Origin of the sequence: Campylobacter sp. CNRCH_2014_2849, from assembly GCF_025772845.1 — a bacterium.
In the GTDB taxonomy this organism is placed as follows: Bacteria; Campylobacterota; Campylobacteria; order Campylobacterales; family Campylobacteraceae; genus Campylobacter_D; species Campylobacter_D lari_D.
Window position 1 is genome coordinate 57,672 of the sequence record NZ_JAKMSW010000001.1, and the last position, 115,343, is coordinate 173,014.

The following is a 115,343-nucleotide window of genomic DNA, read 5'->3' on the forward strand; positions in this document are numbered from 1 at the left end:
TTCATCCTATAAAAAGATGATTTGCAGTTAAAACCGACCAAGCAGTGATTCCAGCCGCTACAACTAAACCGGCTATGATTAAATACTCAAGAACTTTTGCCATAATCATTCCTTTATAATGATATGTTCTTCTCTTTTAGAGTCAAACATTTTAATTTGTTCTGCATTTTCTATTTTATAAGGTTTTTGCATAACATCTTGTTGTGTTTTTAGACCCAAAATAGTTAATCCTGCTAAAATCGATAATAATAAAATAGTTGCTATTAACATTCCGCTAACGCCTGAAAGTGAAAATACACATCTGTTTGAATTTTCCATTATTCGCCCCTTGAAAGAGAAATCACATATTCGCCGACCGCTTCTTTTTGAAGCTCATTTAACAAGCCATTGTTAAAATGAGGCATTACACCTATACTACCTGCTTTACCACGATTTAAAACATCTACTACAAATTCTGCACTACCATATTTTGTTAAATCTGGAGCTACTAATTGACCATCAATAGTTCCTTTTCCATCTTCACCATGGCATACTGTACAAGTGACAAATAATTCTTTTCCTTTTGCCACAAGTTGAGGATTTTCAGTTTTTTTAATTGCTGAAATTTCAGAAGCAACATAAGCGGCAATTGCAGGAATATCAGCTTCATCTATACCATTATCTGCTGCACTTAACATCTCACCCATAGGATAATTTAAGCCCTTAGAACCTTTAGTAATTACTTCTATAAGTCCCTCTTCTGAACCCCAAACATTAAGATTTTGAGCTTTTCCATTGATACCATCACCTGTAATACCATGACAAGAAGAGCATTGAACTAAAAAGATATTTTTGCCCATTTCTTGCTTATCTTCATTGTTTAAATTTGCAAATTTTTGTGCAAATTTCTCATTATGCGCTTGCACTTCTTTATTATATTGACCAATTTGAGAATAACTATTTAAAGGATACCCCCAAAGAAAATACCATATACACCATACTATAGCTAAGAAAAATACCACAGCCCAGCCAAGTGGTATAGGATTTTTATATTCACCTATACCATCCCAACTATGTTCGCTTAGCTCACCCTGACTTTTTTCTTCTTTCATACTTTTAAACAATTTTCCTACCACAACAAGCGTAATCAATATGATAAGAATTGCTCCAATAAAAGATAATAAATTAACATTATCTTGTAAGTTCAACCATTGCATTAAGCACTCCTTTTATTTTGCTCTAAAACACGATCGCCAATTTCATCATGTAATGCTAAATCAGCATATTTTTCATAGTTTCTTCTACCTGTTTTTTCAGATCTATACAAATGAAACCAATAAGAATACAAAACTACCACTAAGAATACTACAAGGGCAAAAAAGCCATAAGCTTGCAACTCTCTTATTAGTTCTAAATCCATAATTTTTCCTATTTCAAGCTATTAAGATACGCAATCAAAGCGACAATTTCTCTAATTTCACCTCTAGCAAACGCATCTTTAACATCTTGATTTTTCATTTGATCTACTATAGCTTGGGCTTCTGCTTTAACTTCTGCTTGAGCTTCTTCCCAAGTACCAAGTTTTGTACCATTTTCAACATCATAAGGAACATTGAAAACTTTTTTTACAGTTAGTGCTTCTGCATAAGCTGTTTCTATATTTGCATTATTGCTAAACATATGTTTGTAAGCTGGCATAATAGAACCAGGAACAACTGAAACTGGATCCCACATGTGATTTTCATGCCAATCTGTAGTTCTAAAATTACCTATACGCAATAAATCAGGTCCAGTTCTTTTTGAACCCCATAAAAATGGTCTATCATAAGCATATTCACCGCTAACTGAATACATACCATAACGATCTGTTTCTGATTTAAAAGGACGAATAAGTTGTGAATGACATGCATTGCAACTTTCTTTAATATAAGCATGGCGTCCTGCAAGTTGTAAAACCGTATAAGGCTTTTTACCTTCAATTGGTCTTGCATTTTGAGCAAAATCAGGTAAAACTTCCACAATACCTGCATATGCGATCACTATAAATACTGCCACAGCAAAAAAGAATGGATTTTTTTCTAACCAACTAAACATATTTTTCCTCCTTATGCTGCCATAGGTGAAGCACTTTTTGGCTCTTTATCAAGCACTCTACCCACTGAAATTGATTTATAAATATTATAAACAAACATGAAAAATCCTACTAAGTACAACAAGCCACCTACAGCTCTAATCCAATAATAAGGAATAATAGCTTCAACAGTATCAATGAAAGTATAAAGTAAGTTACCATACTCATCTGTAGCTCTCCACATCATACCTTGAGTAATACCTGCTATCCACATGGAACTAAAGTACAATACTATACCTGTAGTTTGGATCCAAAATTGAGCTTCCATTAGCGATTTACTATATAATTCTCTTTTAAACATTCTAGGCACCATGTGATAAAGCGCAGCCATAGTCATAAAGCCAACCCAACCTAAAGTACCATCATGAACATGCCCTGGAATCCAATCTGTAAAGTGTGCTAATGCATTAACTGATTTAATAGAAAGAATAGGACCTTCCAAAGTTGAGAACATATAGAAAGTTGAAGCTAAAATCATAAATTTGATTAATGGGCTTTCTCTTAATTGACTCCACTCACCTTTCATAGTAAGTAAGATATTAATTGCTGAACCCCAAGAAGGTAAAATAAGAACGATTGAAAAAACTGAACCCATAGTTTGCATCCAATCAGGCACTGTAGAATAAATCAAGTGGTGTCCACCTGCCCATAAATAAACAAACATTAAGCCCCAAAATGCAAATAAAGATAGTTTGTATGAGAAAATTGGTTGTCCACTTTCTTTTGGTAGAAAATAATAAATTTGAGCGATAATACCAACAGTGAATACAAATGCAACTGCATTGTGTCCATACCACCATTGAACTAATGCATCGTTTGTCCCTGCATACATAGAAACACTATGCCACCAATCACCCATTCCACTCACAAAATAAGTAGGCACAGCCATATTGTTAAATAAATAAAGCATTGCTATACCTAGGAAAGTAGCTATATAATACCAAAGTGAAACATATAAAGTTTTTTCACGGCGAATTCCAATAAGCCCAAAAATACTTACACCCCATAAAACCCAAACTAAAACTACCAATATATCAAGTGGCCATTCAAGCTCTGCGTATTCCTTTGAAGTGCTAACACCTGCAAACAAAGTAATAACAGCTATAATCATAGTGATCATGTAAAGCCAAAAATGCAATTTACCAATGAACATTAAAAAACTTGATTCTGCCATACTAACTTTTAGCACACGCTGACCAATGTAATACCAAGTAGCCCAAATTCCTGAGAGCATAAAACCAAAAATTACACCTGAAGTGTGCAATGGTCTAAGTCTTGAAAAAGTACCATACTCACCGGCTAAATAATTTAAATCCGGATAAGCCATCTGAAAGGCAATAAGCGTTCCAATAGCCATACCAATAACACCAAACAATAAGGTAGCAAACATAAAATATTTAGCAACCGTATAGTCATAGTTTAATGCATTTCCTGGGTGCATTTCCTCTCCTTAAGTTTTTTTCTGCAATTATGCGATCTTTATATTATACGATACTTAATATCTTTTTTAGCTTAAACTATGTCTAATTATTTATTATTTATTAATAAATTATCGCGTAAAAACAAAGCCTATATAAGAAAAATACACACCATAACAAAAAATTAAAATATAGGAAATTAAACTAGCTATTTTTTGAAATTTTTCATTTAATGTTTTAGAAAAATACGCAAGAAATATCAATGCTGGTAAAGTTGAAAAACCAAAAACAAGCATAATTAAAGCCGACAAATACACACTTTGCATACTCATTCCAAAGGCTATATAAAAATACACCAAACCACAAGGCATAAAGCCATTTAAAAATCCTAAAAAAAGAGTACTCTTGAAAGATTTTTGTTGAATCAATCTAGAGATGTTTTTTTTAATTACGCATTCAAAAAATAAAGAATTTTCAAAAAAACTTAGAAATTTTCCTTTAAAAATCAAAGCAAGTGCTAATGTTATCATAAAAATTCCAATTATAAAAAACATTATGCCTTTTGAAAATTCACTAAATGAAAGCAAGCTTCCAAAAACTCCAAAAAATATACCCAAGCAAACATAAGCAAAAATTCGAGATAGATGATATGAGAAAATTAAAAGAAAAAAAGGGAGTTTAATTTGCTTTGAAAGCTGAGTATAAGCTAAAACAAAACCTCCACACATTCCATAACAATGCCCAAAACTAGAAAGAAAAGCTATACTTGCTAAAGCAATAAAATCTAAACTCACAAAAGCTCTAAAAATTCTTTAAAAATATACTTGCTCTCATGTGGCCCCGAAGAACTTTCTGGGTGATGTTGCACTGATATAATAGGATAATTTTTATATCTCACACCCTCTACATTATCACCAAACAAATTTCTATGAGTAATAGTTGCGACCTCTGCTATTTCTTCAGGAATATTATAATTATGATTTTGTGCTGTAATTTCTACTGTGTTATTAGTAAGATTAATAACAGGATGATTTGCTCCATGTTGGCCGAATTTCATTTTATAAGTTTCATAACCAAAAGCATTACTTAAAAGTTGATGTCCCAAACAAATACCAAGCATAGGAATTTTAGCTTCTGCTAGTTTTTTAATCTCTGCGATTTCATCTTTTAAAATTTTTGGCTCACCTGGTCCATTTGATAAAAATACACCATGAATTTTACCTTTTTGATATAAATCAATCAAATCTTTTGCCTTGGTATTATAAGGAAAAACCTCCACCTCAAGTCCAACACTTACAAGCTCATTTAAAATATTTTCTTTTACACCATAATCAATCACAGCTACTTTTTTACCATTTGCTTTTACATTCTCATAAGCTTTGTTGCTATGATCCCAAGCACCTTTACTATGTTTATAAGAGCTTTTAGTGCTAACCTGTGCTACATAATTTACCTCATCAATTTTAGCACTAGAAAGAAGCATTTTTTTAAGCTCTTCTTTGTCCTTAATTTCAGTAGATATTACCGCTCTCAAATTTCCTTGATCTCTGATCATTTTAACTAAAAATCTAGTATCAATTTCACAAAGCCCTATTTTTTCATGTTTTTTCAAATAAGCACTTAAAGAATCATTGGCTCTAAAATTAGAATAATCTTCATTTAATTCTCTTATAATCATTCCGCTAGCAAATACATTTTTACTTTCATTATCTTCATCATTAATACCAACTATACCAATCTCTGGCATTGAAAATACTACAAACTGACCTGCATATGATGGATCAGAAATAATTTCTTGATAGCCTGTTAAAGAAGTATTAAAAACAAGCTCTCCAAAAAAAGTTCCACTTTGTCCAAAAGCCTTTGCGCTTAAAAAAACATCATTCTCTATATAAATATATGCTTTCATAAAAGTCCCTTTTTTCTAAGCTCTTCTTGATATAGCTTTTCAAATACCAATTCATATTCTTCAGAACCTGGAATAAGTTTTCTTTTATAATTTGAAATTTTTTCATAGACTAAATCTTCTAAATTTTCATACTCTTTTAAATAAGACATAATACTTGAAAAAATGAGATTTTTCACGCGATTTTCTGATACATTGTAGTTTATCAAATCTTCTTCCACTAAATTTTCTAAAATTTTATGAGAAAGATTATTGTATCTATCTTCACTATCAAGCATAAATTTAAACTCATTTGCTAGTTTTTTCTTAATCATCCAAAACATACTTTTTCTATCTATTTGCATAAACTCAATTTCATCTTCTTGGCTTTCTAAAATTTCTTTTGCTTTTTCATCAAGTTTACGCTCATTTAAAACATCTATTTCTATAATTTCTTTTGCTGTTTTTAAAAGTTTTTGACTATCATCTTTAATTTTAACAAAAGAAGAATGCATTAAATCAAGTATTATTTTATTTGCTATATAAGGTATATGAGCTGGTTTGATACGCATTTATTCACCTTTTTATTTTTATTTTGAAATAATACTAAAAAAAAGGTAAAAACTGCTTAAAACTTACTGCGAACTTGCATTTTGATCTAAATTTTTCAAAAGTAGTGTTAAATCGGAAGCTTTTTTTGGATCCATCTTGGCCATAATGGATGAAATTTTTCTAGGATCTAGCGAAAGTAGAATTTTTGAAGCCTCATCCGGTTCCATTTCGCTTAATATACCTGCCACGGCCACATCTTTCATTTTAGCATAAATTTCTGTGATACGCCCCATAGTTTTATCATTAATAACTTGAAGATTTTGTTTAGTCGCTTCTAATATACGCTCATTTTGCTCTTTTAAACTTTTTATTTGCTCTAAACTTGCATTAACATCAGCTTCTTTTTGCTCCAAAGCTTGCATTTTTTCTTTTTGCAAAGCTTCAAAAGAAGCTCTATAAGCCTCTAAACTTTGTCTTGCTTCATCATATTCTCTAATTTGCTCTTGCATTTGCTCTTTTCTTGCTTCAAAATACTGCTCGCAATTTTGCTGTGCATTTACAAAATTTAAGAAAATCAATAAAAATATTATTTTTTTCATCATTTATCCTTATTAAAATGTCTTGTTATAGCAAGTTCATCTATAAATTTTTCTTCTTCTTTTTGTAAAGCTTTTTGGATTTTTTTTAATTCTTCATTTTCTAAAACCTTAATTTTTTCAAATTCCAAATGAGCCTTTTTGTATAAATGTTGATGATGTGCAAGTTCTTTTTTAGTTAGGTCTAATTTTTGTTTAATTCTTTGCTTACCCTCTCTTGCAATCTCTTGCATTTTTAAAGACGATCTTAACAAAGCCACCGAACCTTTATCAGCCAAAGTCAAGCTTTCGCATGTTTTTAAAGCTTCTTTAAATTCTTCTTCACACAACAAAAGCTTTTGTCTTGTTCTAGTCAAATTTGCCTCTGCTTTATCAAGCTGTTGTTTTCTAAGCTTAATCACAGAAGAATATTTGCTTTTCATAAAATGATAGTATCTTCTCTTTCAGGACTTGTGGAGATATAACCTACTCTAACGCCACTTAATTCTTCCAAACGCTTAATGTATTTTTTAGCATTTTCAGGTAGTAAATCATAATCTCTAATCCCTGCAACTTTATCCCAACCTTCCATTACTTCATAAATAGGCTTAGCGTTTTCTAAATCACAAGGTACATAGTCTATTTCTTGTCCTTTATATTCATATGCTTTACAGATTTTAACACTTTCAAAACCATCTAATACATCAAGTTTCATTAATGATAAAGTATCTAAGCCATTTAATCTTGCAGTATATCTTACCGCAACTGCATCAAACCAACCACATCTTCTTTTTCTACCTGTGCTTACTCCGATTTCTTTACCAATAAGTCCTATTTTTTCACCATCTTCACCTAAATCTTCACTTGGAAAAGCTCCATTTCCCACTCTTGTTGTGTAAGCTTTTACTATGCCTATAACTTTTCCAATTTCTTTTGGATTTAATCCCAAACCACTTAAAGCTCCAGCTGAAATAGTCGTTGAACTAGTTACATAAGGATAAGTTCCATGATCAATATCAAGCATAGAACCTTGCGCGCCTTCTAACAATACTTTTTTATCCTCATCTAAAGCTTTCCAAAGCATTCTTGTAGTATCTGTAATATATGGTGCTAGCACTTCTTTAAAGCGTTTTAAATCTTTTAAAATTTCATCATAACTAGGCATTGCAATACCTAAAACATCAAAATAAGTTTTTTTAAGTTCAAAATCTTTCATTAAATTTTCACAAAGCTTTTCAGGCTCTAGCAATTCCCCTACTCTATGTCCATTACGACTTATTTTATCTTCATAGCTTGGCCCTATGCCTTTGCCTGTTGTTCCTATAGCTTTATCGCCTTTAAGTCTTTCTCTTGCTTGATCAATCAAAGCATGATGATTTAAATTTAAATGAGCTCTATCGCTTATAAATAATCTTCCTTCTAAATTTTCAAATTGAGCCATTTCACTAATTAATACATCAGGATTAACTACAACTCCATTACCTATAACATTAATACATTGCTTATTTAAAACACCTGATGGCATTAAATGTAAAGCATATCTTATACCATCAACCCATATAGTGTGACCTGCATTATGTCCACCTGCACTTCTGCAAACATAATCATAATTTTCACATAGTTTATCAACTATCTTACCCTTACCCTCATCACCCCATTGGATACCAACGACAATATCTGCTTTACTCATAAAAAAACTCCATTTTGACTTAAATTTGGCGAGAAGGTGAGAGAATCGAACTCCCCAAAAAGTAGTCAACTACCCTTTCATCTGATTTGAAGTCAGTGGCCATCACCAGATAAGCTAACCTTCCAAAAATGATATTATATCTTAATATTTTTAATTGAAACAAAAATTAAACATATGAAATTATAAGCGTGTAAAAATACTTTGAAATATTATATTTTTTAGTTATAATGTTTGTTTTTCAGTGTCAAGTTTTGACAATTACAATTTTTGGATATATCAATGCATTCTTTCAAACAATCTTTTTTTATAAATTTTTGGGATAATTCCAAAGGCATGATTATACTTGGAATTTTAAGTGCTATTTATTTTGGAATTTTTGGTAGTGTTTGGGCTGTTACAGGTGAAATGACACGCTGGGGTGGAGAAATTTTAGAATTTTTTAGTATGGATTTAAGCTCCTACACTTACTACCAAAAGCAAAATTTAAGTGGCAGTCCCTTAACAAGAATTGATGGTATCATGCTCATAGGTATGTTTATAGGATGCTTAGTAGCTGCATTTTTAGCAAATAAATTTAAATGGCGTTTGCCTGCTAGCAAAATTCGAATTTTTCAAGCTATTATAGGAGGAATTTTATCAGGCTTTGGTGCAAGACTTGCTTTTGGTTGTAATTTAGCAAATTTCTTTACAGGTTTACCTTATTTTTCTTTACATACTTGGGTTTTTACTTTATTTATGATTTTAGGAATTTATCTAGGTGTTAAGGTTTGCAATCTTGCCTTATTTAAGCCAAAAGCAAGATTACAACGCGTTTGCAAAGAAAATCAAAAATTAAAAACACAAAATAAAATTTCAAAAATATATTTTTACATAGGACTTGGTATATTTATAATTTTTATAACTTATGTTGTATTTATACTACAAAAACAAAATATTGATATTAAAAACAAAGAAAGCTTTTTTCCTTTAGCGTTAATATTTGGTTTTGTTTTTGGTTTTATCATTTCTAGGGCTCAAATTTGCTTCACTTCTTGCTTTAGAGATTTATTTTTATTTGGTAGAGACAATGCTATAAAAGGCGCTTTAATAGGTATGATCATAGCTTGTTTAATAGCTTTTGCTTTTATATTACAAGGGCATACTAGTAAAGTAATAGAAATATCACCAAACCTTGCTATAGGTGCTTTTTTATTTGGATTTGGAATAGTTTTTGCCGGAGGATGCGAGTGTGGTTGGATGTATAGAGCTTGCGAGGGACAAAGTCATTTTATTATAGTGGGTATTGCCAATATCATCGGTACTATGATCTTAGCTTTAAATTATGATCATTTCCCAAAAATACTAACAAATGGTATAAAAATTCATCTTTTAAGTGATTTTGGTTATTTTAATGGCTTATTAATCAATTTAGCTTTGTTTGCTATTTTATTTTTGTTTGTTTTAAAATTTAAAAGATTATTCTTCCAACACAACAAAGGAAAATTATGATTATTCATTATAGTTTAAATTTAGAAGGTGAGGCATGCCCATATCCTGCTATAGCTACCATTGATGCATTAAAAGAATTAAAATCAGGTGAGGTCTTAGAAATTTTATGTGATTGCCCACAAAGTATTAATTCTATACCTCAAGATGCGAAAAATCGCGGATTTGAAATTTTAGAGATAGATCAAGATGGACCAACGCTTAGATTTTTAATTCAAAAACCTTAAAAATTAGATTTGAGTATTTACTCAAATCTTTATATTTATACGATATTTTTCTATTAAATTTTCATCCAATATCACTCCTATACCCACAGCATCATTGACTTCAACTATACCATCTTTGCAAGGGATTAAATTTTTCACCAAATGAGTAAAAAGCACACTTGTTGATTGAGAATACTCTATCAAATTACAATATTTAGTACTTGCTAGAAACTGCACCGTAGCAGCAAGTAAAATTCCTGTAGAAAAACCATGCGGGACTAAATCACAACCATATTTTAAAGATATTTTTTCAATTTCTAACATAGTGTCAAAACCACCGCATCTAGTAATATCAGGTTGCACAATAGAAACTTTTGACTTTTTAATAAAATTTTCAAATTCATTTAGCGTGTAAAAACTCTCTCCACCCGTAATCTTACAAGGTAAGTGTTCGCTAAGTCTTGCATAATCATAAAAATTATTTGCACTAACTGGTTCTTCTATCCACTCTAAGTTATATTCTTCAATTTCCAAAAATCTTTCTCTTGCATAAGAAAAATTTTTCCAAAGCCCTACTAAGTCAATACTAAGTTTAATATCATCACCCACTGCACCTCTAATATTCTTGATAATCTCTTTATCAGATAATGCATTATTACCAAAGCCTGCACCACCAAATTTTAATAGTTTAAAACCTTCTTCTTTTAAGTATTTTACTCTAGAAATATTTTCTTCCATATTTTTACTCGGAATAAAAGTAGCGTATGCATTTAAAAAGTCTTTTCTTTTTCCACCAAGTATAGTAGCTACACTTACACCATAAATTTTTCCAAGTAAATCATATAAAGCAATATTTATTGCACTTAAAGCACAAATTAATGCTCCGCTAAGTCCATAATACGCACTTCCCTCAATCAAATCATCCATAATCTTCTTAATATTTCTTGGATCTTGTCCTATTAAAATTTCACTTAAATTTCTACAAGATCCATGAGTACTAGGCTGCTCAAACATTATCTTTAAAACTGCTGCAGCACTATCACTTTCCCCTATTCCATAAAGATTATTATCTGTATAAATTCTTAATATAAAGGCATCTTCACCCCACTCACAAGACTCATCAAAAGTTTTTGTCCTTAACCATATAGGTTCAACCTTTGTAATTTTCATTATCCATCCTTTTTATCCATTTAATAAGCCCATAAAAGCTAATAGCAAGTATTACCAAAAAAGGAGCAGCACTCAAAACAACTGCAACTTTTAAGGTATTTAAATCTGCATTTATATAAAGCATTGCTAAAGGAATTAATCCAAGCATAATACACCAAAAAACTTTTAAATATTTACTAGGATTTTCACTATCTATTTTTGTGCTTACACAAGAAATAGTAAATGCAGTAGCATCCATATGAGAAGCCAAAAATACCATCATAAGCAGGAAATAAAAAAGAGCAAAAATAGTACCAAATGGTAGTGTTTTTATCAATGCTACCACTCCAGCTTCTCCAGCATTTGAACTAATAAAATTTGGAACATCTAAGATTCCACTTTGAAAAATATCTATTGCATATGAACTCAAAACTCCAAAGAAAAACCAAGTCCCAATACATCCACCTACAATAAGACCAAAAATTACTTGACGAATGGTCCTTCCTTTAGAAATTTTTGTCACAAAAATACTAACAGCAGGAGTGTAAGTAATCCAATAAAGCCAATAAAAAACTGTCCAATCAGAATTAAAGCTACTTACACCAGCAATATCATTATATAAGCTCATTGAAACATAATTACTAAAAAATACCCCTATACTATTTATTATATTATTTAATATAAATACACTATCTCCTAAAATAAATACCAATATTGCAAACACAAAACACAAGATACAAGATATTTTAGCAAGTTTTGCCATACCACTTGATAATCCAACAAAACTAGAAAAGGTAAAAACAGCTGTAACAATAGCTAAAAGAATAAATTTTAAATAAAAACCATCATTAATATCAAAAATTCCAGAAAGTCCAGCACTAATTGTAATTATAGAAAGGGTTGTAGTAAGTACAAGTCCACCAAAAGTACTAAATAAAAACACAACATCGATGATTTTATCAAGCACTATATTTTGATTAATATGCAAGATATTTGCTATTAAACTTGAAATTTTTAAATTTTTATTTTTAAAAATATAAAAATGAAAACACATTGCAATAGAACTTAAAGCATATACAGCCCAAGGCGTAATACCCCAATGCAAATACACAAAAGAAGTTGCACTTCTTAAAGCTTCTGTAGATTTTGGAGTAATATTTAATCCAGGTGCTAAATAATAATATGCCCATTCCATAAATGCCCAATACATAGTAGCAGATCCAAGTCCTGCACAAATAAACATAAAAATCCAAGCAGTATTTGAATAAGGATTTATCCCATCGCCTAATTTAATATTACCTATTTTAGAAAAAGCCAAGTAGAAAATAAAAACTACACAAATAAACTCAAAAAGTTGAACAAATGAGCCAAACATATGTGTAAGCTTACTAAAAAGAAAATTTGCTACTTCTAAAGCTTTACTAGGATTTATAAGTAAAATTACAATCACCATAAAAACCGCCAAAATAGATGTCACTATCAAAAATAAATCATAAGTTTTTTGATTATTTTTTTGCATAAATCTCCTTTTTGTTTCAAGTAGTAAATATATAGTATTTTCTTATTTTAAAATAAAACTTAAAGAAACTTTTATCATAAATGCATTAAAAGCTATACCTTAGTATTTTCAAATATTTTTTACTATAATAAAAAATTATTTAATCAATAAATTATTGCTACTAAAATACACAAATAAATAATGTTATTTCTCAAAATACAAAAATATTTAAAAAAATATCTTACATTGAAATTAAACACAAAAAAGGAGGAATACATGTGGCAAGGGAGAAATGATGGTGATGAAATTATCCATAAACGATTATTTAAATGTTTAAATCACTCTTCAAATAATAAATTATTAGGCTTTTGTTCATCATTGGGTGTGCAGAGAAATAATGGTAGAATTGGAAGTGAATTAGCACCAAAAATTATAAGAAAGAATATGGCAAATTTTGCTATACATGATGATTTTGATTTTGATGATTTAGGAGATATTGAAAATTTTGATACCCTAGAATTAGGCGATGAACTACTTTATCACAAGTGCTTAGAAATTTTACATAATAATCATTATGGTGTAATTTTAGGAGGTGGACACGAAACATCTTTAGCTTGTATTAAAGCGCTTTTAGATTGCAAAAAAAGTGTAGGAGTTATAAATTTTGATGCACATTTTGATGTAAGAATTCAGGAATTACATACTTCTGGAAATTCTTTTTACAAAGCTTATGAATATGCAAAAGAAAATAATTATAATTTTTCTTATCTTTGCTTGGGTGCAAGTAAATTATCTAACACAAAAGCACTTTTTCAAACTATGGATAATATGAAAGCAAGTTATGTTTTAGATACTGAATTTGAAAAATGTATAGAAGTCATTAAAAACTTCTTAAAACAAAATGAAGTTGTTTATTTAAGTATTGATATGGATGTATTTTCACAAAGCATAGCTCCTGCTGTAAGCGCCCCTGCTGTTTTTGGTATCAATTTAAAAGAAATTTTAACTCCGATAAAAATTATTTTTGAAAGCAAAAAAGTTGCTTTAGCAGATATTTGTGAATTTAATCCTAAATTTGATATAGACAATCACACTGCAAAAATCGCTGCTTATCTAGCATATTTTTTATTAAGTAAAGGAATGATATGAAATTTGATAGTTTAAGTGTATTGGCTATTAGTATCGGGGTTTTATTGTTTGGTATGTTTTTGAAAAAACGTTTTTTAATCTTAGAAAAATTTTGCATTCCCGCACCAGTTATAGGTGGATTTTTAATCAGTATAATCATTTGGATTTTAAGTTTTATTGAGATTAAAGTTGATTTTGATACAAGTTTACAAACTCCTTTAATGGTAGCTTTTTTTACCGTAATAGGATTAAGTGGAAGTTTTAAACTCTTAAAAGTAGGAGGAAAAGTACTTTTAATCTATCTAGGTTGTTGCTGGTTTATGGCTTTAATGCAAAATTTTATCGGCATTTCCATGATGAGTTTATTCGATTTAAATAAACTATATGGAATTTTATGTGGTGCTGTTTCTTTGGAAGGAGGACATGGAAATGCTATAGCTTTTGGAGGTATGGTTGAAGAATTAAGTGGCTTAAATAACGCTAAAGTTTTAGCAGTGGCAGCGGCAACCTTTGGACTGATTTCAGGGTCTTTGCTCGGAGGTCCTGTAGCAAAATATCTTATAAATAAACACAAATTAAAAATCACAACTAATCAAGATATTAAAGATATAGATCCTCTAAAGCATGAAATTCACAATGCAAATTATAAAGATTTTTTAAAATCTTTATTTTTAATATTATGTATTATGTGTATTGGACTTTTTTTAAGTTCCAAATTTACACAATATAGCGGCTATTCTTTGCCTAGTTATGTTGGTGCTATGCTTGTTGCTATTGTTGTAAGAAATATTAATGATTCTTTTAATATTTTCAAGCTAAATCAATATACAATAGATACTATAAGTGAATTAAGCCTTGGTATTTTTTTAACTATGGCTATGATAAATTTAAAAATAAACGAACTAAGTGCTGTTGCTACACCTCTTTTTATTACTTTGATTGTGCAAGTTTTAGCTTTACTATTCTTTACAATTTTTATAGTTTTTAGATTATGCGGAAAAAATTATGATAGTGCGATTATGTGTGCCGGACTTATGGGACATGGTCTAGGTGCAACACCAAATGCAGTAGCAAATATGAATGCAGTTTGTTCTAGATATAATTTAACTTCAAGACAAGCTTTTTTAATAGTACCTTTATGCGGTGCTGTTTTAATTGATATTGTTGCAATACCTTTAAATACTTATTTGATTAATATTTTTTCATAGTTACTCTCGCATATTGCGAGAGTATTAGAGATGTTTTAGCATTGTTTCATAAGCTGCTTTAGTTCCTGGGCGAACTTTAGTTACCATGCTCACTAAAATAATCACAACAGAAGCAGCTAAAAATCCTGGAATGATTTCATAAATAGGAAAATCAAGCCGCTCTGCTAAGAAATTTTTATATGCTACAACCACAACTGCACCAGTAATCATACCTGCAATAGCAGCATATCTAGTCATTTTTGACCAAAATAATGAAAAGAGCATTACAGAACCAAAGCTTGCTCCAAATCCTGCCCAAGCATAAGCTACTATACTTAATACACTTGAATTTTTATCAGTAGAAATAATAAAAGCTATCACAGCCACTGCTAAAACACCAAATCTACCCAAAGTCATCACTGTTTTATTGGACGCTTCTTTGTTAAAAATTCTTTTATAAAAATCTTCTGCTATAGTTGAACTTGAAACAAGTAATTGCGAACTTGCTGTGCTCATAATGGCTGCCAAAATAGCACTTAATAAAACACCTGCTATCCAAGGATTGAAAAGCAATTGCGACATTACGATAAAAATCTTTTCAGGATCTTGCAAACTAAGCTCAAATTTACTCACATAAGCTATACCTAAAATACCTATCAAACAAGCTCCAATTAAAGATATAACCATCCAAGAAATTCCTACAAAAGTAGCAGTTGGAATATCTTTAGTTGATCTTATAGACATAAAACGCACCAAAATATGTGGCTGACCAAAATACCCAAGCCCCCAAGAAAGCGCTGAAACTATACCCAAAAAGCTTAATCCTTCCCCCATAGAAAAAGTATTTGGCTTAATTTCTTTGACTATATTAACAGCTTCACTAAAGCCACCCAAATGATAAATCATCACTATAGGTACGATAATCAAGGCACTCATCATTAATAAACCCTGAATCAAATCCGTCCAACAAACTGCCTTATATCCACCCAAAAATGTATAAGCAACTATAATCACAGTTCCTGTAGTAAGTGCATAATCATATTGGATTCCAAAAGTTGCTTCAAAAAGCTTTGCTCCACCTACAAGTCCTGAAGAAACATAAAAAGTAAAGAATATCAAAATAACAATAGCACAAACTATTCTTAATATATGCTTATCATCATCAAATCTTGTTTCAAAATAATCTGGAATTGTAATAGAATTTGCAATCACACTAGTATAAATTCTAAGTCTTTTTGCTACAAAAGCCCAGTTTAAAAATGCTCCTATACTAAGACCTATTGCAATATAGCTTTCAGCTAAACCACTTACATATAAAGCTCCCGGTAAACCCATTAAAAGCCAACCACTCATATCAGAAGCTCCAGCACTAAGTGCTGAAACTACTGGCCCCATAGAACGACCACCTAAAAAATAATCCTCTGAGTTTTTATTTTGTTTATAAAAATAAAATCCAATAAAAAGCATTAATGCTGAATATGCGACAAACATTATCGCAATTTGAGTATTAATGTGTACAACCTCCATTTTTTCTCCTTTTTATTTTAAAGCACGAATGCCTAAATTTCCATAACGGTGGAAAGATATACTTAAAGCTTTTTCATTATGATATAAAAGCAACTCAAAACGTCCGTTCATTAAAGGCTTAGCATTGGCAATGATTTTTGCGCAACTTGCTGCTTTTATGAAAATTTCATCATTAATATTTAATGGAGCAAAATAACGAATTCTTTCATAATCAGCTATTTTGCTAATGAAATTTTCTTTACTTTCTTTAAGGAATAAAGTTTTTGAACTAATTTTTTGATTAATCTTTTGCACAAGATCTATTTTCTCATGCTCATCATAACTTAAAATAAGATCAATATTTAGCACACTGGCTGCTAAAATAACCCCTAAAATATCTTTTAAATTATCATCTTTATGTACTCTATAAGCGATATTTTTAACCTTTGTATAAGAGAAAATATTATCCTCGCCTCTTATATTGACATAATCTTTTGCACTTGCAAATTCATGTTTTGCATGATAAGCATAGCTTCTTGCCATAGCTTTAATGACTTCAAAATCAGCTTTATCTTTTTCATTTAAATCCAAGCTTAAAGCATTTAAATTTGATACTAACTCATTATCTAAAACATTTTGATCAGCTTGACTTTGCTCTATATCTAAAAATTGAGTGATGTAATTATAAATTCCAACTTTTCTACCAAAACCAATGGCTGATTTTTTAATACCACCAAAAGGTTGTCTAAGAACTATAGCTCCTGTTGTTGGTTTATTGATGTAAATATTTCCTGCCTCTATGTGAGTGTGAAAATACTCCCATTCTCTCTCATCTAAACTTTCAAATCCTGCTGTAAGTCCATAACCTGTAGAATTTACTATATCAATAGCTTCTTTTAAATCTTTTGCTTTCATTACAGTTAAAATTGGCGCAAAGAGTTCATTCATGTGCGTAAAATCACCTTTTTTAGTACCATATTTAATCCCTGGAGTTAAAAGATAAGGATTATCATCTACAAATTTAGGTTTTAAAACCCAACTTTCATATGGAGCTAGCTCATCTAATGCTTTTTGCAGTTTTACATCTGGTTTATCTGCTAAAGCTCCAAGTTTATTTTTAAATACAAATGGATTTCCAACCGCCATAGAACTAGCAGCATCCACCAAAGTCTTTTTAAATTCCTCATCTTCATAAACTTCTTCTTCCAAAACAAGCAAAGAAGTAGCAGAGCATTTTTGACCTGAATTTGAAAATGCTGAATGAATGATATTTTTAATCGCACTATCACGATCGGCAAATTTAGAAACAATAGTTGCATTTTTACCGCCTGTTTCAGCACTTAAAAGTAAGGTTGGATTAGCTTTGAGCATTGCATAAGCAGTTTCTTCTCCACCAGTTAATACTGAAAATTTCACACTTTGATCAACAAGCAAGTATTTTGATATATCACTACCTTTAGCAGGTAAGAAAATCAAAGCATCTTTAGGAATTCCTGCATCCCAAAAGCATTTACAAAGCATATAACCTGTTAACATCGATAAAGATGATGGTTTATATATCACTTTATTTCCTGCAGCCAAAGGTGCTGCTATGGTTCCTACTGAAATACCTACTGGGAAATTCCATGGTGCAATTACCACACCTATGCCTTTTGCTTTAAAAGTAGTATTTGGATTTTGCTCTTTTAGTTTTTCCAAAGAATGTGGATAAAATTCTAAAAAGTCTATAGCCTCACTAACTTCAGGATCAATCTCTAAGAAAGTTTTTCCTACCTCTAAAGCTGCTATACCTATTAAATCTCCTCTACGATCTCTAACAAGTTGAGCAGTTTTTGCTAAAATCTTATAAATTTCATCATGACTTAAATCGCTAAAATTTGAGCTCTTAGCTACATCTAAAGCATATTTAATCTCTTTTTGGCCTGCTAAATGTGCTTTACCTATAGTGCGATTTTTGATTTTATCTTTAACTTCTATTACTTGTAAATTTTCATTTTTAATTTCTTCTTTTGCAACCGGATACACATCATAATTTTCTAAATTTTCATATTTAGTTCTTATATTTTTAGCCCATTCTCTATTTGCTTTTAAGATAAAATCTGTATCAGGTTCGTTTTTAAATTCTTTACTCTCATAAGAACTAATAGCCTTTATCTCATTATTTCTATCTTGAGTTCTATGAGTAGAATTATCCAAACTAGCAACGCCTTCTAAAGATTTTATAAATAATTCTTTTTGCATTTGCCAATTTTTATCATTGATTTTAAGGTTGAAAAAATATCTCATGAAATTATCTTCACTAGTATTTTCATCAAGTCTTCTTACTAAGTAAGCAATGGCATTATTAAAATGCGCTTCATCACACACCGGTGCATAAAGTATAAGATCATGCATTTTAGAAAGCTCATAAGAGCATTGCAAACTCATACCTTCAAGCATTTCAAAAGTAAAAGATGATAAAGCTCCTGCTTGTGAAATTCTAGTATAAGCATAAGCAATTTCAAATAAATTGTGACTCGCAATACCTACATTAATATATTTATAATTATCACCCTCTAAGACAAAATCAAGCATTTTCTTATAATTACTATCTGTGTCAATTTTTTTATAAAAAGTAGGTAGAGCCCAACCTCTTTGCGAAGCTATAGTTTCTTCACTTTCCATATTCGCTCCTTTAACAAAGCGAATTTTTATAGACTTCATACCTTTTAAAACTCTTTCTTTTGAAAAAGCAAAAAGTTTTTTCAAATATTCATAAGAATCAGGAAGATAAGCTTGTAAAACGATACCTGCTTTAATATTATACTTTGCAATACTTTCCATAAAAGCTTCAACGGTTAATTCTAAATCTCTAAATTCTTCCATGTCAAGATTGATAAATTTAGACACACCTTGCTTTTTTTCTTCTTCTAAAGCAAGAGCATATAATTTATCCAATCTTTTTACCACTTCATCTTTAGAGTATTCAAAATCAATGATATTAATTTGAGAAAAAATGGTAGTGATTTTAATTGAAATATAAGTAATATAGCTTGTTTTTAATGCTTCTTCATATTTTTTTACTCTATAAGCACTCTCAGCCTCACCCAAAACCTCTTCACCAATTAAATTTACATTTAAGGTAATTTTATCTTCATCTTTTCTTTTACGCATATGAGGCTCTAAAACACTAGGGTTTGCATCTAAAACCATAGCTTTAGTATCTTCTCTTAAATGCTTAATGAAAAATGGCACACTAAGAGTTGGTGCAAATTTTCCAAAATTTAAAAATGAAAAAAGCAAAAATTTTTCAAAAGCACTGAAAAAATCTGCTATACCATATTTGTTTAAAGTATGCTCTATAAGCTCAAAACTCGCACTTTTATCTTTACATCTAAAAGAGCGATCTAAAAGTTCAATCAACATCACTTTATTTTTAGGATTGTTTAAAAGTTTTTGCATTTTGGCGTGAAATTCTTTTTCACTTTGAGAGATATTACTTTCTATTTTTCTTTGTAATTCTTCAGCTAATTGCAAAGCTTTTTGTATCATTTCTTCCTCCGTTTAGTAATTAATATCTTTTATGATACAAAAATAGCCACAAAAATCAACATATATTTATTTATAATTTATTTTTTTATGTAAAAAAGTAACAAATATAAACATATATTTTTAATTGTAAATAAAATATTAGCGTAATAATAAATAATTATGAGTATTTCTTACACATCTAGCAATAATCTTTGCCTCTATATTGTAATCTTTCAAAATTTTCAAAGCCTCATTTGCATCTTTTTCACTCATTGCAGCTAAAAGTCCCCCTGAAGTTTGAGGATCAAAATACACTATATCTTCATCTTTTTCATTTAAATTATCAACCCAAATTTTTAGGCTATCTTTATTTTTATAAGCTCCTGCTGGGATTATCCCCATATTAGCCATTGGCAAAACTCCATCCATTAAAGGAATTTCATTTTTATACACTTCTATCATAATCTCTTCATTTAACATTTCTTTTAAATGCCCCAAAAGGCCAAAACCAGTAACATCACTTAAAGCACTAAGACTTTTAAACCCCTTTAAAATACGACTTGCGTAAAGATTTAAAAAACTCATTTGCTCTATTGCCTTTAAAATCTTTGCTTTTTCTAGCAAACCAGCCTTGATAGCAGTGCTAATAATGCCACTACCTATAGGCTTAGTAAGTAAAATAACATCACCATCTTTTGCACTATTATTAGCTATAAATTTCTTAGGATGAACTACACCTGTCACACTAAGACCAAAAATAAATTCATCATTTTCTATAGTATGGCCACCTACTAGCACAGCACCAGCTTCTTCAACCTTAGCTCTAGCACCTTCTAAAACTTCAAGTAAAATTTCATTGTTAAAATGACAAGTATCAAAGCCTACAATATTTAAGGCATTAATCACCTCAGCACCCATAGCAAATACATCACTTAAAGCATTGGCAGCAGCTATAACACCAAAATGATACGCACTATCAACCACAGGTGTGATAAAATCAAGTGTTTGCACTAAAGCTAAATCTTCATTTAGCTTATAAACACTTGCATCTTCGTTATTATCAATACCACTTAAAATGTTTTCATGCGGTTTTAAAATGCCAAGAATTTTGTCAAGACCCACCGAGTCTAGTTTGGCAGCTCAACCCGCAGCTTTTACATATTGAGTTAGTTTTTGGTCTTTATATATCATAAAGAAATAATCTTTGCCTTTCCAAAAAGTTCATTTAAAATTTCATAAGCATTACCTATTTTGCCTATTTTAAGCTCTTTAGTTTTACCAAAAAATTCCAAACATGCCCCACAACTATAAATTTCAACCCCTAAATTTTCAAGCTCTTTCATAGCTTCAAAAGCCATATGAGAACAATCAGTATTCATTAAAACACTATCATTAACGCAAAGGATTTTTACAGGTTTATTAGGTAAATCTTTTAAGGTTTTTAAAAAACCTAGCATTAGATTTTTCCCAAGCTCCCCTTCACCTACTTTATCGCTTTTTAAAAACAACACATTATATTCTTGTAAATTTTGTTCTTGAATTTGAACTATATCACCATCTTTTATAATGCTAATAATACTTTCATCATTTACATCTTTCACACTAAAGTTCAAATTTAAAGATTTTAAAAACCTCATTACATTTTCTTTAGAAGCTTGAGAATTTAAAAGAATTTCTAAATTTTCATTTTCTTTTAACTCTTCTAAAGCCTTTTTTGTCTCTATCACAGGACGCGGACAAGCTAAATCTCTACAATCAATTTTCATTTTTTACCTTTTTTACTTAATGATATATTTTTATAACTTGTATTCAAATTAAGTTTTATCTTTTTCTTGATTTTTCTTGAAAAATAATTCTTTAAAGCGCTTATTAGTGTATTCTTCTACATCTTGTTGTAAAATTTTAAAATTTTGAATTAGCTCATAAGCTCTAGGAGTAAGCTTACTACCTGATTGACTTCCCCTTCCTTTTTTAGCAATGAGCAATTCTTCTTTCATATTTTTTTCTAAATCCTGTATATAAAGCCAAGCTTTTTTATAATTAATCCCTAGTTGTTTAGCCGCTTGGGAAATACTTCCGCATTCTCCAACTAATTCTAAAATATCTGTTTTCCCTTTACCAAAAAGTAATTCTCCATCAGGATTTTCTACCCAAATTTTGCTTTTTATATGAAATTTCTTACCTTTTTTTTCTTCAAAACAACCAAGTTCGCAGTATTTAACATCAATTTTATAAGTTTTAAGTGTAGCTCTCATATCAGCCATATTAAAGTTTTTAGCACATTCTAAAGCATCTTTACATGATATGCGACGCTTAGAATCTAGTTTTGTTTCTAATTTTTCTAAAATTTCACTTTTTGCTATATTTTTATTTAACTTTCCAAATTGACCTAACTCGCAATCTGAAATTTTTACGCCTAATTCTTTTATACTAGCTTGAAAATCTTCTTTGGAGTATTGTTTTAAAAGCTCTAGTGCTTTTTTACAAGTAAGTTTATTATTTTCATCAAGATTTTTTTGAATTTGCAAATTTAATTCTTCCATGAATTAACCTTGGATTATAAGTAGTAAAAAAGGGTGCCTGTAAACACCCTTTGGGTTATTTTGCATCAAGTCCTAAATTTTGGCCCTTAAGCAAAACTCTTTTTCTGTACATTGCACTAACTTCAGCTGCATCACCAACCAAAAGTGCATTTGTAGAACAAACCGCAGCACACATAGGCACTTTACCTTCTGCGATACGATTTTGTCCATAAAGTTCTCTTTCTTCATGAGAGTTAGTAGGTTCAGGACCACCTGCACACATAGTACATTTATCCATTTGACCTTTAATACCAAAAGCACCATCTCTTGGAAATTGTGGAGCACCAAAAGGACATGCATAAAGACAATACCCACAACCTATACAAGTTTTTTTATCATGTAAAACAATACCATCAGCTCTAATATAAAAGCATTTTACAGGACAAACTTGCTCACATGGAGCATCTGTGCAGTGTTGGCAGGCAAGAGTTGTTGAAAACTCTTTTCCTTCTATGCCTTCATTTAGAGTGATTACCTTTCTTCTATTAATCCCCACTGGTACTTCGTGCGCACTTGAACAAGCCACTTGACAAGCAAAGCAAGAAATACAGCGATTATTATCTACATAAAATTTCATTCTAGCCATAACTTACCCCTTAAGCCTTTTCAAGTCTGCAAAGTCCTGCATTAAATTCAGAAATTTGCGTATTTATATCAAAACCATAGTTAGTAACCGTGTTAGAACTTTCACCTATAGTATAAGGTCTAGTGCCTTCAGGATAATTATAACTTAAATCCACTCCTTGCATAATACCCGCAAAGTTATAAGGCAAGCAAATTCTATCCGGTGTAACAGAATGATTATGCACACATTTTACTTTAATCTTAGTACCTTGCGGTGAATGAATCCACATCATATCTCCATCATTTATACCATATTTTAAGGCAAGTTCAGGGTGAACATTAGCAAACATTTCAGGTGTGATTGCAGCAAGATATTTACTAGTTCTCTCAAGCATACCTGCACCACTTAAATTTACTAAACGCATACTTGAAATGATAGTTGGAAACTCTTTGCTCCAATCTTTCTTTTGTTGCTCGCTGATAAATTTACTCTCAACTCTGAAGTTTTTCTCTTGATCGCCCCAAGTAGGATATTTTTTAACCAAATCCCAACGAGGTGAGTGGATAGGCTCTCTATGTAGTGGAATAGGATCTGCAAATTCCCAAACTTTCATTCTAGCTCTTGCATTACCTAAACAGCAAGCACTCTTTTCTCTACATTTTTCTAAAATAATACCTGAAATATCTGTACTCCAGCTAGCGCCCATTAATTCTTTTTCGCTATCACTTAGTTTGATATTAAATACTTTTTCAATATTTGCCTTAGTGATTTGTGGGTAACCACCTTTAACTTTACATCCTTTTGGAGTAAAGGCATCATCTGCTAATTGAGAATGTCCTTCATGCTCTAAACCAAAGCGGTTTCTAAAGCCCATACCGCCTTCTTCATAAGGCACATCAGTATTCCATAATATAGAAGTTCCTGGATGTTGTTCATCCCAACAAGGCCAAGGTAAGCCATAGTATTCGCCTTTAACTTCACCACCAAGACCTCTTTGAGTATCAGGATCAAAATGTTCCCAATTTTGTTGGTGTTTTCTTAAGCGTTCAGCTGAAATACCTCTTAAGCCTATACTTAAAAGACCATTACTCATTTCTCTTGTAGCATCATCAGGCCATATAAAATTATCATCATTATCATCTCTTGTTTGTACAAGCTTATGATCTTTCAATTCCATTTTCATACCGCGAGTGTATTCTTTATAAAAACCGAATTTTTTAGCAAAAGCAAACATAATCTCTTGATCTTCTTTGCTTTCATAAATTGGTTTTACTACTTGAGAACGCCATTGCATAGCACGATTAGTCGCAGTGACATAACCTTCTGTTTCAAATTGAGTACAAGCAGGGATAATATAAATACCATCAGAACGATCTGCTAAAACTGCTACTTCATTTACAAAAGGTTCAGCGATTACAATCATATCAAGTTTTTTAAGCGCTTCTTGAATTTTTACCGTATGCGCCATAGAAGTAATACCCGTTCCTTGCACCCAAAGCACACGGATAGGTGAGTTAGAATAAGTTTTTTCTTCATGTAAAACGCCTTGCCACCATTTTGCTAGTGAAAAACCTTTTTCATGCATCCATTCTTTAGAATAAAATCTTGAATTTAAATATTCTCTATCTACATTCCAAAAATTAGCAAAATGATTCCACGCATTATCATCAAGCCCATAATAAGCTGGTAAAGTATCAGCCAAACAGCCCATATCAGTAGCACCTTGAACATTATCATGACCTCTAATGATGTTTGTTCCTGCACCTGGTTTGCCTATATTACCAAGAACGAGTTGTAAGATAGCTAGAATTCTTGTGTTGGAGCTACCTACCGAGTGTTGAGTAATACCTAAAGCCCAAAATAGCGTAGCAGGTTTGATTGTAGCTAGCATTCTTGTAATTTTTTCAAGTTGAGCAGCTGGAACGCCTGTTACATCTTCTACAACTTCAGGAGTCCATTTAGCAGCCTCTGCTTTTATTTCTTCAACACCATAAGTTCTAGTTTTGATTAATTCTTTATCTTCCCAACCGTTTTTGAAGATCAAATGAAGCATACCATAAACTAAAGCTATATCTGTGCCTGGACGAATTCTTACATATTCATCAGCATGTACTGCAGTTTTTGTAAATACAGGATCTACAACTACCAATTTAGCATTATTACGATCTTTTGCTTGTAATAAATGTTTAAATCCGATAGGATTTGCCACAGCAGTATTTGCACCAAAAATAATCATCATTTTTGAGTGTTTAGTCACATCACCAAAATGATTTGTCATAGCGCCATAACCCCATGTATTCGCCACACCGGCGACTGTTGCGCTGTGTCAAATTCTAGCAACGTGGTCTATATTGTTAGTACCCCAAAATGCTGCAAATTTTCTAAAATAATAAGCTTGTTGGTTATTAAATTTAGCCGAACCTAAAAACATAACACTATCAGGTCCATTTTCTTTACGGATTTCAAGCATTTTATCGCCAATTTCATTGATAGCTTGCTCCCAAGTTAAACGCACCCATTTGCCATTTTCTTTTTTCATAGGATATTTAATACGCTGTTTTGATTTAGTAAGATCGATTTGATCTATCCCTTTACAGCAGTGTGATCCTTGAGAAATAGGATGTTCTATAGCGTTTTCTTGACGCACCCAAACTCCATCTTGTACTTCTGCTTTAATTCCACAGCCTGCACTACAGATACTACAGATTGTTCTAACAATCTTAGAATCTGGATAAGGATTTGCTACTTCTTGTTCACTTGCAGCTCTAATAGCTTTGTTTTCACTACCAAAAGCCGCACTTCCAAGACCAGCAATACCAGCAAGCTTAAGAAAATTTCTTCTTGCTAATGCCATCTTCTTCCTTTCTTAATTAATAAGCTATTTTGTAGTATTTTTCCCAATGCATAGTTTTTTTATAAAGCACTTCTTTTTTAGTACTTTTTCCTAAAATTACGGTATTTTGCTCTTGGTAATCATCTTTAGCTAAAGCATTCACACTTGCCCCAGCTACTACCCCTAAAGCACCAATTTTCAAAGATTTTTTTAAAAAATCCCTTCTTTGATTGGCCTCCATGTTCTCTCCTTTGAAATAAAAGTAAAGAATAACTATAAATACTTATTTTCAAAGTATTTATACACTTAACAAGATAAATTTTGCATATTTTCACTTAAGATTTTATTTAATTTCTATTTTCATAAAAAGATGATTTTGATAATATGTATTTTGGTAACAAAATACATATTAATTTTTATAATTTACTAAGTTCTTCTATATTTGTTTTGCTAAATTTAGTAGGAAGTCTTGGCTCATAAGGAAGTCTTTGTAAAGCCTCATCTGCTACACTTTTACCTTCTTTTTTTATAGGTGCTTGTACTTCCAAATAAGCTCTTTCATTTGCAAAAAAGACTTTCATAATATTGGCAATAGCAATGTAAAAATTTGAGTTTTTGTGGATTTGTAATTTTTCTATAAACTCATCTATTATAGGGTTTATCACAAAACGAAATAATTGCTGTGCAACTTTTAAATCATACTCAATAATACTTGCCATAAAAGCAAACAAAAAGCCAAATTCATCTTCACTTTGCCTGCAATCTTCTTTTTTTCTAAATTTGGTTTTTCTAATGATTTCACAGGCTTGAAGCTTCATTTTGCCATCATCCCTACCCTCATCATAAAAAGAAGCACTAATAGGCACATTCACATAAGAAAAATCAAAAAACACTCCATTTTGTTCTTCTTTAAAACTTGCAAAATCACATACACTAAGTTTTTCAAAATCAAATTTTAAACTATCATCTAAAGGACTTTGAGCTAAAACTAAAACTTGCTCATGCCAAATTTTAAACTCATTTTCATCGATAAAATTAAAAGCTTTTGAAAAAAATTCATAAAAATATTTACGCGAAAGATCAATATCTTGTATCATTAATTTTCCTTGTTATTTTTATTTGATTATAACAAGGAAAATTTAAAAAAATCAAGTGAGATTTTAAAATTTTGTTTTAGAATCGTAAGTAAACGATGGATTGATTTGTTTTTTATCGCTTAGTTCTTTATACCAATAAGAATGTAAAATATAAACTTCCTCTTCTTCTTTATAACCACTAATCATAGAGTGGATACTTCCTTTAATAGCAAATACGGCCATATAAATATGAATAGCAAAAAATACCGCACATAAAATACCCAAAATATTATGGATGATAGCTGAAGCTCTTAAAATATCTATATGAGAAATGCCAAAAATAGATTGCAAAGAAGTAGAATTAAAATCAAGGAAAAACATAAACGCACCAGTGATTATCATCAAAAAGCCACCAAAAACAGCTATATAATACCAAGATTTTTGACCAAAGTTAAACTTACCCGCAGGCACAGGTTTTTTCTCTTTGCTTAAATATCCACCTACTATCATCATCCATCTTAAATCATAACTTGCAGGAAGCATTCTTTTAATCCAACACAAAAGCATAGGAATGATGGAAATGATAAATAAAATAGTAGCAATACCATGTAAGTTTTTACACATTCTTACAAAAAATCCACCGCCAAAATACGATCCAAAAATCATAATAAGTCCGGTTGGTACAAGGATAATCCAAGAGATTGCTGCTACAAAATGAAACAATCTTTCAAATACTGAAAAAGCGTAAATTTTCTTACCATCATGAGAAAATTTCTTTGGACCTATGACCATATAATGCAAAGCAAAAGCTGAAATTACGACTATAAGTATAATCAAAACAGCACTTGCAATATACTCACCTTGCAGTTTAGTCCACAAAGCACCAAAATTTTGATAACTTTCTATATTCATCACTCTTTGCACATCCCAAATTTGAGTATTTTTAACTTCAAAATTTTCTTGAGCAAATAGAAAGTTAAAACAGGCTAAAAGAGCTAGTATAACTCTATGCATAAATTACTCCTAAACATTACACGCTAGAAAAAGCTTAGCATTGTAGTTTTGTTAATTTTCAGTTTCCATTTTTATTTTAAAAAAAGTTTTATTTAAAAAACATAAATTTGCAAAAAACTACAAAAAAACTCAATTTTTAGTTTCTTTTTGAATAATTTTCATAACAAAACTCTCTTATCATAGATAAATTTTCATTCTTATCTAAGAACATTAAATTTGGAAGTCTTACTCCATTAAAAGTAGTGTTTTTAACTATGGAATAATGAATTTGATCTAAAAATACTATTTTTTGTCCTATTTTTAACTCTTGATTAAAAGCATACTCACCCATGATATCCCCTGCTAAGCAAGTATTGCCACCAAGTAAATAAGCAAATTCATTTTCTTTTAACTCGCTATATTTTTCCCCATCACGACTTGATAAAATTCTAGCATTTAAAACCTCGCTTGTATAAGGCATAATGATAGTATCTGGCATATGAGCTTCGCTTGAAGTATCTAAAATAGCTATTTTTTTCTCATTTTCTACTATATCTATTACACTTGCAACTAAAGTCCCACACTGCCAACCCACAGCCTCACCTGGCTCAAGATACACTTGCACACCGTATTTATCGCTAAATTTTTTACAAAGATCAATTAGTTTTTGCGTGTCATAACCTTCTTTAGTAATATGATGACCTCCACCAAAATTAACCCATTTTATATTTTTAATAAATTTTGAAAATTTAGCCTCAAAAGCATTTAACACAAGCTCTAAAGAATGCGCACTTTCTTCACACAAAGCATGAAAATGAAGCCCACTTAAAGCACTTAAATCTTCATTTTCAAAATCAATCGCACGAATTCCTAATCTTGAAAATCTACCACAAGGATTATAAAGTTCTTTTGGAGCCACTGATAGCTCTGGATTACAACGCAAACCAAGAGACTTGTGGCTTGCTTTATCTTTAAATTTTTTAAACTGATTAAAAGAATTAAATACTATATGGTGTGAAAGATCTATGATTTCATCTATTTCATCATCTTTAAAAGCAGGTGAAAAAGTATGAATTTCTTTGTTCATATATTCTTTTGCAAATTTAGCTTCCCAAAGTCCACTGCAAGTACAACCTGATAGATACTCACCCACTATATCCATAGCACCTGAAAAAGCAAAACCCTTTAGAGCAAGCAAGACTTTTGCTCCACTTTGCTCACTCACTTTAGCCAAAAGCTCACAATTTTTTCTAAGCTTGTCTTCTTCTAAAATATAAGCAGGAGTTTGAAAGTCTTTATCTAAATGATTTTTAATTAGCATTATTTGTCCTTAATTTTTTGATTTAAAACCACTTGTATAACAAACCATATTAAAATTATATCTTGTTTTTATAATTTACAATCATTAATCAAACAATAGCTATAATCAAAATCCAAATCAAAATTAATTTAGGAGTAAAAATTTAATGGATAGAAGGTTATTTTTAAAATTTAATGCTTTAGGTTTAGCAAGTATTAGCAGCGCTTATGCAATGGGGGATCATTCTCATCATAATATGCACTCAAAACATACACAAAAAGATACAAAAGAAATCAATACTTCTTTTATAAAACTAGAAAATCCAAACATTAAATTATTAGATGAAAAAGACTTTCCTAGCGGACAAACATTAGCAAATTTAAAACTTCTAAAAAACACAAATACAAAGAAAAATTTCTTTAGATCAAGTATAGAAATCAAAGAAAGTCAAATAGAGCTTGTTAAAGGTAAAAAAACAAAATGCTTTACTTATAATGGCTCTATACCTGGACCTAAAATAGAAGTTTATGAAGGTGACACTGTAGAAATTTTGGTAAAAAATAGTTTAAAAGAACCAACTACAATCCACTGGCATGGACTTGACATACCACCTGAACAAGATGGCAACCCACACGATCCTATCATGCCTGGTAGAGAAAGAATTTATCGCTTTAAACTTGGAGAAAATTCAGCAGGAACCTACTGGTATCATCCACACCCACACTACACCACAGCAAAGCAAGTTTATAAAGGCTTAGCAGGGGTATTTGTAGTAAAAGCTAGAAAAGATACGCTGTCGCATTTACAAGAACAAGATTGGGTGATTAGTGATTTGCGTTTAGATGAAAACGCACAAATTCCTGATAATAATTTATTTGATTGGCTAAATGGTAGAGAAGGAAATTTAGTTCTTATCAATGGACAATTAAAACCAAAAATAACACTTGACAAAGCTCAAAGAATTCGTATTTATAATTTTTGTGCGGCAAGATATTTAAATTTACGCATTAAAGGTGCTAAATTTATTTTAGTAGGAACTGATGGAGGGCTTATAGAAAAAGGTGTTGAATTAGATGAATTATTTTTAAGTCCTGCTTCAAGAGTAGAAGTGCTAATCAAAGCAAGTAAGGGTGAATTTAAACTTGAAAGTACTTATTATGACCGCGATAAAATGCTTGTTAAAGAAGAACCTTACACTCTTATGTTGGCTGATCTTAAAGTAGAAAAAACTATAGAAAACATACCTGAAAAGCTACGAGAATTTTCACCTTTAAAAGAAGCTACAAGCTTTAAAGAAGTGATTATGAGCGAAGATCATATGCAAATGCATGGTATTAGTAAAAAAAGTGAAGAAGAAATCAAAAAAAGCCTTGCCTCTATGTTTTTAATCAATGGTAAAACATTTGATATGAATAGAACGGATTTAACCTCAAAATTAAATGAAGTAGAAGAATGGGTAATAAAAAACAAATCGCATATGGATCATCCTTTCCATATACATGGAACACAATTTGAACTCATATCTTCTAAATTTAAGGGTAAAATAACAAAAGCAAAATTCAGAGCATTGCAAGATACGATTAATGTAAGACCTGGAGAAGAATTAAGACTTAGAATGAGTCAAAAATTTACCGGTATTAGAATGTTTCACTGCCATATTTTAGAGCATGAAGATCTTGGAATGATGGGAATTTTAGAAATCAAAGAATAAAGGTAAAAAATGGTAAAAGTTGAATTTCTAGGGCCAATTAACAAAGAAAGCTTAGAACTAAATGTAAGTAATCTTAAAGAATTAAAAGCAATTTTAGGGCAAGATGAAAGCTTAAAAGAATGGCTTGAACTTTGTGCAGTTGCTTTAAATGATGAAATGGTTTTTGATGATGAAACTACCTTAAAAGATGGAGATAAAATTTGTTTATTACCACCGGTTTGTGGAGGATGAGTTATGTTTGAATTACATCAAGGAGCCTTAGAAATTCCTAGCATTTATGCTAGATGGTATGAATATGCTAAAGATAAAAACTGCGGAGCTTTAATCACATTTTGCGGTATAGTGAGGGCTGAAGATGAGATTGAGGCTTTAAGTTTTGATATATATGAGCCTTTATTAAAAACTTGGTTTGAAAAATGGTGCCAAAAACTTGTAAATGAAAATGTAAGCTTGATGTTTGCTCACTCTATCGGTAAAGTTAAGGTGCATGAGAGTTCTTATTTTGCTGGGGTTTTAAGCAAGCAAAGAAAATTAGGACTTAAGTTAATTAATGATTTTGTAGAAGATTTTAAAGCAAGTGCGCCTATATGGAAATATGATATCATTAATGGCGAAAAAATTTATGCCAAAGAACGCTCTTTGAAACTTCAAGGAGCAGGAATTTTAAGTACTAAGGACTAAAATGCTAACTTCTTATAGCCAAAGTTTAGACATACTTCATTCACACATACAAGCATATGAAAAGATAGAAAACATCGCTTTAACACAGTGCTTAGATAAAATTTTAGCCATAGATATCAAAGCTTCTACTAACAACCCTCAATTTCCTACTGCTTCTATGGATGGCTATGCGATTAAATTTAGCGAACAAGATGAGCCTTTGTCTATCATAGGCGAAGTACCTGCTGGAATTTTCCCAAGCTTTAAAATACAAAATAAAGAATGTGTTAAAACCTTTACAGGCTCTTTGATGAGTGAAGGTTGTGATACCTTAGTGCCTGTGGAAAAAGTTGAGGTTAAAAACGGTGTGGTTTATATAAAAGAAAAAGTTCCGCAAGGCTTTGCTGTGAGAAAGGTGGGCGAAAGCTACACCAAGGGCGAAATTTTACTCACTAAAGGCACAAAACTAGGTTATAGCGAGATAGCACTTTTAGCTGAGCTTGGATATTTTCACATTAGTGTTTTTGCTAAACCTATCATAGGTGTGCTAAGTAGTGGAAGTGAGATCAAAGACTTGGGCGAAAGCTTAGAGCACCCTGCACAAATTCGCTCATCAAACCATATAGCCATAGCTAATATGGCGAAAAAACTTGGTGCTGAAGCTAGAATTTTTCCACTTTTAAAAGATGATATGCAAAAAACCCCAAGTGTTTTAAAACAAGCACTTAATGCATGTGATATTTTAGTTACCACCGGTGGAGTTTCCATGGGGGATTTTGACTTTTTAAAACAAGCTGTTAAAGAGTATGAAGTCATCTTAGATAAAGTCAATGTAAAGCCTGGCAAACACATCAAAATAGCCAAATTTGAAGATAAATTCATCTTTGCCCTGCCGGGTTTTCCATACTCGGCTATGGTAATGTTTAATTTATATGTAAGAGAACTTTTAAATGCTTGGCTTTTACAAGAAAAAGACTATATATTTAAAGCATTTGCAAATACTGACTATAAGAAAAAAAGTTCGCATTTAGAATTTGTAGCTTGTAATATAGAATTTAAAGATGGAAAAATTTATGCCAATTTAAAAGGCAAAAAACAAGGTTCAAGTGCTATCATCAACAACCTTAACCACAAGGCTGCACTTATGATAGCAAATGATGATATAAAAGAAAATGATTTGGTTGATATAATTTTTATGCCTTAGGCATAATTTTTATCTTCAACCTACTCCAAGCAATAATAAAAAGAATGATGATATAGATATAGATAAAACCAACACTAGGATAAATAAATTTTTCTAGATCAAAAAACATCATAAAACCTTTTAAATAAACTTTTATAAAACTACTTAAATCAAAATTAAAAGTTACAAACATATTATTTTTGATAAACAAAAAATAGACATTATGGGTAAATAAATACATATAAAACACAAAAAAGATTTTCATTCCACTAATTTTGACTAGTTCTTTAAAAAAGAAAAATGCCGATATAGTATTTAAAATTGATACAATACCAAATAACTTTAACATCATTATTAACTCTATAAAATAACACAAATAAGAAATCATCCATAAAGTAAAAAACAATAATAATTTGTATGATTTTATCTTTTTGCAAAGCAGAATGATAGATACAAAAGAAAATATACAAAAAAAGCATCCTAAAATAATTAAAACTATTTCAAGAGGAAAAATTATACCAGATGAAAAATCATCAAGAACAAACATAATAAAAACCCAAAGATAGGTGATGAAAGGAAACACACAAGCAAGAATCATTGTAATTTTAATAAGCTTTAATCCTTGAGTCGTTGTTGCATAATTTTCTTTTATTTCTTCATCAAAACTTTCAAAATTTAGCCAAGCTAAAGCATGGTAAATAAATCCTGTAATTAAAAATGAAACTGCTATAAAAATTAAGATTGGAGCACCAATTAAAAATAAAGTATTACCTTTATTTGCTTGATTTGAAAGCACATCATATATATAAAAAAAAGAAATTTCAATATTTAAATGAAACAAAAATAAGCCTATATTTATACTTACAACAAGTATCAACAAACCTATAAAAAATAGATTAAAAGCTTTAATAAAATATTTTTGATGCGTTACTCTTGCAATTTCATAAAATATATTCTTAGTAAATTTATAAGATAATAAACAATTAATAATCATACATATTGCAATTATCGCTACTGTATGTTCAAAACTTATATAACCAGTTGGATGCAAAATCAAAACAGAAAATAAAAAGAAGGTTAAATTTATGAACATGGTAATAAAAAAATTACTTAATAATTCCTTAGCACCTGCGTGAACTTCGAGTTTATTTAAAACGATAATAAATAAAATAAAAGCCGTTATAGCAAATAATGGCATTATGGCCAACATGCTACAAATTAAACTCATAAGAGCAAGAATTTTAATATTTCTAGTAATTTTTTGTTGATTTTTCATAAATTCTCTTTCAAAAATAATTCAAATTTTTATATTATATAGATTATTTTAACCTAGTTTATCTTATAATTTTTAAAATACCTGTCAATAGCACTTTAGCTTTTTCTTGATTTTGTTTTAAATCATTTAAAATCTCTTCTACTTCACGAGTTATTATACTAGTCATTATCTAAAATATTATAGTTATTATCTGCGATATAAGCTTTTAATTCTTTTTCTAATATATCTTCAAGATCTATTTGATTAGTCCATTTATTTATTTTATTTACTTTGATATCAAAACATCCTTGTTTTAAATTATTAATTATTCTATTTATATAATCATCTTTATGTTGAATTTGTGTTAGTTTATCTATAGTGTTTTTTCTCCAATTTTCATTATGTACTAGTATAATATGCTTATTTTTTAATCCTTTTGCAAAACCATATTCATATAAAACATTACTATTATTGGTGCTACAATCAACTATAATAATATCTGCTTTCTCTATATTTTCAAATATCTTTTCTATTATATTATCATCTTTTTTTCATTCATAATCTCCATTAGATTAAAGTTATGGAGTTTATTTATACCTTGAATTCTATGAATTGATTTTTCTATAGAATCTTTATATTGATTAATATATATTTCATTATATTCCATAGCAACAAAAATATGTTTTACTCTTTCTAGTGTTTTTATATATGAATTAAAACTTTCATATAAATCGGCAAAATTTTTAAAATTATCTAAATTGTAATTAAATTTTTTTATCCATTTATTGAACAATTTAAGTTGTTTATTAAAAATTTCTAATCTATCATATTTATATTTAAGATAACATATGGCACCTAATAGACTACATTTAATGTTATTATCATGTTTATATTCGCAGTATTTATATATGGCATCTTTTATAATATTTACAATGCTTTGATCAAATTTTTGATTCAATATTTCATTGATTACAGAGATTAAAATCTGTTTTTCTTCTTCATTTAAATCTCTCCATGCTTCTTGTGTGTTTTTTAGGGTATTTAATAATTGATCAGATTCTATAAATTCTTTTAATACATTAGCGTCTGCTTTTGTAACTAAGTCAAAAATTTTATTTGAGGTAACTGGTAGTGCCTTTGAATTTAATAAATAAAAATATAGATGCTCTTGAGAATATTTTTCGTTCTTAGGAACAAATAAAATACAAAAAGAAATCATTCGATTTTCACCTTCTTCTGCTATTAATGACAATGCTTCTATTCTATGATTTCCATCTAACCTATATAATTTTTTATCTTTTTCTATATCAAATTTAAAAACTGCAAAACCAAAAGTTCTCATAGTTGCAGCTGTTTCCATTGAATTTATTTGTTTTAAATCTTTTATAGTATAATCCAAGCATTCTAGCTCATCTAAATTTTTACTTACATCATATGAATATAATAAAGTTACTTCAGGAAAGTATATGTCACTTTTAGAAGACTTATTTACATAACTTACGATTTTATTTCTATGATTTTCGTCAATATCTCTTTGAAATTCTTCATTGGTTTTTGATATTTGAGCAATTGTTTTTATATCGGTAAAACCTCTAAAAACTTCTATTCCATTTTTAGCTACAAGAGGTTTTATTTTTTTATATTTTTCTGTATTATCAGAACGAAAATTTTTAGTTTTTGCAAATTCTATTAAATCTTTTGGCACCTCCTTTACTTCTTCACAAACTCCAAGGATTTCTCTAATTCCATATAGCTTAATCATATTAATTCCTTTTTATTTTATTATAATCTTTTCTACCTCTAGATATAAGTCTTGTTCAAGTTTTTTAGCTTTTTGTTTATTTTCTTCTATTTTTTCATATTTTTGCTCTAGCTCTTCAATTATTTTATTTTGGATTTCAATTGGTGGAAGTGGTATTTTTAAATATTGATAAGAGCTTAAATAATAGCGTCTATGAGCTTTACTTATATCTATTTTAATAATTTTTAAGACTTCATATAAAAATTTTATATTTATTTTAGTATTATCTCTAATCTTTAGTATTTTTAAAGCATCAGACTTTACTTTAAAATTAAAATCCACAAATTGAATTGCTGTTGTAAAATCATCAAATATAATTACAGGTGGATTGTTAAATATGCCAAAATCTTCATCCGTATATCCTAATATAAAAGTTTTACCAGCTGTAAGAACAGGAGTGGTAAAATTATCACTATAATTTGTACTTGATACTATATATTTTTTAGGCAGTTCGTAATCTAATATGTTCTTTAACTCGATTAATGGATAATTACTTTTACTTAGATCAATTTTATCACTACCTTGGTTATGTGTAATGTCCCATCTACTTAAATTTTTAAAAGATACAGTAAAGATTTTTTCCTTTGCTGTTTCTTTTGGTTTTTTAAGCCCAAGTGCTATATATACATATGCTTCAATATCTTTTTTGTTTTTTTCTTCTTCAAGTTGTAATTCTTTAATTTTATTTTTAATAGTTTGAAGTTTTGTGACTATTTCTTTTTGAATTTCTAATGGTGGTAATGGAATTTGCAAATCTTTTATAAATTTATAATTTGATTCCGTTTTTATTCCTTTAATTTTTTTTGTTACTACATAATTTTGAAATTCTTTATGTTGTAATATTATTATTAAATATTCTTTCATTGTCATTGTATCGTTGATTATATATGGCTGATAGTGTGTTGAAGCATAAACTTTATCTTTGTTTGCTATAGCTATTGCACCTTGGTGAAAATTTATATTTGATACCAATAAATCATTTTTATAAACTGCATACATATCCATTTTTGTTTTGGGTTCTTTTCTATATTCTATAGTTGAAGAATTAAAAGGTATTTTTGCTACTATAGGCGTAAAACCATCGTAATTATTCGGAGTAATTTTTTCTTTTCTTGGAAATAAAATTTTTCCCAATAATTCAAGCTTGAAATTAGTTTTTATTGCATGATTTCCTAAAAAATAGCCAACATCCCATCTTGATAAATCTTTAAAATCAACAATTTTTGTTTTACTCATTTTTTACCCCAAACTACACTATTGTTTTTTAAAAATTCTTTAAAGTATGTATTTATACCTTTTTCTATTATTTTTTCTTTTCCTGTGTTTTCATCTTTTTCTATAATGTCCATTAATTCATTTTTAACACCTTCTCCAGTTTCGCCTGTGCTAGTAATTCCAACTGCCTCAGCTTCTGCCATAAAAATAGGATAATCAAAATCATTTTTTGCTTTTTGATACGCTTCTTCTATAATTTGATTTTCTAAATCTTTTAAATCTTTTTTAGCTTGTTTTTTATCATCATTTGTATATAAAGGTGTTTTTTCACATTTGGTTTTACGATAATTTATAATTTCATTAAGCTTATCTATAACTGCTCCATGTTTTAATTTTAATTTTTCTGTGTGTTCAGGGATTAAATTATTCCACTTTTGCTGCGAAACTTCATCAAATTTTTGAATAAATAAAATTGAGCATTTAACACTGGCTTTAGAGCTTAAAAATGTTTCTACTGGTAGCGATATAACAGCTCTTAAAAAGGCTCTTCCTTCTACAAATTTTCTTACATATTCAGCATTTGGCGTATTAAACACCCCCTCAGGTAAAACAATGCCTAATCTTCCATTTGGTTTAAGTAAATCTATACACCTATTTATAAATAAATGTTCTGTTTTATCACTTTTTAGATTTTCTTTGAGTTTAAACAATGAAGCTATTGGCTTTCCAATATTATCTATAATTTTAAGCTGAGTGTTTTTATATCTTTCTTCCCCATATAAATCGTAGTATTGTTTTATATACTCTTCATAACCTTCTTTTGCTATCAATTCTCCTTGCTCTGTTTTAGTAAGCCAAGTATCACTTTCTTGAATCACATCACTTTCTTCTACTTGTGAGCCAAAAGGTGGATTTGTAAGGATGATGTCAAATTGATTTTCAAATACTCCATTTATATTTAAAAGCCCATTGTGATGATGTATGCCGCCGTGACCATCACCGTGCATTATCATATTCATTTTAGATGTTCTAGCCATTCTATCGTTTGCATCTACTCCATATATACAAAAATTTGAAAGCTTATATATACGAGAATCTTTATTGTCTAAACTTAACTCTTTTTTCAGCTCTTCAAATTTTTCTGTAAGCTTACTTGCTTCTTCGCTTGTTGGATTTTCTAGGTCTTTAATATTGTCTTTTTTCCATGCTTCATATTGATTTTTTATATCTTTTTGTATAATTTCTCTAACCTTGCTAAATATCCTAATTAAAAATCCGCCACTACCACTAGCAGGATCACAAGAGATTTCACCTTCTTTAGGGTCTATCATATCTACCATAAACTCAACTACACTTCTAGGTGTAAAAAATTGACCTATTTCACCACGAAAAGTTCTTCCTAAAAACTTTTCAAATGCTATGCCTTTTACATCTGCCGAGGTTAAAGATAAATTATATCTTTCTAGTTCTTCTATAATTTTTAATATAGTATGTTCTTTTAAATTAATCTTTTCATCTTTTTTAAAAATTTTATCTTTTGCAAATTCTTTCTTAGCACCATCAAAATAATTTTCAATAGGATTTGCATTATACTTTCTAGCTTCTTTAATGTATTCTTGATTAAACTTTTTATTTTGTCCTTTTAAAAGCATTCTTTCAACATAAACTTTCATAAATAAAATTTTAGCTATTTCATCAAATGCAGCTGCTGGATCTAGTTTTTCTATATTTCTTATAATATTGTGGCATTTATGAAGCATATTTGCAAATTCATCTTCTTTAAAAACTAATAAATCTTTATAAAGCTGTTCTATTGTTTTTTCATCAGCTCCATTTGATGGTATATTTGATATCTCTTGTCTATATCCTGGCACTTTGTCTTTTAAAATTCTCCAAAATCTAGTTTCGTAATTATTATGAGTAACAAAAAATTTAGCATCTAATATTCTTGCGTAACTTTCGCCTTGATCATAATCTTTTTCATTTATGTGAATATAATCTGCCTTACACTCAACAATAATTAATGGAGTATTGTTGTTTTGTTTTTCTTCTATACTTTTCCATATAACTATATCAGCCCTTACGCTTCCCTTGCCTTCTTTTGTCGATAACTCTTCATCTAATTGTTCTATTTTATATTTATATTCATTTACTAATCTACATACAAATTCTTGTCTAACTTTTTCTTCTGGAGTTGCAACTAAGTATTTTTTTCTAATATGAGAATATATTTTACCTTCTTTGTTATATTGAACTTCTAAAATATCCATATAAATCCTTTAAATAAAAACTATCATTAATATAAAATATATTTTATATAAATATGCGAAATAAATTATAAAACAAACACATTTTAATAAAGTTAATTTATTTAAACCTATGAGTTATTTAATCTTATTTTTAATCTTTGAAATAGTATAACACAAACATCCTTGCTCTTATTTTATCATTTTTAGCTAAAATATCTCAAAATAAAAAGGACGAAAATGACTCCACAAATTAAAATAAATAGACCAAATTTACAAGAAGTACAAAATTATCTTAAATTAAATGAGCACTATGATTTACAAGAAAAAGCATTAAAAAAATTATTTACAAAAACTTATCCAAAAAATAATGATATAGATGATATTTTGATAAAAGCATCATCATTAAATGATTTTTACAGCACTAATATTTTTTCAATTTTTCCAGTTGCTAAACATATAAAAAATTTAAAAATTGATGAAGGTTTAGAAAATGGGGATTTAACTTTAGTTAGTAAAATAGCAAATATTAAAATAAATGGAGTAAATAAAAATTTTTATTCTTTTGCTAGTAAATATTGCTCGCATCATAAACCTTTAATTTTCCCTATATATGATTATTATGTAGACAAACTAATAACATATTTTCAAAAAAAAGATAATTTTTATGACTCTGAGTTTAATTTGAAAAATTATGAGATATTTTGTAATATTATAAATGAATTTATTACTTATTATAAACTAAATAATTTTAACATAAAAGAAATTGATAAATATTTATGGCAATTAGGCAAAGTTGCATTTCCAAGAAATTATAAAAAACAAAATAATAAAGCGTAATATATTCAAGTTTTTATAGTAATTTTAAAAATTAAATAATTATACCATAAAAATCAAACCAAAAACCACAAAGGAGAGAAAATGGACTCAAAAATCTTTTTAGAAAATGGTCGTGTTAAGAGCAAAGGTTATGCTATGCTTAGTAAGGATTCTAAATTTACACCTTTTGAATTTACACGCCATAAAGTAGGCAAAAACGACATCTTAATCGCTATCAAGTACGCAGGAATTTGCCATAGCGACATACACACTGCAAGAAGCGAATGGGGCGAAGCAACCTATCCTTGCGTACCTGGCCATGAGATAGCAGGAGAAGTCATCGCAGTGGGTGAAAATGTGAGTAAATTTAAAGTAGGTGATTTTGCTGGGGTTGGGTGCATGGTAAACTCATGCGGAGAGTGCGAAGCATGCAAAAAATCTCAAGAGCAATTTTGCGAAAATGGAAAAACCATCTACACTTATAACTGCAAAGATGTATTTCATGATAATGAAAACACCTATGGAGGCTACTCAAATAACATCGTAGTAAGTGAAAAATTTGCTATCAATGTACCAAAAAATGCTCCACTTGAAAAGATAGCACCTTTACTTTGTGCGGGTATTACTACCTACTCACCGCTTAAATTTTCAAATATCAAAGAAGGTTCAAGCGTAGCTATAGCAGGATTTGGTGGACTTGGTATGATGGCAGTAAAATATGCTGTGAAAATGGGTGCAAAAGTAAGTGTTTTTGCAAGAAATGAAAACAAAAAAACACAAGCTCTAGCTATGGGTGTGAGTAATTTTTATACTAGTACAGATAAAAGTACAGTAAAAGAAAGATTTGACCTCATCATCTCCACCATACCAACCCCTTATGATCCGCTAGCTTATATGGATTTATTAAAATTTGGTGGTGAGATGGCTATAGTAGGATTACCTCCACATGAAGTAAGCCCTAGCATTAATATCATTCATTTTGTACATAAAGCAGGTAAAAAAGTATATGGCTCGCTTATTGGGGGCATTAAAGAAACTCAAGAAATGCTTGATTTTTCTTTAGAACATGGAATTTATCCTGAAATTGAACTCATCAAACCAAGCGAGATTGACAAAGCTTATGAAAACCTCACTTCAGGAAAAGCCAAATTCCGCTATGTAATCGATATGAGTGAGCAGGATTAATACTCATCAAAAATCACATCACTAGTGTCAAAACCTCTTTGTTTGGCTATTTCAAGCAAAGAGGTTATTTGCTCTTTTGCTAAAATCTCTCTTGATAAAATCCAAAGATATTTTTTATCAGGACTACCTACGATAGAAACTTGATAATTTGTATCAATGTAAACAATCTCATAATTTGGCTTGTTAAAAACATTCATAAAAATACTAAATTTAACCGCTAAAGATCTTGGTGATTTTACCCTAGCTTTGCCATTTGCTTGAGAGATTTCTCCATTTTCTTTAGTGCATATATTTTTGACTTTGATTATAGGCGTAGAGCCTTCATACTCTAGCTCATATTCTGCCTTAGCACTTTTGCAAGTTTTTTGAAAAAATGCAGGTTTTCTAGCCATTTCTAACCATGTGCCCATGTATTTTTCTAAATTTATACCATCTAATAATTCTATCATTTTTCTTCCTTTTGATTTGCCTCGCCCCAATCACACATCGCTTGTAAAATAGGAATTAAACTTTGACCTTTTTTAGCAAGACGGTATTCTACTTTTGGAGGGATTTGTGGGTATTCTTTACGCGTGATTAAATCATCATTTTCAAGCTCTCTTAAAGTATGTGTTAAAGTCTTAAAAGAAATATTACCAAGATATCTTTTAAGTTCATTATATCTTACTACTTCATAGCGAAATAAACAGTACAAAACGCTCATCTTATACTTTCCCGAAATCAAAGATAAAGTATAATTAAATCCGCATTCCGTAAAATCGCACTTTTCTTCCATATACTTTCCTTTTATATAGCATCATGCTTTTTTATATTATAATCCAAAATCATTTTTTATCAAAATGAAAACAAATTAAAAATGGTTTCGATGTATTTCATCACAAATCTTATCATTGCTGCTATTGTTGGTGGGGCATGCAGGGCTGCGCTTCATTTATGGAAAAAGAAAAAAGAAAAAGATAGTAGTGAAAAATAATATGTGAAGCAAAATGCTTCACATATATCTATACTAATTGTCTATCATTTTTATGATATTTTAAAATACCCTCTGCACAACGATAAGCCAAAGCTCCAACTGTATCAGTAGGATTATATCCGCTATTGTGCTGAAAATTTCCTGCACCCACAACAAAAAGATTATCCATATCCCAATGTTGCAAATAAGTATTAACAACACTTGTTCGAGGATCAGCACCCATAGTAGTTCCACCCGTATTATGTGTAGATTGATAAGGCACAATACTATAATCTTTTAAATAAGTTCCTTTTTTAATTGATCTCACTCCTTGCATTTTTTTAGCTACTTCAGCTGTTTTATCTGTTATAAATTTATGCAAAGCGCGATCTTGATCTGTAAAATTATAAGTAAGTCTTACGAGTGGCGTTCCAAAAGCATCTTTATAGGTTGGATCTAAACTCAAATAGTTACTTTTATGTGGTAAAGATGCGCCTTGCCCTCCCACTGTAATGGCTCTTGTAAAATTATAGTTTAAAGCTTTTTTAAATTCAGCTCCCCAACTTGGAGTTCCTTTTGGCAGAGGAGCTGATTGGATAGGGCGATTTCCAAGTTGCACACTATAAATCATAGCTCCGTGTAAAAACTTCTCTTTTGAGTGATCAAAATTATCCCCATTATAATCATCGCAAGTTGTACCCAAAGCACCTGAACCCATATATGTATTAAATTGCTCATCAAAAAATGCTGTTGTTCCCATATTGATTTGATAACAATAGTTTTTACCTAAAGTACCTTTGCCTGTATTTGGATCGTATTGCTCACCTATACCACTTACCATTAAAAGCTTAGCATTGTTAAACATATAGCTTGTAAGCACTACAATATCTGCTGGCTGAATATACTCTTTCATAGTTCTAGTATCTACAAACCTAACTCCTGTAGCTTTGCCATCTTTTTTTAGTATTTCTATAACATTACTATGAGTTCTTATAGTATATTTTCCTGTACTCATGGCTTTAGGTATGACAGTATTAATAGGACTAGCCTTAGCACCATACTCACAACCAAAACGCTCACAATAAGCACAATATTGACATGGGGCTAGATCTTGACCATCTGGATTAGTATAACCGCCTTTTGAATTAGCCGCAGGTAATCTAAATGGATGTAACTTCATTTCTTTTGCAGCTTTTTCGAAGCGTTTAAGCATTTTAGTATTTTCTAAAGGTTCTTGCGGATAAGGACTTGATCTAAACAAACCCATTTTTTCAGCAAGTGGGTTTTCTTCTCCACAAATTCCACAAGTTTTTTCAAACTTATCATAATAAGGTTCCATATCTTTATAGGTTAAACCCCAATCTTGCAAGGTATAATCATCACCTAATTTATTACCATATCTTTCAAAACTTTTTGTTTTAATCTCAAAATCATAAGGTAAAAATCTAAAGGTCCAACCATTCCAATGCACCCCTGCACCACCAACATTACTTCCAAGTAAAAAAGATCCCATTTTTCTATATGGTAAAGCTAAACCATTGACATTATGGCGAAAAGTTACTGTATCTTTTGAGCAATCTTGCATTAAACCATAGTTAATACCATATCTCCACTCATCGTGAATCATTGCAAAATTTTCCGTAGTTTGCATCATACCACGCTCTAAGCTCAAGACAGTCAATCCAGCTTTGGTAAGTTCTGCTGCAACTATACCACCTGTCCAACCAGCTCCTACTGTTACCACATCTACTTTTTTTAATACTTCTACCATAATTCATCCCTCCATATCAGCTAAGCTCATAGGCTCTATGTCAAAAAACTCATCACTTGCAATTTTATCAATATAACTCATTTGAGCACCAGGATATTGCATCATTCTCCATCCATTTTTATTATCATTACCACCATAAATTGGATCAGACAAAACTCCAGCTATTGTCATATCCCTTAAAAGAGTAAAAAATTCAGAAGATTTAAATCCTATGAAATCGATTTTATTTTTTTCTAAATCAACTAAAATTTTATCCTGCTCAACTCCTTTTAAAGATGAAAAAGTTTTTTTATAACGCTTTTGAGATATTATTTCCAAAGCTTTAACACCCTCTAAAAAAATCTCATTACGCTTCATTGGGGTTTGATAACCTTGCTCAGCAATTCCTTCTATAAATGGTCCTTGTAAGTATTCTCTATCATTATAACCATAAGCTGAAGCTAATTGATTATCAATAAAATAAGGTACGCCTAAGCCTATAGCACCATCACCTTGCTCATCTTTTGGATAAATTCTCTCACATGCTGCACTTAGATTATCAAAATCAGTCTGCACTTGAAAAAACATTTTTCCTCTTATTTTATTTGAACCTCCTTGTGTTTTCTTGTGCGCATGAGTTAATTCTGCAGCATGCAATATAGCTCCACCACTCATAGTGCTAGCAGCAACCACGCCGCCACCTAAAAGACTTAATTTAAAAAAATTTCTACGATCAATGACATTATCTTGCATATCTTCCTCCTTTTTATTGACAATATCAAATCATATCAATTCTATTCCTTGACTTTTTAATATAGTCTTAAATAAAAAAAATAATACTATTTTTGTATTATTTTAAAAAAATCAATCATAAAAAGTAACATATTTGTTTTAAACTTTCTTATAATATAGTATCTTACATAAACTTCAGCATTGAAATATAGTTATAGTTAAATTATAATTTTAAAAACATAAAAAGGAAAAATATGCAAAAAGTATTATTATTAAATGGTGCAAAAGATTTTGGACACTCCAAAGGAAGATTAAACACAAGCTTGCATGAGCTTGCACTTAAGACTTTACAAGAGCTTGGTTTACAAACCCAACAAACACACATAGATCAAGGCTATGATACAAACAATGAGGTAGAAAAAATTCTAAATGCTGATGTTTTGATTTGGCAAATGCCTGGTTGGTGGATGGGAGAGCCTTGGATAGTGAAAAAATACATTGACGATGTTTTCACAGCAGGACATGGAGTGTTTTATAAAAACGATGGTAGAAGCCATAATGAACCTACTAAAAATTATGGCACAGGTGGGCTTTTAAAAAATAAAAAATACATGCTTTCACTAACTTGGAACGCTCCAATACAAGCTTTTGATGATGAAAATGAATTCTTTAATGGAGTCGGAGTTAATGGAGTGTATTTACACTTTCACAAAGCACATGAGTTTTTAGGAATGAGTGCTTTACCTACTTTCATAGCAAATGATGTAATCAAAAATCCTCAAGTGCAAGAATATTTCACAAATTATAAAGCGCACTTAGAAAAAATTTTTAAAGCTTAGAAATTTGGGATTTGATGCTAGAAATCATTGATTTTTTAGCCTCAAATTCACTTTTTAAATTCAAAATAATCTGTCTTTTAGCTTCTGCAAAATCAACAAAACTTTGCATATAATTTTTATAAATTTTTAAAACCACAGGCTTATTTAAAAACAAATCTTCAAATTCATATACATTAAGCTCGGTTAATACTCTTTGGTGCACTTCACTTGCTTTTGGATGATACAAGCTAAACTCGGTACTATCAAGCTCGTAAAATTCTTTACTCGCATTCATTTTAGCACTAAAAAATCCTAAAGTAAGCTTAGTAGCACTCTCATAATTTGCCAAAGCTTTTAGATTAAGCTTTTCTAAAAATAGATCAAGTTCAAGTTGGCTTTTAAACAATAATTGTTTAAAATCTTTTAAAAAAAGTTCTTCACTAGCACTAGCAAAGCTTCTAAAACTAGCAAATTCTTTTTCACTTTCTAAGGCATTTTCTTTTTGTAAATTTGAAAATTGAGCCTTAAAAAGCAAAATTTGCTCTTCTAAATGAGTAAAAAATAAGGAAAAATCATCTTTAATTTGACTAAATTCTAAAGCGATTTCATTTTTTAATCTTTTAAATTCCTTATTCATTGCTTCAGAGTTATAAAACATAGCCAAAAACGCATCATCACTTGAAAGATATGGTGCTTTATAAGCAACTTTTTCATAAAGATTTTTCTTAAATAAACCCTTAGCTTCTTTATAATAACTACTATCTTTTTCTTTGATAAATTTTAAAATTTCTTGAGCAATTTTTTCTCCAACAAGTTTTAATTTATCCAAACAATTATGATTTAGAATTTTGATTTTTTGCTCTAGCTTGCTTGCTTTGAAAGTTTGCAAAACAGTATTAAATTTAAGCTCTAATTGCTCTAGTGCATTTTGAAACAAATCATATTGATTTGACAAAAGTTCACATAAATTACTAAGTTTTTCTTTAATAAAATCTTTTTTAATGCACTCATAATCAAGTTTTTTTAAATACTCATAAAGTAAAGGTAAATTTGACTTTTGCAAATCAAATTTTGCCTCTTTGCATGAAATTGCGATGATTTTTTCAAAATACTTATCAAAAACTAAATGTGCATAATTTAAAACATTTTCTAGCTCATCTTGACTTAACTTATCTTTTTGATTAAGTACACAAATTCCACCACGCTCTAAAAGCTTAGTATTTGCCTTTATGGCTTCTTCTTCACTTTTTTTGCCTGCATTATCAATCAAACTAAGCCAAATAGCACTATGCATAAAAGAAAGCTCTTTAAAAGTAGTTAGCGTATCGGTGGTGTTTGCATTTAAACCCGGGGTATCTATAAGTGTGATATCTTTTAAAAGCTCAATAGGTGCAAAAAGGTGCAAACTTTTAGTTTCTTTTAGCTCATTTCTTTGATCGCTAAATTTAGCAAGCTCGTCTATATCTACAATCTCATCACTGCCATCTTCATATTCAACTCTTAAAAAATACTCCTTAGCATAGCGTAAAAAAGTGGGCTTAAAAGTCACTGGCACCACGCCTGTTGGCAGGCATTCTTTTTGTAAAATCAAATTTAAAAGCGTGGATTTACCGCTGGAAAATTGCCCTATAATGGCCACATTAATGGCTCTTTTATAGCTAGCTATAATCATTTCAAGATCTTTTAAAAACACATCATTTAAATGCAAACTCGGTTCTAAAAATGCATTTTTAATTGCTAAGATTTTTCCTTCAAAACTATCATCAAAGCTTTTACAATAAGCATTTTCATAAGCTTTTAAAAAATCATTAATCAAATCATTTTGCATTTAAAAGCTCCGTTTTTAACGTCTTTAAACTTTGTAATTTTGTATTATTTTTTTCTAAAAGTTCTTTGGAGTTTTGCTCGTTTTGTTCTATTTGTAAAATCAAGTCTTTTAAGTCTTTGATTTGCTCTTCTTGTTCTTTTTCGTATAAATTTAAACTAAATTCTAAATTAGTAAAAAATTCTTGATTATTTTTTAAATCTAGGGCTATTTTTTCTATATTGAATGTTTGTAATTTTTCTAAAATTTGATTTTCTAAAGAGCTTTCTAGTTTATAAATATCTTGCGTGGATTCTAAATTTTTTAAAAGCTCCGCTTTTAATGCCATAAAAAGATCATTGGTAAAAATGCTTTCTATTTTTGTTTCAACCTTACTTTTAAAATCATCACAATTTTGCTCTAAAATAGCTTTTAAAAAATCATATTTCACACTTAGAGTGTTTTTAAGCTCATTAATTTTATACTCACTTTGCTGTTTTAGCTCTCTTAAAAGATCAAAAATTCCATCTTTTAAAGTCGTATCAATGATAATATTTAGTCTTTGAGTGTTGTTTTTGATTTTATTATTTTGATTATATTTTAACTCATCTATAAGTTTTTCTTTTAATTTCTTAGCTAGTAAATGCAAAAGTGTTAAAATTTCTTGAGTATTTTCATCTTTTGTGTTAAAAATAGCACTTAGTTCTGCTTTTACTTGCATTAATTTTTCTTTTTTTGCTTTAAAATCGTTGATAATAGTTTGATTTTGCTTATCAAGCTCAAAGCTTTCATAATTTAGCATTTTATTAGAAAATTTAATTTTTTCTTCTATTTTTTCTAAATGTAATAATAATTCTTTTTTATAAGCACTTAGAGCAATTTTGTTTTTATCATATAAGCTTTTAGCTATAAGTTCTTCTAGTGTTAAAATATTACTTTGTTCTAAATTCCCACCTTTTTTTTGATAAAAATCATTAGCTAATTTTGAAGAAATACACACAAAATCTAAATTATCTAATAATTCTTGGCTAAGCTGCTTTTGTGCTAAATTTTCTTTGAGTTTATTTTTAGTATAGTTAATTACTTCTTGCAAGTCTTTTTGACTAAGCAAGTCAGCCTTGGTAAGCACAATTAAAAGCTTACTTACCCTTGAAGTTAGCAAACATTCTATAATAAAATCACAATCTTTTTGACTAAGACTTTGAGAAGCATTCATAAGGTGGATTAAAAAGTCAGCCTTGCTTATATAATCTTTTGTTAAAAGTTCTCTTTGGATAATAACATCATCAAGTCCTGGAGTATCAACTATACAAACATTATCTTTTAAAAAATCAAGCGATGAAAAAAGCTCTATTTTTTTAATAAGTGCTGAAATTTTGTTTTTTGCGCTAGTGTAATTTTTTAATTCTTCAATTTTTATTTCTATATTTTTATTTTCTTTTTCAATATACTCATTTAGATTAAAATTTTGCTCTAATTGTTTTATAAGCTCTTGCATATCTTGATTATCTTTAGAGCTTTTTAAAATATCTTGCCATTCTTCATCATTCCAAAAATATATCTTAGCTTTTTGGTCTTTGCCGTATTTTAAAACACTCAAATTTGCAGTTTCAGGCACATTAGATACACCTAAAAAATCTTTTTTTAAAAGTGCATTTAGCATACTTGATTTACCTGCATTTACCACACCCGTTACTGCGATAGAAAAATCAATATTACTAAATTTAACCAAAGCTTCTTGTAAGAGTTTTTGAACTTTTTCATCTTCGCAAAGCTCTTGTAAGTTTTGATTAATGAGATCTAGTGTTTGATGTGAGTTTTTAACTTCTTGCTTGTAATCTTTTTGAATAACTTTTTGTTTAGATACAAAAGCATATATTAAAGTATTATCAGTGATTTTTTGAAGTTTATCCAAAGCTTTTAAAAGCTCGTTTTTGTCTAAAATTCCCAAATTTAAAGCATTAATAAAACAAACCTGTGCATACTGAATACCATAAAGATCTAAGCGTAAATTTAAGCTTTTCATCAAATTTTTAAATTCATTTAAAGCACTAAATCTTTCATAATTATCAAGATTAGTACTTAAAAGAATTGCTGCTTTTTGAGCATCAATTAAACTTTCATCAAAAAGTATATTTGTGTCAAGATAAACACTATGATTTTGCCAAATTTGTTTTAGTAAGGTTTTAAGAGCCCCCTTTTCTTGGGGGCTAGGATTATTTGTTTCTTTGAGCGACAAGCTGTCTTCTCATATAAGCAATTTTACTTTGTAAAGGCAGTTCTTTTGGACAATTATCTTCACATGCAAGTAAAGACATACATCCAAATACACCATCATCATCGCCCACTAATTCATAAAAATCCTCTATAGTTCTATGATCATGTGGATCTTGTAAATATCTAGCTGTTCTTAAAAGTCCAGTAGCTGCGATAAAGTCAGGTCTCATTAACTTAGTCGCACAAGAAGCAACACAAATTCCACACTCTATACAACGATCAAGTTCAAAAGTCTCATCAGCAACTTCTGGCTCAATACGCTCTTCAAGTTTAGAAATATCTGTTTCTTTTTCATTATGCACCCAGCTTTCAACGCGTTTGCACATACCATCAAACCACTCACCTGTATTAACACTCAAATCTTTAATATGTCTAAATGCAGGCAAAGGCATAAGCTCTATAACGCCATCTGGATAATCTTTTGTCAATGTTTTACAAGCAAGTTTTGGCTTACCATTGATCATCATAGCACAGCTTCCGCAAATCCCTGCTCTACATACAAAGTCAAAACTCAAATCCGCATCCATTTTTTCTCTGATTTGAGTTAAGCACACAAAAATCGTCATAAATGGAGTTTCTTCAAGCTCATAAGTAACAAAATGAGGCTTAGAAATTTTACTTAATGGATTATATTTAAATGCTCTTATTGTTAATTTTCTACTCATAATCAACTCCTATTCTTTGATTTGGTGCTTTAAATTTAGCTTGTAATTCATAAGGCATTAAAGCATGTTGAATTTCATATCTACCTTTACCTTCTGCTTCCATTTTTTCACGGATCGCATCAACTTCAGCTTGGCGTTTTTCACTTAATGGGTTTTCAATGATATTTCCTTTAGCACCATAACCTCTAAATGCAGGTGGAATTTCCATTTTCATAATATCAAGATCTTCATACTCAACTCTAGGCATACTTTCACCTTCTACCCAGTAAGTATTTGTTCTTTTCATCCAATTTAAGTCATCTCTTTTTGGATAATCTTCTCTATAATGAGCCCCGCGGCTTTCTGTTCTTAAAAGCGCGCCATAAGCAACACATAAAGCAATTTTTAGCATTCTTGGAACCCTGTAAGCTTCTTCAAGCTCTGGATTTGCACATTTTAATTCTTTATCATGCACTTTTAGATCAAGTGATTTTTGATATAACTCTTCAAGTTCTTTAACCGCTTCTTCAAGACCTTGACCTGTTCTAAAGATAGCTACTTTTTCCCACATAATGTCTTTCATTCTGTTTTTGATTTCAAATACATCATGTTTTCCTTCTTTACTTACAAGAGATTTTAAATAATCATACTCTTTAGAAAGGAAAGATTTAACGATGTTTGTATCAATTTCTGAACCATTTTCTTTACAATATTGTGCAAAATAATCCCCTACGATCATACCTGCAACAACAGTTTCTGAACATGAATTTCCACCCAAGCGGTTAAATCCGTGCATATCCCAACAAGCTGCTTCACCACATGCAAAAAGACCATTTAGCCATTGACTTTCACCGGTTGGTTTTGTTCTAATACCACCCATTGAGTAATGTTGCATAGGTAAAACTGGTGCCCAGCCTTTTGGACCCTCATCAGCAGGATCAATACCATTAAATGTTTTACAAATATCTTGAACATCACGAAGATTTTTTTCAACATGAGCACGACCAAGGATAGAAATATCAAGCCATAAATGATCTCCATAAGGGCTTTTTACCCCTTTTCCTTTTCTAATATGCTCCATCATTCTACGACTTACAACATCCCTACTTGCAAGTTCTTTTTTCTCAGGCTCATAATCAGGCATAAAGCGGTAACCATCAACATCTCTTAAGATACCACCATCACCTCTACAACCTTCAGTTAGTAAGATACCGCTTGGCACGATTGGAGTTGGATGAAATTGCACTGCTTCCATATTTGAAAGTCTACAAAGTCCAGTTTCAAGTGCAATAGCAGCTCCTGTACCTTCACAAATAACAGCATTTGTAGTTTGTTTATAAATTCTACCATAACCACCTGTTGCAATCATAGTTCCTCTAGCAACATAAGCAATTAATTCTCCATTAGTTAAATCTCTAGCAATAGCTCCTAAACATTTTTTACCATCATGAATTAATCTTACTGCTTCCATTCTATCAATAATTTTAACTTGATGTTTAATCGCTTCATTTGCCACACCATATAACATACAATGCCCTGTTGCATCAGCTATATAACATGTTCTCCATTTTTTAGTACCACCAAAGTCTCTTGCATTTATAAGACCATGCGCTTCTTCTTTTTCTTCGATAGTAGTTTTTTGAGCGTTTATAACAACAGTTCTAGGTCCTTTTGTAACTCTAGTCCAAGGCACACCCCAAGCAGCAAGCTCACGAACCGCTTTTGGAGCAGTTTGTGCAAACATTCTAGCTACTTCTTGATCACAGCCCCAGTCAGATCCTTTTACTGTGTCAGCAAAATGCACATCTTCATTATCACCTTCGCCTTTTACACTATTTCCTAAACTTGCTTGCATACCACCTTGTACAGCAGCTGAGTGAGATCTTTTAACCGGACAAATACTTAATAAAGTTACACTCTGACCACTTTTTGCAACTTCAATAGCAGCTCTTAAACCTGCAAGACCACCACCAATAACTAAAGCATCACTATATTGTATGTTCATATTTAGCTCCATCATAAGTTTTTACTATTTGCGCTACAGAGTTGTTTTGGTAATTATTAAGACCTATTTTTGCAAAAGCAGCTAAGCTTAATACACCTAAAACTAAGAAGAAAATACTAATAAACCATTTTGCTTTTTTAAGTTTTTTACGACTTTCTTTTGCATCTTTACCTTCAAACCAACCCCATTTTACACATAATCTATATAAACCAATACTTCCATGCAACTCAACACAGATTAATAAGGCAATATAAAATAACCACATAAAATGACTTACCACTCTATCGCCTGACATATCAGCACTGATTTTATCTGCATTAGTTATAACAAAAATCAAATGCGCTGAACCTAGGAAAAACATTACAAAACCAGTTGCAGCCTGAACCCACCATAAAGAGGAATCACCATGATTCATATATTTTAAGTGTGTTCTACAAAGTTGATATTGTCTAAAATTGATAGGAAATTTTCTCATTGCAAGACCTGCATGCACAAAGAAAATCACTAAAACACAGGCGGCTAAAAAAGAAGTGATGTAGCTCATCATAGGGCTATCAATGATAAATTTTAGTTCCAAAAAGTGAACTACTGAATCAAAAAAATCATCACTAACCAAAATGGTAGAAACGAAAAACATATGTGCCCACATAAACAAGCCTAAAATCAAGCCTGTTGCACTTTGAATATAGTCAAGTTTTGCTGGCATTTTGCTTTTTTTGCCATCAACACTCTTGCCTAAAAAACCTTCAATGAGTTGGCTCATATTTACTCCTTTAAAAAGTTGATAATTTATAATATCGGAGCAATTATAGAACTTTTATTCTTAAAAAAAATAAAAATTTATAAATTTTTTTTAATATTTCTTAAATAAAAAGATAAAATTAGTCCTAATAAAAACATTATAATACTTAAAATTTGGCCCATACTCATACCAAAAGCAACAAAGCCTATACCAAAGTCAGGCTCTCTATAAAACTCACAAACAAAACGCGCTAAAGCATAAAAAATTGTATAATAAGCAATAAGCTCTCCATTGTATTTTTTATATTTTTTTATCAATAATAAAATGATAAAAACTATAAAACCTTCTAAAAATGCTTCATAAAGTTGCGAAGGATGACGCAATATCCCATCTACATAAATACCCCAAGGTACATCCGTAGCTCTACCAAATAGCTCTTGATTTAAAAAATTTCCAATACGCCCAAAAATATAACCACATGGCACACTAATAGCAACCAAATCTAAATATTTCCATAAATTTTGTTTATTTTTTTTACAAAAAGCATAAGTTGCTATTAAAAATCCTATAACAGCACCATGGTAACTCATACCTCTAATTCCTACAAATTCTCCATTATAAAAAGGATTAAAAATTTGCCAAGGATGCGTAAGATACCATAAAGTATTTGCATCATAAATTAAAATATAACCCAATCTTGCACCTAAAATTACACCAATTTCCACCCATATAAAATAACTATCAAGCATAGCTTTTGAAATTCCCATATTGTCTTTAATAGCATAGTATTTTGCAACCATTAAAGCAACAAGTAAGGCTAATACATACATAATACCATACCAATGCACTTTTAAACCAAAAATTTCAAAAGCCACTACATCAAAATTTGCATAAATATTTTGCCAAAATTCCATAAAAAAGCCTTTATAATAAAACACATAATATAGCAAAAAATTGTATAATTATAAAAATAACAAGGAGAGAAAATGAAAAAAATATTATTATTTTTTAGCATAATTTTATTTTTAAGTGCTTGCACTGGTAATCAAAAAACTTATTATATTTCTATGCCAAGTTTTAAAAGTTCTTTTGAAGAACATAACAATACAAAAGAAAATAGCCCAAAAGTTAAAATCAATGAAATAGAAATTATTAAAAATACTTTTTATAGTTCTTATTTTGAACAATCTACCCTAAATCAAAGAATCAATAAAAGCCTAGAATTACTAAAAAAACAGCTATTTAAAGATAGTAAAGCACTATTAGAAAGTAAAGGATATACTATAGATAATGAAAATCCTGATTATGTTTTTAATATTACCATCAGTGCTAACTTATATGAGGATAAAGTTACAAGAAATTCAAGTCTTGGAGGCGATAGTGTAGAATCTTCTTTTATGATTATTTTAGAAGCTCAAAGTCATTTAAATAATTTGCATCAAGAAGATACCTTCCAAAGCACAACAAGCTCTGCAAAATTAAACGATCCTATTATTTTAAACTATCCTATAAAAGGTCAAGCAAGTATAGAAAGTTTTAGACAAGTTTATAGTGCTGTCCCAACCCAAGTAAATGAAAGTCTTGCAGCTAGTGCTTTGGAAATTGATAAAGTTTTTATTGCTTTTTACAAAGAAATCACTTCTAGTTTAAAAACCAATATAAAAGAAATCAAGGAAGAATCAAAAGCACAAGAAAATTTAGAAGCTCAAGATATAAAACAAGATAGTAGAAAGGAAGAAAAAATCTCTCCTTATCAAAATAATGAAGTAATTATTTTTGAATAGCTAAAGCATGAAACACTTTGATTCTAAATTTAAGGTCAATGTGTTTTTCTTCTGATTTAAATTCAACAGGCGTACTTATTTCTATTAAATTTTTATATCTTTGTAAATCATTTAAAAAAGAATAAAAAGCTTGTGGATTTTTCATCTTTACGCTAACTCCAAATTGATATTTTAAATATTCTTGTCTTTTTTTAATAGGAATAAGATTTATTTTGACATCATCAAAATAATTTTTCATAAAATCCATTAATTCTTTTTGAGAAAATTCCGCATTGATTTGAGCTAAATTTTGCGCGTTTGTACTTTGAAAATCTCTAATAACCTTTTCCAAAGCTTGTAATTCATTTAATGCTTTGGTATTTTGAATTTGTTGAGCAGCTAATCTGGAATGTTCGATTTTATAATCCTTCAAAAAAGGTACAATTAAGAATAAAATCAATATTGCACAAAGTGCAACAAATGAAAAAGAATAAATCAATATCTTTAATATATCAGCTTCTTCTAAGCTCTTATCTTTTTTGTTCATACATTTCCTCTGGTATAGTAATATTTACACTAACAAAGCGATACCACCCATTTTCTAATTGATAATAGCTTGTTTGAGAATTTGAAAAAATACTTCTTAATGGGGCTTCTAACAACAAGGCAAACATTTCTTTAGTAGGTGTAATACCTCTTAAAATAAGCGACCTATCTTCCATTAAAACCTCATCTAAAGATATATTTTTAGGCACTAAAGTAAAAAGGTTTTGAATACTTTTTAATAAAACTTTATTTTTACCATTCTCTCGTTCTTGTTCTAAATCCCCTAAAATCATTTCTGCTTTATTATTTTGTCTTACTAATTCTTGATATTTAAGTTTATTGGAATTAATTTGAGCTATGATTTGAGCCAATTCTTTTTTCTTATCATCAAGTTGCACAGATGCATAGTAGCTTTTAAAAACAACAACAATAAACACCACAAAAATCAAAGACACACTAATACTAGTAAAATAAATCCAAATTCTAGTAAAAAGATTAAAAACTGGTTTTATCTTAGGCTTTATTAAACTATATCTCATAGCTTCAAATCCTTAACTACAAGCTCATTCATCAAATTTAAAGTATCTATAAGCTCTACTTTTGGCTTTATAAAAAGCTCATTTTCTAAATAATCTAGCGAGGTTGCACTAAAACTTTCCTCATCAAAAATTACAATTTCTTCTAAAAAACTATTATCATACAAGGGATTATGATAAAATTCTTTTACACTTGAAATGATGTATTCAATCATTTTCATATCTGAACTAAAATTTTCTAAAGATTCCATAGGAAGCTGCTCTTCATTCTCATCTAAATCTTCAAGCTTATCAAGTTCTTTACTCATCTCTTCTAAACTTTTTAAATCATAATTTTGTTCATTTTCTTCTTCTTGGCTTTCATCATCAATTTGCAAATCAAATTCTTCTTTAATGTCATCAAAAAAATCAACTTCGTCATAATTTTGACTAGCTATATTAAAATAACTTCCAAATAATATAATCTCATTTTTACAAATTAACATCGCAACAAAATCATGATATCTATACACATAAAGGCCTATTTTTTCTTCAAAACCTCTATTTGCTATACAATGATAAAGCAAAGAAAAAGGTGAGTAAAGCAAATCTAAACCACCAAAAGCTTCATAATCTTCTTTGTAAGAACTCAAAGATTGATTGGAAACATACAACAAAGCATTATTAAAAGGAATACATTTAACATTATTTGCTTCTACTCCAAAATTAGAAAGCTCTTTGAAATTTGAACTTGGCACTACACCTTGAGCAATAGGTGTAAAAAAGGTACAAATATAATAAATTTGAAAGTCTTTACTTAAATTTTTAACATATTCTATTGCTTTTTCTTTATCTTCAAAACTTTTTTCAAAAGTATCAACTGGTTGAGATTTTTTCCAAGTATGACATCTTATAATGTATTGTTTTTCATCATAACAAATACAAATTAAAAGCTGTAAAATATACTTTCTAAAAAAAGATAACATGGTGTTTATCCTTTATCTATTTGACTTATCATATCAAATTTTTCTTTTATCAATACTTTAGCTTCTTCTAAATTCAAATTTTGTATTTTGATTTCTTCACTTAATCTATAAGTAATCTTAGAAAAAGGCTTAGGTAAAATCATTTTATCCCAACTTTTAAATTCCCAAAAAGAACTTGCTTCATAATTTAGCAAAAAAAGTGGAGCATTTTTTTTTAAAGCTATCATCACAGAACCATCTGAAACACTATGATAAGGTCCTCTTGGCCCATCTGGAGTGATAATCACATCATCGCCTTGATCTAAAATTTTAAAAGATTGTTTTAATAAAGCCAAAGCACCTTTGCTTGTGCTACCTCTTAAAGTATCTAAACCAAAAAAAGCAATATTTCTAGCAATGATCTCCCCATCTTTATGGTGTGAAATCATCACATAAGCCTTTTTTCCTTTAATACCCATTTTACGATAAGCAAAAGGCATTAGAGCAAGACGCCCATGCCAAAAAAGTATCACACATGATCTTTTTGGAAGCTTTTGCCCTAAATAAACCTTTCTACAAGTTAAAAAAATTAGCCATTGTAATAAAAAAATTCCAAAGGCTAAAAGATTAATCTTAAAGGATTTCGCCATTTAACACCATACGCCTAGGATTGGTGATTTTTACTTTTTTCATTTGTCCTAATAGCTCTTCACTGCCTTTAACTTGAATCAAAAAATTATTATCACTTCTACCTGCTACAAAACCTTCACTTCTTAATTCTTCAAATAAAACTTCAAATTCTTTATCTTTTTGTTTTACAACAATTTCATCTAAAATTTCTGTATGTCTTGCTTGTAAAACACTCAAGCGTTTTGAAGCTATATCATCAGGAATTTGATTTGGCATAGTTGCAGCTTTAGTTAATGGTCTTTTAGAGTATTTAAAAGAAAACATTTGCTCAAATCGCACTTTTTCAAGCACATCCATGGTATCTTCAAAGTCTTTATCACTCTCACCTGGAAAAGCCACAATCACATCAGTAGAAATACTCACATCTTTACACATAGAACGAAGTTTTAATGCTCTATCTAAATACCACTCTTTAGTATATCCGCGTTTCATAGCCTTTAAAATTTCACTTGAACCACTTTGCAAAGGCATATGCATAGACTTACAAACTTTAGGATTTTTAGAAAAAACCTCTAAAAATCTATCGTCCATATGCAATGGATGTGGGCTTGTAAAGCGGATACGCTCCAAACCTTCAATTTCACTTAGCTTTTCCAAAAGATCTGAAAAATTAATCTTTTCATGAGCATTAGAAAATCTTTTGCCGTAATTATTAACATTTTGTCCTAGTAAAAAAATCTCTTTAGCACCCTTAGAAACAGCTTTCAATGCTTCATTTTTAATAATCTCAAAAGGTATAGAAATCTCATCTCCTCTTGTGTGAGGCACTATACAATAAGTACAATGCTTATCACAACCTATGGAGATATTAATATAGGTCTTATAAAGGCTATTTCTAAAATCTGCAAAGGCATAATTACTCTCATCAAAATCTATATCATTACCTAAAAATTTTGGAGTATTTACGGCCTTTGTGATTTTGGAAACATTTCTAGCACCCAAAACAAAATCCACACTAGGAGCACGCTTGAAAATTTCATCTCCCAAATGTGAAGCAGTGCAACCACAAACTCCTATTTTAGCTCCATTTTTTTTGATTTTTTCAAAACTTCCAACTTCTGAAAAAAGCTTATGTACAGGCTTTTCACGCACCGAGCAAGTATTGATTAAAATCAAATCTGCTTCTTTTGCATCTTGAGTTAATTCATAATTTTCTTTTTCTTTAAGTTCAGCTATCATGTGCTCTGAATCACGCACATTCATAGCACAACCTAAAGTTTGTATAAAAAGTTTTTTACTCAAAGAATATGTACCTCATACATAAAATCTGCATCATCTAAACCATATTTGATTGTTCTATGATAAACACATTTTCCTTTTTTTTCAAAATGCTCTACTAAAGCGATTAATTGCTTATGGGCATTATCCTTATCAAAATAGAAAAATTTTTGACCTTCTTTATCCACAGCCTTTTCAATACTTTCTAAACTTATACTTTTTGGCTTTTCATCAACAGAGGTTCTTGCTATTTTTAAGTCCATATCATCATCCTCAAGTTTTTTTAATCTGAAATTATAGCAAATTTTACTTTTAATTAAACTTATTAAAGATATAATTTTATTCTTCAAACTTTTAAAATCCAAAATTAAGGTTGTATTGTCATTATGGAAAAAATCACAGATATAATTGAATCCATTGCTAATGAGAAAAATTTACAAATAGAAGATGTAAGAGAAAGAGTTAAAAAAGCACTTATTAATACTGCTAAGAAAATTTATGGTGATAAATACGAATTTTTTGTTGATTCGGGTAAAAATTTGCAACTTTATCAAAAAATCATCGTAGTAGCTGATAATGATGAAAGATTAGAAAATGAAAATGAGCATTTTATCGCTTTAAGTAAAGCAAGGTCTGAAGCTAAAGATGTAGAAATTGGCGATGAGCTAACTTATGAATGTTCTTTGGAAAATTTAGGCCGTACTGCTGTAAATATCTTACATAAAGAATTAGAATATAACATTCAAAAACTCTTAGAAGAAAAAATCTATGAAAAATACCAAAAAATGGTAGGACATATGGTTTTTGGTAGCGTAGTAAGAGTAGATAGTGAAGAAAATACTTATGTGGAAATTGATGAGTTTCGTGCATATTTGCCTAGAAAAAATCGTATCAAAGGTGAAAAATTTAAAGTAGGCGATGTGATTAAAGCTGTTATTAGACATGTATATATTGATAAATCGGGTATGAGAATGGAGCTTAGTAGAACTAGCCCTAAATTTTTAGAAGCTTTATTAAAAGCTGAAGTTCCTGAAATCAAAGATGGTCTTATAAATATTTATGCAAGTGCAAGAATTCCAGGCGAGAGAGCAAAAATCATCTTGCAAGCTAATAGCCCGAGTGTTGATGCAGTAGGAGCAACTGTGGGTATAAAAGGAGTTAGAATCAATGCTGTAAGCAAAGAATTAAAAAATGAAAATATTGACTGCATTGAGTATTCTAATGAAATGGCAATTTTAATCACAAGAAGCCTAGCTCCAGCCATTATAAACTCAGTTAGTATCGAAGATAAAAAAGCTATTGTAACGCTAAATAGCGAACAAAAAAGCAAAGCCATAGGAAAAAGTGGTATTAATATACGCCTAGCTAGCATGCTTCTTGGATATGAGATAGAACTTAATGAAGTAAATAATGAAGATAAAACTAATAACCAAGAAGAAGCGTTTAAAAACCTTAAAGCTTTATTTGGAGAAAATTAAAGCTGCTTACCGACAGTTTGCTCGGTAAGCTTTCTTTCTAAAACTAAATCCACTATAGGTTGTTCTCTTTTATTTGCCTTTTGGCAGTGATTTTTGTCAAAAAAATCTGTGATTTTAATAACTATTTTAGCCCATCTTTTATCGCGTTCTCTCCAAGCATGGGATGATAAAGACTCCCAAGCATAACCATTAAACAAAGTAGCATTGACAAAATGATCAAGCGCTCTCACACCTTGTCTAACCCTAGCAGGATTACCAAAAATACCCACTATAACAATAAAAAGATAACTAATCACCGCTAAAGGAACGATAGCGCAAAGTAGTATAGTTCCTGCTAATTTTTCTTTCATTTTTGCCTTTTTATAAATCTTATATTCATACCATTTGCTGATCTTATAGTTAGTCTTCCTACTATATCAGGTACAAATTTTTCTTCTAATTCTAACTTATAAGTCCTTAAAATATTAGCTAAAATCAAAATAGCCTCTTGCATAGCAAAACCCTGCCCTATACACACACGCTCTCCCATACCAAAAGGCATATAAGTGTCTTTTTTAATCTTGCTTTTATCTTCATGGCGACTTGGATCAAACTCATGTGGATTTTCCCAAAAACTATCATGTCTATGAATAAGCCATGGAGCTACTACTACACCTGAACCTTTTTTAATAAGCTTATCTCTCATTTTGTTATCATTTCTTGCTTCTCTAGCAAAAAAGCCAACTGGTGGATAAAGTCTTAAACTTTCTTTAAACACATTTGTAAGATATTTCATTGCTCTAATATGTTCTATTTTAAACTCTTCATCACCCGCAACTTGCATGATTTCTTCATAAGCTTTTTGTTGCTCATTTGGAGAAATACTTAAAATATATAGCGTCCAAGTTAGCGAGCTTGCAGTGGTTTCATGGCCTGCTAAGAAAAGCATAGCAACTTGGTCTAAAATTTCATTAAAAGAAAATCTCTCATTAGTATCTGCATCTACCACCATAAGCAATGATGATAAAATATCTTCATATTTTCCTTGATCATTTAGAGCATTATCATATCTTGGCTTTATAATATCTGATAAAACCTTGCGTATAACTCCACCTGCTTTAAGTCTTTTTTTCTCGCCCAAAAGATTTGAAAGCCAAGTTGGAAAGCGAAACATTCTTCGCATAGCTGTTTTAACTGTTTCTTCTTGCACAGTTACAAAAGCATCCAAAACAAGTTTACCTTTTTGCTCATCAAGTTTTGATGACATAATAGTTCTAAAAATCACATCTGCAGTCACAAAAGTCATAGCTTCATCTACTTCTATAATCGCTTTATCTTCATACTTTGCAAATCTTGCCATCATATCAGAAGCTGCTTCACTCATCAAATTAAAAACCTTAGAAATCCTTGTCATTTCAAAAGAAGGTCTTAAAAGTTCTCTTTGCTTTTCCCATACTCTATCATTAGTTGTAAAAATACTTATACCCAAAAGTGGTTCTAAAAGCTCATGTAAAAGTTGGCTTTTTGGATATTCTCTAACCTCATCTACCATAATGCGTCTAACTTCTTTTGGATCATTTACTACATATAGATCAAATCCGGGCATTTTTACTCTACCCATCATCATTTTATAGCTTCGCTCATAAAGTCCATCAAGCCAAGATCTTCTTTTTAGTAAAAAAGTAGTTAATGTAGAAGCTTTATTTTTATAAGGCTTTGGATGAAAAGGACACTGACCCATGATTTCCTCCTATTTGATTTTTTCTTCTAATTTATTTTTACCTATAATAAATTCAAAAAAGTTATATACTCCTTGAATTTGTGTGGCAAATAAATATAAAAAATGTGCTTTATATTTGTCTTTTTTGATTTTTTTATAATCTTTGTTTTTATATAAGATATGAAATTTAGCCGAAAGGTATTTTGGACTAAATTGTGTTTTCACTCCGCTTGTGCGTATAAAATCAACTTGTGCAAAACAAGCCCCATCAATAATAGAAGTAAAATCATACCATATTAAATTCTTACTTCCTAAATACTCTAAGTCTTTTCTAAACTCAAAAGATCTTTTTTGATAGCTTACCAAAGGTATACACTCACCTAAAGTTAAAACCTTTAAATTTTCAAAAGAAACATTTTCTTTTTCACATTTTCTAAGCACTTTTGCTAAAACATTTATGCAAAGCACCGTTCCTACGCTATGTGCGCTTAAGATGAGCTCATAGTTTTTATCATTTGCATTTTCTTTTAGTTTTTCAAAAATAACTCTAGCAAAATCATCCATTCTTAACTCAAGTTCACCTTGAGAATTTTTCTCCCAGTTTGCACAAAAAGAACAAATTCTAGCTATCCAAAAAACAGCTAATTTCTTGCCTAATTTATAAAGCATTTTTGGTAAAAACACTAACGATAAAACAAAAGCTAAAATTCCTAAAATAATATGAAAATTTTGCAAATAAAATAAACTTCCAAAAGCACAAAATAAAGTAAAAATCAAACTCAAAAGCACATAAAAAAATGGATAATAACCTGTGATAAGTTGGTGCGGGGATTCTTTACCAAATTTTAAAAAAAGCCCTGTGATGGTATAAATTCTAAAAAAACTATAGCAATCACTCAAAGCATCTTTTATACCCTCTGACCAGTTTTTTTTGACTATATCATTCCAACCTAAAAAAGTATAAGTAGTGTTTGTGTATGGAGTTTGAATTTGCCAAAAAGGATAAATATTAGCTTGAGCTTTTGATAAAGTATAATCATAATTTAAAAGTTTATTTTGCTCGGCTAAATTTTTTTTAAACATAGCATAATAATGCCTATATCTTCTAGGATCATAACCAGCTATATAAAAAACATCTCTTTTTTGGCATATTTTTTCCATCAACATCCTAAATAAATTTAATACTGAATTTAAAAATATAGCTAAAGTTGTTATCTTTGTCAAATACCTATTTAAAGATAAAATGAGGGGTTTTTACTCTGAAATTATTCATTAAAAAATATTTTATAAAATAAAAAAAAATTAAAAAAATAAAGAAAGAATTTATGGATGTAATCTTACTAGGTGGTAGTAATAGTGTAGTTAAAAATGGTCTTAGGATAGGTCTTGAAAATAAAGACATTACATTACATAATTATGCTTTAGGACTTAGTACTTCTTTACAAAATCTTTATGAATTAATACGCCATGAAAAAACTATAAATAAAAGTGATTTTCTCATCAGTGAATCAAATATCAATGATTATTTAAGCCCTATGAGTTTAAATATTATACTTAGAAATATTGATTATTTTTACGAAGAACTTTACAAAGCAAACAAAATTACTATAGTGCTTATACTCCCCATACCAGCTTGTAATGATAAATCAAAAGCTATCAATGAAGCTCATAGGAAAAATTGTGCTCATTATGGTTTTAATCTAATCGATGTAGATCTTTACTACCAAAAAAATAATCTTTATGATTTTGATCAAAACTATAAATTCCACCCTATGCCACTAGCTATGCAAGAGCTTGGTAAAAACATCATTAAAAATTTACACAGGTTTAAAAAATCTAAAGAAAATATCATTTGCTCAAAAAGAAAATTTCATATCTTTACGCCCTCAAATTCAACTAAAATAGAGCATAAAAACTCATTTTTTTGTGAAAAAACTACAAAGATTAAAGCTAATGAAAAAATCATTTTCCCAAAAGAGTTCAAAAATTATCAAATCTTAGGCATACACACTTGGAATCACGCCAGTTTATCAACCCATGCTATATCATCTATAAGCATTGAAAACTCATCTTTTAAATTAGTAAAAAATTTTGGACTTATCAATACTTTTCAAGATATACAAAATGAAAAAGCAATTTGTGATGAGCAAACCTTTTTGTATGTTAATACACAAATTATCAAGCAAAGCGAGGAAAGTTCGGGCTTAAGCATAGCAAATGAAAAAACACCGAGACTTGATTATGTGGACTTAATAGGAATTTTATTTTTAGAAAATGATAATAATAAAAAAATTGAATGTAAAATTCAACTTACAAATGCTTATGAGCTTTTGATACCACCTATAGCATTTTACAAAGAATTAGCACTAGAATACCATGAACTAAAAAAACTTGATATGCAAACATTTTTACAAAGTCAAAATCATAATCTTTTGCGTTTTTTAAATCATAAAGGCTTAAAAAATGAATATGAGATGTTTATCCACCAAAACAATAAACTTTATGGAGCTAGCTTAAGGATAAAAGAAAGATTAAGCTATAAGCTTGGAGAAGCTATCATGAAAAATAGCAAAAGTTATTTAGATTGCTTTAAAATACCTTTTGAACTAAGAAAAGTCAAAAAAGATCATTTTAAAAATCAAAAAGATCAAAAAAATCTACCACCACTAAAAGCCTATGCAGACTACAAACACGCTCAAATAGCCAAAACACACTTGCCTTATCTTTTAGGTAATGCACTTTTGCAAGCTTCAAGAACCCCTTTTAAAATAGGCTATTTAAGCTTACCTTTTAAACTGAAAAAAATTGCAAAAAACTATAAAAAGAAAATTTAATCTAAACTAGTATTTTTGAAAAAATTTCCATTGATTTGGGTTTTATATATCACATAATTTCTAAATTTAGCGTGTAAAACAGCATCAGGCTTATATGCCCTGCATTCTTTCCAAAAAGTATGCAAGCTTTTTTGATAAGTCAAACCTTCAACATCATAAAAGGCTTTTCCCATAACCTTTAAAGGACTATTATGATATAAAGCAGAAAGCCCTACTGTACTATTTATCACTATAGTACCTCTTGTGTTAATTAAGAGCGTAGGTAAGTGTAAGTCATGTACATATAAAATTCTGCCCTCGACATTGTATTTTAAGCTCAAATCTTCTATAAGTTTGGTATAGTCCCTATAACCACGGTCCATAGGATGGTGTTTAAAAACTAGGTATGACTTTGCTTTGGCATGATTAGCAAAAGAGATAATCACCTCTTCTATAAATTTTTCTGTAGTTTTTTTATAATGATGGGAGAGTTGAGTATCATTATGCACTTGTAAAATAGCTAAAAAATACTTTTGTTTTAGGGAAAGAATTTTTTCATTTAAACTTTTTTCTGTAATTTTGTATTTATTTTTTCTATATACTGAACAAAGCCAAGGTAAAAAGTCAAATAGTTTTAAACTTCTATGATGTAAAGAATTATTAAAATACCAAGAAAATAAAAAAGCAAAAAGCCAGTATAAAAATGAGGCAAAGGCCATATTTTTAAAAGTGCTTGAGAAAGTTTTAAATTTAAAATCTTTATCAAATTTTTTCTGACTTAGATAAAATTCTTTTTCTCTTGGTAAAGTGGAGTTTGCATTCACTCCATCTTTTTCAAAAGTAATGAAGTTTGGTCTTATATAACCTTCTTCAAAAATCCATACTTCAATACCCATTTGCTTAGCAACATTAATGGCTATTTCATGAACTTTTCTACAATCATTATACATAATGATAACTTGAATTTGTTTTTCTTCAAAAAGCTTTTTATAAAAGTCTTCAAGATCAGCTAAACTTTTAGTGTAATTAATGCTTTTAAAAGGATAAAAGAAAAAATCTCCACCATTAAAATTTACTTTATAAACCTTAGCTTTTGGAATTTTTGTAGCAATTTTACGAAAAAATCCTCCCACAGGCCCTTGGAGCAATAAAACATTTTTACCAGAAAATTTTTTTAACTTTTTACTTAAATTCATCTAATCAAAATAAATTCTATCAATCTTCTTATTTTTCTTAATATATAAATTCTTATATCCATAAACCAACGCAAATAAAATTTAGAAAAATAATCTTTTTGCATTTTTAACATTATATCTAATGCAAGCTCAACTTCACATAAATTTTTACTTTTTGGATGGATGTATCTTGGATAAAGGATCAAAACTCCTGTAACCAACTCTTCTAAACTAAGCACTCTTGTACGTCTTGGAATTTCATGTAAATCGCTTGTCAAACCCCAACCTGCATAAAAAGGCTTACCATACACCACTACTTTTTTGCCACGCAAAAGAGCATCAAAACCGCTTGTAGAGGTTATAGTATGCACTTCATCACTCGCATTGATAGCACTATCTATACTGATATTTTCTATAATCTCATCGCAATATTTTAAAATAATACTTTTATCTTTTAAACCCTTACGGTTACCGCTTAAAACATCAGGATGAGGTTTAAAAACTAAGAAGGCGTTTTCATTGGCCTTTCTTACACTTTGTAAAAGTTTTAAGGTATCATAACCTGCACCACCTAAGATCATAGAAGCATCATCTTCTACTTGAGCAGGGATTAAAATGATTTTTTTATTGGTATTAAAATTTAGCTTTTCATGCTTTAAACCATTATACTTTGAAAATTTATTTTGTGTGATGGTAGTGATGAGCTTTTTAGCTCTTTGTTTTAAACTCTCATCAAATTCATGATTTTGCAAAATATCTTCTAAATCACTTGGCTTGTTTGGATCAACATACAAGCCTTTGCAATCTATTATCAAAGAAAAAGGGCGTGTAAGATCTGAACCTAAAAAAACCGAGCGTAAAAAGCCATCTTCTACTAAGAAAATTTCATTATTAAAATCTTTAGCTAGTAAAGTTTTATCATACTTTTTACCCCAAATGAAAATTTTATCTTCAGGATTTAAATTCGCTTCATAAAGTTCATCAAGTGAGTTTAAAAAAATGATTTTATTATTTTTAGCTTTAAAAAAAGGTTTTATAAATTCTCTTTTCCATTTAGAAAAACCTAAAAAATACAAAGTATTTGAATTAGCTTGTTCTATCTTTTTATATTTTGCTAAAGTATGAATAGTGTCAAAAATATCACTTTTTTGATTTAAATAAGGATTAAAATACTCACTATATAAAATATAAGTAGCATAAAAAACCTCTTCCAAAGTTCTTTTTTTAAGCCTTCTTTTGCACTCTAACTTATCTTGAGTTAAACCCCAACCTGCATAAAATGGCACGCCATAACACACACATTCGCACCCTAACATCAAAGCTTCAAAACCCATACCAGAAGTCTTAGTGTAAACTTTTTTAAAATAGCTTAATAATTCTATAGGATTATAATTTTCTTTTATAACTACACATCTATTTGGCAAATCTTGCACATCAAAATCACTTTGTTTTTTACCACTTAATACATCAGGATGAATTTTAATGTATATTTTAGCATTTGGATTTTCTTTGATAGCATCATTTATGATATCTTGAGTTGAAAAATTCTCAGCTAAACCAAATTTAAGAGAAGCATCATTTGCTACTTGAGTGATGATTAATACACGTTCTTCATTAGCACTAAAAAGATCTTTTGGTATGCAAAGATTGTTATTATACTTACTAAGTTTTTCTTTTTTGATAACTTCTATAACTTTTTTTGCTTGCTCTAATTCTTCGGCGCTAAACTCATAAGTATTTAAAATATTTTCAAGTTTAGAAGGCATAGTCGCATCGTAATAAATTCCCACATCATCTTTGACGATAGAAAAACTCGGACTTTTTTCTACACCTAAATTTAATGAGCGCAAAAAGCCATCCTCTAAAAGCAAAAATCTTGTATTATATTTTCTAGCTAGTTCTACAGCTTTTAAACCTGACTTTTTTCTACCCCATCCTACAAAAACATCTGATTTTTTAATCCTGCCAAAAAAAATATAAAAAAACGCATATAAATAAGGATGCACTCTTGAAATTTTAAACGAGCTAAGAAATCGTTCTTTTGTCACAATATTCCCTCTTCAACTTCCTAATTTCAAATAGCAATCTGACATACCCCCCCCCATACCAAGTTTTATTGGCCTGTATGAGAGCTTGTCCTAACCTATATGTAATGCTTTCTTTTAATCTTATCGCTTCCTGATAATCTGCATACTCTTTTATTTTAGGTAATACTAATTTAGGATTCTCAGAAATTTTTTTATAATATTCTTTTTTTTTGTTTTGATATTGCTTAAAAACCTTAAATAACACAAACGGCATTTTAACGTATCCCAAAATATTTCTTGAACAATCAATCATTGCAAGACCAAACTGATAAGCCAAATGATTTTTTATCCTCGATTTGGCACTAAAATATATACTATCATTTAATTTTTCTTTGCAGTATTTTTCTGTAACTTTTTGGAAAAAACATACAAAATCATTAAGTTTTTTTGTATCAAATTTATCTCGAAGATTTAATAAATCCAAATATAAATATTCAGATATATTTGGCATAATATATCCATTTTGAGCTTTTGTATACCTATGCTCTATCTTGAATTTTGGTTTAATAGAGTAAATACCATTAAAAGATAACCATTTAAAAAACATTTCATGCGGATCTTTTACATTTACAACCATTAAATTTTTATAAAATTTTTTTTGCATATACAAAGAAGAATATATATTAATTACATTTCTACAACCAACAACATTCCCAACTCCATTACCCGCCAAAGTTTTTAAATCATAAATATTATTCGATTCTAATTTTATAATTTCATTTTTTAAACAACCTTCTATTGATATTTCAGAATCAACTCTCATGTGGACAATATAATCATATTTAATATTATTTGATTCTTCATATTCTTCTAATATTTTAAACGACTTATAAATACTATAATACATAAATTCGACATTAGAGTTTAAATTTTCGTTTTGCTGTATCCTTTGTTGATTTTCAATCAATAAAGCACGGAAATTTTCATGATGCTCAACAACACTTCTTAGTTCGCTATATTTATATTTAGAAAAAATATCATGATTAAGTATAAAAAAAACATTAGGCATATTTTTTTTTAAATCATTAGTTTTTAAAATTTCTTTTGGGCTTTCTTGAAAAAAATCTTTCGCTAATTTTCTATCCACCCAACAATCTCCGCCAGTTGTTATATTTTGCCAATCCTGTTTTTTATCCCAAGTAAATAAAAAAATATCAGCATTTAACTGCTCTTTGGCAATCTTTATATTTTTCTCTAATGTTCCTTTCCAATCACCACGTAACATACCATACATGCAAATTGCAAATTTTGTCTCACTTTTTATATTTCCATTTTTTAACTGATCTTGTAGCTCATTAACAAACAAACTATGATATATTTTCGAACCACTGGTATTAATATCATATATCTTTTGTAATAAATAATATCTTAAATCGAAAGCTTCTCTAATAAAAAACAATTCTTGTTTACCTAAAATAATACAAAAACGTATTAAAGTAGCAATGAAATAATTCCTCGTAATGATATTATTAGAATTATGGATATAGTTTTTATACAAATCTAATAAATTAAATATACTATCATTTGCATCACAAAAATAAAAATTTTTATTCAATAAAAAGCAAGAAAGTATGTCTCTAGGTATCTCTTTATATAAATTATTTTTTATATTTTGATAGTTTATATCATCACTAAGTAATATTTTTCTTGTGTATAATATTTTATCATTTAATCTTTCTTCTTCTAATATATATTTACCAATATTACCGGTTAAATATAAAAAATCGTAAAATTTTGTTTCTATATTTGCAGATGATTTATAATTCGCATAATAAATACTTTCAACTAAATCAAAATTCCATAATTGCAAATTTCTTTCAATTAAAGAAAAAATTTCCTTTTCTTTTGTCACAATATTCCCTCTTCAACTTCCTAATTTCAAATAGCAATCTGACATACCCCCCCCCATACCAAGTTTTATTGGCCTGTATGAGAGCTTGTCCTAACCTATATGTAATGCTTTCTTTTAATCTTATCGCTTCCTGATAATCTGCATACTCTTTTATTTTAGGTAATACTAATTTAGGATTCTCAGAAATTTTTTTATAATATTCTTTTTTTTTGTTTTGATATTGCTTAAAAACCTTAAATAACACAAACGGCATTTTAACGTATCCCAAAATATTTCTTGAACAATCAATCATTGCAAGACCAAACTGATAAGCCAAATGATTTTTTATCCTCGATTTGGCACTAAAATATATACTATCATTTAATTTTTCTTTGCAGTATTTTTCTGTAACTTTTTGGAAAAAACATACAAAATCATTAAGTTTTTTTGTATCAAATTTATCTCGAAGATTTAATAAATCCAAATATAAATATTCAGATATATTTGGCATAATATATCCATTGGAAACAAAGGACTCTCCAGTTAATTTCTCTATTATATTGGTTTTTACAATCTGTAAATCATTAAGTAAAATCCAATTTCTTGAAACATGGTGATTATGAATTTCAATAGGTGTTTTTGAAAAAAAATCAAATTTTTTATTTAAAAAAGAATAACTCCATATTTTCGAATAGATTTCCATAGTATTTCTTCTACCGTAAACAGCAAAATCCTTTGGTGTTCCATTTTGGTATTCAAAAAAATTTAATGCCAATTCATTATTATTTAATTGATGTAATTTCTCCAAATCTAAATTTGAAATATATCTAGCATCTGGCCTAATTCTGATCACAAAATCATATTTTAAACCAACTTGTTTTTCATATTCCTCCATTAATTCAAAAGCCCTATAAACACCATAATTTAATTTAGAATTATTTACCACTTTGCCATATTTACTAGTAAAATCACTATGTTTTTCTATAGAATAAGCTTTAATATTGCCTATTTCCTCTAATTCATTAGCTGTTACTTTGCTCCGTGAATATATTTCTTTATTTAAAATATAACTAGTATTTGGAAAATATTTTCTAAAATAAATATCCTTCTTAACTTCTTCTTCGGCAATATTTTCAAACTTTGGATCCAATAATCTTTTTACCCAACATCCTCCTCCGCACAATGCAGGCCACTCTATCACTTCTTCCCAAGTGAAAACAAAACAATCAATATTGAATAATTTAGAGAATGTTTCAATGACATCTTTTAAGCCATTCAACCAATCACCTCTAGAAGCCCCTGAAATACAAATAGCGACCTTATTATTATTACAAACTTTAGCATCTTTAAATAAAAATGATTTTAAAATAAAACTATGTTTTTTATAATAAATTTTAGAACCATAATCTTGGTTAAAATCATTAAGCAATACTGTTGATAAATTTGCAAAAAATAAGTAATCCTTTATTTGATTTTCATTATTAAAATATTTATATTTACTTATTTTCTCTCCAGACAATGATAAATCTATAACCTTTGAAATATAATATTTTTTCGATAATATGCTTAATTTGTTTCTATACTCCCAAAGAAATTTTTTACATAACAATTCAATATCTACAACCCCATTATATATAGAATTATTTAATTCTAAGCATGCAAAGCAATCTATAGAGACATCAGATGAATTAATTATCTCTTTACTGTTTATTATACTTACAAGTTTTTCATAAGAAATGTTAATTTTATCATCCATCCACCATTCTGGTTTATTTTGGTGAAAATTAAATATTTTTTTTATTTTTTTTATTTGCCCAGTTTGGTATAAATAAATAATATAATCCATATAATTTTTATTACTCTTTGTTAATAGCTTATAATAACTTTCCAAAGTATTAAAATCCCAATTCTGTAAAGACAACTGCAACTTAGATTCTATTGCTTGTTTCACGATTTATCCTTCAACCAATACTTATTTTCCAAATACTCCTCTGGAGTTCCAAAAGAAAAATAATTATCAACGATTACATAACCTATCTTATGTGTTTTAATTAACAATTCAAACACATTGTCTATATAAAATTCACCGTTAGTTTTTATATCTTCTTGGAATATTTTATTTATATACTCTAATAACAAAGAATTTTCCTTAAAATAAAAACTTCCTATCATTACTAAATTTGTATCATTAGATCTATTTTTAACAAAAATATTATCTATTTTATTATTTTCCCCATCTACCCAAGTAAAATAATGCGGATTATTAATATTATATTTAGAAGCATGTGTAACAAACACAATAACTTCATATTCTTTTTGCAATCTTATAAATTCCTTAGTAATATGTTTAGCAATCAAATCACAAGGGATAATTAAAACATCGCCTGACAAATCTCCACAAGATTCTTTGTAAGAATACGCCGCACCAATTTTATTCGGTTTCACAAACCTTACTTCTTGCTTTATACTTTCCCAATATTTTTTATGATCTTGTGCACCAACGCAAATAACTTTCGTCTCAATATCTTTTAAGGTATCAATTATATTCTCTATGATACTTGTTTTACCAAGAGGCAAAAATGGTTTTGGCTGGTTAAAATTAAGATTTAAAAATCTCTCTCCTCTACCAGCAGATAATATGACAGTATTTTGTATTTTTGTTTTTTCGTTATTAACATCTTGTGAGTTAAGTTTTTCTTTTACATATTCAAAATCTTTTGGAGTACCAAATTGATAAAACTTCTCTATAAAAGGATAGCATAAAACATTTTCTAGATAATTATTAGTTATAGACATATAATATTCTCCAGAAATCATATCTTTGGCTTCTATTTGTTTTTTTATTGCTTCAATAGCTAACTTTAAAGTTCTAAAATAATAAATACCAGAAGAATGATATTCTTCAAATTTATTCTTAGAATTATATTTTTCTATAACCTCATACACTTTATAAGTATTATCATGCACCTTGCATACTGCATACACATTTTCTAAAGGCAATAAATGAGGATGATAACCAATATAACAAGGAATTATAGCCTGAGCATCTGGGTTTTCTTGTACAAATTGTAGAAAATCATTATAGTCCCATTCTTGCCCAAAATCACAATAGCTAACAATAACTTCCTCATCAAATATATCTTGCAACTGCGACACCACACCATATAAGCTTCCAGCAGGTCCTAGTTTTTCCCTTTTGTAAACAATAATTTTTGCTTTAATTTTTCTAGATAAAACAAAATCTTCAAATTTACTTTTCTCACCCTCTTGGACAATAAAATAAAAAATATCATTTTGAACATCAAAGCATTCAACTACATAGTCCAAGATAACTTTGTCTTTCATAACTTTAATAAAAGGTTTTAATTCTTTATATCCAGCTTCTTTAAACCTCTTGCCTATTCCAGTTGCAGGTATAATAATATTCATTCTAATTCTCACTTTCCATAATTCTTTTTCTATATTGCTCATCAGGCAAATTTAACAATTTATCAATTTCACTCACTTTTAATGGGTGTAGATTAATTTGTTTTTTAATAGCAATATTCTCCATTACATTTCTAAATAACCATAGCTCCTCATTGGTCTTATCAACCGCATCATCTGGAGTATATACAAAATCATTTTGTTCAAAAAATTCACTTTTTAATTGATTGTATAATTCTATTATATCTTGAATTTGCTCTGCGTAAACAACAACACCATGATTTCGTAGCAATATTATACCTTTTTCTTGATAAGAATAATTTTTTCTTAATGCTTCATACAAATCATTTCCGGGCAAGGCAAAATCAATAGTTTCATAATTTTCAAATTTATATTCTTTGGCACATAAATAAGGTAAAATATAAACAGGATGATAATGTGCTACATATTTATTTTTAAATACCATATGCATTTTAATTTCCATAGATGGTTTTACAACATCCATAGAATAATCCTTAAAATAGGAAAAAGAATTGATATTATTTTTAAAAATAGATATTTTATGCTCTTTTTTTAAATCCTCGCCTGAAGCCTTAATAATAAAATATTCATCATTTTTTATAGAAATATTTCCACCTTTTGATGGTGCATCCAAGATATTACCAAAAATTTTGCATAAATCTTGATAGTCTTTAATACACCCATCAAGCTTTTTATTATTATACATCATTTTCCACATATCCATCTATTTTTCAAAATCAGATCAAAAATATCTTTTACAGTTTGGATCAAATCTTCATATCTGCCAGTATATTCTTTTTGCAAGTAATCACTCAATAATATATCCCTTAAACGTATTTTAAAAATACCATCTCTAACTATAATTAGAAAATTTGCATTGTCTTTTTGTTTTTCAAGATATTTTTTATAATCTTCTTCTCGTTTTTGTATAGTATCTATAATCTTAGAATGACTATAATTTCTTTCTTTACTATCTCTATTTATCTTCTGCCTATTCGCTTCATCTGAATCAATATATATTTTAATTTTTACAAAATCTCCTATAACCTCTTGATATAAAGTATGCAAACCCTCTATAATCACAATATCTAAATCTTTAATCTTAATTTCATCAGATTTAACAATCACTCCATTTTTATGATCATATAATGGTATATATAGTTTATTTCCTATATCTTGATAAATATGTTTTATATCCATAGCTAACTGAATGAGATTATTCGCTTCAGGATTATAGTGTGTCACCCTCTCCCACATTTTAGAATGTCTCTCATATTTATGATAACCATCGGTGCTAATAATAAAACTTTTATATATCTCATCAATAGCATTACTCAAAGTAGTCTTTCCACTTCCACTTTTTCCAGAAATTGAGATCAGTAACTTTGAACAATTATATGGATAATAATTTATCCTATAACCTCCCCCTAGAAAATTATCGGCGATAGAATCTCCAATCATTACAATTTCTTCTTCATCAATAAATTTCCCATAAAGCTCTAAAGCTCTATTAACAAGCGCTTTATTTGGTTTTTCAAGCTCAAATTCTTCAGAGCATACCAAATAATCAATCATATTTGTCAAATTTGCACAATTTAGTTTATGGATTTGCTCAATAAAATAAAAGTTTGTTATAGCTATTACTTTTTTATTAAGACTTTTAACAAAACATAAAAATTCAAACATTGTTTTATCTACTTTTAAATTTCTTGTAAAAATAGAAACGTACAACTCAAACATTTCACTAGCTTTTGAAAAATGAATATTTTTATTTTCACAAATAATTTTAAAATACAATTCTTTTTTATGATGATTTGCAGATAATCCTCTTTTTGCAATCATCTTTTTTGCTAGATCATAATCTTCTAATGTAAAATTATATTGTTTCACTGTAGCTTCTAATGCATTTTTATGTGCAAATGTGTAATTAAATAAAGTATTATCAATATCAACCATAATAAGTTTATATTTTTCAGCTATTTTTCTTAAATTAAACATACATACTCCATAAATCAGGCTTTTTAGTACACACAGAAAATCCTTTTGGTAGAATACTTTGAATAGATTTTATAAGTTTCATATATGATAGATCGTATAACTCAGGAGAAACCAATATAGGTTCAACTTGTCCTAATTTTGGCTCGATACTGTAAATAAATTCTTTATAATCTTTAATATCAAAACTAGAAAATTGTGAGTAATCTACCCATGCATACTTAGGTTTACTAATATCCATAAGTTTTTCATTATAAGATTCTACATCTGAAATTCTAATGATAAATTTACCTTGATATCCATTTTTTGATAATCTTAAAATATCTGGAATTTGAGAGTCTAAAAAATAATACTCAAAATTATCACCGAGCAATTCTATAATTTTTTCTTCTAGTCCTGATTCTTTTACATTACAAATAATAGGGATATTTTTCATAAATTGAATTTTTTCTTTAAAAAAAGGATATAGAGAATTTTTTTCTAATAGATCATGATTTAATATTAATTTTTCATTATATCTCAAGTCAATTTCTATGCCATAATTTTCAATAGAAAACTCTAAATTATTTTGGCGATGTAAAAATATCATTATTAAATCTCCTATAATCCTCAGGTATCCCAATATCAATAAAATAATTATTAAAAATTTTGGTTTGTATTTTTAATGTTTTATATTTTTTTTGCAAAAATTCTTCAAAAGAAAATTTTTTCTCCAAATCAAATTCATCAAAAATATCTTTTTTTAGCAAGTATATACCGCCATTGATTAAACCTTGCTTTTTAAATACTTTTTCTTCAAAGGAAATTACAATACCTTGATCATCAACATTTACAGTGCCATATCTATCAAAATTTTGCATTTGTTTTAGTGCGATGCAAATTTTACTATCATTTAAAACAAGTTTTTTTAGATCAATATCAAAAATAGTATCTCCATTTAAAACATAAGCTTGATTTTGTATCAATTTCAAAGCATCTTTTATAGCTCCACCTGTGCCTAAAAGCTCTTTTTCGATGTTATAGCGTATTTTTATACCTTCAAATTCATCTTTAAAATACTCTTGAATGAGTTCGTATTTATATGAAACACTTAAAATAACTTCAGCAACCCCTTGTTTTTTTAAATACTCCAAAACAAAAGCTAAAAATGGCTTTTCATTAATAGGCGCCATAGGCTTTGGAAGATCTTGCACTACGCTTTTTAACCTTGTGCCAAGACCTCCTGCTAAAACTATAGCTTGCAATCAAACCCCTTGCCAAAAAGTTCTTCTTCTACTATAGCACAGATGATATGTCCTATCAAAATATGCGCTTCTTGAATTCTTGGTGTACAAGATGATGGTACTTTAATACAATAATCACAAAGTTCATTCATAGCGCCGCCACTAGCTCCGGTTAAACCTATGCTTAAAATTCCTTTTTCTTTACAAATTTCTAAAGCTTTTAAGATATTTTTGCTATTTCCACTTGTAGAAATTCCTATAAATACATCCCCATTCACACCTTGGGCTTGCACTTGTCTTGCAAATAAATTTTCATAGCCATAGTCATTACCAATAGCTGTTAAAATACTCGTATCAGTACTTAAGGCAATACTTGCAATACCTGGCCTATCAAAGTAAAATCTACTCACAAACTCCCCAGCTATATGCTGTGCATCAGCTGCACTTCCTCCATTACCTGCTAGTAAAGTTTTATTGCCATTTTTATAAGCATTGATCACTTTTAAAGACACCTCTTTAATTAAACTGATCATATTATTATCATTTAAAATCTTAGTTTTGATATCAATTGAATCACTAAAATGAGATTTTATATATAAATTTAAATTTTCCACGATTTTGCTCCTTCTTTAGTGAAGTAGAACTCTTGCACATATCCTTGTTGCTCATTTAGAATTTTTTTAAGTTTATATTTTTTTATAGGATCAACCATAAAAAACATAAACCCTCCAGCGCCCGCTCCACTTGTTTTGCCACTATAGGCACCATTTTCCATGGCTAAATGATAAATTCTTTCAAGCTCATCGTTACTTACTATATCAGAAATGATCTTTTTTGACTGCCATGATTTACCTAGGATTTGAGCTATTTTATGAAAATCGGCTCTAAATAATGCTTCTTTCATATCTAGTGCATCCTGTTTTATCGCATGCATAGCATTAAGAGAGTTTTCATCTCCTAGTTTTCCTTTTTTATGCTCTTCTATATCCTTAGCTTCTCTAGTGATATTTGTAAAATAAAGCAAAACCCTAGCTTCAAGTTCACTTGCTATCCAATTTTTAATGCGTAAAGGATTCACTATCACTCTTTTTTGATCATAAAATTCCATAAAGTTAAACCCACCAAAAGTTGCAGCATATTGATCTTGTGCACCACCTACTATAGCCATATCCTCTCGTTCAATCTCATACGCTAAACGCGCGATCTCATACTCACCCAAGGGTAAATTCAGCCACTCAGCAAATGCTTTGATGATACCTACCACCAAAGTAGAGCTACCACCAAGCCCACTACCACTTGGCACATCTGAATAGGTATGTAAAGAAAAACTTAAAGGTTTTTTAACATAGTCTCTTACTAAACGATTATAAATTGCTTTATAAAGATCTAGTTTACCATCATTTTCTAAAAAATCTTTGCTTTTATATTCTACTTTTATATTTATATCTGATGAATCAAAGATAATTTTTCCATCATTTCTTTCTACTAAAGTACAATGCACATATAAAGATATAGTTGCATTTAAAACATAACCTGTATATTGATCACAGTATAAATTTATATCAGTACCCCCACCGGCTAAGCCCAAGCGCAAGGGAGTTTGAGAACGAATTATCATGATCACTACCTATTTAGTGGGATTCTACCCATAGAGATTTCTTTTCTCCAGTGATTTAACAAATCTTCAAACATCTGCCTAGCTGGAATTTCTGGCTTCCAGTTGATATAACTTTTAATTTTAGTATTGTCAAACATTTGATAGTCTGCATCAATAGGACGCAATCTTTCTTCATCTTGTTCTACTTTGATATCTTTTCTTGTAGAAAAATTCAAAAGTATATCGATAACCTCAGGAAGTTTAAAAGCTTCTTCACCTGCTATATTAAAAGCTTCACCACAAGGAACTTTTCCTTTTTCACTTTCCAATGAAAGTAAATAATAAGCCCTTATCGCATCTCTGGCATCTTGAAAAGTTCTTACACTTGATAAATTTCCTACTTTGATAACAGGCTCTTGATAACCCGCTTCAATCAATGCGATTTGTTTTGCAACAGTACTTTCAAAAAATACATCACTTCTTCTTGGACCACTATGAGTTCCCATTCTAGTAACATAAGTTTTTATACCATAAGCCTCACCATAAAATCTTCCCAAATAATCAGTGCCAATTTTACTTATACTATAAGGACTTGCGCCATGAAAAGTTGTATCTTCATTTAACTTAATACCAACTTTTGCTCTACCATAAACTTCACTAGAAGAACACACATGCACTACAGGATCATAACCATCTTTAGCTTTTAATAATCTAATATTTTCTAAAATATTTGCTGTACCTATAATATTAGTCTGTAAGGTTTCTATAGGTATATCAAAAGATGTTTTTGGGTAAGACTGTGCGGCCAAATGAAAGATCACATCCGGTCTTTTGCTCTCAAAAAGCTTTTGAATACTTGAATAATCATTCAAATCAGCATAAAAAATACTAATTCTATCTTTTTTGTTAATCCTATCACTTAGATGATAGATATTATCCATAGGTTCTTGCCAACGCATCATACCTATAACATTATAATCTGTATTTTCTAGCAAGAAATCTGCCATTTGTGAGCCAACTTGACCCGTAAAACCTGTAATTAATGCTATTTTTTTCATATTAATCCTTTATTATTTTTATACCAATGAAATGTTGCTCTTAACCCATCTTCTAATTTTGTATAAGCTTGCCAATTCATTTGTTTAATTTTATCACAACAAGTTAATTTTTCATAAGTTCCATCAGGCTTATTTAGATTATATGTAAATCCTCCTTCAAATTGAATAATTGTTTTTAATAAACAAGCTAATTCTTTAATCGAATAATTTCCATCAGGACCAATATTAATATGCGGATTATACTTATCTATTATGTTTATATCCTCTATATTAATATTTTGCATTATATGAATACAAGCGTTAGCTAAATCATCACTGTATAAAAATTCTCTCTTTGGGTTACCGCTTCCCCAAATTTCTATAGAATTTTCTTTCACACCTAAAATATCTAAATAGTTTTTGGCTTTATCAATATCATCAATTCCTAAATCTTTTAAAATTAAATCATATCTTTTTTCGCTCAATAATTTAGCTAAATGTATTTTTCTCATTAAAGCTGCAACAACATTAGCACTTTCAATATCAAAATTATCATTTGGACCATATAAAGTTGTAGGACACACCGAAATAAAATTCATATTGTATCTAGTAGAATAAGCCTCACACATCTTCATACCAGCTATTTTGGCTATAGCATAAGGTTCATGTAAATATTGCAACTTTCCACTTAACAAATATTCTTCTTTTATAGGTAGCGAAGTATGTTCTGGATAGACACTTGTACTGCTGATAAATAAAAGTTTTTTTACATTATTTATATATGATTGATGGATTACATTATTTTGAATTTGTAAATTATCATAAATAAATTCAGCTCTAAATTGTTTATGTGCTTCTATGCCGCCAAGTCTAGCTGCACATAAAAAAACAAAATCCGGCTTTTCTTTTTTTAAAAAAAAATTAACAGCATTTTGATCAGTTAGATCTAATTCAGAATGTGTTTTGTAAATTAAATTCTCATAGCCATTATCTTTTAATTTTCTCAAAATAGCAGAACCAACCAACCCTCTATGACCAGCTATATAAATTTTATCATTTTTTTTCATATCCATCCTTATTATAATTCATATAAGCATAAACCTTCTAAAAATACACCTAACGGCCTTACATCAAAAGACTTACTATAAAATATTGGTTGAGCTGTATTTTCTACTTTAAATTTAAGAAAAACCATTTTCCCGTATAGTTGCTTATCAATTGCAAAATATTGATTTATTTTATTAGAAGTCAAACAAAGTTTTTTTTCAACTAATTGGCAATCATTAAGAAATAGTTCTATTTTAACTTGCGGTCTTTTTTTGCATAAAAAAGCTTTACATGATATATTTAAAAAAATGTTTTTCTCGCTATATGGAATCGTAAAGGATATAATTGAATCTTTGGTCGCAGTCCACCTTCCTTTTTGATTCTCATCGGCATAAAATCCATAAAATTTAAAATCCTTATCTTCAAAAAAAGTGTAATAGTGATTTTTTTTCAAAGGATTGTGTAAATTATTAAAAAAAATATTCGCTTCCTTTTTTTCTTCCAATATGCCTTTTATGCTTTCTTCTAAAATATTACAAGAATAAAAAAAATTTTTATTTTTTTTCTCTTCATCTGTTCTTAACAAGAACTTTTTATCTAAATAATACTCTATTTGTTCCAAAACTTCATCTTCTAAAATATAGACATGATTTAGTAATTTATATTTTTCCTCTAAGCGATTATAAACATCTCTTTCTTCTTGAATTTTTTGCATTAATATATCATCTTTTGCTATGTTATAAAAAACAACAGGTTTATTTATATACATAAAATCAAAACACATAGATGAAAAATCTGTAATTAACATTGAAGCTTTATTTTTTATTTTTCCTATATCTTGCTCACCTATAAAAATTATATTAGAATTTTCGGTTTTAAAACAATCTTCTCCAAATAATCTTGTAATTTCATGATGCATAGCAAAATAAATTTTTGTCTTATATTGACTACAAATTTTGTTCAATTTTTCATTATTTAAAAAATCCTTTATTTTTTTATAATAACTAGAAGATTTAAAATTATCCTTTATTAGACTAATATATTGTCTATATGTAAAGTAAATTAAAATTGAATTTTTTTCTTGATGGTTTTCTAACAATGTCCATCTTGGCAACCCAGCCTTAATGAAATTATCTTCACAATAAGAATAATTTTTACAATAAATTGACTTTTCTATATCATTACTCACAATCACTTTATCATAAATAAATTCAGATAAATGAAATCTATATCCTTCTTTAAAATAGTTTACTCCATGTTGAGCCTGAATACAACATATTTTGCTCTTATCTATAAGAGAATATAATTTTGATAAAAACAGCAACTGACACGAATCAACCCAAATTTTTGTCTTTGCTATTATACTTAACAATCTCCAAGAAGTTCTATTTGGCAAACAACCTATGATATTTCTTTTATAAATCTGTTTTACTTCTTTATATTTAATATGTTTTTTATTGATCACATAATAAACTTCATAACCTAAATCATGCATATATTTAAATAACAGAAAATTATCTATTAATTCATGATTTTCATCATAAAACATATCTGTAAAAACAATAGCTTTCCTTTTTAAAAAATCACAAGAAAATATTTTTTTAAAAATTATTAAATGCAGCTTTTTTTTGTAATTAATCATAATTCATCCAATAACTTGACAAGATTACTATAAGTATATGAATTTTTAATCTCGCTATAATTAACCACATCACTAGAAGTTTGAATGCATTCAAGTATCTTTTCTGCTATTTTTTTATAACCAAGCTCTTGATTATCTAATACAAATACTTTATCTTCTATTTTTTTATCTACAAAATCTTTACTTGTAATTATTTTTTTGTCTAAAACTAATGCACTTACTATCGGTCCAGAACTTTCTCCATGAGGTTTTTTTCTTAATTGAACCACCAAATCTACTTGATTAATCAGGTTATAAAATTGGATATCACTTACATTTTCATAAATTTCCAAATAAGACTTATCAAAATCATATTTTTTAAAAAAATTACTAGCTCCATAACCAACAACTAATAACCTTATATTTATATTTTTAGACTTATTAAGATACTCTATTGCTTGAGCTATTTCTAGGGAAAATTTTATCTCGTGAGGAACACCGAAAGTTCCAATATAAATTTCACTATTTTTTTTACAAAAATTATCAATATTTGCAATTTTAGGCAATGGCAAGAAAGCTTCAACAATATTAACTTTATAATCTTTTAATTCTTTTAAAATCAAATTCTTACATAAGCTATTATTTACTATAAAATTGAAAATATTTGTTAGTCCAACAATAACTCTTAAACTATAAATTTTTAATTCTTCGTTCCAAATTCTAAATTCTTGAAAATTTTTTAACTTTATAAGCTCTAAACTAAACTCTGGATAATATTTAATCAAATATTCTTTCATAATTAAAAAGTTACTATTACAATGAGAAAATAGCAAATTATTCAAATTAGCTTCATGAATATACAACCAAGATTTCTGCTTATCAATACTACTTTTCGCCATATGTAAATAAGGATTATTATGGCTAGAATTTCCCAAAATATAAATAAATTTTTTATACAGATAGCTTGCGTCAAATTTTATAAATGTTTTTAAGTCAAAAACATTTTTGGATAACCCCCTAGCAATACTCAAATCGCGGACATCAGAAAATATATCAAAACACTCACAATCAACAAAAGCATTGTGATTAAAAATAGCTATTCCAGTTTTTTCTGGTGGTAAAACACCAAAAACAGCATTTTTTTCTTTATTTATGATTTTTTTTATATTTAAAAACGCAATGTCGCTTTCTTTTACTATATCATATTTAAATAGTCGCTGCAATATGCTCTCAATTTCATTAGTAGTTTTTTGTTCATTAATAAACAAATCTGTAATTTTATCATTGTGGTGTATTTTTAAAATTGGCAATCCAAATAAAGAATATTTTTTACTTTTATTAAAAATTTCGATTTTTAATAAAAACACACCTAATAGATAATACTTTTTTAGTCTACTGTAAATAATCTTCTTGAAAATAGGAATTCCAAATATTGCAATTAATTTTGTTTTCACAAATTATCCTTTTTACATTAAATAAATCTAGCAAATACCCTAATAAAATAAAATTTTGACTTTAAAAGTTTTAATCTTATTTTATCTTTAATGTTTTTTTTAGTTTTTTGATTAGACTGTATCTTATGTGCTGCAAAATGAAAATCTTCTAAATTATCGTAAAAAACTTGTATATATTGTTTTTTTTCTCTTAAAAAATAATTCTCATTTAAAATCTCATCTATTTCAGCAAAATATTCTTTCCAAGTAGGAATTTTATAAGCATAATCAGGAAAAATCGCCCTATCATTTAGAACATCTAAAATAGTATCAACCCAAGTATCTACATTAAGTGGAGATAAAAATATAGCACATTCTTGAGAACTCTCATGATAAGCTGGTATATCAGAACATATAGTTGGTATACCCATAGATACAGATTCAGCTACAGGCATACCCCAACCTTCAGTATATGATGGATTTAATGTAGCATATGATTCAAGCATTAATTTTTCTAATTGTGAATCTTGGATATTTTCTAACCTTTTTACAAATCTTGAAACATTAGGTTCAACTTCAAAATATCTATCAAGCCAGTCAATCAACCACCCTTTTCTTCCTATAATGTAAAGCATAGGTGTGTGTTCTTGTAAAATAGAATATAATTTTTTCCACGCTAAAAACAATAATATATGATTTTTTCTTGGCTCAAAAGTACCAACGTAAATAAAATGTTTATGAGAATCTTGCTTACTCCATCTTGCTTTAAGAAAATTTTCTTCAGCACCTATTTCTTTTGCGATAACTTTTGGAGGATTAACACTTATTTCTTTTGAATAATTCAAAATATCTTGTTTAACCGCTTGAGAAGTAGTAAGAATTAAATCTGCACTCCAAAGCATTATTTTCATCACACAACTATGCTGTTTAAAGGAAATCGTTCCCTCTGCATGATACTCTGGATGTGTAATTGGCGTCATATCATGACAAAAATAAATCATTTTAACATTATCTTTTATAGCAAATTTAGCTATAGTATATCTTCCTATTAAAAGACTATGTGTAAGATTAAAATAAGTATATTGTATATTATTCTTCAAAATTCTTTCTATATCTATTTTTGTATTAATAAAATCATTTTTATCAATATTGTAAGAAATGTTATCAATCTCTGCCCAATTTTTTGCTATCTTTCTTAGTACATCTAAAGCACTTTGCGTAGGATATGTTTTCAAGTAGCCACCATAACCACGAACAAAAATAACCTTACTGTAAGTTTTTAATAAAAATAGAATATAGTATAAATCAACTCTATCTACACCAGAAGGTGTAGGCAAATTTCGTCTTTGATCTAAACGAGTAAAATCATATATAATAAACATTTTTAACCTTTTTTTACTTCATATATATTTATAGAATGAAAAAATATTCCCAGCATTCTTGAGTCTTGATTTAACTTTAGCATTTTTGGACTAATAGGAAAACGAATGATGAATTTTATCATAATACAACCGTTTTGCTTTAATAATTTTTTTCTACTAACAACAATAGAAATTTTATTTTGACTAACATCCTTGAAAATATTACACGAAAACATCTTTTTTGAATCTAAATAAACAGTCGCATCTAAGTCTGTAATAGCATGAAGTTTAAAATCAATAACAATTCTTTTGTGTTCAGTGAAATTAAAATAAAAAGATACCTCATCACCCAAACTCCATCTTCCATGTATTTCCCTTTTAGATAACCCTACACTTCTAATATTTTTTGATGTTGATATAGGTAAAATCCTATTAATAGGTGTTAAAATATTTGCAAATGGAGTATTTTTTTCTAATGAACTAATGGCATTGTAAATATTTTCTCTAAAATTCTCTCTACAAGCAAAAAAACTTTTATTTTTTGCCTTAAATTCATCTTCTAGTATAAAATTGTTTTTACAATAATATATGCATTTATTAATTACATCTTTTTTATTATAAAAAACATTATAAATTTGATCATTTAATTCTTCAGAATGCTTAGAATTTTCTCTACTTTCTTCATCTAAACATAACTCATCTTGGTCTATTCTATAAAATAAAACAGGTTTATCTTTTATCATAAAATCAAAAGCCATGCTAGAATAATCTGTTATTAACAAACTTGCTTTATTTTTAATTTCACTTAACTTACTCTGACTAATAGGATTTAAAGTATCAAATCTACCATCATTTATCTTTTCCATCTCATGGTGTAGCGCAAAATAAATTTTAATATTATTTTCTTTCATATAATCTATGAAATTATCATCGTTTAACAAATAATACCACTCTTTAAATATTCTATACTCTATAACTTTTTGATCTTGCATTAAGTATCTTCTAAAAGTAAAATACACTAAAACAATTTTCTCATTACATTGTTCAATAGGTAATACACTATCCCATCTTGCTAAACCGAGTATAAGTTGTCTATTTTTAGGATAATTATAAATTGTTTCATAATAAGATTTTTCATGCAAATTTGAAAAAATAATTGCATTAAAATTCTCATCAGATAAACTATCTGTATTTTCCAAAAAATATTTTTTAAAAAAATTAACACCATGCTGGGTATAAATATAATGAATTTTGGAATTACAAAAAATACTACCTAGCCTAAGTTTAGAACTAAAAATCTGAAAAGAATCTAAAATATATTTTGTTTGCAATAAGTGCCACATAAAATTAAGCGATAAAAATTTTTTATTAACAACAATAATATTTTTTGGATATTTTTGTTTTAATTCTTTATATAACATATGATTTTTAGAAATCGCATAATAAGCATTTTTGGTTTTATTTTTTAATATAAACTCAAATAAACACAAATTATCATTTAAATCAGAATTATCATTAAAATAATTATCCAATAATATCCATTTTTTTCTCTCAAATAAACTACATGATGAAAACAAACGAAGTATTCTTCGATATATATAAAAAATAATACTATAAAATTTCACACATTTCCTATCGCATAAAGTTGTATAATGCCTACTATTTTTTCATCTTGAGTGACAACTATTTCTTTGATTTTGTGTTTTAACATAAGCTCTTCTGCTTCACTTGCCATAGCACTTGCCTCTATGGTTTTTGGACTCTCACTCATGATTTCTTTAGCTTTAAAATCAAATCTTGGCTTATCATTTGCCCTTAATGCTCTTCTTAAGTCTCCATCTGTGATAATCCCAACTAGCTTTTCATTTTCAAGTACTATACAAAGTCCTAACTTACCACTAGTCATCACATCAACTAGCTCATTAAATTCACTCTCAGGATTTACTATAGGTAGATTATTTGACACCATCAAATCACTCACCCTAGTTAAAAGCTTTCTACCCAAGCTTCCCCCTGGATGAAATAAAGCAAAATCATCAGGTCTAAATTTCCTTGCTCTCATTAAAGCCACTGCTATAGCATCACCCATCGCTAAAGTAGCCGTAGTAGAAGAAGTTGGAGCAAGCTGGAGTGGGCAAGCTTCTTTTTTTACTGCTATGTTTATAAAAATATCAGCTTGTTTAGCCAAAGTAGAGTTTTGATTTCCCGCCATAACAATCAAAGGAATTTTTCTTTTTTTAATCACTGGTATGAGTTTTAAAACCTCTTCAGTTTCTCCTGAATTTGAAATAGCCAAAAGCACATCCTCGCTTGTAAGCATACCAAGATCTCCATGTAATGCTTCACCTGGGTGCATAAAAAAACTTGGAGTGCCTGTACTAGCTAAAGTCGCAGCTATCTTAGCTCCTATATGGCCTGATTTACCCATGCCACTTACTACACATCTACCTTTGATAGATAAAATCAGCTCAATGGCTTTATTAAAACCTTCATCTAAATTATCGCATAAATCTAAAATCGTTTTTGATTCTATCTCAAAAACTTCTTTGGCTATTTTAATCGCATCTATTTGGTTCATCTAAATTCCTATATATTTAACACTACATTAGTTGCAATAGCTATTTGATATAAAATTTGTGTTAGCATGCTAAAGATTTGTAAATTTTGACTATCTACTTTTGGTAAAACTAAAATAGAATCTCCTGCTTTGATATCTGCTGAGCTTCTACCGCTGTATTTAGTTGCTTTGCCATTAGCATTGATTACTAAAACTCTTGATATATCTGCTCTATCGCTAAAACCACCTGCTAGATTAATATAATATCTTAATTTTTCTTTATCCATATACACAAACGCACCTGGTATAGAAACTTCACCTTGAACTAAAACAAGATTATTTTTACTAGGTACATTTACTACATCACCTTCTTCTAATACTATAGAATTATACGCTTTGACATTGTCTATAACGATTTGTCCTTTTGGCTGGGCTTGTTTTGCACGCGCAATAAATTCTAAAATCGTCTTAGCTTGAGTAGCTCTAATGCTAGCTTGCTCAGCATTGACCGAAGAGCTTGTTAGAGCTAGTGTTTCAAGCTCTTTAAGTTGAGCCTCAATAAGCTGTTTTTGAGTAGCTGCTACACTTTTTCTAAAAACTTGCAAGGCATTGATGTTTGATTGATCATTAACTGTAATCATTTTAGCAAGTTCAGCTAAAGTTGTGCCTTTTTTTATCACCACCGAGTGCAAACCACTATGCTCACCTTCTATACTAATGCTAATATTTTGCGCAGTATAATCAGGTCTAAATTCTATCTCATCACCATTATATAATTTCACACCTAAAAACTGCTTTTTGCTGTAAGCATCCACATGTAATTTATGATCATCTCTATAGCTTTTTACCACAGCATTAGTAACTATAGGTTTAGCTCCTGCAACCCTTGCTATATCTTCTAAATTTAAAATATCATTACTGAGCTCAAATCTAAAAGGTTTTTGCACATCTCCTTCTACAAAAACATACTTTTGTACACTACCTACTAAGATCACATCACCCATTCTAAAAGGAAAAAGATCAAGCTGACCTTTAAGTAAAAAATCATACAAATCTACTTTTTTAATGACTTTATTATCTCTTAAAATTTGAATATCTCTAAAACTACCATATTCTAGATTAATTCCACTTGCTTTATCTAAATACTGTATGATAGAATCTGAACTTAGTCCTTGATAAAGACCAGGTTGATTTACATTTCCTGTGACAAAAACTGATACATTTTGGTAAATATCCATATCTGCATATACATAGACATTGCTTTTATAGATTTTATTAATAGCTTTTGTAATAACTTGAACTAAAGCACTATTTTTCACACCCAAAAGATTAATCGCACCCACTTTTGGTATAAAAATATTTCCTTGAGAATCTACTGTTAAAGTTTGTATAAACTCTACTGCACCCCAAATTTTTACATTAATCCTATCGCCTACTGCTAATTTATAGTCAGGATTATAAACATGTTGAGTAAATTTAGTAAAGTTTCCATTAAACAAATGTGCACCAAAAACTTTAGTTATCGGAGCTTGAGTTTGGTTAAAATCACTTTGATTGTTATCATAATTTATAATTTGTGGCTCTAAAGATGGAGTTAACGGTTGATTTTGAATTTTTGCAATTTGAGAAACATCTACTGCTGAAAATAAAAACAAAGGTAAAAGTAAAAGTAAAAATATCTTTCTCATTAGTATCTATGCTCCTCTATAATCATTTTAATAAATTTAACAATTCCATAAATCAAAGATAAAATCATAAAAGCTGTGAGTATATTATACAAAGCTTCTGGGTATTTAGCACTTTGAGGTAAACTTGGGCTTTGCACTATAACCACTTGTTTTATCTTTCTTAAAGCTTCTATTCTAGCACTCTCATAAGCTTTTAATGCAGCTGTATAAGCACTTTCTGCAAAACCTGCTTCTATGGTTAGATCTTGAAATTTAGCTGCAAGATCGTTGAGTTTTTGAGAGGATTTTGGCGATGAAACTTTGGATTTTTCTTTTTGAAGTTGTTTTTTTAAGGCTGTGATTTCACTTTTTATAGTAACAATTTGTGGTGCATTATCATTTATATAGCTTTGCATCATTAAAAGCTCAGCTTCTTTAGCTGCTATTTTTGATTCAAGTTCAGCTATGAGTTTTAGGGTCCCTTCTGCTTGTTTGAGTGGATCAAATACTCCATATTTGTTTTGAAAAGCTAAAAGCTCATCTTTAGCCTTTTGATATCTTTTTTTAAACTGCAAAAGTTCTTCTTCAGCAAATTGCATTTGATCTCTTGCGGCTTTGTGTGAAATTTCATTGATAAATTTTTCACTTTCTTTAACTATAGTTGAAGCTATCAAATGTGCACTTTGTGGGTCAAAACCTTCAACTTCTACACGCAAAAGCCCATTAGCTGAGTTTTCTTGAGTAATTTTAACACGGTTTTGATAATACTTTAAAAACTCTTCCTGATTGGCTGATGAGGAAATATTATAAAAAAAATCAAGTTTTTGTTTTTGATATAACTCACGAATTTGAACTTTTTCTTCTAAGATATTTAACATATCTAAAGAATGAATATAAGATTTTAAATAATTAATATCCTCGCTTGAAAAAGAATTATTAGTCAAAAATGCGGCAATTCCAGTAATAGCTCCGCTATCTCCTGTCGTTGATTTCACACTTAAAACACTTTCACTCACATAGCGATTTGCTGCTATAAAAACATAATAAAATACAACAAATGCTGTCAAAATCAACACTATTTTAAAAGAATTAAGTATCTTTAAATTTTTAAGTTTTTTTAATAACTCATTTTGCATTTATTTTTCCTTGATACACCGCTATACCCTCATCTACATCATCATATATAGTAGCTTGTCCATCTTGCATGAATATAATTTTATCACACCATTGTTTAATTTCAGCTACATTGTGTGAAACCATGATAACTTTTGACCTACTTAATTTTTCTTTATAGATTTTAGAGCTTTTTTCTCTAAATTTAGGATCTCCCACAGCACCTGCTTCATCAATTAAATAATAATCAAAATCAAAAGCCATACTTAAGCCAAAAGATATTCTAGCACTCATACCTGCTGAATAAGTATTCATAGGCTCATCAAAAAATTTACCGAGCTCAGCAAAATCTTCCACAAATTTAATCTTTTCCTCTAAAGCCTTTCCTTTATAACCATATACTCTAGCCACAAAGCGTGCATTATCTCTTGCTGAAAGTCTGTGTTGAAACGCACCTGCTAAACCTAATGGCCAAGATAATTTTTTATTAGTGATAATCTTGCCTCTATCAGGAAGCAAGGAGCCGCTTAAAAGTTTCATTAAGGTTGATTTTCCAGCACCATTGCGTCCCATTAAACCTATACTGCAATTTTCAGGGAACTCAAAACTTAAGTTTTTAAAAACATAATGCCTTCCACCATTGCGTAAAGGAAAAGATTTGGTTAAATTAACTAATTTTATCATCGCACCGCTATCAACTTTTCTCTAGTAAAATAATAAAAAAACAATCCCAAAAACAAAATCACACTTAAACATGCAATAGGATAATAGTAATTATAATCATCAAGCAATGGATAATTTTGAAAAAAATTATATTTTAAAAGCTCCATAATATGTAAAAGTGGATTGTAATACAAAATGTCTAAAATAGGTTTTGGAACTATCCATATAGGAAATACCACCAAAGCTGTCCAATATAAAACTATATTTAAATAATTTAAAGCCATTTTTAAAGGCTCTGCAAAATGTCCTGCTATAGCAAAACACATTCCCATAGCAAAACCAAATACTACAAGCAAAAAGAATGAAAACATCACTTCTAAAAAATGCTTAGGTATAACTTGCATATGCAAAAACCAACCTGCTAAAAACATTACACAAATAAAAATAGTAAAATAGATACAAAACTCAAGCAGTGCTCTTGCAATAAAAACATGTATGGGACGAATAGGTTTATAAGCAAAAAGAGCTAGATTAGCACCTATGCCATTTAAAAGCTGAGTAATAATACTTCTAAACATAAAAAAAGGTATAATTCCTACTGCTAAAAACAAAAAGATAGAAACACCTTCAGGCATGATTTGATGATGAAATTCTCTAATAGCTGTTATAATGGAAGTGATTACCAAAACCACCATCATAGGCTCTCCGATTACCCAAAAATAGCCCAAATATTTATTAATACCAAATCTTGTCTTTAACTCTCTAAAAAAAAGAGCATGTATGACATTAAACATATTTTTAGCAAACCTTTTTAAATTTTCAAAATTTTTATATTATACTTTTTTATCTTATATAATATTTAACAAGGTTTAAAAATGAAAAGAAATTTCTTTAAAGAATTAGAAAAAATTTTATATCACAAAGATATTTTCAAAAAGATTGAATTATTTAATGAATTTTATGAAAATTTTAAATCTAATTTGTATGATTTTAATCATTCACATGAAGCGATCATTTGTGAAAACTCACAAGTTAAAATCCTTCATCCTATGAAAATAAGGCGTCCAAAAGAAGCAAATAGTACTTTATCTTTAGCTAAAATATTACATTCAGTTGCACATATAGAATATAGTGCTATAAATTTGGCCTTAGATGCTAGTTATAGATTTAAAAATTTGCCATTGAAATTTTATCAAGATTGGCTTGAGGTAGCTGATGAGGAAATTAAGCATTTTTTACTTTTAGAAAAAACTTTAAATGAACTTGGTTTTAAATATGGAGATTTCTATGCCCATGATAATCTTGAAAAAGCCTTATTTTTAACCAAAGATAATCTTGCTCACAGAATGGGCATAGTGCATAGAGGACTTGAAGCAAAAGGACTTGATGCCAATCCTTTTGTCTTAGAAAAATTAAACACAACTAATCATCCTATAAAAAGTTTATTTGGTGAAATTTTTACCATTATATTAAATGATGAGATTAAACATGTAAATAAAGGAGATTTTTGGTGGAATTATGCAAAAAATGAAAATGATGATTATATGGATCTTTGTGCCAAATATAAAGAATTTAATCTTTTAGGAAAAGTATATAATAAAACAGCTAGAATACAAGCAGGATTTAGTGAAAATGAACTTCAAAAATTAGATGATTTTTATAATAGAAAATGAAGATGGTGGTTAGAGGCAGAATCGAACTGCCGACACGCAGATTTTCAGTCTGCTGCTCTACCGACTGAGCTATCCAACCACTGAATTGAAGTTGTAATTATACAATAGTTTTTTTAAAAAAAGTTGAAATTTGCATAAAAATGCAAATCATTCAACAAAAGCACCAAATTTAAAGATTTTTTGCATTCTTAATGCAGCTAATTCACGTTTATCGTATTGTTCTAACTCTTCTATAGCTTTTAAGACATAATCACTTAAATTTTTAATCGCATTTTCTTTATCTCTATGAGCTCCACTCATTGGCTCTTCGATAACATCATCTATTAAACCTTGAGTTTTTAAATCATCAGCAGTTACTTTCATCGCCTTAGTAGCAGCTTCACTTTTTGATGGATCATTCCATAAAATAGCAGCACAACCCTCAGGTGAAATCACAGAGAAAACTGAATTTTTCATCATAGCAAGTTTATCAGCTACTCCTATAGCCAAAGCACCACCACTTCCACCTTCACCTATAACTACTGCTATAGTGATTGTTTTAAGGGCGCTTAACTCATATAAATTTCTAGCTATAGCCTCACTTTGACCACGCTCTTCAGCACCCACTCCTGGGTAAGCACCTGGAGTATCCACTAAAAATAACACCGGTATGTCAAATTTTTCAGCCATTTTTGCTACTCTTAGAGCTTTTCTATAACCTTCAGGATGAGGCATACCAAAATTTCTATGAAGTTTATCTTTAGTACCTCTACCTTTTTGCTCACCTATAACAATAATTTTTTTCCCACCTATATAACCTGCATAACACACAATAGCAGGATCATCTCTAAAAGCACGATCACCATGGATTTCATAAGCATCACTTAATATAGCTTGAATATAATCAAGCGCATAAGGACGATCAGGATGTCTTGCAAGCTGTAAGCGTTGGTAATCACTTAAATTTTTATAAACTTTTTGAGTTTCTTTTTCAAGGTTTTTTTCTAAAATTTTTACTGCTTCATCATCGCCTTTGATTTTAGCATTTGCTAAATCTTCATCAATTTGCTGAATATTTTTTTCAAAATCTAAATAAGAAGCCATATTAATCTACTTTTTTGAAAATCACACAGCCATTTGTTCCACCAAAACCAAAAGAATTGCTCATTACAACATTAACTTCGCTTTTTCTTGCAGTATTTGGTATATAGTCAAGATCGCAATTTTCATCTGCTACGATTTGATTGATAGTTGGCGGTAATACACCTTGATCAAGTGCCATTAAAGAAATAACAGCTTCAATAGCACCAGCAGCACCTAAACAATGTCCTGTTTGACCTTTTGTAGAACTAACTAAAGGAATTTGATCTTTGAAAAGTTCTTTGATAGCTGCTGTTTCATTTTTATCATTTACTGGAGTAGAAGTTCCGTGTGCATTAATATAATCTACTTTTGGATTTCCTGCCATTTTTAAGGCTTTTTTCATAGCACGCAATGGCCCTTCTAAAGTAGGTGAAGTGATATGATGTGCATCTGCACTTTCGCCAAAACCTACCAACTCAGCATAAATTTTAGCTCCACGCTTTTTAGCAGCCTCATACTCTTCAAACACTAAAGCACCAGCACCCTCACCCATTACAAAACCATCTCTTTCTTTATCAAATGGTCTTGAAGCCTTAGCTGGATCATCATTTCTAGTAGAAAGAGCTTTCATAGCAGCAAAGCCACCTATACCTACAGCACAAATAGCTGCTTCAGCACCTACTACAAGCATTTTATCTGCATTGCCTAAAGCTATGCTTTTATATGCTTCGCCTATAGCATGAGTTCCTGCTGCACAAGCAGTCACGCATGAGATATTTGGTCCTTGTAATCCATGCTCGATTGATACAATCCCACCAAGCATATTAACCAAAGCTGATGGTATGAAAAAAGGAGTTATTTTGCGTGGTCCACGCTGTGCGCAAGTAACGGAATTTTTTTCTATATTTGGTAAACCACCTATACCAGCTGCTGAAACTACACCAAATTCTTCTTTGTTTAAAGTTTCATCAAATTTAGCATCTTCCATAGCTTCTCTTGCTGCTTTAATACCAAGTTGTATAAAACGATCTATTTTTTTAACCTCTTTAGCATCACAGACACTTAAAGGATCAAAATTTTTTACTTCAGCAGCAATTTGCACTGGAAAATCAGTGGTATCAAAAAGAGTGATTTTATCAACGCCACTTTTGCCATCACAAATTGCTTTAAATGAGCTATCTTTGTCTAAGCCAAGAGCATTGATCATTCCTATACCTGTTACTACAACGCGTTTCAAACCGCACTCCTTATTAAAAATTAAAATTATTTTTGAAGATTTTCTATATAATTAACAACATCTTCGATTTTTACTAGTTTTTCAGCATCACTGTCTGGAATTTCCACATCAAATTTTTCTTCTAAAGCCATAACTAATTCAACAACATCCAAAGAGTCAGCACCTAAATCTTCAATGATTTTAGATTCCATTTTAACTGCATCTTCATCAACACTAAGTTGCTCAACAACTACTTTTTTTACATCATCAAAAATTGCCATTTTTATCTCCTAGTTTAAAAAATTAAAACGCATTTTACAATAAAAAAATAAATTTCTTGTTTAAAAAGTTAAAAATTAAAGATTATTACGAAAAATTTAATTATCTGTGTTTAAATAAAAGCTTAAATTTTAGCAAAGGAAATTTATGCTTTTGGATAAACTTATAAAAGAAAATAAAAAAACTTGGGAACAATACATCCATCATGAATTTGTAAAAAAACTTCAAAATGGTACTTTAGAAAAAGATACATTTTTGTTTTATCTTAAACAAGATTATATTTTTTTAAATAATTATGCAAAATGCTATGCCCTGCTTGCTTTAAATGCAAATAACGCTAAAGAAATTCAATTTGCCATTAAAAATCAAAACTACACTTTAGAAGGAGAATTAGAACTTCACAGAAGTATTTTAAAACTAGGTATTGATGTAGAAAAACTTGACTATAAAGATGAAAGTTTAACTAATATTGCTTATACAAGATACTTACTAAGTGTGGGACAAAATGGAGATTATTTGGATATGCTGTGTGCTTTGAGTGCTTGTGCTATAGGATATGCATATATAGGGGAAGAAATTTATAAAGGACTTAATGAAAAAAGCTTAGAAAATCATCCTTACAAAGAGTGGATTTTAACCTATGCAGGTAAAGAATTTCAAGATGAAATTAAAGAATTTAAAGACTTTTTTAATTCTTATACAAATAGCATTAGTGAAGAAAAATTTAAAAAATTAAACGAAATTTTTTATACTACTATAAGACTTGAAACAGCCTTTTGGCAACACTCTTTAGAGCAAAAAATGGAAATTTAATCATCATAAAGATGATTAAATTATCAATTTAGTAATATTAATCCCAAAAAAAGCGATCAAATATGCACATAAAGATGTGAATATAAAAAGATACCATACATACTTTTTATTTCCTGCTTCTTTAGCAAAAACTATAGTTGCTGCAAAGCAAGGATTATAAATCATAACAAAAAGTATAAAAGCTACTGCTGTGCTAAAAGGGATGTTTTCTTTTATGGCTTCTTGTAAATTTAAACTTGTCTCATCAACTTCATCACCTAAAGAATAAAGCACACCCATAGTAGAAATCATCACTTCTTTAGCCGCTAAACCACTTACCAAAGATACACTAAGTTTCCAATCAAAGCCAAGTGGTGCAAAAATAGGCTCTATTGCTTTGCCAAATTGTCCAAGATAACTATTTTCTATCTGAAGTTCTTGAGTTAAAGCATCTTGAGTATTATTTTCTTGTGCAGGAAAATTACTCGCAAACCAAATAAGCAAAGAAGCTATCAAAATAAATGTTCCTGCTTTTTTTAAATACATTTTGGCTTTGTTAAACACCATAAACCATACCAAATTCCAATTTGGCATTCTATATTTTGGCATTTCCATTACAAAAGGTTCATCTTGTCCTCTAAAAGCGCTCATTCTTAAAATCTTAGCTGCAATCAAACCCAAAAACGCACCCAAAAGATAAATCCCAAAAAGATAATTTCCCGCCACATCAGTAGGAAAAAACACTCCAACAAAAAGCACATATACAGGAAGTCTTGCGCCACAACTCATAAAATTAATAATAAAAAGAGTTAATAGTCTATCTTTTTTATTTTTTAAAGTTCTTGTAGCCATAAATGCAGGTACTGAACAGCCAAAACCCGTGATTAAAGGGATAAAACTTTTACCATGTAAGCCAAATTTGTATAAAATTCCATCTAATAAAAATGCAACCCTAGCCATATATCCAGTTGTTTCAAGCAAGGCTATACCAAAAAATAAAATCATAATATTTGGTAAAAAAGTTATAACCGCACCAACCCCACCTAAAACACCATCAGCTAAGGCTGAAGCGATAAATTCATTGCTAATATTATTTTTTACCATATCACCTAAATTAGCAAAAAACATTTCTATATAATCCATAGGGATTTGACCTAAAGTAAAGGTTAGTTGAAATAAAGCCCACATAAAAAACAAAAATATAGGAATTCCTAAAAATTTATTGATTAAAATAGAGTCTATTTCTTTAGTATGATTTTTATACTTAACACCCTTACTTAAAACTTTAACACATATACCATTTGCAAAAGCAATCAGTTCTTCTTTAAAAATACTTTCCATATCTTTGCTATGATATGCCATATAAATTTTTTCTAAAGCTTCATCAAGTATTTTTCTCAAAGCGTGTGAAATGACTATATTGGCTTCATTTTTAAGTAAAGCAAGCGCCAAATCTTTTGTAGAAAAATCTAAATAAGTAATTTCATTTTGATTTAAAAATTCACTTATTTTTGCAAGTTCTTCTTCTATGATATCACTATAAACACGCTCTTTAGCTTCAAATTTAGCTTCATGGGTTGAAATGATTAAATCCAAAAGTGCATTTAGATTTTCTTTAGTTTTAGCGCACACGCCAAGACAAGGTGTATTTAGAAGTTGGGATAAAATTTTAAAATCTATACTAAAACCTTCATTTTTAGCTTCATCTTGCATATTTAAAGCCATAATCATTTTGATTTTAGCTTCTATTAAAGATGCACTCAAAATCAAATTACGCTCTAAATTTGTAGAATCAAGCACATTTACCACAAGATCAAATTTACCCTTTTTTAAAAAATCTTTTGTAATTTTTTCTTCTTCGCTATAACCATCTAATGCATAAGTTCCTGGTAAATCTATAAATTTAAACTCATAATTTTTATAAATTAATCTAGCCTCAGCCTTTTCAACCGTAACACCACTAAAATTTCCAACTTTCATATTAGCCTTGCAAAGTGCGTTAATTAATAAACTTTTACCAACATTTGGCTGACCTACTAAAGCAACGATGATTTCTTTCATTAAAACTCTTTTGAAATTTGTATTATTTTTGCTTCACTTGAGCGTAAAATCACGCAAGTTGTATCAAGTTCTACCATAATAGTAGAATTTGCTATAGAAGAGCGAATTTTTTTAACTTTTTTGTTTTTTGCAAAACCAAAACTAAAAAGTCTTGCTTGGAGTTGTTTATCTGCTTCAAAGCCTACTATAAAGGCTTCTTCATTGTCTTTTAATGTATCTAAAGTCATGTTTTTCCTTACAAAAACCAAGATAAGACATTATATAAAAAATTCAATTATTTATTTTTTAAAATAATAAGCAATCTCAAAAATGAGATTGCTAGAAATCAAAATCATTTAGATTTTCTAAATTTTGAAGCTTTTTGACTAATTCCTCAGCCTTTTCTAAAGAAAGTGCTATGCTAGCATTAGAAAGAAATTTATCTTTTAATTCATCAAAACTTAAAGGATTATCAAAATTTCCTTTATTTATAAACACATCTTTTTTAATTACTCTTCCATCATTTAAAACAGTTTCTAAATGTCCTGGAAAGTATTTAGGGAAACCGCTAGATTTTTTCTTCTCATAGCTAATTTTTTTAGCAAATTCTATTAGTTCAGCTCTATTTAAATTTTCATAAGATTTTAAAGTAATTTTGCCATCAAAAAATGCCAAGGCCATTAAAAAAGGCATGGAAAATTTGGCCGCATAAGCACTTTGTGGAGTGTATTTTGCTTCTATTGGATCACAAATAAATGAAATTGGCACCTCATCTACAAAGCAATGCAAACTTTTGATATCTTGCGCTTTTAAGCCATCATTTCTTAAACTCATAGCACAATCAATAAGCCCGTGTGCAAAATGACAACTTGGATAAGGTTTTAACGAAACTTGCATTACTTGCCAAATTTCATTCAACCCCTTACAAAGTTCATTTTTATCACATTCATCTTCTAAGCCAAAAGTTCTAAAGACATTATCCCTTCCTTCAAATATACTCAAAGGACCACTCATATTAGCTTTTGCGCAATTTGCTACTAAAATTCCATTTTTCAAAGCATTAGCTATGTGTAAAACTTTAGAATTAGACCCATTAGATAAAAATTCATTTACCCCGCTTGCAAAACTTCCTGCTAAACCTAGTGCATTGATGATTTGTTCTTTGTTTAAATCAAGCAAAACACAACTTGCAGCCACACTACCAAAAATTCCTGCTATAGCTGTAGTATGAAAGCCACATTTGTGGAAACTTCCTTTACTTGCTATACCCACTCTAGCAGCAATTTCCCAACCAATAATAAAGGCTTTTAAAACTTTCTTTCCATCTTTACTTACACTAAATCCATAAGTTAAACAAAGCGGGGTTAAAATAGCACTAGCGTGCAAAATAGCTTCAGTATGAGTATCATCAAAATCAAGGGCATGCGCTGCAATAGCATTTACCATCGCAGTATAAATCACATCAAGCTTTTTATCCCCACTCCAAATTTTTTCACTAGGATTTACGCTTAAAGCTTCAAAAGCCTTAGTTGCATTTAAAACACAAGCTTCATTTTTAGCAGCTAGGGCTGTTCCTAGTGCATCAAGCATAAGCTCTTTTGCTCTTTGTTTTACTTCACTAGGAATAGCTTCATAATCTAAATTTACGATAAATTCGGCTAGTTTTTCACTTAAATACATTTTTTCCTACTTTAGAATTGGTGCATTAGCGATTTTTTCTAAGAACTCATCAACTAATTTTGGCGCATAACCTACATAAGTTGTAGCATCCATTAAAACATCAATGTCTTTTTCACTTAAAACCTTACTTACACGCTCATCTTCAAGTAAAACAACTTTAAAAGTTTTATGATTTTCTATACCTCTCATAGCATTTTCATAAACAATTTCATGTGCATGTTGCTTACCATAATGATCACTTAAAGCAAACATCACGCGTTCTGCCAATACAAAGCCATTAAGCGTATCAAGATTTTTTAACATTTTGTCTTTTTTAATTTCTAAATCATCAAAGACAAATTTCATATTTGCTAATACTACTGAAAGCATTAAAAATGCTTCTGGTAAAAGCTTCCATTCCATTTTCCAAACTTGACCATCTCTTTCATGCTCATGTCTTTCTATATCACTTAAAATTGCAATATTAGCTCTTAGGGCATTACTTACAGTCACTGCGTTTTCACTTACTGCAGGATTTCTTTTATGAGGCATAGTAGAACTTCCTACTTGACCTTTTCCAAAAGGCTCAGCAATTTCATCGATTTCATTATGAGCTAAAATTAAAAGTTGATGTGCTATTTTGTTAAAGGTTGCGTTGATATTACCTAAAACATAACCAAGCTCAATAAAACGATCTCTTGCTGGTTGCCATGAGATGTCAGGAACCTCTAAACCTAAACTTTCTAAAGTAAGTTTTTCTACTTCATTAGCCTTGTCACTTAAGCTTGCTTTAGTTCCCACTGCACCTACGATTAATCCTACATATAATCTTTTTTCAAGTTCGATAATTCTTTCATAGTGACGATTAAGCTCACTTAGCCAAATTGCAACTTTGTGTCCAAAAGTTATAGGTAAAGCTTGTAAAGCTAAAGTTCTTCCCATCATTGCAGTGTTCTTATGCTCTTTTGCGATTTTTGCTAAATTTTTAGCTATATCTTTTAAATCTTGTTTGATTAAAGCCATAGCTTCTTTAAATTGTAAAACTATGCCTGTGTCAATGATATCTTGTGTTGTTACACCAAAATGCACATATTCGCCAAGACCATTTTCGCAAGCTTTTTCCAAACCTCTAACAGTAGGCACTAAAGGGTGTTTAGTCTTTTTAAATTCAGCAAAAATAAAATCCATATCCATAAATTTATAATGAGCTTTTTTAGCTATTTCTGTAGCTGCTTCATTAGGGATAATGCCAAGTTTTGCTTGAGCTTTTGCCAGGGCAGCTTCTACATCAAGCCATTTTTGAATCCTATTTTCCTCGCTAAAAATAGCTCTCATTGCAGGAGTGCTCCAAGAATCTTGAAGCAACCTCATATCAAATACACTCACACCCATGTTTTATCCTTTAAAATTTATTTTTTCAAATGATTGTTTTAAGTCAGCAATCAAATCCTTACTATCTTCAAGACCTATATGAAATCTCACAAAAGGCCCTCTAGCACTCCAATCTGTTGCTGTTCTTGGCGGAGTAGTAACAGTAGCTAAACTCTCATATCCACCCCAGCTTGCACCGATTGAAAAATACTCTAAATTATCTACAAATTTAACGGCTTGTTCTTTAGAAATGCCATCTGCAAATTCAATTGTTACCATACCATTAGCGCCTTTATGATCACGCATAAAAACTTCATGGTTTGGATGAGTTTTTAATTTTGGATAAAAAATTGTTTTAACTTCTTTTCTACTTTGTAAAAACTCTACTACCTCATCTGCACTTTTTTCATGAGCCCTCATTCTTACATCTAAAGTTCTCATACCACGAAGCACTAAATAAGCATCATCAGGACTTGTAGTAAATCCTAAAGCTTCTGGTAATTTGTCAAAATTTTTCCATTCTTTTTCATTAATCACTACTATACCCATAGTAACATCTGAATGCCCACTTAGATATTTAGTCGCTGCAATTACTGAAATATCTGCTCCAAGCTCAAGCGGATTTAAAAAATACCCACTTGAATAAGTATTATCAATCGCTACTGGTATGTTATGTTTGTGCGCAATTTCGCAAAGTTTTGGTAAGTCTATGATTTCATAAAGTATAGAACCTGGGCTTTCACAAAGGATTAATTTTGTATTTGGTTTGATTTTTTCCTCTACATCAGAAGCATCAGCTTTTAGAAAGTCAATTTCTACACCCATTTTAGTTAAAAATAAATCACAAATTGTTCTAACAGGTCCATAAATAGCATCAGTGATTAAAAAATGAGCATCTTTACTAGCATAATTTAAAAGCACCATAGCTAATGCTGCAAGCCCTGTTGGGAAAAGTTGTGCTCTATAACCACCCTCAAGCTCACAAATAAGTTTTTCAAGTTCAAAATTTGTAGCTGTTCCTCTAGCACCATAACTTAAAACACGCTCATTTTTTCTTAGCTCGCGGTATTTTTGCCAAGTAGCATGATCTTTAAAAAGTATGGTTGATGCACGCATTAAGGTTGGATTAACTGATCTTGCTTCAGCGTTTTGATCGCCTCTTCCTAGGTGGATTAATTTAGTTTTATTATTCATTTTAAGTCCTTTTTACAAATAAACATAAGTCATAATCACATTAACAATAGCAGCTATAAGCATAGGAATAGCTGTTCTTTTTACAACTTGTAATGGATTTACTTTAGTCATAGCTGAAATTGCCAAAATAGCTGGTGCAATAGGTGAAACACATCTACCAAAACCTGTCATGATTTGGATAGGTGCTATCATAGTTATAGTTTCAACGCCAAAAGATTTTGCTATATTTGGGATAAGTGGTGCAAAAGAAAAAAATGCTGCATTTCCTGAACCCATTAAAAATGCGCACACAGCAAGTAAAATAGAAACTGCTATGATGATAGCAAGCACTCCAAAACCTGCATCTTTTGCAAAGTCTATTAAAGTATCTACAAAACCAACTGATAAAAGGCCACTTGCAAAAACTTGGCCACAAACGATCAAAGAAACTGTGATTACAAACAAATGCCCCATACCTTTGAAAAATACCATGATAGAATTTAAAGTATCAATCAAACTTCTATAACGAATGATTTCAAAAATAATTGCTATAAAAGTTGAAATCATCATAGCAACTGGCACATTCATTCTAATTGCAGTAGATGAAGCTGCTTTAACTTCTTCCATGGTAGTAAATCCCATTAACACCATAATGCTATCTAAAACACTACTAAAGCCCAAAATTAACACTAAAGGTATAATAGGTAAAATCGCATAAATTCTAGGTGGCTTTTTAAGCTCTTCACTTTTGTCATCATGTTCTGCTAATTCTTTTTCAACATCATCACGGTTAAATGCGAAATTTTCTTTTTTATCAAAATATTTTGAGCAAAAATAAATCGCAATACCCACAGCAATAATAATAGGTACAGTTGTAGGGAGTTGGTAATGAACAAAATAAATTGCAGGGTCAATTTTGGCTTTTTCTGAGGCCATAATCACATTACCACTACCTGGGCCATGGTCAATGTATTGACAAATAGCGATAATTGAAAGTGCAGAAAGCTTAGAAACACCTGAACGCACTAAAATAGGGTACATTGTAACCATAAGCAAAAGTGCTAAACCTGCATGTGAAGGTATAAAGAGCACTAAAAACTGGATTACAAAATATGAAACTAGCAATAGAACATAAGGTGATTTTACTGCCTTTAAAGGTCTTTCAAACACTTTAAATAAAGCATAACTTGCGCCCACATGATCCATATAAGCAGAAAATCCCGCTATACACATTAAAGTAAGTCCAAGACCTGCTAGAGTACTTGACATTTTAGTATTTACTACTTGGAAAATATCAAAAAGACCTAAATGTAAAGATTGTTTTTCACTAATGATAGGAGAAAGTCCAAAAATTCCTGCTAAAGCTAACAAGAATAAACCACTTAAAAGCAACGCCATGTGGGCGTTGATTTTTTTATAGAGCATAAAAACAAGTAAAAATACAGAACATCCTGCAAAAAATAAACCCAACATGCTCTATCCTTTATGAGCAATAACCTCTATCTCCACTTTTGCTCCTTTAGGAAGATCTTTTACCGCAAAAGCACTTCTTGCAGGATATGGAGCTGCGAAAAATTCAGAATAAACCTCATTGAAAGCCAAAAAATCATCAATATTTGCTAAAAAGCAAGTCGTTTTAACTACATTATTAAAATAAAGATTATTTTCTTCTAATATAGCCTTGATATTTAACAATGATTGTCTTGTTTGTTCTTTTACATCTTCACTTTCTATGTTTCCACTTTGTGGATTAATAGGAAGTTGTCCTGAAATAAATAACAAACCATTAGCTTCTCTATAAGCTGAATATGGTCCTATAGCCTTTGGATAATTTGCCATGTATACTCCTTGTGTTTAAATGAAATCATAATATAATATTATCATCATAATAATAAATTGTCAATATTTTTTTATCATAATAATAATTTTTTTTATTGTTGTAAATATTAACAACTTTGATGAAAATATTTTGTAAAATAACAAAAAACAACAAAAAGGTCTAGATCATGGATGAACAACAAAAAGAATTATTTATCAAACTCACTCAATTTTTAGGGCAAGTTCTTGGAGATCAGTATGAAATAGTTTTTCATGTGATTTCACCTGAGGGTTCATATATAGCAGCCATTGCAAATAATCATATTAGCGGAAGGACAATCAATTCTCCATTAACCTCTTTTGCGAGTGAGCTTGTACAAGAAAAAGAGTATTTAAACAAAGATTTTTTATGTGATTACAAAGCAAAGGTTGGAAAGTCTAAGATCGTTACTGGATCAACCTTTTTTATAAAAAACCAAAATAAAATTGTAGGAATTTTATGTATAAATCACGACACCACAGAACTTAGAAATGCTATTAGTAAAATCATAGAACTAGAAAAAATTAATGATTTTAGTGATTTATTAGATATTCACAATCAAAACAATGTAAATTTACACAATGTGAGTAATATAGAAACACTTAGTCATTCTATAGAAGATATTCTAGCTGAAAACATAGACTTAAAATATTTAAATTCAGGATATAGCTTAAGCACTGAACAAAAAGATGAGATTATTAAAAAGCTTCATTCAAAGGGAATTTTTAATATAAAAGGAAGTATACCTATAGTTGCTAAGTCACTTAATATATCAGAACCTAGCGTCTATAGATATTTGCAAAAATTTAAAAATAGCCTTTAATAGCTAAAAAACTATTTGCGATATAAAATAAGCACTCACAACAGCACCAATGATTAAAGAAAAACCCGGTCTTAAATAAGAGTGATTGATCACAAATTTTCCTATTTTTGTTGTGCCTGTTCTATCAAAAGCCACACAAGCTATTTGATTAGCTCCTGGAACTATAAAATCTCCACTCACACAAGGATAAAGCACGATAAGAATTTGAGGAGGAATTCCCAAACTCACACCCAAGGGCATCAAAGCAGCTACTGTTGCAGCTGGAGAAAAAATCACCATAGAAAAGGCAAATAAAGCCACGCCAAATAAATATGGATAATCTTCTACAATATGTGATAAAGAATTACTAAATAAAGGCTTGTAAGCTTCAAAAAATGTCCCTGTCATCCAAGCTATACCAAAAACCCCTACAACGCCTATAAGTCCTGATTTAAATACAGAAGCTTCACCAAGTTTATTAGCAGGAACTTTAGCAAAAAGCATAATTAAACAAGCTGTTGCAAGCATGATCATTTGAATTAAATTTGGGGTAGAAAGTCTTTCTATTTTACCATTTGCAAGCTCATAGTGAGGTAACAAATTTGTAAAAGTCCCAAAGAAAATAATGGTTAAAATCCCCAAAGCAAATATTAATAAAGCTCTTTTTACTTTAGGATCTGTTTCTTGTTTATCTTCTTGTTTATCTTGGGTTAAAAACTGATATTCCCCTGCTCTTACTCTTCTTTGAAATTCCTCATCTTGCTCAAGCTCTTTTCCTCTTTTAAAAACGCTCAAACAAGCACATATAACACCAATTAAAAATGCTGGCATTACCACAGCTAATATTTGAACAAGTCCTACACCACTAATGGCTAAAATGGCTACCATACCTGCAGTGGCTGCACTCATAGGAGAAGCTACCACTGCAATACCTGCTGCTATAACTGAAACTGAAAGTGGTCTTTCAGGACGAATTTTAGCTTGAGCAGCTACTTCAGCAATCACTGGATAAATAGAAAAAGCTACATAAGTAGTACCACAAAATATTGTAAATGTGGATGTGATTAATGGGCCCATAAAAACAATAGCTTGAGGTTTTTTCTTTAATGCTTTTTCAGCTATTTTTACTAGCAAATCAAGCCCGCCTGCGCTTTGCAAAACACTCACGCAAGTAATCACAGCAAGTATAATAAACACAACACTCACAGGAAGTGAAGCTGGTTGCATACCAAAAACTAACACCAAAATACACATACCAAGCCCACCTGCAACCCCAAGTCCTATACCACCATATCTACCACCTATGGCTATCATAGAAAAAATAATAAAAAGTTGAAGTATAAAAATAATATCCATCTAATCTTCGCCCTTATTGTTTATTTTTTACATTTATCCAACAATTCTTTTGCATATTCAATTTGCTCTAATACAACTTTAGTTCCTGTACCACCATAAGAAAGTCTTGCGTCTATACAAGTTTCTAAAGCAATTGCTTCATAAATATCTTCTTGGATATTTTCATTAAATTGATGGAATTCTTCCATGCTAAGCTCTTCAAGCATTTTTCCGTGTTTAATACAATAATTCACAGCTGAACCTACTATACTATGAGCTTCTCTAAATGGTATATTTTTTCTTACTAAATAATCAGCCATATCTGTGGCATTTGAAAATCCTTTTGCAGCTGCTGCTCTTGTATTATTAGTATTTACTTGCATTTTTTCTATCATAGGAGTTATAATTTTTAAACTTGCCATTAAAGTATCCATAGAATCATAAACTTGAGCCTTATCTTCACTCATATCAGTATTATAAGCTAATGGAATACCTTTCATAATAGTTAGCATTGCCATAACATTACCATACATTCTACCTGTCTTACCACGCATTTTTTCAGCTACATCAGGATTTTTCTTTTGAGGCATTATGCTTGAACCGGTACAAAAATCATCACTTAATTCTATAAATTTAAAATCTTGACTTGAAAAAAGTATAAGCTCTTCACAAAAACGACTAAGGTGCATGAAACACATTGCAGCAATAGCAGTAAATTCAACCATGTGGTCTCTATCACTTACACTATCAATGCTATTTTCTGTTGGTTTAGTAAAGCCTAGTTCTTTGGCACAAAAATGTCTGTCTATATTAAATGTAGTTCCACCAAGTGCAGCTGCTCCTAAAGGACACTCATTCATTCTTTTATATAAATCCTCAAAACGAGAATAATCCCTACTTAACATCCAAAAATACGCCATAATCCAATGTGAAAAAAGCACTGGCTGGCCCGTTTGCAAATGCGTATAACCTGGCATAATAGCTTTGATATTTTTTTGAGCTTGATGGACGATTTCTTCTTGCAAAGTAGTAATTTGAGTTAATACTTCTTTAATAACTGCTCTCATATGAATTTTTGAATCAAGAGTAGTTTGGTCATTTCTACTTCTTGCGGTGTGAAGTTTTCCACCTACTGGACCTACGATTTGTGTCATTCTTTTTTCTACAGCCATATGAATATCCTCATCAGCTATATCAAACACAAAAGTACCATTTTGAATTTCTTCTCTAACTTGTTCTAAGCCCTTAATGATAGTCTTTGCTTCATCGTCTTTTATAATACCTTGTTTTGCAAGCATGGTGCAGTGAATTATACTACCTTGTATATCAAAAGGAGCAAGTCTTGGCTCAACTGGTAGTGAAGCAGTATATTCTTCAACTAATTTATTTGTAGGTAAATCAAAACGCCCACCCCATAATTTTTCTGTTTTGTTAGACATTTGTTATCCTTTCATTAAAAAATTAGGGGTAATTTTATTTGAATTTATTTTAATTTAGCTTAAATTTTTTATTTCTATAATAAAAAATTTTAAAAATTTATAATTTAATAATAGAATTTTTTGATAATTTTAAATAAATAAAATATATTTTTAATATATTATAAATTATTAACTATTTTTTGAAAATTTTTAATACACTAAAAGCTATTTTTTTAAGAAAACTTTTTTTAGAATTCTTTGTTAAAAACTCTACTATATCTCTATGCCCAAACATCAACGCAAAAGTAAAAGGTGTCATACCAAGACCATTGTTTTCATCAATATTTGCTCCATGTTCTACCAAAAGCTTACACATAGGTAAATATCCTTTAAAACACACCCCTGCTAATGGAGTTTGCCCTCTATCATTTTTCTCATCTACCCTAGCATTATTTTCTAGTAAAAACTTAGCACATTCATAAGCATTATGATAACTTGCAAGCATTAAAAGACTATCGCCTTTATGATTTTTTAAATTCACACTCAAACCTGCTTCTATCATAATCTTTAAATTTTGTAAATCATTTTGTCTTGCGTAATCAAAAGCCATAGTGCAAAGCTCTTGAATTCTTTTTTCTTCTTCATTACTAAACATATTTTTCCTTTATAATCTTTAGTTTGCCACTTTTAAAGTGGCAAGTAAAAATTACATTTTCAAAGCTTTTTTAACGCCATTTGCATATTCACTTGAAATTTTTTCAAAATGACTTAATGCTCTAGCAATAATTTTTTCATCAACCCCACTCATAGAAGCAGCGATATTTTTAAATAATTGCTCTTTTTGATCTTGATTCATTATATCAAATAAGGCTCTTGGTTGGGTATAAAAATCATTATCAAGTGGAGCATATCTTTGCGCATTACCTTCAAGTGCTAAGTCAGGCTCTAGGTAATTTTTATCTTCTTTTGGACTATCATCATAACTATTTGGTTCATAATAAGCAAGGCCATTTTTGTAAGTGTCAAAATTCATAGCACCTGCTACATTATAAGTATTTACTTCACTTTTTGCACGATTAACTGGTAATAAATGATAATTTGTCCCTATGCGATATCTGTGTGCGTCAGGATAAGAAAAAATTCTAGCTTGCAACATTTTATCAGGACTAAAACTAATACCAGGAACAATATTGCTTGGACTAAATGCAGCTTGTTCTACTTCATTAAAGTAATTTTGTACATTTTTATTAAGTACTAATTCGCCTACTTCAATTAAAGGCACAATACTATGTGGCCAAACTTTAGTTAAATCAAAAGGATTAAAACCTAATTTTTCTGCTTCATCTTCTTTTAAAACTTGAATTTGGAAAGTCCATTTTGGAAAATCTCCTTTTTCAATAGCTTCATATAAATCTCTTTGATGACTTTCTCTATCATTTGCTATTAAATTTGCCGCTTCTTCATTGGTTAAATTTTTAATACCTTGCTTGGTTTTAAAATGAAATTTCACCCAAAATCTTTCGTTTTTATCATTAATCAAACTATAAGTGTGACTTCCAAAACCATGCATATGACGATAGCTTGCAGGAATACCTCTATCACTCATTAAAATAGTAACTTGATGTAAGCTTTCAGGACAAAGGCTCCAAAAATCCCATGCAGCATTATTGCTTCTTAAATGAGTTCTTGGATCTCTTTTTTGAGTGTGGATAAAATCAGGAAATTTATATGCATCTCTTATAAAAAATGTCGGAGTATTATTACCTACTAAATCCCAATTTCCTTCTTTAGTATAAAATTTAATAGCAAAACCTCTTACATCTCTTTCTGCATCAGCTGCACCTGCTTCGCCTGCAACGGTTGAAAATCTTATAAATAAAGGTGTATTTTCTCCAAGCTGTAAAACTTTTGCCTTGGTGTATTGAGAAATATCTTTAGTGATTTTAAGCTCCCCATAAGCACCGCTCCCTTTTGCATGAACAGTTCTTTCTGGAATTCTTTCTCTATTTTGATGGGCAAGTTTTTCTAACAAAATATAATCTTGCATTAAAAGTGGACCCTTAGCACCTGCGCTTAATGAATTTTGATTATCGGCTATGATATTTCCGAAATCATTGGTTAGTTTTTTCATCTTTTCTCCTTTTTATAAATAATAATTTTTATTATTTGATAAATTATATCCCTATATTATTAAAATAAAATTAAACAATAAAAATTATTATTTTTGAAAAAATAATCTTTTTTTAAGCATAATTATTTTTATTTTGTATTAAAATTGTTGAAAAATAAGAATAAGTACTCTTATTTTAAATATTTTTACTACAAAATTAATAAAACAAGGAGAGTTTAATGGATAAAGAAACAAGAACTTACTATATTAAATTAGTGAAATTTCTTGCTGATGCTTTGGGAAGAAATTATGAAATAGTTTTGCATGATGTAAGTGAAGATGGTACTAATATAGCAGAAATAGCTAATAATCATATTAGCAAAAGAACTATAAATTCACCTCTAACAGGCTTTGCTATTGAAATGATTAAAAACAAAATCTATTTAGAGCGTGATTATATAACACATTATAAAACTTCAGCTAAAAGCTCACAAGTAATGTCAGGCTCTACTTTTTTTATTAAAAAAGATGAAAAACTTGAAGGTTTGCTTTGTATTAATCATGATACTTCAGCATTTAAAAAAATCTCTGATGAAATTTTAAATCTTGGAAATATTTATGATAATTCTTATGAAAGTCCTGAACAAGAAAATAAAGAATACATAAAACTTGATTTAGAAGAAATCGTTGAAGATATTACGGGGATAGATATTGAAAGTTTTAAAAATAAAAGTTTAAAACCGAAGGAAAAACAAAAAATGATAGCTAGTTTATATGAAAAAGGCGTATTTAATGTAAAAGGTGTTATTCCTAAAGTTGCGGAGCTTTTAAATATTTCAGAACCTAGTGTTTATAGACATTTACAAAAGATTAAATAATCATAATTTAAAAAAAATATAATTTTTGATACAATAACATTTTAAAATTTTATAAAAGGAAAAATATGGCTGATGATATGATGGATGAACAAGGTGAATCAAAGAAAAAAGGCGGGAATACTTTAGTAATCATTATCGTTGTATTTTTATTTGTATTTTTACTTGTTATTGTAGGAGCAATTGCTTATCTAATGTTTAGTGGCGGCTCTGAAGAAAATCCTACCCCGCAAACCGAAGAAAGCGCACAAGTTGCACAAGCTCCTAAAAAAACAAATGCAGTAGCAGCTAGAGGGAGTGATTATGCAAATATTGGCGTGATGTATCCTTTAGCACCTTTTACGCTAAATTTATTAAGTGATGGTGGATCAAGATATGTAAAATGCACCATTCAACTTGAACAAAATGTTGAAACATTAACTCCTGAACTTGATAAAAAAGTTGCTATTATTAGAGATATTATCATTAGAACTTTAACATCAAAAACCTTTGAAGAAGTAAGCACTACAAAGGGTAAAGAAAGATTAAAAGATGAATTAACCGGCAAGATCAATGAAGTTTTAACTGATGGTTTTATCAAAAATATTTATTTTACCGACTTTGTAGTATCTTAATGATAGGCTGTGACATAGTCGTATGCTCTCGCATAGAAAAAATTTATGAAAGACATAAAATGCTTTTCTTAGATAAATTTTTGTCCAAGAAAGAGCAAAGTTATATAAAAAATACCAACACTCTAGCCGGATTTTGGGCTATTAAAGAAGCTGCCTCTAAGGCTTTGGGGGTTGGAATTTCTAAAGAATGTTCTTTTTTTGACATCATCATCTCTAAGGATGATAAAAATGCTCCACACATTAGTTTTTCTCAAAAAGTCATGCAAGAATTCAAAATTAAATCAGCAAGTGTAAGCGTAGCACATGATGGGGGTTTTGCTATAGCAGTAGTAGCTATAGAAACTAAGCAAGGTTAAAACCTTGCTTACATATAAAGCCCGCCATTGACTTTTAAAATCTCTCCTGTGATATAAGAAGAATGATCACTTAATAAAAATGCCACAGCTTGAGCTACTTCACTAGCATCTGCAAAACGCTTTAAAGGGATATTGTTAATATAATTTTGTTTAATCTCATCACTTAAAACTTCAGTCATATCACTTTTTATAAAACCTGGGGTAATGCAGTTATATCTTATATTTCTTGCTGCACCTTCTTTAGCAAAAGATTTTGTTAGAGCTATCATACCGCCTTTACTAGCACTATAATTAGTTTGGCCTGCATTTCCCATTTCTCCAACTATAGAAGCAATATTTACAACCGCACCAAAACGCTTTTTACTCATAGTTTTTAATGCCTCTCTACAACCTAAAAAACTTGAATTTAAATTAGCATTAATCACTGAAGAAAAATCATCCATACTCATTCTAAGTGCTAATTTATCATTAGTAATACCTGCATTATTAACTAAATAACTAAGCTCACCATCACTTTCTACTATAGTTGCAATAGCGCTTGTAAATTCTTCTTCAACACTTGCATCAAATTTAATCACAGCCGCACAACCACCACTTTTTTCTATCTCTTCTTTTAGTGCATCAGCAAGTTCAGGCTTACTTCTATAATTAATCCAAACTTTTAAGCCATAACTTGCTAATTCTTTGGCTATTGCTGCACCTATACCTTTACTTGCACCTGTTATTAAAACATTTTTTCCACTAAATTTCATTGTTCTCCTTTAAATTAAAATAAAGCCTCATCCATTTCTTTTGGGATAGGTAAGTTTAAAATTTTAAGCACACTTGGTGCTATATTACTAAGCCCCATGCCTTCTTTAAGCTTTTCTACTCCTTTAGCTTCGACAAAAGCAAAAACATCAAAGGTTGTGTGATTAGTGAGCATATTTTCTTTTTCATCCCTCATCGCTTCACAGTTTCCATGATCTGAAGTAATAATAAAAGCATAATCATGCTCTCTTGCTTTAGCAATAACCCTACCTAAACACTCATCTACACATTCAACCGCACTAATCGCAGCTTCAAAATCACCCGTATGTCCTACCATATCACCATTTGCAAAATTTACTACGATAAAATCCATACCACTTTCTATACCCTTAAGCACCTCATCTGTGACTTCTTTAGCACTCATTTGAGGTTTTTCATCGTATGTTTTTATTTTAGGACTTGGAATTAAAATTCTTGTTTCATTACATTCTAATTCTTCTTTTCCCCCATTAAAGAAAAAGGTTACATGAGCATATTTTTCTGTTTCAGCTGTGTGAAGTTGGCTTAAATTTGCATTAGCTATCACAGAAGCTAAAGTATTATTTAACTCTTCTTTTTCAAACATCACAGGTAGTTTAAAACTCTCATCATACAAACTCATAGTAATGGCATTTTTTATAAGCACTTCTTTTGGAAATTCATTAAAACTTTCTTGGGTTAAAGAAGCGACTAATTGACGCATTCTATCATTTCTAAAATTGATAAAAATCACACCATCTTCAGCCTTAATTCCATCAAAGCTTTGACTAATAACTGGGGTTAAAAACTCATCCGTGATATTTTCATCATAGTTTTTTTGTATAAATTGCATAAAATCATCACACTTTGGTGCCTTAGCAAATAAAGTATCATAATAAGACTTAACCCTATCATAGCGCTTATCTCTATCCATAGCATAAAATCTTCCCGATAAAGAAGCAAAATTAACCCCTTCTTTTTCGCAAAATTCCTGTAAAGATTTTATAAATTCTAAACCTGAATTTGGAGGACAATCTCTACCATCACTAATTGCATGCGCAAAAACTTCTTTATTTTCTTGCCTACAAATTTTTAAAAGTGCATTAAAATGTGTATGCATAGAATGCACCCCGCCATCACTATAAAGCCCTATAATATGCACTCTTTTGCATTTTTGCAATAATTCTTTTAAAGCCTTATTGTCTTTTAAAGTGTCATTTTCTATGGCTTTATTTATCTTGACTAAATTTTGATAGATTATGCGTCCGCTACCTATACACATATGCCCTACTTCGCTATTACCCATTTGACCTTCAGGTAGGCCAACTGCCAAACCACTTGTTTTTATCAAAACATTAGGGGTATTTTCAAAAAGCTTATCATAAGTTGGCTTTTTAGCATGAAAAAAAGCATTATAGTTTGAATTTGTATTATGTCCTATACCATCTGTGATTATCAAAATACATTTTTGACTCATTTTTTACTCTTTTTTATAATTTATTTATGTGATTTTACTAAAATTATGCTTTTAAAAAAACAAATACAAGGTTAAAATTTTGCTTTATCTTACAGAATATACAAATTATATGTTTTTTTCTTATATTAGCGTGCGTGCTGGTTTTGCATTTTTTATCGCTTTGTTTTTGAGTTTGTATTTAATGCCAAAATTTATTAAATGGGCTCAAAATAAAAAAGCAAATCAACCTATTTATGAATACGCTCCACAATCACACCAAGCTAAATCTCATACCCCTACTATGGGTGGGCTTGTTTTTATCTTTGCTACTATCATAGCAAGTGTTTTAAGCGCTGATTTAAATAATAGTTTTGTAATCGTTGGATTATTATGTTTAGTACTATTTTGTACTATAGGCTTAGTTGATGATTTGGGGAAAATTTTAAAAAAAGACAATCACGCAGGATTAAGTCCAAAAATGAAACTTCTAGGGCAATTTAGTGCTGCTTTTATCTGTGTTGGATTATTGTATTTATTTGATATAAATACTGAATTTTATTTACCTTTTTACAAACATGCTATTTTTGATGGTGGTATGTTTATGTTGTTTTTATGGATTTTAGTTATTGTATCAAGCTCTAATGCTGTAAATTTAACCGATGGGCTTGATGGTCTTGCAACTGTGCCTTCTATATTTTCTCTTTTAAGTCTTGGTGCTTTTTTGTATTTAAGTGGAAATGCTATTTATAGTTCTTATTTATTCTTACCTAAAATTCAAGGTCTAGGAGAACTTGTGGTATTAAGCGCGGCTTTAGTTGGTGCGCTTATGGGATTTTTGTGGTATAACTGCTATCCTGCACAAGTTTTTATGGGAGATAGTGGGAGTTTAAGCATAGGGGCGTTTTTAGGCTATCTTGGTATAGTAAGTAAAAATGAAATTTTGCTTTTGCTTATAGGTTTTGTATTTGTTTTAGAAACTATTTCAGTGATTTTACAAGTAGGAAGTTTTAAAATCTTTAATAAAAGAGTATTTAAAATGGCACCTATTCATCATCATTTTGAAAAAATAGGTTGGGTGGAAAATAAAATCATCGTGCGTTTTTGGATGATAGCCTTACTTGCAAATATCATTGCATTAATTAGTATAAAGTTAAGATAATGAAAATTTCACTTTTTGGATACGGAAAAACAACTAAAGCTTTTGCGCAGCGTTTTGGAAATTGCGATATTTATGATGATCATTTTGCAAGTATAAGTAAAGATGAATTTAACAATACACTTTTACCGCCTTGTGAATTTAATCCTTTAAAAAGTGACTTAGAAATTCCAAGTCCTGGCTTTCCAAATGATCATTCTCTCATACGGCAAGCAAAAAATTTAAGCAGTGAGTATGATTTTTTTTATGATGGCATGCCAAAAAGTGTTTGGATAAGCGGAACAAATGGCAAAACCACCACCACCCAAATGACACATCATCTTTTAAAACACATCAATGCACAAATGGGAGCAAACATAGGAACTCCTTTAGTACAAATGGATATTAGTGCTAAATTATGGATTTTAGAAAGTTCATCTTTTTCGCTTTTTTACACCAAAGTAGCTAAACCTGAAATTTATGCACTTTTACCTATCACACCTGATCATCTTTCTTGGCATAAAAGCTTTGAAAACTACGAGCAAGCAAAGCTTAGCGTGCTTGAAAGAATGAATGAAAATGATGTGGTAATTTTACCTAAAAAGTATGAGGCTTATCCAACCCATGCTTATGTTATAAGCTATGAAGATGAGCAAGATTTAGCTAAAAAAATGCAAATTGATTTAGAAAAAATTCATTTTAAAACCCCTTTTTTGCTTGATGCTCTTATTGCCTTAAGTATAGAAAAAATCATACTAGATCG

108 protein-coding genes and 2 tRNA genes (2 of these 110 cut by a window edge) are annotated in these 115,343 nt (G+C 29.6%); 22 read left to right on the forward strand and 88 right to left on the reverse strand.

The window, feature by feature from the left end; translation table 11 throughout:
• The 13 genes from L8X33_RS00290 to L8X33_RS00355 all read right to left on the reverse strand — a co-directional run.
• On the reverse strand, window positions 1-5 hold the 5' end (the start) of the coding sequence (locus L8X33_RS00290; RefSeq protein WP_261529512.1) for a hypothetical protein. It extends 571 nt beyond the left edge of the window; the window shows 5 of its 576 coding nt (coding positions 1-5); it begins with the start codon at window positions 3-5; the stop codon falls past the left edge of the window.
• A gap of 100 nt (window positions 6-105) precedes the next feature.
• Complete coding sequence (locus L8X33_RS00300) at window positions 106-318, reverse strand: DUF4006 family protein (protein WP_133319393.1); 213 nt, start codon at window positions 316-318, stop codon at window positions 106-108.
• Entirely contained in the window at window positions 318-1,196 is an 879-nt protein-coding gene (gene ccoP / locus L8X33_RS00305) for a cytochrome-c oxidase, cbb3-type subunit III (RefSeq protein WP_263659490.1), read from the reverse strand. The genes L8X33_RS00300 and ccoP overlap by 1 nt, the downstream gene beginning before the upstream one ends.
• On the reverse strand, window positions 1,196-1,399 hold the full coding sequence (locus tag L8X33_RS00310; protein WP_133319395.1) for a cytochrome c oxidase, cbb3-type, CcoQ subunit: 204 nt from the start codon (window positions 1,397-1,399) through the stop codon (window positions 1,196-1,198). Before L8X33_RS00310 ends, ccoP begins: the two co-directional genes overlap by 1 nt.
• Window positions 1,400-1,407: 8 nt before the next feature.
• Entirely contained in the window at window positions 1,408-2,073 is a 666-nt protein-coding gene (gene ccoO, locus L8X33_RS00315) for a cytochrome-c oxidase, cbb3-type subunit II (RefSeq protein WP_087700416.1), read from the reverse strand.
• Between the two features lie 11 nt (window positions 2,074-2,084).
• Entirely contained in the window at window positions 2,085-3,551 is a 1,467-nt protein-coding gene (ccoN, locus tag L8X33_RS00320; RefSeq protein ID WP_039617631.1) for a cytochrome-c oxidase, cbb3-type subunit I, read from the reverse strand.
• 108 nt (window positions 3,552-3,659) lie between these two features.
• Complete coding sequence (locus L8X33_RS00325; RefSeq protein ID WP_263669692.1) at window positions 3,660-4,322, reverse strand: sulfite exporter TauE/SafE family protein; 663 nt, start codon at window positions 4,320-4,322, stop codon at window positions 3,660-3,662.
• Window positions 4,319-5,437, reverse strand: a complete 1,119-nt coding sequence (gene carA / locus L8X33_RS00330) for a glutamine-hydrolyzing carbamoyl-phosphate synthase small subunit (protein ID WP_263661068.1) — start codon at window positions 5,435-5,437, stop codon at window positions 4,319-4,321. Before carA ends, L8X33_RS00325 begins: the two co-directional genes overlap by 4 nt.
• A complete protein-coding gene (locus L8X33_RS00335) occupies window positions 5,434-5,985 on the reverse strand; it encodes a DUF507 family protein (protein ID WP_133319399.1) in 552 nt (183 codons plus the stop codon). Before L8X33_RS00335 ends, carA begins: the two co-directional genes overlap by 4 nt.
• A 63-nt stretch (window positions 5,986-6,048) precedes the next feature.
• Window positions 6,049-6,567 (reverse strand): MotE family protein, encoded by a 519-nt coding sequence (locus L8X33_RS00340; protein WP_165955271.1) that lies wholly within the window; start codon window positions 6,565-6,567, stop codon window positions 6,049-6,051.
• Complete coding sequence (locus L8X33_RS00345; RefSeq protein WP_133319401.1) at window positions 6,564-6,983, reverse strand: flagellar FliJ family protein; 420 nt, start codon at window positions 6,981-6,983, stop codon at window positions 6,564-6,566. The genes L8X33_RS00340 and L8X33_RS00345 overlap by 4 nt, the downstream gene beginning before the upstream one ends.
• On the reverse strand, window positions 6,980-8,230 hold the full coding sequence (locus L8X33_RS00350; protein WP_133319402.1) for an adenylosuccinate synthase: 1,251 nt from the start codon (window positions 8,228-8,230) through the stop codon (window positions 6,980-6,982). Before L8X33_RS00350 ends, L8X33_RS00345 begins: the two co-directional genes overlap by 4 nt.
• A gap of 26 nt (window positions 8,231-8,256) precedes the next feature.
• Window positions 8,257-8,354: transfer RNA gene (locus tag L8X33_RS00355), tRNA-Sec, on the reverse strand.
• Between the two features lie 155 nt (window positions 8,355-8,509).
• Between L8X33_RS00355 and yedE the strand changes: the two genes are divergently transcribed.
• Entirely contained in the window at window positions 8,510-9,718 is a 1,209-nt protein-coding gene (gene yedE / locus L8X33_RS00360) for a selenium metabolism membrane protein YedE/FdhT (RefSeq protein ID WP_263669693.1), read from the forward strand.
• A complete protein-coding gene (yedF, locus tag L8X33_RS00365) occupies window positions 9,715-9,942 on the forward strand; it encodes a sulfurtransferase-like selenium metabolism protein YedF (protein WP_133319404.1) in 228 nt (75 codons plus the stop codon). Before yedE ends, yedF (L8X33_RS00365) begins: the two co-directional genes overlap by 4 nt.
• Before the next feature lie 21 nt (window positions 9,943-9,963).
• Here yedF (L8X33_RS00365) and L8X33_RS00370 read toward each other — a convergent pair whose 3' ends face one another.
• Both L8X33_RS00370 and L8X33_RS00375 read right to left on the reverse strand, forming a co-directional pair.
• Window positions 9,964-11,091: a mandelate racemase/muconate lactonizing enzyme family protein gene (locus tag L8X33_RS00370; protein ID WP_263662080.1), complete on the reverse strand. Its 1,128-nt coding sequence runs from the start codon at window positions 11,089-11,091 to the stop codon at window positions 9,964-9,966.
• A complete protein-coding gene (locus tag L8X33_RS00375) occupies window positions 11,072-12,589 on the reverse strand; it encodes a BCCT family transporter (RefSeq protein ID WP_263660528.1) in 1,518 nt (505 codons plus the stop codon). The genes L8X33_RS00370 and L8X33_RS00375 overlap by 20 nt, the downstream gene beginning before the upstream one ends.
• A gap of 255 nt (window positions 12,590-12,844) precedes the next feature.
• On the opposite strand from L8X33_RS00375, the gene L8X33_RS00380 reads away from it, so the two are divergent.
• Window positions 12,845-13,717 carry a formimidoylglutamase gene (locus L8X33_RS00380; RefSeq protein ID WP_263669694.1) on the forward strand — a complete coding sequence of 291 codons (873 nt, stop codon included), beginning with the start codon at window positions 12,845-12,847 and terminating at the stop codon, window positions 13,715-13,717.
• Window positions 13,714-14,904, forward strand: coding sequence for a sodium/glutamate symporter (gene gltS / locus L8X33_RS00385; RefSeq protein WP_263662081.1), 1,191 nt, complete (start codon window positions 13,714-13,716; stop codon window positions 14,902-14,904). The genes L8X33_RS00380 and gltS overlap by 4 nt, the downstream gene beginning before the upstream one ends.
• A 24-nt stretch (window positions 14,905-14,928) precedes the next feature.
• Here the strand turns inward: gltS and putP are convergent, their stop codons facing one another.
• The 11 genes from putP to nspC form a co-directional block, all read right to left on the reverse strand.
• On the reverse strand, window positions 14,929-16,410 hold the full coding sequence (gene putP, locus L8X33_RS00390; protein WP_263669695.1) for a sodium/proline symporter PutP: 1,482 nt from the start codon (window positions 16,408-16,410) through the stop codon (window positions 14,929-14,931).
• Window positions 16,411-16,422: 12 nt separating this feature from the next.
• Window positions 16,423-19,920, reverse strand: coding sequence for a bifunctional proline dehydrogenase/L-glutamate gamma-semialdehyde dehydrogenase (locus L8X33_RS00395; protein ID WP_263669696.1), 3,498 nt, complete (start codon window positions 19,918-19,920; stop codon window positions 16,423-16,425).
• A 138-nt stretch (window positions 19,921-20,058) separates the two neighbouring features.
• Window positions 20,059-21,090, reverse strand: a complete 1,032-nt coding sequence (gene selD, locus L8X33_RS00400) for a selenide, water dikinase SelD (protein ID WP_263669697.1) — start codon at window positions 21,088-21,090, stop codon at window positions 20,059-20,061.
• Window positions 21,087-21,665 (reverse strand): sulfurtransferase-like selenium metabolism protein YedF, encoded by a 579-nt coding sequence (gene yedF, locus L8X33_RS00405; protein ID WP_133319412.1) that lies wholly within the window; start codon window positions 21,663-21,665, stop codon window positions 21,087-21,089. The genes selD and yedF (L8X33_RS00405) overlap by 4 nt, the downstream gene beginning before the upstream one ends.
• 48 nt (window positions 21,666-21,713) lie before the next feature.
• Window positions 21,714-22,442, reverse strand: coding sequence for a winged helix-turn-helix domain-containing protein (locus L8X33_RS00410; protein WP_263666267.1), 729 nt, complete (start codon window positions 22,440-22,442; stop codon window positions 21,714-21,716).
• Window positions 22,443-22,497: 55 nt separating this feature from the next.
• Window positions 22,498-23,067 carry a formate dehydrogenase FDH3 subunit beta gene (fdh3B, locus tag L8X33_RS00415; protein WP_133319414.1) on the reverse strand — a complete coding sequence of 190 codons (570 nt, stop codon included), beginning with the start codon at window positions 23,065-23,067 and terminating at the stop codon, window positions 22,498-22,500.
• A 10-nt stretch (window positions 23,068-23,077) separates the two neighbouring features.
• Window positions 23,078-25,900: a formate dehydrogenase subunit alpha gene (locus L8X33_RS00420; protein ID WP_133319415.1), complete on the reverse strand. Its 2,823-nt coding sequence runs from the start codon at window positions 25,898-25,900 to the stop codon at window positions 23,078-23,080.
• Window positions 25,901-25,916: 16 nt separating this feature from the next.
• Window positions 25,917-26,120 carry a twin-arginine translocation signal domain-containing protein gene (locus L8X33_RS00425; RefSeq protein ID WP_263669698.1) on the reverse strand — a complete coding sequence of 68 codons (204 nt, stop codon included), beginning with the start codon at window positions 26,118-26,120 and terminating at the stop codon, window positions 25,917-25,919.
• 175 nt (window positions 26,121-26,295) lie between these two features.
• Window positions 26,296-26,976: a molecular chaperone gene (locus L8X33_RS00430; RefSeq protein WP_263666268.1), complete on the reverse strand. Its 681-nt coding sequence runs from the start codon at window positions 26,974-26,976 to the stop codon at window positions 26,296-26,298.
• Between the two features lie 63 nt (window positions 26,977-27,039).
• Entirely contained in the window at window positions 27,040-27,969 is a 930-nt protein-coding gene (locus L8X33_RS00435) for a formate dehydrogenase subunit gamma (RefSeq protein WP_039627999.1), read from the reverse strand.
• A gap of 136 nt (window positions 27,970-28,105) precedes the next feature.
• Complete coding sequence (gene nspC / locus L8X33_RS00440) at window positions 28,106-29,269, reverse strand: carboxynorspermidine decarboxylase (RefSeq protein WP_263669699.1); 1,164 nt, start codon at window positions 29,267-29,269, stop codon at window positions 28,106-28,108.
• 145 nt (window positions 29,270-29,414) lie between these two features.
• Between nspC and L8X33_RS00445 the strand changes: the two genes are divergently transcribed.
• Genes L8X33_RS00445 through L8X33_RS00460 form a run of 4 tightly spaced genes read left to right on the forward strand, consistent with a single transcriptional unit; the run spans window position 29,415 to window position 32,823 of the window.
• Window positions 29,415-30,959, forward strand: a complete 1,545-nt coding sequence (locus tag L8X33_RS00445) for a multicopper oxidase family protein (RefSeq protein WP_263669700.1) — start codon at window positions 29,415-29,417, stop codon at window positions 30,957-30,959.
• Between the two features lie 9 nt (window positions 30,960-30,968).
• Window positions 30,969-31,190, forward strand: a complete 222-nt coding sequence (locus L8X33_RS00450) for a molybdopterin synthase, small subunit (protein WP_039617593.1) — start codon at window positions 30,969-30,971, stop codon at window positions 31,188-31,190.
• Between the two features lie 3 nt (window positions 31,191-31,193).
• The gene (locus L8X33_RS00455) at window positions 31,194-31,640 is read left to right on the forward strand and encodes a molybdopterin synthase catalytic subunit (protein WP_263660539.1); all 447 of its coding nucleotides are present in this window, start codon (window positions 31,194-31,196) and stop codon (window positions 31,638-31,640) included.
• A 1-nt stretch (window position 31,641) separates the two neighbouring features.
• Window positions 31,642-32,823, forward strand: coding sequence for a molybdopterin molybdotransferase MoeA (locus L8X33_RS00460; protein ID WP_263669701.1), 1,182 nt, complete (start codon window positions 31,642-31,644; stop codon window positions 32,821-32,823).
• On the opposite strand, the gene L8X33_RS00465 is transcribed toward L8X33_RS00460, so the two are convergent.
• The 4 genes from L8X33_RS00465 to L8X33_RS00480 all read right to left on the reverse strand — a co-directional run bounded on the left by L8X33_RS00465 (window position 32,813) and on the right by L8X33_RS00480 (window position 39,343).
• Window positions 32,813-34,078 carry a hypothetical protein gene (locus L8X33_RS00465; RefSeq protein WP_263666273.1) on the reverse strand — a complete coding sequence of 422 codons (1,266 nt, stop codon included), beginning with the start codon at window positions 34,076-34,078 and terminating at the stop codon, window positions 32,813-32,815. The two genes, L8X33_RS00460 and L8X33_RS00465, sit on opposite strands and share 11 nt — an antisense overlap.
• 511 nt (window positions 34,079-34,589) lie before the next feature.
• Complete coding sequence (locus tag L8X33_RS00470; RefSeq protein ID WP_263669702.1) at window positions 34,590-35,819, reverse strand: hypothetical protein; 1,230 nt, start codon at window positions 35,817-35,819, stop codon at window positions 34,590-34,592.
• Between the two features lie 12 nt (window positions 35,820-35,831).
• Window positions 35,832-37,094, reverse strand: a complete 1,263-nt coding sequence (locus L8X33_RS00475) for a restriction endonuclease subunit S (protein WP_263669703.1) — start codon at window positions 37,092-37,094, stop codon at window positions 35,832-35,834.
• Window positions 37,091-39,343: an N-6 DNA methylase gene (locus L8X33_RS00480; protein WP_263666277.1), complete on the reverse strand. Its 2,253-nt coding sequence runs from the start codon at window positions 39,341-39,343 to the stop codon at window positions 37,091-37,093. The genes L8X33_RS00475 and L8X33_RS00480 overlap by 4 nt, the downstream gene beginning before the upstream one ends.
• Before the next feature lie 216 nt (window positions 39,344-39,559).
• Here L8X33_RS00480 and L8X33_RS00485 point away from each other — a divergent pair, with 216 nt between their 5' ends.
• Window positions 39,560-40,159 (forward strand): hypothetical protein, encoded by a 600-nt coding sequence (locus L8X33_RS00485; RefSeq protein ID WP_263666278.1) that lies wholly within the window; start codon window positions 39,560-39,562, stop codon window positions 40,157-40,159.
• An 81-nt stretch (window positions 40,160-40,240) separates the two neighbouring features.
• Complete coding sequence (locus tag L8X33_RS00490; protein WP_263660545.1) at window positions 40,241-41,323, forward strand: NAD(P)-dependent alcohol dehydrogenase; 1,083 nt, start codon at window positions 40,241-40,243, stop codon at window positions 41,321-41,323.
• Here L8X33_RS00490 and L8X33_RS00495 read toward each other — a convergent pair.
• The 4 genes from L8X33_RS00495 to L8X33_RS00510 all read right to left on the reverse strand — a co-directional run bounded on the left by L8X33_RS00495 (window position 41,320) and on the right by L8X33_RS00510 (window position 44,778).
• On the reverse strand, window positions 41,320-41,772 hold the full coding sequence (locus L8X33_RS00495) for a lipocalin family protein (protein WP_133319430.1): 453 nt from the start codon (window positions 41,770-41,772) through the stop codon (window positions 41,320-41,322). The genes L8X33_RS00490 and L8X33_RS00495 overlap by 4 nt on opposite strands.
• On the reverse strand, window positions 41,769-42,098 hold the full coding sequence (gene rrpA, locus L8X33_RS00500) for a MarR family transcription factor RrpA (RefSeq protein WP_087700365.1): 330 nt from the start codon (window positions 42,096-42,098) through the stop codon (window positions 41,769-41,771). The genes L8X33_RS00495 and rrpA overlap by 4 nt, the downstream gene beginning before the upstream one ends.
• 226 nt (window positions 42,099-42,324) lie before the next feature.
• Window positions 42,325-44,046: a GMC family oxidoreductase gene (locus L8X33_RS00505; protein ID WP_263660546.1), complete on the reverse strand. Its 1,722-nt coding sequence runs from the start codon at window positions 44,044-44,046 to the stop codon at window positions 42,325-42,327.
• A gap of 3 nt (window positions 44,047-44,049) precedes the next feature.
• Complete coding sequence (locus L8X33_RS00510) at window positions 44,050-44,778, reverse strand: gluconate 2-dehydrogenase subunit 3 family protein (RefSeq protein ID WP_133319432.1); 729 nt, start codon at window positions 44,776-44,778, stop codon at window positions 44,050-44,052.
• A 233-nt stretch (window positions 44,779-45,011) separates the two neighbouring features.
• Between L8X33_RS00510 and L8X33_RS00515 the strand changes: the two genes are divergently transcribed.
• The gene (locus L8X33_RS00515) at window positions 45,012-45,596 is read left to right on the forward strand and encodes an NAD(P)H-dependent oxidoreductase (RefSeq protein ID WP_263660547.1); all 585 of its coding nucleotides are present in this window, start codon (window positions 45,012-45,014) and stop codon (window positions 45,594-45,596) included.
• Here the strand turns inward: L8X33_RS00515 and L8X33_RS00520 are convergent.
• From L8X33_RS00520 to lgt, 6 genes are all read right to left on the reverse strand, one after another.
• Window positions 45,586-47,403 carry a dynamin family protein gene (locus L8X33_RS00520; protein ID WP_263669704.1) on the reverse strand — a complete coding sequence of 606 codons (1,818 nt, stop codon included), beginning with the start codon at window positions 47,401-47,403 and terminating at the stop codon, window positions 45,586-45,588. The genes L8X33_RS00515 and L8X33_RS00520 overlap by 11 nt on opposite strands.
• Window positions 47,393-49,618 (reverse strand): dynamin family protein, encoded by a 2,226-nt coding sequence (locus L8X33_RS00525; RefSeq protein WP_263669705.1) that lies wholly within the window; start codon window positions 49,616-49,618, stop codon window positions 47,393-47,395. The genes L8X33_RS00520 and L8X33_RS00525 overlap by 11 nt, the downstream gene beginning before the upstream one ends.
• The gene (locus L8X33_RS00530; RefSeq protein WP_012661078.1) at window positions 49,596-50,321 is read right to left on the reverse strand and encodes a fumarate reductase iron-sulfur subunit; all 726 of its coding nucleotides are present in this window, start codon (window positions 50,319-50,321) and stop codon (window positions 49,596-49,598) included. The genes L8X33_RS00525 and L8X33_RS00530 overlap by 23 nt, the downstream gene beginning before the upstream one ends.
• Window positions 50,314-52,305 carry a fumarate reductase flavoprotein subunit gene (locus tag L8X33_RS00535; RefSeq protein WP_133319436.1) on the reverse strand — a complete coding sequence of 664 codons (1,992 nt, stop codon included), beginning with the start codon at window positions 52,303-52,305 and terminating at the stop codon, window positions 50,314-50,316. Before L8X33_RS00535 ends, L8X33_RS00530 begins: the two co-directional genes overlap by 8 nt.
• Window positions 52,289-53,068 carry a fumarate reductase cytochrome b subunit gene (locus tag L8X33_RS00540; RefSeq protein WP_070255907.1) on the reverse strand — a complete coding sequence of 260 codons (780 nt, stop codon included), beginning with the start codon at window positions 53,066-53,068 and terminating at the stop codon, window positions 52,289-52,291. The genes L8X33_RS00535 and L8X33_RS00540 overlap by 17 nt, the downstream gene beginning before the upstream one ends.
• 77 nt (window positions 53,069-53,145) lie before the next feature.
• On the reverse strand, window positions 53,146-53,961 hold the full coding sequence (gene lgt, locus L8X33_RS00545; protein ID WP_263664654.1) for a prolipoprotein diacylglyceryl transferase: 816 nt from the start codon (window positions 53,959-53,961) through the stop codon (window positions 53,146-53,148).
• A 72-nt stretch (window positions 53,962-54,033) separates the two neighbouring features.
• Between lgt and L8X33_RS00550 the strand changes: the two genes are divergently transcribed.
• Window positions 54,034-54,831, forward strand: coding sequence for a membrane lipoprotein lipid attachment site-containing protein (locus L8X33_RS00550; protein WP_070255900.1), 798 nt, complete (start codon window positions 54,034-54,036; stop codon window positions 54,829-54,831).
• Here the strand turns inward: L8X33_RS00550 and L8X33_RS00555 are convergent.
• From L8X33_RS00555 to L8X33_RS00580, 6 genes are read right to left on the reverse strand one after another with little or no spacing between them, the layout of a single operon-like run.
• Entirely contained in the window at window positions 54,818-55,357 is a 540-nt protein-coding gene (locus L8X33_RS00555) for a hypothetical protein (protein WP_070255897.1), read from the reverse strand. The two genes, L8X33_RS00550 and L8X33_RS00555, sit on opposite strands and share 14 nt — an antisense overlap.
• Window positions 55,341-55,895 (reverse strand): hypothetical protein, encoded by a 555-nt coding sequence (locus L8X33_RS00560; protein WP_220566268.1) that lies wholly within the window; start codon window positions 55,893-55,895, stop codon window positions 55,341-55,343. Before L8X33_RS00560 ends, L8X33_RS00555 begins: the two co-directional genes overlap by 17 nt.
• A complete protein-coding gene (locus L8X33_RS00565; RefSeq protein WP_133319440.1) occupies window positions 55,892-56,857 on the reverse strand; it encodes a hypothetical protein in 966 nt (321 codons plus the stop codon). The genes L8X33_RS00560 and L8X33_RS00565 overlap by 4 nt, the downstream gene beginning before the upstream one ends.
• 5 nt (window positions 56,858-56,862) lie before the next feature.
• Window positions 56,863-57,486, reverse strand: a complete 624-nt coding sequence (locus tag L8X33_RS00570) for a lysophospholipid acyltransferase family protein (protein WP_039617569.1) — start codon at window positions 57,484-57,486, stop codon at window positions 56,863-56,865.
• Window positions 57,470-58,768 carry a tRNA (N6-isopentenyl adenosine(37)-C2)-methylthiotransferase MiaB gene (miaB, locus tag L8X33_RS00575; RefSeq protein WP_220566266.1) on the reverse strand — a complete coding sequence of 433 codons (1,299 nt, stop codon included), beginning with the start codon at window positions 58,766-58,768 and terminating at the stop codon, window positions 57,470-57,472. Before miaB ends, L8X33_RS00570 begins: the two co-directional genes overlap by 17 nt.
• Window positions 58,765-59,007, reverse strand: coding sequence for an HP0268 family nuclease (locus L8X33_RS00580; protein WP_070255886.1), 243 nt, complete (start codon window positions 59,005-59,007; stop codon window positions 58,765-58,767). Before L8X33_RS00580 ends, miaB begins: the two co-directional genes overlap by 4 nt.
• Before the next feature lie 123 nt (window positions 59,008-59,130).
• On the opposite strand from L8X33_RS00580, the gene nusA reads away from it, so the two are divergent.
• Complete coding sequence (gene nusA / locus L8X33_RS00585) at window positions 59,131-60,222, forward strand: transcription termination factor NusA (protein WP_070255882.1); 1,092 nt, start codon at window positions 59,131-59,133, stop codon at window positions 60,220-60,222.
• On the opposite strand, the gene L8X33_RS00590 is transcribed toward nusA, so the two are convergent.
• The 3 genes from L8X33_RS00590 to L8X33_RS00600 are packed head-to-tail and all read right to left on the reverse strand — an operon-like array spanning window position 60,219 to window position 63,082.
• On the reverse strand, window positions 60,219-60,572 hold the full coding sequence (locus L8X33_RS00590) for a hypothetical protein (RefSeq protein ID WP_263669706.1): 354 nt from the start codon (window positions 60,570-60,572) through the stop codon (window positions 60,219-60,221). The two genes, nusA and L8X33_RS00590, sit on opposite strands and share 4 nt — an antisense overlap.
• Complete coding sequence (locus L8X33_RS00595; protein ID WP_263669707.1) at window positions 60,569-61,942, reverse strand: cytochrome P450; 1,374 nt, start codon at window positions 61,940-61,942, stop codon at window positions 60,569-60,571. Before L8X33_RS00595 ends, L8X33_RS00590 begins: the two co-directional genes overlap by 4 nt.
• Before the next feature lie 9 nt (window positions 61,943-61,951).
• Window positions 61,952-63,082 carry a DUF829 domain-containing protein gene (locus L8X33_RS00600; protein ID WP_263669708.1) on the reverse strand — a complete coding sequence of 377 codons (1,131 nt, stop codon included), beginning with the start codon at window positions 63,080-63,082 and terminating at the stop codon, window positions 61,952-61,954.
• Between the two features lie 164 nt (window positions 63,083-63,246).
• Between L8X33_RS00600 and L8X33_RS00605 the strand changes: the two genes are divergently transcribed.
• On the forward strand, window positions 63,247-64,755 hold the full coding sequence (locus tag L8X33_RS00605; protein ID WP_263669709.1) for an SGNH/GDSL hydrolase family protein: 1,509 nt from the start codon (window positions 63,247-63,249) through the stop codon (window positions 64,753-64,755).
• Here L8X33_RS00605 and L8X33_RS00610 read toward each other — a convergent pair.
• Genes L8X33_RS00610 through L8X33_RS00715 form a run of 22 tightly spaced genes read right to left on the reverse strand, consistent with a single transcriptional unit; the run spans window position 64,752 to window position 91,382 of the window.
• Window positions 64,752-65,930 (reverse strand): capsule biosynthesis protein, encoded by a 1,179-nt coding sequence (locus L8X33_RS00610; RefSeq protein WP_263669710.1) that lies wholly within the window; start codon window positions 65,928-65,930, stop codon window positions 64,752-64,754. The two genes, L8X33_RS00605 and L8X33_RS00610, sit on opposite strands and share 4 nt — an antisense overlap.
• Window positions 65,927-67,924, reverse strand: coding sequence for a capsular polysaccharide biosynthesis protein (locus L8X33_RS00615; protein WP_412175221.1), 1,998 nt, complete (start codon window positions 67,922-67,924; stop codon window positions 65,927-65,929). The genes L8X33_RS00610 and L8X33_RS00615 overlap by 4 nt, the downstream gene beginning before the upstream one ends.
• A 10-nt stretch (window positions 67,925-67,934) precedes the next feature.
• Window positions 67,935-69,848, reverse strand: a complete 1,914-nt coding sequence (locus L8X33_RS00620) for a hypothetical protein (protein ID WP_263669711.1) — start codon at window positions 69,846-69,848, stop codon at window positions 67,935-67,937.
• Window positions 69,814-71,778, reverse strand: a complete 1,965-nt coding sequence (locus L8X33_RS00625; RefSeq protein ID WP_263669712.1) for a hypothetical protein — start codon at window positions 71,776-71,778, stop codon at window positions 69,814-69,816. Before L8X33_RS00625 ends, L8X33_RS00620 begins: the two co-directional genes overlap by 35 nt.
• The gene (locus L8X33_RS00630; protein WP_263669713.1) at window positions 71,775-73,256 is read right to left on the reverse strand and encodes a sugar phosphate nucleotidyltransferase; all 1,482 of its coding nucleotides are present in this window, start codon (window positions 73,254-73,256) and stop codon (window positions 71,775-71,777) included. The genes L8X33_RS00625 and L8X33_RS00630 overlap by 4 nt, the downstream gene beginning before the upstream one ends.
• Before the next feature lies 1 nt (window position 73,257).
• The gene (locus tag L8X33_RS00635; RefSeq protein WP_263669714.1) at window positions 73,258-73,983 is read right to left on the reverse strand and encodes a class II aldolase/adducin family protein; all 726 of its coding nucleotides are present in this window, start codon (window positions 73,981-73,983) and stop codon (window positions 73,258-73,260) included.
• The gene (locus tag L8X33_RS00640) at window positions 73,980-75,272 is read right to left on the reverse strand and encodes an HAD-IA family hydrolase (protein WP_263669715.1); all 1,293 of its coding nucleotides are present in this window, start codon (window positions 75,270-75,272) and stop codon (window positions 73,980-73,982) included. The genes L8X33_RS00635 and L8X33_RS00640 overlap by 4 nt, the downstream gene beginning before the upstream one ends.
• The gene (locus tag L8X33_RS00645; protein ID WP_263669716.1) at window positions 75,265-75,858 is read right to left on the reverse strand and encodes a hypothetical protein; all 594 of its coding nucleotides are present in this window, start codon (window positions 75,856-75,858) and stop codon (window positions 75,265-75,267) included. The genes L8X33_RS00640 and L8X33_RS00645 overlap by 8 nt, the downstream gene beginning before the upstream one ends.
• Window positions 75,833-76,513, reverse strand: coding sequence for a nucleotidyltransferase family protein (locus L8X33_RS00650; protein ID WP_263669717.1), 681 nt, complete (start codon window positions 76,511-76,513; stop codon window positions 75,833-75,835). The genes L8X33_RS00645 and L8X33_RS00650 overlap by 26 nt, the downstream gene beginning before the upstream one ends.
• On the reverse strand, window positions 76,501-77,106 hold the full coding sequence (locus tag L8X33_RS00655) for a D-sedoheptulose 7-phosphate isomerase (protein WP_258108323.1): 606 nt from the start codon (window positions 77,104-77,106) through the stop codon (window positions 76,501-76,503). The genes L8X33_RS00650 and L8X33_RS00655 overlap by 13 nt, the downstream gene beginning before the upstream one ends.
• Entirely contained in the window at window positions 77,094-78,113 is a 1,020-nt protein-coding gene (locus L8X33_RS00660) for a dehydrogenase (protein WP_263669759.1), read from the reverse strand. Before L8X33_RS00660 ends, L8X33_RS00655 begins: the two co-directional genes overlap by 13 nt.
• A gap of 2 nt (window positions 78,114-78,115) precedes the next feature.
• The gene (locus tag L8X33_RS00665; protein WP_263669718.1) at window positions 78,116-79,147 is read right to left on the reverse strand and encodes a GDP-mannose 4,6-dehydratase; all 1,032 of its coding nucleotides are present in this window, start codon (window positions 79,145-79,147) and stop codon (window positions 78,116-78,118) included.
• On the reverse strand, window positions 79,144-80,193 hold the full coding sequence (locus tag L8X33_RS00670) for a GDP-L-fucose synthase family protein (RefSeq protein ID WP_263669719.1): 1,050 nt from the start codon (window positions 80,191-80,193) through the stop codon (window positions 79,144-79,146). The genes L8X33_RS00665 and L8X33_RS00670 overlap by 4 nt, the downstream gene beginning before the upstream one ends.
• A gap of 11 nt (window positions 80,194-80,204) precedes the next feature.
• On the reverse strand, window positions 80,205-81,815 hold the full coding sequence (locus tag L8X33_RS00675) for a CDP-glycerol glycerophosphotransferase family protein (protein WP_263669720.1): 1,611 nt from the start codon (window positions 81,813-81,815) through the stop codon (window positions 80,205-80,207).
• The gene (locus L8X33_RS00680; RefSeq protein WP_263669721.1) at window positions 81,812-83,248 is read right to left on the reverse strand and encodes a hypothetical protein; all 1,437 of its coding nucleotides are present in this window, start codon (window positions 83,246-83,248) and stop codon (window positions 81,812-81,814) included. The genes L8X33_RS00675 and L8X33_RS00680 overlap by 4 nt, the downstream gene beginning before the upstream one ends.
• Before the next feature lie 17 nt (window positions 83,249-83,265).
• Window positions 83,266-84,609: a glycosyltransferase gene (locus tag L8X33_RS00685; RefSeq protein ID WP_263669722.1), complete on the reverse strand. Its 1,344-nt coding sequence runs from the start codon at window positions 84,607-84,609 to the stop codon at window positions 83,266-83,268.
• A 2-nt stretch (window positions 84,610-84,611) separates the two neighbouring features.
• Window positions 84,612-86,213, reverse strand: coding sequence for a CDP-glycerol glycerophosphotransferase family protein (locus L8X33_RS00690; RefSeq protein WP_263669723.1), 1,602 nt, complete (start codon window positions 86,211-86,213; stop codon window positions 84,612-84,614).
• Window positions 86,210-87,166 (reverse strand): SIS domain-containing protein, encoded by a 957-nt coding sequence (locus L8X33_RS00695; RefSeq protein ID WP_404842192.1) that lies wholly within the window; start codon window positions 87,164-87,166, stop codon window positions 86,210-86,212. Before L8X33_RS00695 ends, L8X33_RS00690 begins: the two co-directional genes overlap by 4 nt.
• Before the next feature lie 8 nt (window positions 87,167-87,174).
• Window positions 87,175-88,833: a polysaccharide biosynthesis/export family protein gene (locus L8X33_RS00700; protein ID WP_263669724.1), complete on the reverse strand. Its 1,659-nt coding sequence runs from the start codon at window positions 88,831-88,833 to the stop codon at window positions 87,175-87,177.
• Window positions 88,833-89,948, reverse strand: coding sequence for a capsule biosynthesis protein (locus tag L8X33_RS00705; protein WP_263666308.1), 1,116 nt, complete (start codon window positions 89,946-89,948; stop codon window positions 88,833-88,835). Before L8X33_RS00705 ends, L8X33_RS00700 begins: the two co-directional genes overlap by 1 nt.
• Entirely contained in the window at window positions 89,938-90,609 is a 672-nt protein-coding gene (locus L8X33_RS00710) for an ABC transporter ATP-binding protein (protein ID WP_257928499.1), read from the reverse strand. The genes L8X33_RS00705 and L8X33_RS00710 overlap by 11 nt, the downstream gene beginning before the upstream one ends.
• Window positions 90,606-91,382 (reverse strand): ABC transporter permease, encoded by a 777-nt coding sequence (locus tag L8X33_RS00715; RefSeq protein WP_263666309.1) that lies wholly within the window; start codon window positions 91,380-91,382, stop codon window positions 90,606-90,608. Before L8X33_RS00715 ends, L8X33_RS00710 begins: the two co-directional genes overlap by 4 nt.
• A gap of 81 nt (window positions 91,383-91,463) precedes the next feature.
• Between L8X33_RS00715 and L8X33_RS00720 the strand changes: the two genes are divergently transcribed.
• Window positions 91,464-92,261 carry a ferritin-like domain-containing protein gene (locus tag L8X33_RS00720; protein WP_263666310.1) on the forward strand — a complete coding sequence of 266 codons (798 nt, stop codon included), beginning with the start codon at window positions 91,464-91,466 and terminating at the stop codon, window positions 92,259-92,261.
• A gap of 3 nt (window positions 92,262-92,264) precedes the next feature.
• On the opposite strand, the gene L8X33_RS00725 is transcribed toward L8X33_RS00720, so the two are convergent.
• From L8X33_RS00725 to acpP, 4 genes are all read right to left on the reverse strand, one after another.
• A tRNA-Phe gene (locus L8X33_RS00725) sits at window positions 92,265-92,340 on the reverse strand.
• A gap of 68 nt (window positions 92,341-92,408) precedes the next feature.
• Window positions 92,409-93,344, reverse strand: a complete 936-nt coding sequence (locus tag L8X33_RS00730) for an acetyl-CoA carboxylase carboxyltransferase subunit alpha (protein ID WP_263669725.1) — start codon at window positions 93,342-93,344, stop codon at window positions 92,409-92,411.
• Window position 93,345: 1 nt separating this feature from the next.
• Window positions 93,346-94,560, reverse strand: coding sequence for a beta-ketoacyl-ACP synthase II (locus L8X33_RS00735; protein WP_263666311.1), 1,215 nt, complete (start codon window positions 94,558-94,560; stop codon window positions 93,346-93,348).
• A 26-nt stretch (window positions 94,561-94,586) separates the two neighbouring features.
• A complete protein-coding gene (gene acpP / locus L8X33_RS00740) occupies window positions 94,587-94,820 on the reverse strand; it encodes an acyl carrier protein (RefSeq protein ID WP_039617517.1) in 234 nt (77 codons plus the stop codon).
• Window positions 94,821-94,965: 145 nt separating this feature from the next.
• On the opposite strand from acpP, the gene tenA reads away from it, so the two are divergent.
• Window positions 94,966-95,631: a thiaminase II gene (tenA, locus tag L8X33_RS00745; RefSeq protein WP_263666312.1), complete on the forward strand. Its 666-nt coding sequence runs from the start codon at window positions 94,966-94,968 to the stop codon at window positions 95,629-95,631.
• Window positions 95,632-95,646: 15 nt separating this feature from the next.
• Here the strand turns inward: tenA and feoB are convergent, their stop codons facing one another.
• From feoB to L8X33_RS00780, 7 genes are all read right to left on the reverse strand, one after another.
• Complete coding sequence (gene feoB, locus L8X33_RS00750; protein WP_263669726.1) at window positions 95,647-97,671, reverse strand: ferrous iron transport protein B; 2,025 nt, start codon at window positions 97,669-97,671, stop codon at window positions 95,647-95,649.
• Window positions 97,671-97,898, reverse strand: a complete 228-nt coding sequence (locus tag L8X33_RS00755) for a FeoA family protein (protein ID WP_039627920.1) — start codon at window positions 97,896-97,898, stop codon at window positions 97,671-97,673. The genes feoB and L8X33_RS00755 overlap by 1 nt, the downstream gene beginning before the upstream one ends.
• A gap of 91 nt (window positions 97,899-97,989) precedes the next feature.
• Entirely contained in the window at window positions 97,990-99,330 is a 1,341-nt protein-coding gene (locus tag L8X33_RS00760; RefSeq protein WP_263669727.1) for an MmgE/PrpD family protein, read from the reverse strand.
• 6 nt (window positions 99,331-99,336) lie between these two features.
• Window positions 99,337-100,701, reverse strand: coding sequence for an adenylosuccinate lyase (gene purB / locus L8X33_RS00765; RefSeq protein ID WP_133319585.1), 1,365 nt, complete (start codon window positions 100,699-100,701; stop codon window positions 99,337-99,339).
• A 3-nt stretch (window positions 100,702-100,704) separates the two neighbouring features.
• Complete coding sequence (locus tag L8X33_RS00770) at window positions 100,705-101,874, reverse strand: trans-sulfuration enzyme family protein (RefSeq protein ID WP_133319586.1); 1,170 nt, start codon at window positions 101,872-101,874, stop codon at window positions 100,705-100,707.
• A gap of 12 nt (window positions 101,875-101,886) precedes the next feature.
• Window positions 101,887-103,326 (reverse strand): C4-dicarboxylate transporter DcuC, encoded by a 1,440-nt coding sequence (gene dcuC, locus L8X33_RS00775; RefSeq protein WP_263669728.1) that lies wholly within the window; start codon window positions 103,324-103,326, stop codon window positions 101,887-101,889.
• A 3-nt stretch (window positions 103,327-103,329) separates the two neighbouring features.
• Window positions 103,330-103,692: a Rid family detoxifying hydrolase gene (locus L8X33_RS00780; RefSeq protein WP_044598311.1), complete on the reverse strand. Its 363-nt coding sequence runs from the start codon at window positions 103,690-103,692 to the stop codon at window positions 103,330-103,332.
• 167 nt (window positions 103,693-103,859) lie between these two features.
• On the opposite strand from L8X33_RS00780, the gene L8X33_RS00785 reads away from it, so the two are divergent.
• Window positions 103,860-104,534: a transcriptional regulator gene (locus L8X33_RS00785; protein ID WP_133319588.1), complete on the forward strand. Its 675-nt coding sequence runs from the start codon at window positions 103,860-103,862 to the stop codon at window positions 104,532-104,534.
• A 3-nt stretch (window positions 104,535-104,537) separates the two neighbouring features.
• Here L8X33_RS00785 and L8X33_RS00790 read toward each other — a convergent pair whose 3' ends face one another.
• The 4 genes from L8X33_RS00790 to L8X33_RS00805 all read right to left on the reverse strand — a co-directional run bounded on the left by L8X33_RS00790 (window position 104,538) and on the right by L8X33_RS00805 (window position 109,397).
• Window positions 104,538-105,869, reverse strand: coding sequence for an anaerobic C4-dicarboxylate transporter family protein (locus L8X33_RS00790; RefSeq protein ID WP_263666318.1), 1,332 nt, complete (start codon window positions 105,867-105,869; stop codon window positions 104,538-104,540).
• A 20-nt stretch (window positions 105,870-105,889) separates the two neighbouring features.
• Entirely contained in the window at window positions 105,890-107,287 is a 1,398-nt protein-coding gene (argH, locus tag L8X33_RS00795; protein ID WP_263669729.1) for an argininosuccinate lyase, read from the reverse strand.
• Between the two features lie 172 nt (window positions 107,288-107,459).
• Window positions 107,460-107,921 (reverse strand): ankyrin repeat domain-containing protein, encoded by a 462-nt coding sequence (locus L8X33_RS00800; RefSeq protein ID WP_220566807.1) that lies wholly within the window; start codon window positions 107,919-107,921, stop codon window positions 107,460-107,462.
• Window positions 107,922-107,972: 51 nt separating this feature from the next.
• Window positions 107,973-109,397, reverse strand: coding sequence for a catalase (locus L8X33_RS00805; RefSeq protein WP_263659425.1), 1,425 nt, complete (start codon window positions 109,395-109,397; stop codon window positions 107,973-107,975).
• Between the two features lie 218 nt (window positions 109,398-109,615).
• Here L8X33_RS00805 and L8X33_RS00810 point away from each other — a divergent pair, with 218 nt between their 5' ends.
• The 3 genes from L8X33_RS00810 to acpS all read left to right on the forward strand — a co-directional run bounded on the left by L8X33_RS00810 (window position 109,616) and on the right by acpS (window position 111,221).
• Window positions 109,616-110,254 (forward strand): transcriptional regulator, encoded by a 639-nt coding sequence (locus L8X33_RS00810; RefSeq protein ID WP_220566805.1) that lies wholly within the window; start codon window positions 109,616-109,618, stop codon window positions 110,252-110,254.
• A 65-nt stretch (window positions 110,255-110,319) separates the two neighbouring features.
• Entirely contained in the window at window positions 110,320-110,865 is a 546-nt protein-coding gene (gene fliL, locus L8X33_RS00815) for a flagellar basal body-associated protein FliL (RefSeq protein WP_133319594.1), read from the forward strand.
• Window positions 110,865-111,221 (forward strand): holo-ACP synthase, encoded by a 357-nt coding sequence (gene acpS, locus L8X33_RS00820; RefSeq protein WP_133319595.1) that lies wholly within the window; start codon window positions 110,865-110,867, stop codon window positions 111,219-111,221. The genes fliL and acpS overlap by 1 nt, the downstream gene beginning before the upstream one ends.
• 8 nt (window positions 111,222-111,229) lie before the next feature.
• Here the strand turns inward: acpS and fabG are convergent, their stop codons facing one another.
• The gene (fabG, locus tag L8X33_RS00825) at window positions 111,230-111,973 is read right to left on the reverse strand and encodes a 3-oxoacyl-ACP reductase FabG (protein WP_220566803.1); all 744 of its coding nucleotides are present in this window, start codon (window positions 111,971-111,973) and stop codon (window positions 111,230-111,232) included.
• 14 nt (window positions 111,974-111,987) lie between these two features.
• On the reverse strand, window positions 111,988-113,466 hold the full coding sequence (gene gpmI, locus L8X33_RS00830) for a 2,3-bisphosphoglycerate-independent phosphoglycerate mutase (protein WP_263669730.1): 1,479 nt from the start codon (window positions 113,464-113,466) through the stop codon (window positions 111,988-111,990).
• A gap of 79 nt (window positions 113,467-113,545) precedes the next feature.
• Between gpmI and mraY the strand changes: the two genes are divergently transcribed.
• Window positions 113,546-114,604, forward strand: coding sequence for a phospho-N-acetylmuramoyl-pentapeptide-transferase (mraY, locus tag L8X33_RS00835; protein WP_039625318.1), 1,059 nt, complete (start codon window positions 113,546-113,548; stop codon window positions 114,602-114,604).
• Window positions 114,604-115,343: the 5' portion of a UDP-N-acetylmuramoyl-L-alanine--D-glutamate ligase gene (gene murD, locus L8X33_RS00840; RefSeq protein ID WP_263669731.1), read on the forward strand. Its footprint extends 460 nt past the window's final position; only the first 740 of its 1,200 coding nucleotides appear in the window; its start codon is at window positions 114,604-114,606; the stop codon falls past the right edge of the window. Before mraY ends, murD begins: the two co-directional genes overlap by 1 nt.

Bases quoted from the DNA above. Each gene is read 5' to 3' on its own strand.
- L8X33_RS00375 (WP_263660528.1), bottom strand. From the start codon at position 12,589: ATGCAAAAAAATAATCAAAAAACTTATGATTTATTTTTGATAGTGACA.
- L8X33_RS00495 (WP_133319430.1), bottom strand. From the start codon at position 41,772: ATGATAGAATTATTAGATGGTATAAATTTAGAAAAATACATGGGCACA.
- L8X33_RS00380 (WP_263669694.1), top strand. From the start codon at position 12,845: ATGTGGCAAGGGAGAAATGATGGTGATGAAATTATCCATAAACGATTA.
- L8X33_RS00350 (WP_133319402.1), bottom strand. From the start codon at position 8,230: ATGAGTAAAGCAGATATTGTCGTTGGTATCCAATGGGGTGATGAGGGT.
- L8X33_RS00515 (WP_263660547.1), top strand. From the start codon at position 45,012: ATGCAAAAAGTATTATTATTAAATGGTGCAAAAGATTTTGGACACTCC.
- yedF (WP_133319412.1), bottom strand. From the start codon at position 21,665: ATGAAAATTGATTGTAGAGATTTAGCTTGTCCGCGTCCTGTGATAGAG.
- L8X33_RS00790 (WP_263666318.1), bottom strand. From the start codon at position 105,869: ATGGATATTATTTTTATACTTCAACTTTTTATTATTTTTTCTATGATA.
- L8X33_RS00805 (WP_263659425.1), bottom strand. From the start codon at position 109,397: ATGAAAAAACTAACCAATGATTTCGGAAATATCATAGCCGATAATCAA.
- L8X33_RS00480 (WP_263666277.1), bottom strand. From the start codon at position 39,343: ATGGATATTTTAGAAGTTCAATATAACAAAGAAGGTAAAATATATTCT.
- L8X33_RS00630 (WP_263669713.1), bottom strand. From the start codon at position 73,256: ATGAATATTATTATACCTGCAACTGGAATAGGCAAGAGGTTTAAAGAA.
- L8X33_RS00590 (WP_263669706.1), bottom strand. From the start codon at position 60,572: ATGAAAGAAAAATTAGCAGGAACTATACTACTTTGCGCTATCGTTCCT.
- L8X33_RS00425 (WP_263669698.1), bottom strand. From the start codon at position 26,120: ATGGAGGCCAATCAAAGAAGGGATTTTTTAAAAAAATCTTTGAAAATT.
- L8X33_RS00695 (WP_404842192.1), bottom strand. From the start codon at position 87,166: ATGAACCAAATAGATGCGATTAAAATAGCCAAAGAAGTTTTTGAGATA.
- L8X33_RS00345 (WP_133319401.1), bottom strand. From the start codon at position 6,983: ATGAAAAGCAAATATTCTTCTGTGATTAAGCTTAGAAAACAACAGCTT.
- L8X33_RS00755 (WP_039627920.1), bottom strand. From the start codon at position 97,898: ATGACTTTAGATACATTAAAAGACAATGAAGAAGCCTTTATAGTAGGC.
- nspC (WP_263669699.1), bottom strand. From the start codon at position 29,269: ATGCTAATTAAAAATCATTTAGATAAAGACTTTCAAACTCCTGCTTAT.
- L8X33_RS00410 (WP_263666267.1), bottom strand. From the start codon at position 22,442: ATGGAAGAATTAAATTTGCAAATTCAAAAAAATCTTGATGAAAATAAT.
- acpS (WP_133319595.1), top strand. From the start codon at position 110,865: ATGATAGGCTGTGACATAGTCGTATGCTCTCGCATAGAAAAAATTTAT.
- L8X33_RS00645 (WP_263669716.1), bottom strand. From the start codon at position 75,858: ATGATATTTTTACATCGCCAAAATAATTTAGAGTTTTCTATTGAAAAT.
- L8X33_RS00580 (WP_070255886.1), bottom strand. From the start codon at position 59,007: ATGGACTTAAAAATAGCAAGAACCTCTGTTGATGAAAAGCCAAAAAGT.
- L8X33_RS00445 (WP_263669700.1), top strand. From the start codon at position 29,415: ATGGATAGAAGGTTATTTTTAAAATTTAATGCTTTAGGTTTAGCAAGT.
- L8X33_RS00570 (WP_039617569.1), bottom strand. From the start codon at position 57,486: ATGGCGAAATCCTTTAAGATTAATCTTTTAGCCTTTGGAATTTTTTTA.
- rrpA (WP_087700365.1), bottom strand. From the start codon at position 42,098: ATGGAAGAAAAGTGCGATTTTACGGAATGCGGATTTAATTATACTTTA.
- L8X33_RS00530 (WP_012661078.1), bottom strand. From the start codon at position 50,321: ATGAGTAGAAAATTAACAATAAGAGCATTTAAATATAATCCATTAAGT.
- carA (WP_263661068.1), bottom strand. From the start codon at position 5,437: ATGAAAGCATATATTTATATAGAGAATGATGTTTTTTTAAGCGCAAAG.
- L8X33_RS00450 (WP_039617593.1), top strand. From the start codon at position 30,969: ATGGTAAAAGTTGAATTTCTAGGGCCAATTAACAAAGAAAGCTTAGAA.
- L8X33_RS00335 (WP_133319399.1), bottom strand. From the start codon at position 5,985: ATGCGTATCAAACCAGCTCATATACCTTATATAGCAAATAAAATAATA.
- L8X33_RS00470 (WP_263669702.1), bottom strand. From the start codon at position 35,819: ATGATTAAGCTATATGGAATTAGAGAAATCCTTGGAGTTTGTGAAGAA.
- L8X33_RS00760 (WP_263669727.1), bottom strand. From the start codon at position 99,330: ATGTATTTAAGTGAAAAACTAGCCGAATTTATCGTAAATTTAGATTAT.
- L8X33_RS00685 (WP_263669722.1), bottom strand. From the start codon at position 84,609: ATGTTTATTATATATGATTTTACTCGTTTAGATCAAAGACGAAATTTG.
- L8X33_RS00430 (WP_263666268.1), bottom strand. From the start codon at position 26,976: ATGATACAAGATATTGATCTTTCGCGTAAATATTTTTATGAATTTTTT.
- L8X33_RS00550 (WP_070255900.1), top strand. From the start codon at position 54,034: ATGAAAAAAATATTATTATTTTTTAGCATAATTTTATTTTTAAGTGCT.
- argH (WP_263669729.1), bottom strand. From the start codon at position 107,287: ATGTCTAACAAAACAGAAAAATTATGGGGTGGGCGTTTTGATTTACCT.
- yedE (WP_263669693.1), top strand. From the start codon at position 8,510: ATGCATTCTTTCAAACAATCTTTTTTTATAAATTTTTGGGATAATTCC.
- L8X33_RS00610 (WP_263669710.1), bottom strand. From the start codon at position 65,930: ATGAATTTAAGTAAAAAGTTAAAAAAATTTTCTGGTAAAAATGTTTTA.
- fliL (WP_133319594.1), top strand. From the start codon at position 110,320: ATGGCTGATGATATGATGGATGAACAAGGTGAATCAAAGAAAAAAGGC.
- gpmI (WP_263669730.1), bottom strand. From the start codon at position 113,466: ATGAGTCAAAAATGTATTTTGATAATCACAGATGGTATAGGACATAAT.
- L8X33_RS00340 (WP_165955271.1), bottom strand. From the start codon at position 6,567: ATGATGAAAAAAATAATATTTTTATTGATTTTCTTAAATTTTGTAAAT.
- L8X33_RS00780 (WP_044598311.1), bottom strand. From the start codon at position 103,692: ATGGCAAATTATCCAAAGGCTATAGGACCATATTCAGCTTATAGAGAA.
- L8X33_RS00435 (WP_039627999.1), bottom strand. From the start codon at position 27,969: ATGCATAGAGTTATACTAGCTCTTTTAGCCTGTTTTAACTTTCTATTT.
- L8X33_RS00535 (WP_133319436.1), bottom strand. From the start codon at position 52,305: ATGAACATACAATATAGTGATGCTTTAGTTATTGGTGGTGGTCTTGCA.
- L8X33_RS00770 (WP_133319586.1), bottom strand. From the start codon at position 101,874: ATGAATAATAAAACTAAATTAATCCACCTAGGAAGAGGCGATCAAAAC.
- dcuC (WP_263669728.1), bottom strand. From the start codon at position 103,326: ATGTTGGGTTTATTTTTTGCAGGATGTTCTGTATTTTTACTTGTTTTT.
- L8X33_RS00460 (WP_263669701.1), top strand. From the start codon at position 31,642: ATGCTAACTTCTTATAGCCAAAGTTTAGACATACTTCATTCACACATA.
- L8X33_RS00700 (WP_263669724.1), bottom strand. From the start codon at position 88,833: ATGAGAAAGATATTTTTACTTTTACTTTTACCTTTGTTTTTATTTTCA.
- purB (WP_133319585.1), bottom strand. From the start codon at position 100,701: ATGGGTGTGAGTGTATTTGATATGAGGTTGCTTCAAGATTCTTGGAGC.
- acpP (WP_039617517.1), bottom strand. From the start codon at position 94,820: ATGGCAATTTTTGATGATGTAAAAAAAGTAGTTGTTGAGCAACTTAGT.
- L8X33_RS00730 (WP_263669725.1), bottom strand. From the start codon at position 93,344: ATGGCTTCTTATTTAGATTTTGAAAAAAATATTCAGCAAATTGATGAA.
- L8X33_RS00300 (WP_133319393.1), bottom strand. From the start codon at position 318: ATGGAAAATTCAAACAGATGTGTATTTTCACTTTCAGGCGTTAGCGGA.
- L8X33_RS00595 (WP_263669707.1), bottom strand. From the start codon at position 61,942: ATGGGTCAGTGTCCTTTTCATCCAAAGCCTTATAAAAATAAAGCTTCT.
- L8X33_RS00670 (WP_263669719.1), bottom strand. From the start codon at position 80,193: ATGAAAAAAAATGATAAAATTTATATAGCTGGTCATAGAGGGTTGGTT.
- L8X33_RS00600 (WP_263669708.1), bottom strand. From the start codon at position 63,082: ATGGAAAAAATATGCCAAAAAAGAGATGTTTTTTATATAGCTGGTTAT.
- fdh3B (WP_133319414.1), bottom strand. From the start codon at position 23,067: ATGGCTAGAATGAAATTTTATGTAGATAATAATCGCTGTATTTCTTGC.
- nusA (WP_070255882.1), top strand. From the start codon at position 59,131: ATGGAAAAAATCACAGATATAATTGAATCCATTGCTAATGAGAAAAAT.
- L8X33_RS00555 (WP_070255897.1), bottom strand. From the start codon at position 55,357: ATGAACAAAAAAGATAAGAGCTTAGAAGAAGCTGATATATTAAAGATA.
- tenA (WP_263666312.1), top strand. From the start codon at position 94,966: ATGCTTTTGGATAAACTTATAAAAGAAAATAAAAAAACTTGGGAACAA.
- L8X33_RS00785 (WP_133319588.1), top strand. From the start codon at position 103,860: ATGGATGAACAACAAAAAGAATTATTTATCAAACTCACTCAATTTTTA.
- L8X33_RS00810 (WP_220566805.1), top strand. From the start codon at position 109,616: ATGGATAAAGAAACAAGAACTTACTATATTAAATTAGTGAAATTTCTT.
- L8X33_RS00715 (WP_263666309.1), bottom strand. From the start codon at position 91,382: ATGTTTAATGTCATACATGCTCTTTTTTTTAGAGAGTTAAAGACAAGA.
- gltS (WP_263662081.1), top strand. From the start codon at position 13,714: ATGAAATTTGATAGTTTAAGTGTATTGGCTATTAGTATCGGGGTTTTA.
- L8X33_RS00675 (WP_263669720.1), bottom strand. From the start codon at position 81,815: ATGATTAATTACAAAAAAAAGCTGCATTTAATAATTTTTAAAAAAATA.
- L8X33_RS00635 (WP_263669714.1), bottom strand. From the start codon at position 73,983: ATGATGTATAATAATAAAAAGCTTGATGGGTGTATTAAAGACTATCAA.
- putP (WP_263669695.1), bottom strand. From the start codon at position 16,410: ATGGAGGTTGTACACATTAATACTCAAATTGCGATAATGTTTGTCGCA.
- L8X33_RS00640 (WP_263669715.1), bottom strand. From the start codon at position 75,272: ATGTTTAATTTAAGAAAAATAGCTGAAAAATATAAACTTATTATGGTT.
- L8X33_RS00370 (WP_263662080.1), bottom strand. From the start codon at position 11,091: ATGAAAATTACAAAGGTTGAACCTATATGGTTAAGGACAAAAACTTTT.
- fabG (WP_220566803.1), bottom strand. From the start codon at position 111,973: ATGAAATTTAGTGGAAAAAATGTTTTAATAACAGGTGCAAGTAAAGGT.
- L8X33_RS00520 (WP_263669704.1), bottom strand. From the start codon at position 47,403: ATGCAAAATGATTTGATTAATGATTTTTTAAAAGCTTATGAAAATGCT.
- lgt (WP_263664654.1), bottom strand. From the start codon at position 53,961: ATGGAATTTTGGCAAAATATTTATGCAAATTTTGATGTAGTGGCTTTT.
- L8X33_RS00800 (WP_220566807.1), bottom strand. From the start codon at position 107,921: ATGTTTAGTAATGAAGAAGAAAAAAGAATTCAAGAGCTTTGCACTATG.
- ccoP (WP_263659490.1), bottom strand. From the start codon at position 1,196: ATGCAATGGTTGAACTTACAAGATAATGTTAATTTATTATCTTTTATT.
- L8X33_RS00705 (WP_263666308.1), bottom strand. From the start codon at position 89,948: ATGCAAAATGAGTTATTAAAAAAACTTAAAAATTTAAAGATACTTAAT.
- L8X33_RS00455 (WP_263660539.1), top strand. From the start codon at position 31,194: ATGTTTGAATTACATCAAGGAGCCTTAGAAATTCCTAGCATTTATGCT.
- L8X33_RS00465 (WP_263666273.1), bottom strand. From the start codon at position 34,078: ATGAAAAATCAACAAAAAATTACTAGAAATATTAAAATTCTTGCTCTT.
- L8X33_RS00490 (WP_263660545.1), top strand. From the start codon at position 40,241: ATGGACTCAAAAATCTTTTTAGAAAATGGTCGTGTTAAGAGCAAAGGT.
- L8X33_RS00310 (WP_133319395.1), bottom strand. From the start codon at position 1,399: ATGGATTTAGAACTAATAAGAGAGTTGCAAGCTTATGGCTTTTTTGCC.
- L8X33_RS00560 (WP_220566268.1), bottom strand. From the start codon at position 55,895: ATGAGATATAGTTTAATAAAGCCTAAGATAAAACCAGTTTTTAATCTT.
- L8X33_RS00510 (WP_133319432.1), bottom strand. From the start codon at position 44,778: ATGCAAGATAATGTCATTGATCGTAGAAATTTTTTTAAATTAAGTCTT.
- ccoO (WP_087700416.1), bottom strand. From the start codon at position 2,073: ATGTTTAGTTGGTTAGAAAAAAATCCATTCTTTTTTGCTGTGGCAGTA.
- L8X33_RS00665 (WP_263669718.1), bottom strand. From the start codon at position 79,147: ATGAAAAAAATAGCATTAATTACAGGTTTTACGGGTCAAGTTGGCTCA.
- L8X33_RS00720 (WP_263666310.1), top strand. From the start codon at position 91,464: ATGAAAAGAAATTTCTTTAAAGAATTAGAAAAAATTTTATATCACAAA.
- L8X33_RS00475 (WP_263669703.1), bottom strand. From the start codon at position 37,094: ATGAGTAAAACAAAAATTGTTGATTTTAAAGATTTATCAAGATGGGAT.
- L8X33_RS00395 (WP_263669696.1), bottom strand. From the start codon at position 19,920: ATGATACAAAAAGCTTTGCAATTAGCTGAAGAATTACAAAGAAAAATA.
- feoB (WP_263669726.1), bottom strand. From the start codon at position 97,671: ATGAAAGAAATCATCGTTGCTTTAGTAGGTCAGCCAAATGTTGGTAAA.
- L8X33_RS00605 (WP_263669709.1), top strand. From the start codon at position 63,247: ATGGATGTAATCTTACTAGGTGGTAGTAATAGTGTAGTTAAAAATGGT.
- ccoN (WP_039617631.1), bottom strand. From the start codon at position 3,551: ATGCACCCAGGAAATGCATTAAACTATGACTATACGGTTGCTAAATAT.
- L8X33_RS00710 (WP_257928499.1), bottom strand. From the start codon at position 90,609: ATGATAAAATTAGTTAATTTAACCAAATCTTTTCCTTTACGCAATGGT.
- L8X33_RS00485 (WP_263666278.1), top strand. From the start codon at position 39,560: ATGACTCCACAAATTAAAATAAATAGACCAAATTTACAAGAAGTACAA.
- L8X33_RS00540 (WP_070255907.1), bottom strand. From the start codon at position 53,068: ATGAGCCAACTCATTGAAGGTTTTTTAGGCAAGAGTGTTGATGGCAAA.
- yedF (WP_133319404.1), top strand. From the start codon at position 9,715: ATGATTATTCATTATAGTTTAAATTTAGAAGGTGAGGCATGCCCATAT.
- L8X33_RS00565 (WP_133319440.1), bottom strand. From the start codon at position 56,857: ATGTTATCTTTTTTTAGAAAGTATATTTTACAGCTTTTAATTTGTATT.
- L8X33_RS00505 (WP_263660546.1), bottom strand. From the start codon at position 44,046: ATGGTAGAAGTATTAAAAAAAGTAGATGTGGTAACAGTAGGAGCTGGT.